The organism is Streptomyces sp. NPDC024632, assembly GCF_055559175.1.
On sequence record NZ_JBVHLD010000004.1, the window covers coordinates 151,331 to 266,673 of the forward strand.

The following is a 115,343-nucleotide window of genomic DNA, read 5'->3' on the forward strand; positions in this document are numbered from 1 at the left end:
CACCTTTCTCTCCCCCCCCCCCCCCCCCCCCACCCCCCCCCCCCCCACCCCAAACAAACCCCCCCCCCCCCCCCGCGCTCCCCCCCCCCCCCCCCCCCCCCCCCCCCCCCCCCGCCACCCCCCCCCCCCCCCCCCCCCACCCCCCCCCCCCTGCCCCCCCCCTGGGGTGCTCCCCCCCCCCCGCCGTGCGGGTCGGGGACGGGTGTGCGGGGGGCGGGTTCAGGCGGCCTCCTCCAGGGACAGGCGCTGGGCGATCTGGACGCCGGCCTGGAAGCGGCTGACCGAGCCCAGGCTGCGCAGCAGGGCCGCGATGTGGCGGCGGCAGGTGCGGACCGACATGTCCAGGCGGCGGGCCACGACCTCGTCGGTGAGGCCCTGGGCCATCAGCCGGGCGATGGAGCGCTGGAGGTCGTCGTTGATGTCCTCCGCGTAGCCCGCCTCCTCCATCGCGAAGGGCGCGGCGCCGTCCCACAGCAGGTCGAACATGTCGACCATGCACCGGATCATCGTCTCGTCGCGGACCTGCCGCGCGGTGGGCGGTCCGCCCGCCTCGCCCGCGGTGACCACCACGGCCAGCGCGCGGTCGAAGACCACCGCCGTCTGCGGCACGGAGCGGATGGTGCGGATCGACGCGCCGCGTTCCGTCAGCTTCTTGGCGCGGGCGCGGGAGGCGAAGTCGGCGCGGTCGCGGTGCGGCGAGAGCACCCGTACGTCGATCTCGGTGCCGAGCGTGTCGTAGCAGGCGTCGAAGAGGTCGTCCGGGGCGATCCGCGCGTCGTGACCGGGGCGCAGGACGATCGCCTCCGTGGCGCAGTCACCGGCCGCAAGCCGCAGCAGGCCGCGGATCTCGGCCTCGCCCTCGACGGTGTCGATGACGCCGAGCGGACCTTCCGCGCCGCCCGGACCGCCCGCGATGGAGTCGATCCTGGCGCGCAACCGGTCGGCCAGCTCGCGCTGTTGGAGGATGGCCCGCTCGATCGGCGAGGTGAGCTGGGTCGCCGCGGAGTGCGGGTCCACCGGTACGAGACCGGTGCCGGTCGTCTCGTCGGTGCGCAGCAGCCGCAGTTCCACCAGCCGTGCGGCGGCGGCGAACACCTCCCCCGCGGACAGGCCGAGTTCGAGCGCCACCAGGTCGATCGAGCCGGGGGTGACGGCGCCGCTGCGGGTCGCGTACTGGTAGACCGCGACGAGATCGCCGCTGTCGTGGCCGCCGGCCGGGTGCCGGTCGTATCCCGCGGGACGCGGGTGTTCCGGCGGGCGGTCCGGTGTCGGCGCGAGGTCGGATATCCCCGTGAGCATGGAGGGTGCCTCCCCTTCGTGGATCAATGCGGTGCCGCGGCGGGTCAGGTTCCGTTCGTGCTCCGCCCATGGTGCGTCGGGCCGCCATCACGCCGCCCTCGTTCCGCTCACCGCCCCCTGATACCGGCTCCCGGCGCGCTATCGATCCGCTATCGGCCCACTGTCCGGGGACCGCCGCCGGGGGCCGCGCCATCGCCCCGGGAACCCGCGTCACCTCGTCCGAGGGGCCGGGCGAGAGCGCTGCGATGGCGGTTCGAGAGCGGCCGGCGGTCAAGTGACATCTGTGCGCGGGTGGGTCCCGCGCCCCGGACGAAGACGAAGACCGGACGAAGACAAGGGGACCGATCACCATGGCCGAGACGACGCGGGAGATACCGCGCACCTTTCAGGACGTCCTGCTGCCCCGCCTGCCGTACGCGGAGGGCGACGAGCTGACGGCGGACGCCGATCTGGCCGCGCTGGGGCTGGACTCGATGGGCGTCGTGCAGCTTCTCGCGGACCTGGAGGACCACTTCGGGGTGGAGCTGGACGACGAGCTGCTGACCGAGGAGACCTTCGCCACGGTCGGCTCGCTGTGGGCGACCGTCGCCGACTTCGTCACGCCGGAACTCGCGGCCGGCCATGAGTGAGCCGACGGTGAGCGCGTCGGCGGTGAGCGAACCGACGACGGGCCGGACGACAGCACACGCCACGGCGGCGAACGGCACGGCGGCGAACGGCACGGCGACAAGTGCGCCGTCCACGAACGGCACGGCGCCCCACGGGGCGGCGGTGGCCGCCCGCCGGGTCGCCGCGCCGCTGACCCGCCTGGACCGGCTGATCGCGCGCGGCGCGACCCACCGACCGGCGCTGACCTTCAAGGACCGCACCGTCAGCTACGGCGAACTCGCCGAGCAGGTCGCCGAAGTCGCCTACGGCCTGCACCGGTTGGGCGTGCGGCGCGGCGACCGCGTCGCGGTCTACGCGGAAAAGCGCGTCGAGACCGTCGTGTCGATGCTCGCGGTCTCCGCGGCCGGGGCCGTCTTCGTCCCGGTCAACCCGCTCTTCAAGGGCCGCCACCTGGCCGGTATCACCACCGACTGCGCGGTCACCGCGCTGGTCACCACCGCCGAGCGGCTGGAGACCGTACGCGCGGCGCTGCCGCCGGACACCACCGTCCGCCACCTGGTGCTGATCGGCGACACCGGCACCGTACTCCCGGCCGACGACCGCTGGACCGCGGTGCCGTGGGAGCGGCTGCGCGAGCACGGGCCGCTGCCGGTGCCCGGCGCCGACGCCGTCGTGGACGGCGACGTCGCGGCCGTCTTCTACACCTCGGGCAGCACCGGCGGCCCCAAGGGCGTGGTGCTCTCGCACCGCAATCTGCTCGCCGGGGCCGAGAGCGTCGCCTCCTACCTCGGGCACACCGAGGACGACGTGGTGCTGGCCGCGCTGCCGTTCAGCTTCGACGCCGGTTTCAGCCAGCTCACCACCACCCTGATCGCCGGGGCCCACCTGGTGCTCACCAACTACCTGCTGCCGCGCGAGGTGGTACGGCTCTGCGCCCGCCACGGCGTCACCGCGCTCACCTGCGTACCGCCGCTGTGGCTGCAACTGGCCGCCCAGCAGTGGCCGCGGGAGGCGACCGCGCGGCTGCGGTACTTCGCCAACACCGGCGGCCGGATGCCCCGCGCCACCCTGGGCCGGCTCCGCGAGATCTTCCCGCAGGCCCGGCCGTATCTGATGTACGGGCTCACGGAGGCGTTCCGCTCCACCTACCTCGACCCGGACGAGACCGACCGCCGTCCCGACTCGATCGGCAAGGCCATCCCCAACGCCGAGATCCTGGTGCTCCGCCCCGACGGCACCCCGTGCGTGCCCGGCGAGCACGGCGAACTGGTGCACCGCGGCGCGCTGGTGGCCCTCGGCTACTGGAACGACCCCGAGCGCACCGCCGAGCGCTTCCGCCCGGTGCCGGGCGCCGTCCCGTACGGCGGCACCGAGTTGGCGGTCTGGTCGGGCGACACCGTCTACAGCGACGAGGCCGGTTTCCTGTACTTCGTCGGCCGCACCGACGACATGATCAAGTCGTCGGGCTACCGGATCAGCCCCACCGAGATCGAGGAGGCCGTGTACGCCAGCGGCCTGGTCACCGAGGCGGTCGCGCTCGGCGTCGGCGACGAACGGCTCGGCCAGCACGTGGTCCTGGTCGTCGCGGGGGCCTGCGACACCGCCCGGCTGCACCAGGCGCTCGCCCGCGAGCTGCCGCCGTACATGCTGCCGCGCCGCACGGTCGTCCTGGACGAACTGCCGCGTTCGGTGAACGGGAAATTCGACCGGGTCGAGCTGCGCAGGACCGTGGAGGGCAACCGATGAGCGGCGCGGCACCGGGTCAGGGCGCGGAGGGCGCCGACGCTTTCGGCGGCTTCGGCCGGCACGGCCGGTTCACCGTCGTGGACGGCGAGTTGGCCGTCGGCGGGGTGCCCGCGGGGCGGCTGGCCGAACGCGTCGGCTCCACCCCCTTCTTCGCCTACGACCGTTCCCTGCTCAGCCGCCGCGTCGCGGAACTGCGGGCGGCGCTGCCCGACGGCGTGGAGCTGAACTACGCCGTCAAGGCCAATCCGATGCCCGCGCTGCTGCACCACATGAGCACGCTGGTCGACGGCCTCGACGTGGCGTCGGCCGGTGAGATGCTCACCGCGCTCGACACCACCGTCCCGGCCGAGCGGATCGGCTTCGCCGGACCCGGCAAGACCTCGATCGAGATCCGGCAGGCCGTCGCCGCGGGCGTCATCGTGGAACTGGAGTCGGCCACGGAACTGGCCCGGGTCCGGCTCGCGGGCGAACAGCTCGGCATCACCGCCCGCGTCGCCCTGCGCGTCAACCCGCCCTTCGCGGTGCGCGGTTCGGGCATGCGGCTGGGCGGCGGGCCGCAGCAGTTCGGGGTGGACGCCGAACAGGCACCGGAACTGCTCGCCGGGATCGGCGCGGCCGGGCTGGACTTCCAGGGCTTCCACGTCTTCGCCGGATCGCAGAACCTCGACGCCGAGAGCATCTGCGCCGCCCAGCGCGGCACCGTGGAACTGGTCACGGAACTGGCCGAGCACGCGCCGGGTCCGGTGCGCTACCTCAACCTCGGCGGCGGCTTCGGCATCCCCTACGCCGCCCGCGACCGCGCCCTGGACCTGGGGCCGATCGGCGAGAACCTCGCCAAGCTCCTCGACACCGTCATCCGCCCCGCGCTCCCGCAGGCGCGCACCGTCATCGAACTCGGCCGCTATCTGGTCGGCGAGGCCGGTGTCTATCTGACCAGGGTCGTGGACCGCAAGATCTCCCGCGGCACCACCTTCCTCGTGGTGGACGGCGGTCTGCACCACCAGCTCGCGGCCACCGGCAACCTGGGCCGCGCGATCCGGCGCAACTACCCCATCGCGGTGGTGGGTTCCGCCGTCTCCCCGGCCACCGAGACGGTCGACGTGGTCGGCTGCCTCTGCACCCCGCTCGACCTGCTCGGCAAGGACGTGTCACTGCCCCACGCGGAGATCGGCGACCTCATCGCGGTGTTCCAGGCGGGCGCCTACGGCCTGACGGCCAGTCCGGTCGGCTTCCTCGGCCATCCGGCACCGCACGAAGTCCTGATCTGAACCCACCCGCCGCGGCGGCACCGGGCCCCGCGAGCCTCACGTTGCAAGGAAGGCTGACGGACATGGCGATCGCATCACCCCTCCCCGCCAGAGCCACGGCGGACCCCACGCCGGACCCGGCTGCGAACCCGCCCGCGGACTCGACATCGGACTCGACAACGGACCTGACGGGTGAGCCCACCGTGGACGGGCAGGCGCCCGCCGCCCCGGTGGGCACCGCGGTCCGGTTCCGGGTACTCGGCTCCCTCGAGGTGCGCGGCTCGCAGCAAGTGGCGGTCACGGCGCGGCGGCAGCAGATCGTGCTCGCGCTGCTGCTGCTGGAGACCGGCCGCGGTGTGGGACTCGAAACGATGGTGAACGCGGTCTGGGGCGGCGCCCCGCCCGCGACCGCCCGCTCCCAGGTGCAGACCGCCGTGTCGGCGCTGCGCCAGCGGATGGAGCGCGCCGGGCTCGGCAAGCGCATCCGCATGCACGGCCTCGGCTACACCCTCGACCTCGCCCCCGGCGAGCTGGACCTGCACGTCTTCGACGAGCTGGCGGCCCGCGGCCGGGCCGCCGCGGCCGACGGGCGGCCCGCCGCCGCCCGCGCCGCCTTCCGCGAGGCGCTCGACCTGTGGAACGGCGACCCGCTGCCCGAGGTCGACAGCCCCGTGGTGCAGACGAAGCTGGTACGGATCTCCGAGCGCCGCTTCGAGGTGCTGGAGGAGTGCCTGGACGCCGAGCTGCGTCTGGGCCTGCACCACGAGGTGCTCGGCGAGATCAGCGCGCTGGCCGCCGAATTCCCGCTGCGCGAGCGCCCCGCCGTGCAGCTCATGACCGCGCTGTACCGCTGCGGGCGGCAGGCCGAGGCGCTGGCCGCGTACCACCAGGTGCGGCGCACCTTCATCGAGGAGCTGGGCATCGAACCGGGGCCGGTGCTGCTCAAGCTGGAGCTGGCCATCCTCAACGGCTCCGGCGACCTGGACCTCCCGCAGACCGCCGCCCCCGCCACCGTCAACGCGACCGCGCCGCTGCCGCTGCCGCGGATGCTCCCGGCCCGGATCACCGACTTCACCGGCCACGCCGACGTCCTGGCGGAACTGACCGACCGGCTGTCCGCGCCCTCGGCGCCGATGGCCGTGATCACCGGCTGCGCGGGCGTCGGCAAGTCCGCGCTCGCCGTCGAGGCCGCGCACGCCCTCGCCCCGGCCTTCGCCGACGGCCAGTTGTACGCGAGGCTGCCGGTCGGCGCCGGTCCCCGCGAGGTCTCCGACGTCCTGGAACGCTTCCTGCGGGCGCTCGGCTTCACCGCCGCCGCCGTACCGGAGTCCCTGGACGGCCGCTCCGCGCTCTACCGCAGCGCGCTGGCCGAGCGCCGGATGCTGGTGGTCGTCGAGGACGCCGCCGACGTCACGCTGCTGCGCCCCCTGGTGCCCGGCACCCCCACCTGCGGTCTGCTCGTCACCAGCCGCGCCCGGCTGTCCGCGCCCGCCGACACGTACACCGTCGAGCTGGAAGTGCCGCAGATCCCCGAGGCCGTGGAACTGCTCGCGGCGATGACCGGCCGCGAGCGGGTGGCGGCCGAGCCCAGCGAGGCGATCGAACTGGCCGAGCTGTGCGACGGGCTGCCGCTGGCACTGCGCGCCGCCGCCGCCCGGCTGTCCGCCCGCCCGCACTGGAGCCTGGCCCAGCTCACCGCGCGGCTGCGCGACGAACGCCGCCGCCTGGACGAGCTGTTCCACCAGGGCCTGGACGTCCGGGCCGCGCTGCGCGGCACCTACGAGCAACTGGCCGCGCCCGCACGGCAGCTCTTCGCCCGGCTCGGCGGACTGCCCACGGCGGAGTTCCCCGCGTGGGCCGCGGCCCCGCTGCTCGACGTGGCGACCGCGTCGGCCGTGGACGTGCTGGAGACGCTGGTCGACGCCCGGCTGGTCGACCCGGTCGGCGGCAGCGGCGTCACCGCCCGCTACCGGCTGCGCGGCCTGACCCGGCTGCACGCCGCCGAGTGCCTGGCGGAACTGGCCGAGGACCAGGACGAGTCGGCCCCGCGGCGGCGGCTGCTCGGCGCGTGGCTGACGCTGGCCGACGAGGCGCTGCTGCGCCAGGGCGGCACCCCGGCCGCCGAACTCCACCACCCCACCCGCTGGCCGATGGAACTGCCCATGCTCCGGGCCGTGTTGAGCGACCCCGGCGAGTGGTACGGCACCGAGCGCGAGTCGCTGCTGGCCGCCGTACGGCAGGCGGCCGACGTTCACGAGACCGAGGCGTGCTGGCACCTGGCGGTCGCGGTCGGAGCGCTGGCCGCGGTCCAGCGGGCCCACGACGACTGGCGGGCCGCGGGCACCGACGCGCTGCGCGCCACGCAGCGCGCCGGGGACTCCCTCGGCGAGGCCGCCATCTTGTTCTCGCTCGGCACGCTCGACCTGCGCGAGCGCCGGTACGAGCAGGCCACCGCCCGGCTGCGGGGCGCGCTCGGCGCCTTCGAACGGCTCGGCGCCGACTCCTGGCGCGAGGCGGCGGGCAAGGCGCTGGAGCGGCTGGCCCGCGAGACCGGGGCAGCGGCCGACGGCAGGACCCCGCGTCCCGGCCGCGGCGGCGCGGGCTCGGCGCCCGCGACGCCGGTCGAGACCTCCGCCTGGGGCGTCCCGGCCACCCAGCGCCGCTACGGCCTGGCCGCCAGCACCGGCGGCTCCGGCACCCCCGCGGCCCGTACCACCCCGGCCCCCCGCTCCACGGCCCCCCGCCACCGCCCGGCGGCCTCCTTCCCCACCCGCCGGCGTACCGAATCGGTGGAGGAGCAGTGACGCGGGCGCCCCACCCCGTGCGGTACGGGTGCCCCGCCCCGGCGCCCACCGGTCCTGACCACCGCGTTCTGCACTGGCAGCACACCGATTCCCAGGAGGAGCAATGAGCTTGAGGACCCCCTCGCCGCCGGCGGGAGTGCGGGACGAACCGTCGCGGAAGCCGGACCGGCAGGCCGCCAGGAGCGGTGAGGACAGCGACCGGGCCATGCTCGAAGTGACCGGACTCAGCAAGCGCTACGGCGAGGTCCAGGCGCTCGACGGCTTCGAACTGACCGCGCACCGCGGCGAGATCGTCGGACTGGTCGGCCACAACGGCGCGGGCAAGTCGACCTTCGTCGAGATCGTCTCCGGGCTCATCAGGGCCGACTCCGGCGGCGTCCGCATCGGCGGCGAGGAGCCCACCAAGGCGCGCGGGCGGATCGGCGTCTCCCCGCAGAACATCGCCCTCTACCCGCCGCTGTCCGTCCGCGAGCACATGAAGTTCTTCGGCGGCCTCTCGGGACTGCGCCGCCGCGCCCTCACGTCCGCCATCGACGAACTGTCCGCCGCGCTGCGGCTGACCGAATTCCTCGACCGCCCGGCCGGTGTGCTCTCCGGCGGCCAGCAGCGCCGTACGCAGGCGGCCGTCGCCATGATCCACCGCCCCGACCTGCTGCTGCTCGACGAGCCCACCGCGGGCGCCGACCCGGAGACCCGCCAGGCGCTGCTCGACACCGTCAAGCTCCGCGCCGCCGACGGAGCCGCCGTCGTCTACACCACCCACTATCTGACCGAACTCACCGAACTGGCCGCGACCATCGCCGTCGCCAAGCGCGGCCGGGTCGTCGCCCGCGGCACCAGCGCGCAGCTCCTTGAGGGCCTGCCCGGCGAGGTCCGCGTGGTCCTGGCCGACGGCAGCGAACTCCACGAGTCCACCACCGACCCGACCGCCGCCCTGGTGCGGCTGCTCCACGAGGCGCGGCAGCCGGTCACCTCCGTCGACGTCCGCAAGCCCGACCTCGACGACCTCTACCGATCCCTGGCGGTGCTCGATGTCGACTGAATCCCTCTACCGGTCCGGCCTGATGGCCAAGTACAACGCCCTGCTGCGGCTGCGCGACCCCGGACAGCTCATCAGCTACATCGCGATGCCGATGCTGCTGATGCTGGTCTTCAAACCGCTGTACGTGACCGCGCTCAAGACCGGCACGCTCCAGGCGGTCACCGGGCCGCTGGTGATGTTCTCGGTCTTCGCGCTCTCCATCGTGGGCAACTCGATCATGGTCGAGCGCGAGTGGCGCACCTGGGACCGGCTGCGCGTCACCCGCGCCTCACGGGCCCAGCTCCTGCTGGGCAAGGCCGTACCGGCCTTCGTGATCCTGCTGCTCCAGCAGAGCGTGCTGCTGATCTTCGGCTGCCTGGTGATCGGGCTGCCGGTCCCGCCGACCCTGGGCTGGATCATGCTGGCCGTCGCGGTGTGGGGCTTCACCCTGCTCGCCCTCGGCACGGCGCTCGCCACGGTCGTCCGCAGCCGCGGCGACCTCGGCATGGTCTCCGACCTGGGCGCGATGCTGGTCAGCGCGCTCGGCGGCGCCCTGGTGCCGGTCAGCCTGATGCCCGCCTGGGCCCAGCACATCGCCCCGGCCTCGCCCGGCTACTGGGCGATGTCCCTGCTGCACGCCGCCATCGACGGCGACGCCTCGCGGATGCTGCGCCCGGCGCTGGTCTGCCTGGCGATCGGCGTGGCCTGCGGCGCCTTCGCCACCTACCGGCTCTCTCGCGGCTGGGGCCGCAGCCACCTGCTGTGAGGAGACATCGTGTCTGACATACCCGACGAGACGGACGAGACCGACGAGGCGTACGACGCCTACGATTCCGCGGTGGCCCTGGTCGGCATGGCCGGCCGCTTCCCCGGCGCCCCGGACGTGGCCACGCTGTGGCGCAACGCGCTGGCCGGTGTCAGCGGCCTGCGCGAGATCACCGACGAGGAACTGGCCGCGGCGGGCGTCTCCGCGCGGACCGCCGCCAACCCCCACTACGTACGGGTGGGCGGGCCGGTCGACGGCATCGCCGACTTCGACGCCGCCGCGTTCGGCTTCTCGCCGCGCGAGGCGGAGACGATGGGCCCGCAGCACCGGCTCTTCCTGGAGTGCTCCTGGGAAGCGCTGGAGAACGCCGGTTACCCGCCGGTGGCCCCGCCGGGACAGGTCGGCGTCTTCGGCGGTTCCGCCTTCCCCGACTACCTGCTCGACAACGTCGCGCACGTCATGGACGAGCCCGGCGGCGGCCAGTTGGTCGCGGTCGGCAACGAACGGGACTCGCTCACCAGCCTGGTGGCGTACAAGCTCGGCCTGCGCGGTCCGAGCCTGAGCGTGCAGACCTTCTGCTCGACGTCGCTGGTCGCGGTCCACCTGGCCTGCCAGAGCCTGCTGACCTTCGAGAGCGATCTGGCCCTGGCCGGCGGCGCCTTCCTGCCGCTGCCGCAGCCGACCGGGTACATGTACCACCCGGGCGGCATCACCTCGCCGCAGGGCACGGTCCGCAGCTTCGACGCGGCGGCCGACGGAACGGTGATGGGCGCGGCCGTCGGCGTGGTCGCGCTGCGCAGGATGACCGACGCGCTCGCCGACGGCGACGTGATCCACGCGGTCATCCTGGGCTCCGCGGTCAACAACGACGGTCAGGAACGCGTCGGTTACTCCGCACCGGGCGTCGAGGGACAGGCCGCGGTGATCCGTACCGCGCTGAACGTCGCCGACGTCAAGCCCGAGTCCGTCGGCTACGTGGAGTGCCACGCCACCGGCACCGCGCTCGGCGACGGCATCGAACTGACCGCGCTGTCACGGGTGTTCCAGACGACACCGCAGACACCGATCGTGCTGGGCTCGGCCAAACCGGCCGTCGGCCACCTGGACCGGGCCTCCGGCGTCACCGGCCTGATCCGGGCCGCGCTCGGCGTCCGCGACGGCGTACGGCTGGCCATCCCCGGCTTCGAGAAGCCCAACCCCGCGCTGGCCGCCGCCTCCGACCGCTTCACCGTACTGCCGCACAATCAGCCGTGGCCGGCCGGGCCCGAGCCGCGCCGGGCCGGAGTCAGCTCCTTCGGCATGGGCGGCACCAACGCGCACGTCGTCATCGAGCAGGCCCCGCCGCGTACCGCCCGCGCCGCCGTCCCCGGACCGCACCTGCTGGCCTTCTCCGCGGGCGACCAGGACGCGCTCGACGAGGTCACCGAGCGGCTGCGCGGCCACCTGGCCGCGCACCCCGAACTGGACCCGGCCGACGTCGCCTACACCCTCCAGGTCTCGCGCGGGCACTTCGCACTGCGCCGCTTCGTGGTCTGCGACGACCTCCAGGACGCGGTCGCCGCGCTCGGCGACCCCGGCCGCTGGGTGGACGGCGAGACCACCCGGCACGACCCGGCCGTGGTGCTGGCCGAGGAGGAGCGGGCACCGGCCGACTGGCGGTCCCAACTGGCCGCCGCGGCGGCCTCGTTGCTGCCGGGAACCCCCGAGGGCGGCGCTTCCCCTGCCGTCTCCGCCGTCCTGGAACAGGGGCTGCGGGCGATCGGCGTGCGGATCAGGGCCGCCGGTGACACCGGGACCGGGCACGTCGAGACCGTCACCGTCGCCCCCGAGGCCGACGCTCCCTCCGGGTCGGCGGCGCGCTGGCTCGTGACCACCTTGGGCCGACTGTGGCTGGCGGGCGCCGCGATCGACTGGGCCGCGCTGCACAAGGGCGAGGGACGGCGGGCCGAACTGCCCACCTACCCCTTCCGCCGCACCCGCCACTGGGTGGAGGCGCGGCCGGGAGCCCGCGGTGAGAAGCCGCCGGCCGAGGGCCGTGTCGACGACCTCGCGCAGTGGTCGTATCTGCCCGCGTGGCGGCAACGCCCGCTGCCCACCCGCGATCTGGACGAGCGGCTGCGCGCGGCCGGGCCGTGGCTGGTGCTGGCCGCCGAGGAGCGCGCCGAGGCGCTGGTACGCCGACTGGCGGTGGCCGGCGCCGAGGTCGTCACGGCGAGGCCCGGCGGGGAGTTCGGGCAGGACGCGGCGGGGGACTTCACCGTACGCGTCGAACACCCGGAGGATCTGGGGGAGTTGCTGGCCCTGCAATTCGTCGCGCCCCGCACGCTCGTGCACGGCTTCTCGCTCGCCTCACCCGAGGGCGACGGCGCCGGGCACTTCACCGCGGAGCAGGAGCGGGGAACGCACTCCGCGCTCGGCCTGGTCGGCGTGCTGGCCGCCGAATCCGAGCCCGCGCAGGCCGAGTTGACCCTGCTGACCGCCGGGGCCGTCTCCGTGACCGGCACCGATCTGCGGCATCCGGAGCACGCGGCGCTCGCCGCGCTGGCCCCCACCATCGGCCAGGAGAACGCGCATCTGTCGTGCCGTCACCTCGACCTGGACCCGGCGGAGGGCGCCGGCACACCGGCGGCGGTCGACCAGACGCTGGCCGCGATCGTCCACCCGCACCAAGGGCCTTCGGCCGTCCGGGCCGGCGACCTGTGGGCGCGGACCTATCAGCCGCACCCGCTGGAGGAGACCGACCCCGCGCGTCCGGTGTTCGGCGACGGCGAGACGGTGCTGATCACCGGCGGTCTCGGCGACGTCGGCCTGGCCCTGGCCCGACACCTCGCGGAGAGCCACGGCTGCCGTCTGGTGCTGACCTCGCGCGGCGGACTCCCGCCGCGTGAGCGCTGGCCGGAGCTGTCGGCCGGTGACGACCGGGTCGCCCGGCACATCAGGAACGTGCTGGATCTGGAAGCGCGCGGCGCCGAGGTGATCGCCATGGGCGCGGACGTCGGCGACCAGGAGGCGATGCGGGCCGTCGTCCGGGCGGCCGACGAGCGGTTCGGCGGCATCGACGCGGTGGTGCACGCGGCCGGTACGCGGGACCCGAGCCGGTTCGAGATCGCCCACCTGTCCGACCGGGAGAACCGTGCCGCGCACCTGCACCCCAAGGTGGCCGGCTTCCACACCCTCCAGGCGGTCCTCGGGGACCGTGCCAAGGACCGCAGGATCACCGTGTCCTCGCTGTCCGCGGTGCTCGGCGGCGTCACGTTCGGTCCGCACGCCGCGGCCAACGCGGCGCTGGACGCGTACGCCCGCAGGGCCCGGCTGCGCGGCGAGGGCCGCTGGATCACCGTCGACTGGGACACCTGGGCGACCGACGCGGAGCGCCGTGAGGCGCACGGCGATCCGGCCGCCGGGGCCTACGAGATGACGGTGCCGGAGGGCCTGACCCTGCTGGAGCGCGCGCTGGCGGCGGCCGACCGGCTCGCCCACGTGGTGATCTCCTCCGGGCCGCTCGCCCCGCGGCTCGCCCAGTGGGTCACCGGCGACGGCACGTCGGCGGAGCAGCGGGCCGCCGACGACGGGCAGCGCCACGCGCGGCCGAAGCTGCGCACCCCGTACGCCGAGCCCGCCGAGGGCACGGAGGCGGCGCTGGCGGAGATCTGGGGCCAGGTCCTGGCGGTGGAGGGAATCGGCGCGGATGACGGCTTCTTCGAACTGGGCGGTCACTCGCTCGTCGCCGTCGAGCTCTCGGCGCGCATCCGCGCGGCCCTCTCGTGCGACCTCGCCCCGACCGACCTGCTGGAGCACTTCACCGTCCGCCGTCTGGCGTCCTTCGTGGAGGGCTGACACCGGCACGTACCGGCACCCGTACCGCCAGGGGCGGCCGTCGCGGACCTTCCGCGTCGGCCGCCCCGCGCGTGCTGTCCGCGCGGCACGCCCGGCTCCGCCACCCGGTGGCGGGGCGCCGTCACCGGTCGGCCGCCGCGGCGCGCGCCGTGAGGGCCTTGCGGTCGATCTTGCGGTTGGCGTTGAGCGGGAACTCCTCGACCTGGACGAAGCGGCGGGGGACCAGGGCGCGCGGCAGGAAAGCGGCCAGGTCCTCGGCCAGGGCCGCCTGAGGCCGCCGCTCACCGAGCAGGAAGGCCGTCAACTCGCCGTCCACGGCGACCGCGACGGCCTCCTTCACACCCTCGACGCGGCGCAACGCCCACTCCACCTCGGCCAGTTCGACGCGCACCCCGTGGATCTTCACCTGGTGGTCGCGCCGGCCCAGATACGCGAAGGCGTCGCCGGGCAGCCGCCGTACCAAGTCGCCCGTGCGGTACCAGCGTTCGCCGCCGTGTTCCAGGAACCGGCCCTCGTCGTCGGCCGGGTCGAGATAGCCGGGGAACATCTGGTCGCCGGTGACGCACAGTTCACCGTCGCCGTCCTCGGTGGGCTCGTGCAGCAGCGCCCGCATACCGGGGTGCAGACGGCCGATCGACACCACGTCGTTGACGCACGACGACGGTGAGGTGACCGGGTCCCAGCGGTGCACACTGCACGAGATGGTCAGCTCGGTCGGGCCGTAGAGATTCTCGACCACCGAGCCGGGCGCCGCAGCGCCCCACTCCCGCGCGTCGTGGGCCAGCAGCGGCTCCCCGCAGAACAGGCTCCAGCGCAGGCTCGGCATGCTGCCCGCGGGCAGCCCCCGGGGCCGCCGCCGCAGCAGCGACACCAGGCTCGGCGCGGAGAACCACACCGTGATGCCCTGCTCGGCGACGAACCGCTCCAGCGAGGCGTACGCGGTCGGCGGCACGCTCACCACGGTGCCGCCGCTGCCCCAGCCGGTGAACAGGTCGAACATCGCCAGGTCGAAGGTGAGATCGAAGGTCTGCGAGAACACGTCCCCGCTGTGGAAGCCGTACCGGCCGTGCACGAAGCGCAGATAGGCGTCGACATTGCGGTGCAGCACGGGCACCCCCTTGGGCGTGCCCGTGGAGCCCGAGGTGAACAGGATGTACGCGATGTCGTCGGGCGTCGTCGGCAGCGGCTGCTCCAACGGCTCCCCGACCGGCTCCCCGACGACGGGGACGCCGTCGAGGACCCCAGCCAGCTCCGGCAGCACGGCGGCGCCGCGCTCGTCCACGATCAGCGCGTCCAGACCGGCCGCGGTGATCATCCGGGCGGTGCGGTCGGCGGGGAAGCCGGGGTGCAGCGGCACGACGGCCGCGCCCGCGAACTGCGCGGCCAGCAGACCGGCGTAGGCGGTCACGGTACGGGAGGCCAGCAGGCCGACCCGCCGGGGCCGCCCGCCGGGGACCGCCGCGACGACGGTCCCGGCGAGCGCCCGCGCGGCGGCGTCCAGCCGCGTGTAGTCGACGGCGGTGGAGCCGACGCGCAGCGCCTCGGCCCCGCCGTCGAGCGCCAGGCCGTGCCGGAACCAGTCGGTGAGGGTCCGGCCCGCCGGGACCGCGGCGCCCGCGGTCCCCGGCGGCCGGTCCCCGGCCTCCCGTCGCGGCCCGCCCGGCCGCGACGGCAGGCGCGCGGGTTCAGTGGTGAACAACGGATGCCTCCTGCGGGTGGATGGGCGCGAGGCCCGGAAGCTGCGGGCCCCAGGTGCCGCGCAGCGCCCGGTCGATGTACCGGTGGGTGACCGCGGCCTGCTCCAGCACCGCGAAGTGCCCGCCGGTCAGGGTGTGCGAGGTGAAGCGCCCGGTGGTCTGGTCGCGCCACCCCGCCACGTCGGCGATGCCCGCGCGCGGGTCGTCGGTGGCCGCGAGCGCCGTGATCGGCACGCTCAGCGGAGCCTGCGGCCGGTACTCGTAGGAGTCCCTGACCCCGAAGTCCGCGCGGAACGGCGGCAGGATCATCCGCAGCACCGTCGGGTCGGTCAGCATCCACTCCGGGGTGCCGCCGATCCGCCGCAGCAGCGCCACGACCTCGTCCTGCGTCATCCCCGCCACCGGCGGGTCGCCGTCGTCGGGCGAGCCGGGCGCCGCGCACCCGGAGACGAACAGGTGCACCGGCATGGGCCCGCCGCGGCGCCGGATCTCCCGCACCAGCTCGAAGCCGACCAGCGCCCCGAGGCTGTGCCCGTACACCGCGTACGGCCGCGTCTCCCCCTCCGGGGAGGTGTCGGCCAGCACGGCGTCCGCGAGGTCCGGCACCAGCCGGTCCATCCGGTCGTACGGGGTGTCGCGCAGCCGGGTCTCCCGGCCGGGCGGCTGGACCGGGCGCACCGACACCGGGCCCAGCCTGCCGAACCAGGAACGGTACGCCGAGGCCGAACCCCCGGCGTGCGGCAGGCAGTACAGCCGCACGCCGGCGCAGCCGGGCTGCTCCGCGAAGGGCAGCCACGAGGCGGCGGGCGCCGCCTCCAGCACGGTCGTCATCGCGTCACCTCGACCTCGACATAGCCGGGCAGCGGCTGGATCTGGTCCAGGTCGGCCCCCAGCACCAGCCGGTCGCCCTCCCTGGCCACCTCGCGGAAGCCGCTGAAGGCGTAGGTGATCTGCATCATCCGGTTGCGGCCGGTCTCCACGAAGTCCGCGCGCAGGCCCGCACCGGCCTCCCGCGCCCGCTCCATGATGTGGCTGAGCAGCACCGAGCCGACCCCGCGGGACATCACCCGGCACGACATCAGCATCATGTGGAGCTGCCAGTTCGGGTCGCCGGTCTCCACCAGCGCCAGGCCGATCTTGCCGTACGAGCCGAACCTGTCGGTGAGGGTGGCCACCAGCAGCAGGTGGTCGGGCGACTCGCGCAGCGCGTCCAGCTCGTCGTACGAGTACGTGCGGCCGGTCGAGTTGAGCTGGTTGGTGCGGATGGTCAGTTCCTCCGCGCGCTGGAGGTCCTCGCGGGCCGCCGGGGCGATGGTGAACGTCATGCCCAGGCTGGCCAGGAACTCCTCGTTGGTGCCGACGAAATCGCTCTCGATCTCGTCCCGCGCGAGCTGGCTGTGGTACATCGCCCGGCGCTGCGCCGACTCGTCGGAGACGAACCGCGGCCGGAACTCGATCCGGTTCAGCTCGGTGTCGATGTCGAGCGCGTTGACCCGGGTGACCTCGGGGACGGAGAACTCCATCTCGGCCAGCTCGAAGTCCTGGTCGTCGACGAAGGCGAACGCGTCGAGCCCCAGATTGAGCTTGGCGGAGATCTGCCGGACCGACTCCGACTTGGCGTTCCAGCCGATCCGCGGGTACAGGAACAGGTCCTCAAGGCCGAGTTCGCGCAGCTTCGCCATCGCCGTGTCGTGGTCGTTCTTGCTCGCCACGGAGTGCAGGACGCCCAGCGCGTCCAGCCGGCGGATGTGCTCCACCACGCCGGGGCGCAGGGTGACCTCGCCGTCCTCCAGCAGCACCCCGTCCCACAGAGTGTTGTCCAGGTCCCACACCACGCACTTGATCTTGCCCTGCGCGGGCTTGCGGTACGGACCGTCCGGCGGCGACGCCGGGCCGGTGGCCGGCGCGGTGGCCGGCGGTTGCGTCAGCGTGCTCACAGTGCCCACTCCCGGTATGCCTCGTCAGCGATCGTGATCCGCTGGATCTCGTTGCTGCCCTCGATGATTTCCATGACCTTCGCGTCCCGGTACAGCCGTGCGACCGGGAAGTCGGCGCTCATTCCATTGGCGCCGTGGATCTGTACGGCCTCCGTGGAGTGCCGGGCCGCCGCGGTGGACGCGAAGTACTTCGCCACCCAGGTGGCCATGATGGTCGCCGGGTCCCCGGCGTCCTTGAGCACACCGGCCTGGTGGCACAGCAGCCTGGCCGCCCGCACATCGGTGACCATGTCCGACAACTTCGCCCGGATGAGCTGGAGTTCACGGAGCTTGCTGCCGCCGACCGTGCGCTGCGCGGTGTAGTACGCCGACGCCTCCAGGCACGCCTGGACGATTCCGACGGAACCGGAGGCGACCGAGAACCGGCCCAGGTCGAGGGTTCCGCTGAGCACCATGCCGGAGGCGAACGAACTGGGCCCCAGCAGCGCGTCGGAGTCGAGCCGCACATCGTCGAACTCCAGCTCGGCGATGAGCGAGGCCCGGGTGCCGAGCACGTCCTCCACCGGTATCACCCGCACGCCGGGTGACCGGCGTGGTACGAGCAGGGCGATCACGCTGGACTCGGTGCGGGCGAACACCAGGAACAGGTCCGCCCGTTGGCCACCGGTGATCCACTTCTTGCGGCCGTTGAGCCGCCACCCGCCGTTCTCCTGGACGGCGGTGGTACGGATGCCCGCGGTGTCGCTGCCGCCACCTGCGGGCTCCGACAGGCAGAAGGCGCCGCGCACCGCGCCGGTGGCCAGCGACGGCGCCCACTGCTCGATCTGGGCGGGGCTGCCCCAGCGGAGCAGCGCCCACGACAGCATGGTGTGCACGGTGAGCAGGGACCTGACCGAGGAACATCCCCGGCCCACCTCCTCGTGCACCTGACCGAGCGTCACCAGGTCAAGGTCCTGGCCGCCCAGCGCGGCCGGGTAGAAGGGGGCCCACAGGCCCGCCTCGCCGATCCGCTCCTGCAACTCCTCGGGGACCGCGCCCCGCCGGTCGTACACGTCGGCCACCGGCATGATGTGGGTGTCGACGAACGCGCGTGCCGAGTCCCGGGTGATCCGGGCCCCCGCCGGCGCCGCCGCGAGGGGCGGCGCCGTGGTCAAGCTCGTCATGGTCTGGCTCCTCAGTCGACGGAGACGGGGACGCTCCGGCGGGCGACGAGGTCCGCCATGGCCTCGACGGTGCGGAAGTTGTCGATGCGCAGTTCGTCGTTGGGGATGGTGAGGCCGAAGGTCTTCTCGATGAACATCACCAGCTCCATCGCGAAGAGCGAGTTGATGTAGCCGAGCGAGAAGATGTCCTGGTCGGTGGCGATGCTGGCCTGCGGGAAGCGGGCCTCGATGAAGGAGAGGATGCTGGTCTGGGCGGTGGTGTTCTCGGACATGGTCGTCATCCCTTGTTGTCGTAGGTGTAGAAGCCACGGCCGGTCTTCCGGCCGTGCAGTCCGGCGTCGGTCATCTGCTTGAGCAGCGGGCAGGGCCGGTACTTGCTGTCGGCGTAGTGCTCGTAGAGCACCTCGACGCTGTAGAGGATCGTGTCGACGCCGATCAGGTCGGCGGTCTCCAGCGGACCCATCGGGTGCCCGAAGCACCCGCGGAACACCTCGTCCACCGACTCCGCGGTGGCGACGCCCTCGTGGACGAGGAAGGCGGCCTCGTTGACGGTCAGCATGAGCACCCGGTTGGAGACGAAGCCGGAGGCGTCCTTGACGTCCACCGCCTTCTTGCCCATGCCGCTGAGGAGCTGGCGGGTGACCTCGACGGTCTCCTGCGCGGTGTGGAAGCCGGGGATCAGCTCCACGACCGGCTTGGCCGGCACCGGGTTCATGAAGTGCACCCCGACGACCCGCTCCGGGTGCGTGCCGACCGCGGCGACGCGGGTGATCGGGATCGCGGAAGTGTTGACGATCACGACCGCCTCGGGGGAGAGCACGCGGTCCAGCTCGGCGTGCACCTCGCGCTTGATCTCCCAGTTCTCGGTGACGTTCTCGATCACGAAGTCGGCCTTGGCGAGCGCCTCGACGCCGACAGCGGTGGTGATCCGGCCCAGGATCTCGTCGGGGTCCAGGGCCGGTCCGCCCATCAGGCGGCTGAGCCGGCAGTTGCGGCTTATGGCCGCCTTGGCGTCGGTGAGAATCCGCTCGTCGATGTCGACGAGGACGGTCTCGTAACCGGACTGGGCCAGATTGTGCGCGACTCCGATGCCCATGACCCCGGCACCGACAACTCCTACGACGGTCATGATCTCTCCGATTCCTTGGTGGGTGGTGCTGGCTGTTGTGGGTGTGCTGAACCACGCCTGGGGCGTGGGGTGTCGCGTGGTGCGGAGTGCCGCTGACGCGGGATCAGCTCCTGCGCCGCCGGGCGGCGGTCTTCAGGCCGGACCTGCGCAGTCGCGCCTGCTCCTGGCCGTCGGGCTCCGGGACGGGCGCCGCGTCCGCGGCGGGTCCGTCCACGACCTTGGCGAGGGCCTCGACGGTCGGGGCCTCGTAGAGGATGTGCGGGGGGAGCTCGGCGTCCTGGAAGGCCCGGCGCAGGGCCGCGAGCAGGGCGATGCCGAGCAGTGAGTTGCCGCCGAGTTCGAAGAAGTTGTCACGGGCGCCGACCCGTTCGAGCTTGAGCATGTCGCCCCAGACCTCCGCCAGCCGCTCCTCGACGGGGCCCGAGGGCTCCCGGTAGGGGGTGAGGAGTTCGGGCCGCGGGTGCCGGTCGGCGGAGCCGGAGCCGCCGCCCGCCGGGGCCATGACGGCCTCGACGGTGAAGCCGGTGCTGTAGCTCACCATCGTCGGCAGGTCCTGCGTGGAGACCACGACCCGCGACTCGCCGGAGGCCAGGGCCCGCAGCAGCGAGCGCCAGCCCTCCGCGAAGGTGATGCCGAAGGCTTCCCGGTGCGAGCGGAAGAAGGCCTGCAAGCCCTCGTCGTAGCCCGACAGACCGGAGTCCCAGGCGTTCCAGGTCCACTCGCCCCAGTCGACCGACAGGACCCGGCGGCCGGTGGCCGCCTGCCGTGCCGCGTAGCCGTCGAGGTAGGCGTTGCCCGCGCAGTAGTCGACCTGGCCCGGGCCGCCGCCGGTGGCCGCGGTGATCGAGGAGAACAGCACCAGGAAGTCCAGCGCGGTCTCATCAGCGTGGCCGATTCGCAGTGCTTTGTCCAGGGCCTGTACGCCGGCAACTTTGGGCGCGAGAACGAGCTCGGAGTCGTCGGACTGCTTGAACTGGATCAGACCCGTTCCGGGCACGCCGGCGGTGTGCAGGATGCCGTGCAGGGCGCCGAAACGCTCCTGCGCCAGGTCGATGGCGCGCCGGACGTCGGGCGCGCTCGCCACGTCACCCGTGACGATCTCGACCTCCGCGCCCAGCTCCACGATGCCCAGGACACGGCTCACCCTGGCCCGCAGCGCCTCGTCGGCCGCCTCGGTGCCCGCGGCGATGCCCTCCCACCGCTCACGCGGCGGCAGCCCGCGGCGGCCGAAGAGCACCAGCCGGGCGTTGACCTGCCGTGCGAGGTGTTCCGCCATGCCCAGACCGATGCCGCCCAGACCGCCGGTGATCAGATAGACCCCGCGCTCGCGCAGCACCGCCGCGGCGCTCTCGTCGTCCGCCGCCGGGAGCATGTCGTAACCGCACACCCAGCGCCTGCTGCCGCGCAGGGCGACGGCCGCGTCGGTCCGCGGTCGGCGCAGTTCGGCGGCGACGGCGGCGGCCGGGGTGTCCGGCTCGACGTCGAGCAGCCGGGTGGTGACGTTGGGGTACTCCAGCGGCACCACGAGCGTCGGGCCGATGAGCGTGGCGGCGTCGGGCCGTACCTCCGAACCGTCGAGCACCTGGTGGGCGCCCGCGGTGACCATGTCCAACTGCCAGTCGCCAGAGCCCAGTTCACCGGCCGCACGGGCCAGTGCCACCAGGGTGTGCAGACCGAACGCGATCGACTCGTCGTCGGGCCGCTCCGCGAGCGTCCACAGATGGACCACCCGTTCCAGCGCGAGCCCGCGCTTGCGCAGATCGCGCAGGACCGCCTGGGCGTCGCCCGAGTGGCCCGGCCGTACGGTGTAGCCGGTCGCCGGGTCGGCGCTCCAGCCGCCGCCGGGACGGACCGCGGTCACGGTCGCGCCGTCGGCCGCCGCCGCGCGCACCAACTCGTCGAGCACACCGTCGGCTTCCGACCCGTCGGCGTAGACCAGCCAGCTCGCGGGCTGCGCGCCCGCCGTCGCCGGGGACGCGGTCTGCCGCCACACCGGCTGCCAGACCCACTGCTCCTCCGGCAGCTTCGGGACCCGGTCGATGTCCTCGAAGCTGGCGGGCACACCCGGTGTGCCCGGCGCCGTCGCAGCCGCGGGCGCGGCCGGCTTGGCGCCGATCAGCGGGGTCTGCTCGATCCAGTAGCGCTGCCGCTGGAAGGGGTACGTGGGCAGCGGCACCCTGCCGGGCGCGAAGCCCCGGTGCAGCTCGGCGGTCCGCTCGGCGCGGCCGTGGTAGGCCGCCCAGTCCAGGTCGACACCGGTCAGCCACAGCCGCGACAGGGCCTCGGTCAGGACCCGGTCGGCCGGACGCGGGTCGCTCTGCGCGGGCAGCGTCGCGGTGATCGTCGCCCAGCGCTGCGGAGCGCAGCCCGCGCCGCGCACCATCGTGCCCAGCGACTGTCCGGGACCGATCTCCACCATCGCCAGCTCGGGGTCGGCCAGCAGCGTCTCGACGGCCGCCGCGAACTGCACGGGACGGCACATGTGCTCCGCCCAGTAGGCGGGGTCCCGCACCAGCCTGGCGTCGGCGACACCGCCGGTGACGTTCGACAGGTACGGCAGCCGCGGCGGGTTGAGCCGGATGTTCTCCGCGACCCACGAGGTCAGCTCGTCCGCGAGCGGGGCGAGCATCCGGGAGTGGAAGGCGTGCGTGGTGCGCAGCCCCCGGCTGGGGACGCCGTCGCGCTCCAGGTCGGCGGCGAGGCCGGCCAGCGCGTCGGCGGGACCGGCGACCACCACGGTCTGCGGGCCGTTGACCGCGGCGATGTCCAGGCCGCGCGCCTGAAGTCCGTAGCGGTCGCGCAGGTCGTCGGGCCCGAGCGGCACCGCGGCCATGGAACCCGTCTCGACCCCGGAGATCAGCCGGGCCCGGTGCACCACCAGCGCCAGCGCGTCCTCCAGCGACAGCACCCCGGCCAGGCAGGCCGCGACGTACTCGCCGAGGCTGTAGCCGAGCATCAGCGACGGCTGCACGCCCCACACCATCAGCGTCGAGGCCAGCGCGTAGTCCACCGCGAACAGCAGCGGCTGGACGATCTCGGTGCGCTCCAGCTCCGCCTCCCGGTCGTCGGCCGCGCCGGTCGCCCGGCCCAGCAGCGCCGCCAGGTCCATGCCGCCGCCGGGACGGTCCCCGGTCAGCAGCCCCATCAGGTCGGTGTCCGGCAGGTGCGCGGCCAACAGGCCCAGGCAGTGGTCGAGTTCGGCGCGGAAGACCGGCTCGTGCCGGTAGAGGTCGCCGACCAGACCCGGATACTGCTCGCCGACCCCGGCGAAGAGGAAGGCGACGGGACGGCCGTGCGCGGTCTCCACCCGCGCCGACAGCGGCGCGTCCTCGTCCGTACCGGCCAGCGAGGCCACGGCCTGCTCACCGCTGGAGACCACGGTGGCGCGGCGGTGCTCGAAGGTCTTGCGGCCGACCTGGAGGGTGTAGGCGACATCGGCGACGCTCGCCCCCGAGGTCGCGGCCAGGTGCTCGGCGAGGTTGCTCACGGCCTGGTCGGCGGCGTCGGAGGTTCGGGCCGAGACCGGCAGGAAGTGGTGCCGCCTGCCGCCCTGCGGGGTGTCGGGGCCGGCCCTGCGGGCCGGCGGCTCTTCGACGACGACGTGCACGTTGGTGCCTCCCATGCCCAGCGAGTTGAGTCCGGCGATCCGCGGCCTGCCGTCCTCGGCCGGCCACTCGGTCAGCCGGGTGTTGACGTAGAAGGGACTGTCGGCGAAGTCGATCTGCGGGTTGGGGGCGGTGAAGTGCAACGTCGCGGGGACCATCCGCTCGCGGACGGTGAGGACCGTCTTGATCAGGCCCGCGGTGCCCGAAGCGTGGTTGAGGTGACCGATGTTGGTCTTCACCGCGCCGATCGGGATGCTGCCGGGACCGCCCGCCGTGCCGAACGCCCGGCTCAGCGCGGTGACTTCGATCGGGTCGCCGATCGGGGTGGCCGTGCCGTGCGCCTCGATGTAGCCGAAGTCCTCCGGCCTCACCCGTGCGTCGGCCATCGCGTCCTGGACCACACGGGCCTGCCCGGCGACGCTGGGCGCGGTGTAACCGACCTTCAGGGCGCCGTCGTTGTTGATCGCCGAGCCGCGGATGACCGCGTGCACGGTGTCGCCGTCGCGCAGCGCGTCCGAGAGCCGCTTGAGGACCACGACGGTCGCGCCGTCGCCGAACATCGAACCGCTGGCCTGCGCGTCGAAGGTCCGCACATGGCCGTCGTGCGACTCCATGCCGCCCTGCTGGCGGCGGTGGCCGACCCGGTCCGGCACGCTGATGGACACACCGCCCGCCAGCGCCATCTCGCACTCGCCGCCGCGCAGGCTCTGCACCGCCAGGTGCACACCGACCAGCGACGTCGAGCAGAAGGTCTGCACCGCGACGCTCGGTCCGCGCAGGTCGAACAGGTAGGAGACGGACGTGGTCAGCGCGTCCTTGTCGTTGCTCATGATGATCTCGTACGGGCTGATGTCGCCCGCGGCGAGCTGCGAGGTCATCCCGAACAGATACGTGGAGAGGTTGGAGCCGCCGAAGACGCCGATCCGGTCGCGGTACGCCTCGTTGGCGTACCCCGCGTGCTCCAGACCCTCCCAGCAGACCTCAAGGAAGAGCCGCTGCTGCGGGTCGGTGAGCGCCGCCATCCGCGGGCTCATCCCGAAGAATCCGGCGTCGAAGCCGCTGATGTCGTCCAGCACGGCGCGCGCGGGCACGTACTCCGGGTCCTGGACCATGTCCGGGTCGACGCCCGCCTCGATCAGCTCCTCGGGGGTGAAGAAGCGGATCGACTCCACGCCCTCGCACAGATTCCGCCAGAAGCCGGCCACGTCGCCCGCGCCGGGGAAGCGGCCCGCCATGCCGACGATGGCGATCCGCCGGTCGAGTTCGGTGCTCTCCGGTTCGGTGTCCTCGGCGCGCTCGGTGTGCTGGGTGACCGCGCTGACGGCCGGGGTCGCGGCCACGGCCGGACGCGGCGCCGGAGCGGCGACGGGTACGGGCGCGGGGGCGGGCCGGGGCGCGGGGACGACGGTCGCCGCGGGGGTACGGGGCGCCGCCGGGGCGCGGACCGGTGCGGGGCTCGGCCCTCCGGCGGCCTTGGGCTTCTGCTCGTCCAGCACGGCCGCCAGCCGGTGCACGGTCGGCGCCTCGAAGAGCGTGACCGTCGGCACCGTCACACCGAAGCGCGACTTCACGGTGGCCAGCATCTGGAGGGCGAAGAGCGAACTGCCGCCCAGGTCGAAGAAGTTGTCACGGGTACCGACCGGGTCGACACCGAGGGTGTCGGTCCACAGCGCGCACAGCTCGCGCTCCGTGGCGGTCAGCGGCGCCGTGTACGGCTGCGGCAGGTCGGGCCGCGGGAAGGACGCCACAGGGGACGTGCTCCCGGCGCCCGCCGTGACCGCCTGCGGACGGCTCGGGAGCCGGCCCGCCAGACCGCCGGCCACCACGACCACCGCGGGCAGCGGCTGCGTCACCGCGCGGTCGAGTGCGGTCAGCGACTGCTCGGCGGTCATCGCGTGCGCGGCCATCGAGGCGCCGGTCCTGGCGTCGACCTTGGCCAGCGTCGGCGCCCAGGTGTCCCAGGCGGCCGAGGTCCAGCGGGTCTGCGCGGTGCCGTCGTCCGGGCCCGCCCCGGCGAGCGCGGCCAGCGCGGCGTTGGCCGCCGCGTAGCTGCCGAAGGCCAGTCCGCCCAGGTGCGCGGACGTCGAGGAGAACAGCAGGCCCCAACGCGGCGCGCGGTCCCCGGCGAGCCCGCCGACGGCGTCGCGCAGCACGCGTGCGCCCTCGTACTTGGCGGCGAAGTGCCGTGCGACGGTGCTCTCCTGGAGCGCGCCCAGCGGCAGGAAGGTGTCCTCCGAGGTGTCGGCCGCCGCGTGCACCAGGCCGTCGAAGCGCTCCGCGCCGAACAGGGCGCGTACGGCGGCGGCGTCGGTGACGTCCAGCGCGGGCGCCTCGACGTCCGCGCCGAGCGCGCGCAGCCGGACGACCGCCTGGCGGCGCGGGTCCGCCGGGTCGGCGGGCAGTCCGGTACGGCTGGCGAGCACGACGCGCCCGGCGCCGCCGCGGATCAGGTGCTCCGCGACCATCAGGCCCACGTCGCCCAGGCCGCCGGTGACGAGGTAGCTCTCGCCGGGCAGGACCACGGGCAGTTCGTCGGTGTGCGCCTTGGGCGTGTCGATCGGGCGGTACCGCGGGGTGAGGCGGCTGCCCGCGCGGAAGGCGGTGAGCACCGGCCCCTCGGCGGCGGCCAGTTCGGCGGCGAGCAGGGCGGCGGAGGCCGCGGTGTCGGCCGCGGGGTCCAGGTCGACGCCGCGGGCGTCGAGGCCCGGGTACTCCTGGCCCGCGACGACCGGCAGGACGGCGACCGCGGCCTGCGCCGGGAGGCTCCGCTCGGCGGCCGTGACGCTCTGGCCGCCGCGGGTGACCACGACGACACCGCCGGTCCCGGCCCGGTCGCCCCACGCCGACACGGCGCGGGAGACGTCGAGGACGGCCCGGGCCGGGTCCGCGTCGGGCCCGTCCGCGTCCAGCGCGGACAGCACGACCACGGTCAGCGGCCCCTCGCCGGGCACCTCGGCGGTGTCGGGCGCGTCCGTCGGCCGTACGGTGACGGCCTCGGCGCCCGCGCCGCGCAGCCGCTCGGCCAGCGCGTCGCCGACCCCGGAGGCGTCGGCGTACAGCAGGAACCGGCCGGTGGCCGTACCCGTGCCGCCGTTCGCGTCCGGGCTCCACACCCGGCTCATGACCTGTACGTGCTCCTCGGCGCCGGAGTCGGCGGACTCCGTTGCCGCGGAGGGGAGTTCGGGCTTGGCGGCGGCGGGCGCGTCGATCCAGTAGCGGGAGCGCTGGAAGGGGTATCCGGGCAGCTTCGTGCGCAGGACGTCACGGCCGTGCTGGTAGCCGGACCAGTCGATGTCGACGCCGGTCAGCCACAGGCGGCCCACGGCCTCGGTGAGGACCGTGCCCGCCTCGCGCGGGTCGTCGTCGCCGGGCAGCGCGGGGATCAGCAGGTCCGCGTGCCCTTCGGTGAGGGCGCGGTGGGCGCCGAGGGCGCCGTCGCCGATCTCCAGCAGGGCGTGGTTCCCGGACTCCAGCAGCGCGCCGAGCGCGGTGCCGGGGTCGGCGGGCGGGCCCGTGAGGGCCGCGGTCCAGTGCGCGGGGTCGGTGGCCTCGGCCGCCGTCAGCCGGCCGCCGGTCGCGGCGGAGTACAGGACGGTTCCGGGCTCGCCGAAGGTGATGTGGCCCGCCGCCCAGTCGGTCAGCGGCTGTCCCTCGGTCTCCGTGCGGCGGTGCAGCAGCGCGAAGGCGTCCTTGAGGGAGAAGACCCCGGCCAGGCACCCGGCGACGTACTCGCCGACGCCGTGCCCGAGGAGGGCGTCCGGCTGGATGCCCCAGGAGCGCAGGAGCGTGCCGAGCGCGTATCCGAAGGCGAAGGCGCGGTGCCCGTGCTGGTCGTGGCCGCTGGTGCGGTCGGGGGAGAGCAGTCCGGCCAGCGGGGCGCCGCCGACGGCCTGGGCGGCGGCGCGGCACTCGTCGAGCGCGGTACGGAACGCCGGTTCCGCGTCGTAGAGTTCGGCCGCCGCGGCGGGGTACGGCTCCGCGGCGCCGGTCAGCAGGAGGGCGACCGGCCGGGAGGAGGTGCCGTCGGCGCGGCCGAGGGCGGACCCGGCGCGCAGCTCGCGCGCCGCGCCGCTCAGCGAGTCCGCGACCAGGGCGCGCCGGTGACTGAAGAGCCGGCGGCCGCTCTGGAGGGTGTAGGCGACGTCGGAGATGCCCGCGCCGACCGTGGTGTCCGCGTCGTCCATGGTGTCCAGGTGCGCGGCGAGATTGGCGGTGGCCTCGTCGGCGGCGGCCTCGGTGCGGGCGGACCACACCAGCAGTTCGCTGCGGCGGCCCGAGCCGGTGCTGCGGGCGGCGACCGGCGGGGCCTCCTCCAGGATCACGTGGGCGTTGGTGCCGCCGATGCCGAAGGCGCTGACCCCGGCGCGGCGCGGACGGTCGCCGCGCGGCCACGGGTGCCGCTCGGTGAGGACCGTCAACCGCGCGTCGCCGGACTCCAGTTGGGGATTGGGCGCGGTGTAGTTGCGGGTCGCGGGGATCTCGCCGTGGTGCAGCGACAGGGCGGTCTTGATCAGACCGGTCACACCGGCCGCGCGGTCCAGGTGGCCGAGGTTGGTCTTGACCGAACCGATCATGACCTCCTTGCCGTCGAACACCTGCTGGAGCGCGGCGAGTTCGGCGGCGTCGCCGAGCGCGGTGCCGGTGCCGTGCGCCTCGATGTAGTCGATGTCCTCGGGCTCGAGACCGGTCGCGGCGAGCGCTTCGGCGATCACCTCGGCCTGGCCGCTGACACCCGGCGCGGTGAAGCCGACCTTGCGGCCCGCGTCGTTGTTGACGGCCCAGCCGCGGATCACCGCGTACACCTGGTCGCCGTCGGCGAGCGCGTCGACCAGGCGGCGCAGCGCGACCACGCCGACGCCGTTGCCGACCAGGCTGCCCCGGCCGGAGGCGTCGAAGGCGCGGCACTCGCCGTCGGGCGAGCTGATGCCGCCCGGCTGGTAGAGGTAGCCGGTGTCGTCCGGGACCGCGATGGCGGCGCCGCCCGCGAGCGCCAGGTCGCACTCGAAACCGGCCAGGCTGGTGGCCGCGGCGCAGACCGCGACCAGGGACGTCGAGCAGTAGCTCTGGATGCCGTACGCGGGCCCTGACAGGCCCAGCGTGTGGGCGACGCGCAGGGTCAGCGAGTCCTTGTCGTTGGCCAGGCCCACGGTCAGCTCGCCGACGCTGCGGCCGATCCCGGACGGGGCGACGTTACGCGTCAGATAGGTGCTGATCGCGCAGCCGGCGAAGACACCGATCGAGCCGTCGAAGCTCGCCGGGTCGCAGCCCGCGTCCTCCAGCGCGTGCCAACTGTGCTCCAGGAAGAGCCGGTGCTGCGGGTCGAGGATCTGCGCCTCCTTCGGGTTGATCCCGAAGAAGTCGGCGTCGAAGCGGTCGATCCCGTCGATCACCGCGCCCGCCTTCACATACGCGGGGTCGTCGATCAGCTCGTCGGGCACGCCCGCGGCGCGCAGTTGGTCGTCGGTGAAGCGGGTGATGCCCGAGCGGCCGTCGCGGAGCGCCGACCACAGCTCCGTGGCATCGGTGGCGCCGGGGAAGCGCCCGGCGAGGCCGACGATGGCGATGTCCATCGGTGACACCTCGGTGGGTATGCGCGGCATGAATCCGTCCTCCTAGTTCCGGGTGATGGAAGGCTGGGCACCGCGGGCGCGGCGCCGTCTCTCGCCCCGGGCGAGGCCGGAGTCGCGTGCTGTGGTGGTGGCGGTCCCGGCGGGACCGCCGTCGAGCGCCGCCGCGAAGGCGGCGACGGTCGGGTGCTCGAACAGGACGGCCGGGGCGATCCTGCGGTCGAGCCGCTTCTCGATGTCGGCGACCATGGACATCCCGACCAGGGAGTTGCCGCCCAGGTCGAAGAACGGGTCGTGGACGCCGATGCCGTCGATGCCGAGGTGCCGGCCCCAGCTGTCGGCGATGACCGTCTCCAACTCGGTGCGCGGGGCCGCGTATTCGGTACGCAGCAACGGCCGGGGGAAGCGCGGCCGTTCGCTGTCGGCGGGGGCGCCGGCCGCGACGAGCGCGTCCAGGTCGGTCAGCGCCGCCCACTCGCGCAGCCCCTCGGCCATCGGCATCCGCACCGCCAGCAGGCTGCCGCGGGCGGCGCCCGCCAGCCTGCCCAGCAGCGCGTTGCCGCCGGACTCGGAGAAGCCGTAGCGGGCGCGGTGCTCGCGGACCCGGTCGGCCAGCGCGCCGCCGGACGCCTCGGCCTGCCAGTCGTCGTGCTGCCACGGGCCCCAGGCCACGCTCAGCACCTTGGTGGTGGCCGCGGCGGCGTCGGCCAGCGCCGCGCCGTACGCGTCCAGGACGGTGTTGGCGGCGCTGTAGTCGCCCTCGCCCAGGCCGCCGAAGACGCTGACCGCCGAGGAGTACAGGACCAGCAGCTCCGGCCGGTCGGCCTCCGGGGTGCCGGGGCCGACGAGTTCGGCGAGCGGGCCCATGGCGAGCACCTTCGGCGCGAGCACCGTACGGGCCGTGCCGGGCGTCAGGCGGACGGCCATGCCGCCCGCGGGGACGCCCGCCGCGTGCAGGACGCCGGTCAGCGTTCCGAACCGCTCCCGGCAGTCGCGCAGCGCGCGCCGCAGGTCCTCCGGCACGCCGACGTCGGCGGTGAGCAGCAGCACCTCGGCGCCTGACGCCTCCAACGCGGCGATGTCGCGCAGGCTTTGGGCGGCCCGCCCCTCGGGGTCGGCGGCAGCCGCGGCGTTCAGATCGGTCCTGCCGACCAGGGCCAGCCGCCGCGCCCCGGAGCGTACGAGTTCCCGTGCGAGCCCGAGGCCGAGACCGCGGGTGCCGCCGGTGACCAGATACGCGCCGTCGGGGCGTACGGGGAAGCCGGTCGCGCCGTCGGCCGCGGGGAGCGGCACCAGCCGCCAGTCCTTGAGCAGGCGGCGTCCCGCGCGCCAGGCGATCAGCGCGGGGGTGGCGGCCGGGTCGTCGTGCTGCCAGGCGCGGTGGCCGATCTCCTCCGCGAGGTGGGCGGCGCAGGTATCAGCGGGCGCCGACGGGTCCAGGTCGACGCCGCGCCAGGCCGTACCCGGCTGCTCGGCGTGGGCGATCCGCGCGAAGCCGTGGGCCAGCGCCCGGTCGGGGGCCGTGCAGTCGCCGCCGTGCACCTGGGCGGCCCCCGCGGTCACGGTCAGCAGCTTCACGCCGCGTTCGGCCGCCGCCGAGGCGAGCGACTGGACGGTGAGCAGCAGGCTGTCGAAGCCCAGCCGGACCGCCCTGACCAGCTCGGCGTCCTCGGCGAACAGCGGGGTGCGGGCCGGGTCGCGCAGGCTCCACAGGTGGGCGACGCGCAGCGGTCCCGCGGTCCCGGCCAGCGCTTCCGCGACGACCCTGCGGTAGTGCTCGGGGTCGGCGGGGTCGATGACGACCCGCCGTCCGTCGCGCCGCCAGGCGCCGCCGGGCACGACCTCGGTGACGGGTGCGCCGCAGGCCGTGGCCAGCTCGGCCAGCCGGGTCCCGACACCGTCGCCGTCGGCGAACACCACCAGGGGCGCGGCCGGTTCCACGGCGGTCGGCGCGGGCAGGGTGACGTCCTGCTGCCACGCGGGGGCGTAGCAGAAGTCGTCGGGCCGGACGGCGCCGCCCGTGGAGCCGGTGCCGGTCGCGGCGGCCGTCCCCGTGCCCGTGCGCGGCCAGTAGCGGGTCCGCTGGAAGGGGTAGGCGGGCAGTTCCGTGAGCGTGCCGGGGCGTGCGCCGCGCAGCGACGTCCAGTCGAGGTCGGCGCCCAGCTCCCAGAGCCGGCCGAAGGTCTCCAGCAGCCGGGAGCGGCCGTCGGTGGGGCCGCCCGCCGCCCACTGCGCGGGGACGGTGCCGAGCACGGTGGGGTTGGCGCCGCTGCGGTCGTTCTGCCGGAGCAGGCCGCCCAGGGTCTGGCCGGGGCCCAGCTCCACATAGCCGTCCACGCCCAGATCCGCGCAGGCCGCCAGACCGTCGGCGAACCGCACCGGGCTGGTCAGGTGGTCGGCCCAGTAGCCGGGGTCGGTGGCCTGCTCGGCGGTCAGCGGCGCGCCGGTGACGTTGGAGACGACCGGGATGCGCGGCTCGTGCCGGGGCACCGCGGCCACGGCCTCGGCCAGCTCCGCGCGGGCCGGGGCGAGCAGCGCCGAGTGGAAGGGGTGCGCCGAGCGCAACTGCCGTGCCGCCAAGCCCTGTTCGCCCAGGTGGGCGGCGGCGGTCGCCACGGCGTCCGGCGCTCCGCTGACCACGGTCATGGCCGGGCCGTTGACGGCGGCGATGTCCACCGCCGCGCCGCACGCGGCCAGTTCGGCGCGCACCCGGTCGGCGTCGGCGGCGACCGCCAGCATCCGGCCCTCGGGCGCCGCCTCGATCAGCCGGGCGCGCCGCGCCACCAGCCACAGGGCGTCGGGCAGTTCGAAGACACCGGCCAGGGTCGCGGCCACGTACTCGCCGAGGCTGTAGCCGATCAGCAGGTCGGGCGTGACGCCGTGCGTGGCCAGCAGCCTGGCCAGCGCGTACTCGACGGTGAACAGCGACAGGTGCGCGATCTCCGCGTGGCTGTCCGGGTCGTCCGCCAGGTCAGCCCCGCTGCCGGGCCTGGCCAGAAAGCCCGCCCCCGCGTCGGCCGGCGCCTGCGCGGGCTCACCGAGCAGCGTGTCCCGCAGGTCGATGCCGCAGCGCTCCTCGGCGACGGCCAGGCACGTCTCGACGGCCTCGGCGAACGCCGGTTCCGTACGGTGCAGATCGCGCGCCATGCCCCGGTAGTGGTCGCCCGTGCCCGGCAGCAGATACGCCAGCTTGGGGCGGCCCTTGACCGTACGGACCCCGGTGGCCCGCGCCGCGGTCGCCAGCGCGGCGGCAGCGTCCTCGGGGTCGGCGGCCACCACCGCGCGCCTGAACTCCAGCGCCGCGCGGCCGCTTTGCAGCGTGTACGCCAGGTCGTCGAGGCCGGTGCGTCCGGCGACCGAGGCCAGCGCGTCCAGCCGCGCCGTCAGCGCGCCGTCGTCGGCGGCGGAGACGGGCAGCAGTTCGGCCCTGCCGGGCGCCTGGGCGGCTTCGGCGGAACCTTCGGCGGCGCCGTCGGCCGAGGTGCCTCCCGTGGTGGCGAGACCGGCGCGGACCGGGCCGCCGACGCCCGCCGCCGTGCCCGTCCCGGCCGCCGCGGGCGACGGCGCCGCCAGGACGACATGGGCGTTGGTGCCGCACCAGCCGAAGGAGCTGACGCCCACGAGCTGCGGCGACGCCTCGTCGGTCGGGAGGGGGCGGGACTCGGAGGCCGGGCGGACGGCGCCCGCGGCGACGGCGGTCTCCGAGGGCTCGGTCATGTTCAGATTCGGCGGCACCGTGCGGTGCTTGACGGCCAGGACGGCCTTGATGAGACCGGCCATCCCGGCCGCGGCCTGGGTGTGGCCGATGTTGGTCTTCACCGCGCCCACGTGCAGCGGCCGTTCCTCGCTGCGGCGCCCGAACACATCGGTGAGCGCGCCCAGTTCGATGGCGTCGCCGAGCTTGGTGCCGGAGCCGTGCGCCTCGACGTACGCGATGTCGTCGGGGGTCGCCCCGGCAGCGGACACCGCGCGGCGGATGACGTCGGCCTGGGCGCTGCGGCTGGGCGCGGTCAGGCCGTTGCTGCGGCCGTCCTGGTTGACGGCCGTGCCGCGGATGACCGCGTGCACCCGGTGGCCGCGCCGTACCGCGTCGGAGAGCCGTTCCAGGACGACCACCCCGGCGCCCTCGCCCAGCACATAGCCGTCGGCGCGGGCGTCGAAGGTCTTGCACAGGCCGTCGGGGGACAGCATCGAGGTGGAGCAGGCGTTGACGTACATGTCGGTGTGCATCAGCAGGAAGGCGCCGCCCGCCACCGCGAGGTCGCACTCGCCGCGGCGCAGCGCCGTACCGGCGAGGTGGACGGCCACCAGCGAGGACGAGCAGGCGGTGTCCAGGGTCAGCGCGGGGCCGCGCAGGTCGTAGTGGTACGCGAGCCGGCCCGCGACGACGCTGGCGGAACCGCCCTGGCCGCCGTACGGGTCGTGCAGCACGCCCAGACCTTCCTCGGCCTGCTCCAGGCGCAGGTACTGGAGGACGTCGGAGAAGCCGATCATCACTCCGGTACGGCTGCCCGCCAGGCTCGGCGGCGGCGTACCGGAGTCCTCCAGCGCCTCCCAGGTCAGCTCCATGAGCAGCCGCTGCTGCGGGTCCATCCGCAGCGCCTCCTGCGGGGAGCTGCCGAAGAACCGGGCGTCCCAGCCCGCCACGTCGTCGAGGAAGGCGCCGCGGGTGGTGTAGACCCCGTCGTTCTCGACGTGCGGGGCGAGGTCGAACCGGCCGCCCGGCACCTCGTCGAGGACCGCGGACCTGCCCTGGTCGAGCAGGTCCCAGTAGGCGTCGACGGAACCGGCGCCGGGGAAGCGGCACGACATGCCGACGACTGCGATCGGCTCGTGCGTCTGTGCCTGGGCCTCGGCCAGCTTGCGCCTGGCGTCACCCAGGTCGACCGTGGCCTTCTTCAGGTATTCGCGGAGTCTGTCCTCGCCTGCCATCTTCCTGCCCTCTGCCGATTCGTGGTGTGGTGACGGACTGCCCGGTGCCGGGAGCCGGTGGTGCCGGTGATGTGCGCCGGCGATGTGCCGGGGGAGTGCCGGTGGGAGTGCCGGGGAGTCGCTGTACCTCGGTGGCCGGGCCGTGCGCCCGGCGCGGGATTACGCCTGGGCGTCGATGAAGGCGAAGATCTCCTCGTCGGAGGCCTCGTCGAGCACCGCGGTGGGGGAGTCCATCGGGACTCCGAGTCGGTTGAGGGCGTCCTGCAGGGCCACGACCATGCGGTCCCGCAGCGCGGGTGCGGACGAGCTGAGTTCGCCGGTGATCCGGGCGAGGGCTTCTTCCATGGTGGTCACGTCATCCTTCGGGGCCGGGACCAGCGCGATGGCCAGGTGCTCCGCCAGGGCGCCGATGGTCGGGTGATCGAAGACGAGCGTCGGGGCCAGGTCGAGACCGGAGTCCGTCTGGAGCCGATTGCGCAGTTCGACCGCCGTCAGCGAGTCGAATCCGAGGTCGATGAAGGGCAGGTCGGGGTCGAGCGCTTCGGGCGCTCCATGGGCCAGTACCGCGGCCACGTGGTGGCGTACGGCGGTGTCGACCGCGGACTTCGCGGCGTCACCGGTGAGTCCTTCGAGCTTCTTGGCCAGGCCGCCCGCGGCGTTGGCGCCGGACTGCCGGGCGCCGCCGCCTTCCGCGGTCCGCCGCCCCGCGCGGACCAGGCCGCGCAGGATCTGCGGAATCCGCTCGCCGCTGTCCTGCGCGCCGCGCAGGCCGCTCAGGCTCCAGCGGGAGGCCACGACCGCGGCCTCGACATCGGGGTCGGTCAGCACCGTGTCCAGCAGCCCGAGGCCCTGCCGCTCGTCGAGCGGCGCGACCCCGATCCTGGCCAGCCGCGCCTCGTCGGCCGCGGTCAGCGTCGAGCCCATGCCCGCCGTCGACCACAGGCCCCAGGCGGCCGAGACCGCGGGCAGACCCGCCGCCCTGCGGTGGACGGCCAGCGCGTCCAGGAAGGTGTTGGCGGCTCCGTACGTGGTCTGCCCGGCGTTGCCGAGCACGCCCGCGACGGAGGAGAACAGGACGAAGGCGGCCAGCGGCAGGTCCGCGGTCAGCTCGTGCAGCAGCCAGGCCGCGTCCGCCTTCGGCCGCAGCACGTCCGCCAGGCGCTGCGGCGACTGGCCCGCGAGCAGCCCGTCGTCCAGGACACCGGCCGCGTGCAGCACACCGGTCAGCGGGTGCTCCGGCGGCACCGAGGCCAGCAGCGCGGACAGCTCGCCGCGGTCGGCGGCGTCGCACGCCTCGATCCGTACGGTGGCGCCGGGTCCGGCGGCCTCGGTCAGCTCGTCGGCCAGCTCCCGCGCCCCGGGGGCCGCGAGACCGCGCCGCGAGGTCAGCAACAGGTGCCGTACGCCGAAGCGTTCGACCAGCCGCCGGGCGACCAGCGCGCCGAGCGCCCCGGTGCCGCCGGTGACCAGGACCGTGCCGTCGCCGAAGGCCGGCTCGACGGCGGGTGCGGGCACCCGGCGGGCGACCCGCGGCAGCAGCGTACGGCCGTCCTCCAGCAGCACCTGCGGTTCGTCGGCCTCGGCCGCGGCGGCGAGCAGCGCCACCGCCCTGCCGGGACCCGCGAGGGCCGCGCTGATGCCGCCGCGGGCGCCCACCAGCAGGAACCGGCCGGGGTGTTCGGCCTGCGCCGCCCGCACCAGGCCCCAAACCCCTGCCGTGCGCAGCGAGTCGGGGTCGGTGGCGATCACGAGCCGGGAGGCGGCGAAGGCCGCGTCGTCGGCCCACCGCTGGAGCAGGCCGAGCACCTGGCCGGTCAACTCGCTGACGCTCTGCGGGAGTTCGGCGCCCTCGGCGGTGTCCAGTGCCTCGGTGTCGAGCAGGACGTAGTCGGGCCGGACGCCGGACGCGGCGAGCGCGTCGGGGCCGGTGTGGAAGGGGAGCGCGGCGACCGGGGTGCCGAGCGCGGCCCAACTGCCGGGGCTCACCGCGGGAAGCGTCGTCTCGGTCCACTCCAGGCCGTAGTAGCCCTCGGGTGAGGCCGCGTTTCCGGCGAGCGCCCGCATGGCCGCGGCCGGCACTGCCCTGACCCGCATGTCGCGGGCGTCCAGGACCAGTCCGCCGTTCTCGTCCGCCGCGGTCAGCGACAACTGGTCGGCGCCCTCGGTCACGATCCTGACCCGCAGGGCGGACGCGCCGACCGCGGTCAGCCGCACCCCGCGGAAGACGAACGGCAGCCGCAGCTCGTCCCCTTCGCCCTCGGCGGCGTACGGGTGGAAGGCCGAGTCGAGCAGCACCGGGTGGAGCCCGAAGCCGTCGTTCTCCGCGCCCTCGGGCACCTCGACCTCGGCGAACAGCTCACCGTCGGTGCGCCAGGCGCCGCGCAGCCCGCGGAAGGCCGGGCCGTAGCCGTAGCCGCGCTCCGTCAGCCGCTCGTAGACCGCGTCCAGGTCGACCGGTGCGGCCCCCTGCGGCGGCCAGGTGGCGGCCCACGCGCAGCCGTCGGGCTCCGCGGGGCCCGCGGCCAGGCTGCCCGACGCGTGCCGGGTCCAGCTCTCCTCGCCGCCGCGCCGGGCGTGCACCCCGACGGAGCCGTCGCCGCCGATGGCGACCTGGAGGTCGAGGGACCCGGTCACCGGCAGCGGCATCGGCGCCTCGAACGTCAGCTCCTCGACCCGGTCGTAACCGGCCTGCGCCGCCGCCTCGACGACCATGTCGAGCAGGGCGGTGCCGGGCACGATCGCCGCGCCGCCCACGGAGTGGTCGGCCAGCCAGGGCAGGTCGTCCGCGGTCAGCCTGCCGGTGGCGACCAGTCCGCCGTCGGCGACGGCGACCGCCGCGCCCAGCAGCGGGTGCCGCAGCTCGGTCAGGCCGAGCGCGTCGGCGTCGCCGCGCGGCGGGGTCCGCAGCAGCCAGTAGCGCGTGTGGTCGAAGGCGTACGTGGGCAGTTCGACGGGCTGTCCGCCGGGCGCCGCGGCGCTCCAGTCGGCGGACGCGCCGGCCGCGTACGCCTCGGCGAGCGCGGTCAGCAGCCCCTCGGGCTCGGCCAGCGTGCGCCGGGACACGGCGGTCACGACGGCCTTGGCGTCCGGCAGGCAGGCGCGGACCATCCCGGAGAGCACCGGGCGCGGCCCGATCTCCAGATAGACGTCCGTGCCCGCCGCGTCCAGCCGCGCGGTCATGTCGGCGAAGCCCACGGCCTGGCGGACCTGGTCGGTCCAGTAGCCGGGGTCGGTCCAGCTCCGGTCGGCGCCGAGGTTGACGGAGCTGTCCAGCGTCGGCTGACGGAAGGTCAGCGCGGCCAGTTCGGCGCCGAAGGCGTCGAGCATCGGCTCCATCAGCGGCGAGTGGAAGGCGTGGCTGACGGTGAGGCGCTTGGTGCGGCGGCCCTGCTCCGCCCAGTGGGCGGCGACGGCGGCGCAGGTCTCCTCGTCACCGGAGACCACCACGTCCGCGGGGCTGTTGACGGCGGCGACCTGCGCCAGGCTCTCCTTGCCCGCCAGCGTGACGGCGACTTCCCGCGCCGTGGCGGAGATCGCGAACATCGCGCCGCCGGAGGGGAGTTGCTGCATCAGCCGGGCGCGGGCGGTGATCATCCGGGCCGCGTCGGCCAGGTCCCAGACACCGGCCACATGGGCGGCGGCGATCTCGCCGACGCTGTGCCCGGCGACCTTGTCGGGGATCAGACCGAGCGAGCCGAGCAGCCGGAAGGCGGCGACCTGGTAGGCGAAGAGCGCGGGCTGGGTGTAGTAGGTGCGGTCCAGCTCCGCGGCCTCGGGCGTGCCGGGCTCCGCCCACATCACCTCGCGCAGCGGCCGGTCGAGATACGGGTCGAGCGCGTCGCACACCTCGTCCAGGGCGGCGGCGAAGACGGGGAAGGCGGCGTGCAGTTGACGCCCCATGCCGGGCTGCTGCCCGCCCTGTCCGGTGAACAGGAAGACGGTCCTGGCCGTACCGGACGCCACGCCGGTGGTCACCGGGGAGCCGTCCCTGCCCTGCGCGAAACCGTCGAGACGGTCGAGGAGTTCGGCGCGGTCGCGGCCGACGACGACCGCGCGGTGGTCGAAGCGGGCGCGGGTGGCGGCCAGCGACCAGGCGATGTCCACCGGGCGCAGCGCCGGTTGAGCGGCGACGCGGCGGCCGAGCCGGTCGGCCTGGCCGCGCAGGGCGTCGGCGCTGCGGGCGCTGAGCACCCAGGCGAGCGGGGCCTTGCCGGTGTCGGACGCGATGTCGGACGCGGCGCCGGACCCGGTGTCAGAGCCGGCGCCGGTCCCGGTGTCGGTCCCGGTCTCGGAACCCGTCCCGGTCTCCAACTCCGTTGCGGCGGGGGCCGGTCGCGGCTCCTCCAGGATCACGTGCGCGTTGGTGCCGCTGATCCCGAAGGACGAGACGGCGGCCCGGCGCGGCGCGTCCTCGCGCGACTCCCAGGGCTCCTCTTCGGTCAACAGCCGTACGGTGCCCGCCGACCAGTCGACCCGCGAGGTCGGGGTGCCGATGTGCAGGGTGCGCGGCAGCTTGCCGTGCCGCATCGCCTGCATCATCTTGATCATTCCGGCGATGCCCGCGGCGGCCTGCGTGTGCCCGATGTTGGACTTGATCGTGCCGAGCAGCAACGGCCGCTCCGGCGTGTGGTCCTTGCCGTAGGCGGACAGGATCGCGTTGGCCTCGATCGGGTCGCCGAGCGGCGTGGCTGTGCCGTGCGCCTCGACCGCGTCGATGTCACGGGGCGTCAGGCGGGCGTCGGCCAGCGCCTGCGCGATCACCCGCTCCTGCGCCTTGCCGTTGGGCGCGGTCTGCCCGTTGCTCGCGCCGTCCTGGTTGACAGCCGTGCCGCGGATCACGCCGTAGATCGGCCGGCCGTTGCGCTGAGCGTCCGAGAGGCGTTCCAGCAGCAGGACACCGCAGCCCTCGCCCCACACCGTGCCGTCGGCGTCGGCGGAGAACGGCTTGCAGCGCCCGTCGGGGGCCAGACCGCGCTGCCGCGAGAACTCCGCGAACATGTCGGGCTCCGCCATGACGGTCACCCCGCCCGCCACCGCGAGCGTGCACTCGCCGCTGCGCAGGGAGCGTACGGCCTGGTGGACCGCGACCAGCGAGGACGAGCAGGCGGTGTCGAGGGTCACCGAGGGACCTTCGAGACCGAAGCTGTAGGAGACCCGGCCGGACAGCATGCTCGGGGTGCTGGCGACCAGGAGGGTGCCGTCGACGTCCTCGGGAACGGCGCCGAGGAAACGCGCCGAGTAGAACTCGTACATCATCCCGGCCCACACGCCCGTGCTGCTGCCGCGCAGCGTCGCCGGGTCGATGCCGGCCCGCTCGAAGGACTCCCAGGCCGCTTCGAGGAAGAGCCGGTGGTGCGGGTCGGTGCTCACCGCGTGACGGGGGCTGATCCGGAAGAAGGGGGCGTCGAAGTCGCCCGCGTCGTGCACGAAGGCGCCGCGCCGGGTGTAGCTGGTGCCGGGGGTGTCGGGGTCCGGGTCGTACAGCTTCTCCAGGTCCCAGCCGCGGTCGGTCGGAAACGGGCTGGTCGCGTCGGTGCCGGAGTCCACCAGCTCCCACAGGTCGTCAGGTGCCTCGACCCCGCCGGGGTAGCGGCAGCCGATGCCGACCACGGCCACCGCCTCGTGCTCGCGGTCATCGGCCTCGCTCAGCTTGCGCCGGGCGTCGGTCAGGTCGCCGACCACCTTCTTCAGATATTCGCGAAGCCGCTCTTCGCTCGTCATAGCCGTGTCCTCCAGTACGAAGTCGGGTTGTCGCGAATGTCAGAGTTGGTTGTCGATGAAGTCGAAGAGGTCCTCGTCCGAGACGGTTTCGAGGCCGCCGCCCGGCAGTGCCGGGCTCAGGAGCCGCCCCGGTCCCTCGCCGCCGTCGCGCAGCCGGCTCAGCGCCGCCTGGAGCAGCGCCTCGGTGCGGTCGCGCTCGTCGGGGTCGGCCGGGCCCTCGGCCGCGGCGCCGCCGTCGAGCAGCGCGGACAGCGCGTCGCCGAGGGTGCCCCACAGCCGGTCGCCCGCCGGTACGGGCTCGGCCGGTGCGAAGTCCGCGGCGAGCCGGGCCGCCACGTCCGCGACGGTCGGGTGGTCGAAGGTCAGCGTCGCCGGGAGCGGCACGCCGGTCATCCGGCCCAGGCCCTCCTGGAGTTCCACGGCGGCCAGCGAGTCGAAGCCCAGCTCCGTGAAGGGCCGGTCGACCTCGATCCGGTCGGCCCTGTCGTGCCCGAGGACGAGCGCGGCGCGCTCCCTGACCAGGTCGAGCAGCACCGCGTGCGCCGCCTCCCGGTCGAGCCCCGCCAGCTTCCCGGCGAGCCCGCCCTGACCCGCGGCGGGCGCGGGCGCCGTCGCACCGGACGCGGCGGGCCGGACGGAGGCCGTCCGGCGTGCCGGGCGCGGCGCCGGCACCAGGCCGCGCAACAGCGGCGGTACGGGTGACCCGCTGGAGGCCGCGCGGGCCCGCAGCCCGGTCAGGTCCCAACGGGCCGCCACCGTACGGCCGCCCGCCAGGTCGGCGGCCAGCGCCGCGTCGAAGAGCGCCAGACCCTCCTCCTGGCCGAGCGGCAGCGTGCCGATCCGTGCCAGCCGCGCCTGGTCCACCGCGCTCAGCGCCGTGGCCATCCCGGCCTCCGCGGACCACAGGCCCCACGCGACCGAGGTCGCGGGCAGCCCCGCCGCCCTGCGGTGGACGGCCAGCGCGTCCAGGAAGCCGTTGGCGGCGGCGTAACCCGCCTGCCCCGCGGTCCCGAGCACGCCCGCCACGGACGAGTACAGGACGAACGCCGCCAGCGGCAGGTCCGCCGTCGCCTCGTGCAACAGCCACGCCGCGTCCGCCTTGGGCCGCAGCACATTCCCCAGCCGCTCACCGTCGAGCCGCGCGACCACGCCGTCGTCGAGCACGCCCGCGGTGTGCACCACCGCGGTCAGCGGCTTGTCGTCCGCGATCGAGTCCAGCACCGCGGTCAGCGCCGCCCGGTCCGCGACGTCGCAGGCCGCGACCCGTACGGCCGCGCCGCGCGCTTCGAGCGCGGCGACCAGCTCGTCGGCCCCTTCGGCCGCCGGGCCGCGCCGTGAGACCAGGAGCAGGTCCCGCACGCCGTGCCGTGCCACGAGGTGCGCGGCGAGGCGCGCGCCGAGTCCGCCGGTACCGCCGGTGATCAGGACCGTGCCGGTGCCGAGGGCGCTTCCGGTGTCCGGGGTGTCCACGGTCCGCGCGCCGTCGACCGGCTCGGTGCCGGTGCCGGTGTGGGTGTGGGTCTCGGTCTCGCGGAGGGTGAGCCGGGGGACCAGCAGGGCGCCGTCGCGGACGGCCGTCTGCGGCTCCGCCTGGTGCAACGCGGCTGCCAGCAGCGGCCATTCGTCCGGCGCCGTACCGCTCGCGTCGGCCAGGGCGAAGGCGTCGGGGTGCTCGGTCTGGGCCGACCTGATCAGGCCCCAGAGCGGGCCGCCGGTCAGCGAGTCGGGGTCGGCGAGGAAGAGCAGCCGGGTGCCGGCCAGTTCGGGGTCGGCGACGCGTCGCCGTACGAGGTCGAGGGTGTCCGCGAGGACGCGGCGCACGGTCGAGGGGAGGCCGCCGGACGCTGCCGGTTCCTCGGACGTCGGTTCCTCGGATGTCGGGCCCTCGGGCGTCGGGTCCCCGTGCGCCGGGTCCTCGGGTGCCGGGATGACCAGGACGGCCGGGGCCGCGCCCGTGCGGGGGGTGTCGAGGTCGGCGAGTACCGAGGCGGGGCGGCCGGAGGAGCGCAGGGCCGCGGCCACGGGTTCGGCGGCGGCGGAGCCGAGCACCGCCCAGGGCGCTGAGTCCTCGGAGGACGGGGCCGGGGACGCGGCGGCCGGGACCCAGGCGATGTCGTACAGGCCGATGTCCTTGGGGGCCGAGGTCGCCGTGAGGCCGAAGCCCTCGGGGGCGTTGCGCATGCTCACCGTCACCTCGCCCACCGGGCGTCCCGCCGTGTCGCACAGGGACATCCGGGTGCCGTCGCCGGAGGCGTCGCTCGCGGTGAGCCGTACGCGCAGGGCGTCGGTTCCGGGCGCGGGGACGGTGACGGACGTGAAGGAGAAGGGGACAGGGCGGCCCGCCGACGAGGCGTTCCTGGCCTCCAGGACGAGGATGTGCAGGACGGCGTCGAGCAGGGCCGGGTGCACGGCGAAGTCGGCGGCGGCGGACCGTACGTCCTCGGGCAGCCGGACCTCCGCGTAGAGGTCGTCGCCCGCACGCCAGGCGCCGGTGAGGCCCTGGAAGGCGGGGCCGTAGCCGTAACCCGCGGCGGCGAGCCGCCCGTACACGTCGGTGAGGTCGACCGCCTCGGCTCCGGCCGGCGGCCAGACCGCGGCCCAGCCGTCGTCGGGGGCGGCGTCCGCCGAGGCCGTCAGGTGGCCGGTGGCGTGCGCCGTCCACGGCGCGTCGGTGTCGTCGGCGGGCCTGGCGTGCACGGTCAGCGCGCGCCGCCCGTCCGCGTCCTCGCCGCCCACGGCGACCTGGACCTCGACCGCGCCCAGTGGCGGCAGGACCAGCGGGGTGAGCAGGGTGAGTCCGCCGACCGCCTCGGCCCCGGCCAACTCCGCCGCCTGGAGGGCGCATTCGACCAGCGCCGTACCGGGGACGACGGCGGTGCCGCCGATGGCGTGGTCGGCCAGCCACGGCGTGGAGCGCAGCGAGAGCCGTCCGCCGAGCAGGTGGCCGCCGTCGGCCGCGACGGTGGTCGCGCGGCGCAGCAGCGAGGTGCGGGCGGTCGAGCCCGCGTCGGGCCCCGCGTCGGTGAGCCAGAACCGGCGCCGGTCGAAGGCGTAGGTGGGCAGCTCGGTACGGGCGCCGTCCGCCGCGGTGGCGGCCCAGTCGACGGTGGCTCCGGCGGCGAACGCCTCGGCCAGGCCCCGCAGGAGCGCGTCCTGTTCGTCCCGGCCGCGCCGGACCAGCGGTACGACGCTGCCGGGCCGCCCGGCCAAGCTCTCGCGGGCCATCGGGGTGAGCACCGCCTGCGGTCCGACCTCGAACAGCACGCCGGTACCGGCGGCGGCCAGCCGGTCCACGACCGGCGCGAAGAGCACCGTGTCCCGGATCTGGTCCACCCAGTAGGCGGGGTCGGTCCAGGAGCGGTCGGCGCCCAGGGCGGCCTCGTAGGGGAGTTGGGGTTCGGCGAGGGTGGTCGCGGCGATCTCCCGCCGGAAGGCGTCGAGCATCGGGTCCATCAGCGGCGAGTGGAAGGCGTGGCTGACGGTGAGCCGCTTGGTGCGGCGGCCCGCGTCGGCCCACTGCCGCGCGATGGCCTCGCAGGTCTGCTCCTCGCCGGAGATCACGCAGCTCAGTGGGCCGTTGACGGCGGCCAGGCCCACGGCCCGCGCCGCGTACCGCGGCTCCGCCAGCGTGCCGCGGATCTCCTCCTCGCTCGCTGCGACGGCGAACATCGCTCCGCCGCGCGGGAGTTCCTGCATCAGCCGGCCGCGCGCGGCCACCAGCCGTACGGCGTCGGCCGGTTGCCACACCCCGGCCGCGCAGGCCGCCGCGTACTCGCCGACCGAGTGCCCCGCCACGACGTCGGCCTCGACGCCGAGGGAGCGCAGCAGCCGCCACGCGGCCGTCTCGAAGGCGAAGAGCGCGGGCTGGGTGTAGCGGGTCTCGTCCAGCAGGACCGCGTCGGGTCCGTCGGGCTCGGCCCACAGCACCTCGCGCAGCGGGCGGTCGAGGTAGGGGTCGAAGGCCGCGCAGATCTCGTCGTACGCCGCCGCGAACACCGGGAAGGCGGCGTGCAGTTCGCGTCCCATGCCGAGCCGCTGACCGCCCTGCCCGGTGAAGAGCAGCGCCGTCCGGGCGCGGCCCCTGGCCGCACCGGAGACGGTGCCGGGCCCGGCCGGGTCGCCGTCGGCGAGGGCGCGCACCCCCGCGATCAGCTCGTCGGTTCCGGCGCCGAGGACGACGGCGCGCTGCTCGAAGACGGTACGGCCGGCCAGCGTGCGGGCGACGTCCTCGGGACGCCTGTCGGCGACGGCGCCGGTCAGCCGCTGGGCCTGGTGCCGCAGCGCCTCGGGGGTGCGGGCGGTGACCGGCCAGGCCAACAGGCTCTGTGCAGGAGTTTCCTGACGGTCCGTCCGCTCGGCGGGAAGGTCGGCCGCGGCCGGTTCCTCCACGACCACGTGGGCGTTGGTGCCGCTGATGCCGAAGGAGGAGACGGCGGCCCTGCGGACCCGCTCCCCGCGCGGCCAGGCCCGCTGCTCGGTGAGCAGCCTGATCCGTCCAGCGTCCCAGTCGGCGCGCGGCGTCGGCTCGTCGGCGTGCAGCGTGCGCGGCAGCGTCTCGTGGCGCAGCGCCTGCACCATCTTGATGACGCCCGCCACACCCGCGGCGGCCTGCGTGTGACCGATGTTGGCCTTCACCGAGCCGAGCCAGACCGGTCGCGCGGCGGCGGGGTCGCCGCCGCCCGGGGCGCTGCCGTAGGTGTCGATCAGCGCGTTGGCCTCGACGGGGTCGCCGAGGGAGGTGCCGGTGCCGTGCGCCTCGATGGCGTCGACGTCGTCGGCCGTGAGCCGCGCGTCGGCCAACGCCTGGCGCACGAGGGCGCGTTGGGCCTGACCGTCGGGTGCGGTGAGGCCGTTGCTCGCACCGTCCTGGTTGACGGCGGTGCCGCGGATGACGGCGAGCACCGGGTGGCCGTTGCGGCGGGCGTCGGAGAGCTTCTCCAGCAGCAGCACCCCCGCGCCCTCGGAGAAGGACGTGCCGTCCGCGTCGGCCGAGAACGCCTTGGCCCGGCCGTCCGCGGCGAGTCCGTGCTGCCTGCTGAACTCCACCAGATTGCCGGGCGTCGACATCACCGTCACGCCGCCCGCCAGCGCCATCGGGCACTCGCCGCCGCGCAGGGCGCGGACCGCCAGGTGCAGGGCGACCAGGGAGGACGAGCAGGCCGTGTCGACGGTCAGCGCGGGGCCGCGCAGGCCGAGGGTGTACGCGACCCGGCCGGAGATGACGCTGAGCGCCGTACCGGTGAGCAGGTGGCCGTCACCGCCGCCGTTCGGCCGGTGCAGCGGGGGGCCGTAGTCGGAGGCCATCGAGCCGAAGAAGACGCCGACCGGCTGCCCGGCGAGCGTGGCCGGGTCGATGCCCGCCCGCTCGACGGCCTCCCACGACGTCTCCAGCAGCAGCCGCTGCTGCGGGTCCATCGCGAGCGCCTCGCGGGGGCTGATGCCGAAGAAGGCGGCGTCGAACTCCGGTGCCTCGTGCAGGAATCCGCCGCCGACGGTGGTCAGGGCGCCGGGCCGGTCGGGGCCCGCGCCGAGCAGTGCGTCCAGGTCCCAGCCGCGGTCGGCGGGCAGCCCGGTGACCGCGTCGGTGCCGTCCGCGACGAGCTGCCACAGCTCCTCCGGGGTACTGACCCCGCCGGGGTAGCGGCAGCTCATGGCGACGACGGCGATCGGCTCGGGCGCGTCGGGGTCGACGCTGGAACCGGCGGACGTACCGGTGTCGGCAGCGGTGTCGGCGGAAGTGCCGTCGTTGGTCACGCTGTTGGGGGCGGGCCGCACGCCCGCGCCGTCCGCCTCGGGCGTCAGCGGCGTCAACCGCGCTGTCAGCTCCGCCAGTCGCTCGGCCAGCCGCTTCGGCGTCGGGAACTCGAAGAGCAGCGTCGTCGGCAGCTTCAGACCGGTGGCGTCCTTGAGCCGGTTGCGCAGCTCGACGGTGCCCTGCGAGTCCAGGCCGAGGTCCTTGAAGCTGCGGCGCGGGTCGATCGCGCTGCCGTCCGCGTGCCCGAGGACCGCGGCGGTGCTCGCGGTGACCAGATCGCGTACGGCCTCGGGAGTGCGGACCGCCACGGGCGCCGGGGCCGCGTCCGAGGGTCCCGCGGTGCCTGCGGCACCGGGACCGGCCGCCGCGCCGAGGATCGGCGCCCCGCCCAGCCAGTGCCGCTCGCGCTGGAAGGCGTACGTGGGCAGGTCCGTCGTACGGGCTCCCGGTACGGCCGCGACGGGCGCCCAGTCGACGTCGGCGCCGTGTACGTAGGCACCGGCGAGGGCGCGCAGCACCTGCGCGGGGCCGCCCTCCTCGCGGCGCAGGGTGGGCACGGAGGCGGCCTCGTGGCCCGCCTCCTCCGCGGTCTCCTCGATCGCGTGCCGCAGCACCGGGTGCGGGCTGCACTCGACGAACAGGCCGTTGCCGTCGGCGAGCGCGGAGCGGGTGGCGTCGGTGAAACGGACGGCGTGGCGCAGATTGCGGTACCAGAAGTCGCCGTCGAGCTCCGAGGTGTCCTCGACCCGGCCGCCGGTCAGCGAGGAGTAGAAGGGGGTGTCGACGGCGACCGGCCGGACCGGTGCGAGCACGTCGAGCACCTGCTCGCGGATGACTTCCACGGCGGGGGAGTGCGAGGCGTAGTCGATCTTGAGGACCTTGGTGCGGAAGCCGTCGGCGTCGAAGCTCGCGGCCAGCTCGGTGAGCGTGTCCAGCGGTCCGGAGACGACCGCGGAGGTGGGGCTGTTGAGCACGCTGAGGGTCGCCGCCCCGTAGGCCGCCAGCCGTTCCTCGACCATGGCGAGCGGCGCGGACACCGACAGCATCCGGCCGCCGGTGACCTGGAGCAGCACCTGGCTGCGCAGGGCCACCACACGGGCCCCGTCGTCCAGGGAGAGCGCGCCGATGACGGTCGCGGCGGCGATCTCGCCCTGCGAGTGGCCGATGACGAAGTCCGGTTCGACCCCGGCCGCGCGCCACACCTCGGCGAGCGAGACCATCACGGCCCACAGCGCGGGCTGCACCACGTCGAGCCGCTCGAAGCCGGGCGCGCCGGGCGCACCGCGCACCACGTCCACCAAGTCGTAGTCGGTGTACGGGGCCAGCGCGCGGGCGCACTCGGCGATCCGGTCGGCGAACGGGCCGTCGATCTCCAGCAGTTCGCGCGCCATGCCCCACCACTGGGAGCCCTGGCCCGGGAAGACGAATCCCACGCCGCCGGTCGCGGTGTGCCCGGTGACGACCTCGCTGTGGGGTCGGCCCGCCGCCAACTCGCCGAGCAGTGTGTCCAGTTCGGGGCGGCCCGCGCCGAGGACGACGGCGCGGTGGTCGAAGGCCGAGCGGGTGCGCAGCAGGGACAGCGCGACGTCCCGCGCCGGTACGTCGGGGCGCGTGGCGAGGTGGGCGGCGAGCCGGTCCGCCTGGGCGGTCAGGCCGTGCGGGGAGCGGGCCGACAGGAGCCAGGGGGCGGTCGGGGCCGCGTCGGCGTCGCAGTCGCGGCGGACCTCGGGGCTGTCGTCCGCGACGGTCTCGTCCGGCGTGGTCTCGTTCGGCACGGTCCGGGGCGCCACGGTCTCGTTCGGCGCGGTCTCGTTCGGCACGGTCTGGGGCGCCGCAGTCCCGTTCGGCGCGGTCTCGGGCGCCGCCGCCAGGATCAGGTGGCAGTTGGTACCGCCCATACCGAAGGCGCTGACGCCCGCGGTCGGGCGGCTGTCGGGGGAGCCGGGCCACGGACGGGCGGCGGTGACCACCTCGATGCCCTGCTGCTCGGCCGCGATGGCCGGGTGGAGCGACGTGAAGTTGAGGCTGGGCGGGAGCGTGCGGTGGCCGATGCTGAGCGCCACCTTCAGCAGACCGACGATGCCGGCCGCGCCCTCCAGGTGGCCGACGTTGGTCTTGGCCGAGCCGACCAGCAGCGGCGGGGCGCCGTGCGCCACCCGGGACTCGGTCTCCAGCGAGGCCCCGAGACCGGCCGCCTCGATCGGGTCGCCGACCGCCGTACCGGTGCCGTGCAGCTCCACGTACGCGATCTCGGCGGGCGCGACTCCCGCGTCGCGGCAGGCCAGCCGGACGACCTCGCGCTGCGCCTCGGGGTCGGGAACGGTCAGGTGCTCTCCTGTGCCGCTGTTGACGGCGCCGCCGAGGATGACGCAGTGCACGGTGTCGCCGTCGGCGAGCGCGGCCGACAGCGGCTTGAGGAGCACCACACCGCCGCCCTCGCCGCGTACGTAACCGTTGGCCCGGCTGTCGAAGGTGTGGCAGCGGCCGTCGGGGGACAGGGCGCCGAAGCGCTCCAGGGCCCGGTCGCTCTCGCCGAGCAGATTCAGGTTCACTCCGCCCGCCAGCGCCGTCCGCGCGGTGCCGCGACGCAGCTCCTCGCAGGCCAGCCGCACGGCGACCAGGGCGGAGGACTGGCCGGAGTCGACGGTGAGGCTGGGGCCGCGCAGGCCGAGCAGGTGCGAGACCCGGTTGGCGATGATGCTGCGGTGGGTGCCGGTGACGCTGTGCCTGCTGATCCCCTGGCCGCCGAGCCGGTCGTGGACCAGCGCGTAGTCGCCGGTGATGGCGCCGATGAAGACTCCGGCCGCCGTGCCGTGCAGGGTCGAGGGGACGATCCGGGCGTGCTCGATCGCCTCCCACGCCAGCTCCAGGACGAGCCGCTGCTGCGGGTCCATCGCCGCGGCCTCGGCCGGGGAGAGACCGAAGAAGGCGGCGTCGAAACGGTCCACGTCGGCGATGTATCCGCCGCGCCCGGCCCGGCCCGAGCCGTCCGCGGCACCGGCCGCCGTCGATCCCGCCGTACCGTCCGTCTGGCGCCGGTCCGCCGGGGCCTCGCCGACCGCTTCGCGGCCTTCGCTCAGCAGCCGCCAGAACTCCTCGGGGCTCTTCGCGCCGGGCAGCCGGCAGGACATGCCGATGACGGCGACCGGCTCCGCGGCCGTGGACCGTTCAGTCAGAGCGGACATGACCCACCTTTCGAGGATTGGCTGTTCCAGAACGCATCGCCCGGCATCGCACGCACTGCGGCGCATTGCCGTGAATTTCTTCTTCGTGTTTCTCTTCGCGGGCCCTGACGGTTCGGTAAACGCATTCCGCTGCTCAGGACCGGGAAATACGACCGGGGCGGCCGGCGTGGTCTTCACCGGTGGCCCCGGCTGTTCCGGGCATGGCAGAAGCGTGGACTCCACGGCCCTGGCGGGTCAAGGAAGTTCGCTCCGAACGCGGTGGCAGGGAATACCGCGAACTTGATGCCAACGCGCGCGTATGGACAAGGAGAAGCGACCCATGAATAAGTGTGTGATGCGGCGAAAGGGCCGCCGGAAAACCGTCAGGAGCGATGTGCGGGAGGAGGTGAAGCAAATGCGCAAGGTGGTCTGTACGCGGGTGGTCTGCACCCGGGTCGTCTGCACGGCCGTGAGCCACGCGCGCGGCACCGTCTGTCGCTGAGCCGTCGCGTTCCACGCGCCGCGCGGCTCGTCACCTTCCTCCCCGCGCCGACGGGCGCGGGGGGAGGGGCCGTACGGCCGTACGCGAACCCGTACCGCGGCCCGGAGCCCGCAGACCGCAGCCCGCCGACCACCGATCACCGACCGCTTTTCGGCGCACGACCGCCGCACGACTGCCGCGTGACCGCCGTCCGACCGCCGCCCCGAAACCCCGTCGGCGCCTCACCTCGCGCCGCGCCACCGCCTCACGCCACGCCGGACCACCGCCTCACGCCACGCCGGACCACCGCCTCACGCCACGCCTCGTGCCCCACCTCATGCCACGGAGGGACCATGCCCGTCGACGCCCCGCTCACCTTCGGCCAGTTGTCGACCTGGCGATCGATAGAAACCTTCGCCACCGACCGGCTGATGGAGGTGAACGTCCCCGCCCTGTGGGACGTCGAGGGACTTCAGGCGCCCGCGATCGACCGTGCCCTGCGCGTCCTGACGTACCGTCACGACAGCTTGCGGACGACGTTCCACACCGATGCCGACGGCCGGCCCTTCCAGCGCGTCCACCCCGAAGTCCCGCTCCGGCTGGACCGGTTGGACCTGCCGTCGGTGACCCCGCAGGACGGCGCGCGGGTGCTGCGCGAGCTGTACGCGCGGCCCTTCCCCGTCGTCGGCGACCCCGGCTGGCACGGCACGCTGATATGCGCCGCGGGCCGCCCCCGCTATCTGGCCGTGTCGATGTCGCACATGGTGGTGGACGTCTGGGCGATCCGCGAACTGGAAAGGCAGCTCAAGGAGTTGGCGGCCAGGGGCGGCGGGGACCCGGCGGCCGACGGCCGGCCGGGGCCCGCGCCGCGCGAGCTGGCCGTCCTCCAGCACGGCGACGCCTGGGCGGGCCACCGCCGCGGCGCCGAGAAGTACTGGAAGAAGATCCTGGCGGGCGGCCCGCTGAGCAATCTGCCCGCCCGGACGCCCGGTCCCGACGAGCGCCGCATCCAGGCGACGTTGCGCTCCCCGCGGCTCGCCGCGCTGGTCGCGGACGCCGCCTCCGCACACCGGGTGTCGCCGCAGAGCGTTCTGACCGCGCTGACCGGCGCGGCCCTTTCCGGAGTGCTGTCCCGGAACCGGATCATGCTGAGCCTGATGTGCGCCAACCGCTTCGACCCGCTGTGGCAGCCCGTCGTCAGCACCATGAACCAACTGGTGCCGCTGCTCTGCGCGGTGGACCCGGACGCGCCGCTGTCCGGCTTCCTCAAGCGCGCGCATCTCAGCTCGCTGCTGGCCTACCGCCACGGCAGTTACGACGTCGACGCGGCGGCGCGGCTGGCCGCCGAGGCACCGGGGCCGGACGGCTCGCTCTTCGTCCACGACTGCTGGTTCAACTACGTGGCGGAATCGGAGCCGTCCGCCGACGTACCGTCGGCATCGTCACCGCCGCCCGTACCGGCGCGGGACCGGGCCGATGTCCCGTCCGGCGCGTCCCTGACCTGGACGCCCCCGGCCCGCGAGGCGGGTCACCCGTTCTATCTCCGGGTCAACGCCGAAGGGGCTCACCAGGTGGAGCTGACGCTGCGGTCCGACCCCGACGTGCTCGGTGAGGAGGATGTCACCGCCGTCCTGCGGACCATCGCGCTCGGGGCGCTGCGCGCGGCCACCGAGCCGGAGGCCACGGTCGGCGCCCTGCTGGACGACGGACGGGCGAGGGGGGAGCTGGGAGCCGATCTGTTCCCGCGTCAACCGGCCCTCGCCAAGGGGTAGTCGTGGTGCCTCAGGCGCCGCGGTAGCTCAGGAAGGAGTGCGTGGAGACCACGATCGGCAGGTGGATGTCCGCGTCGGACTCGGTCACCCGGAACTCGACGATGGCCCGGGGATGCAGGGGCAGCGAGCCGAGGACGGCGTAGTACGCGTCCAGGTCGCAGACCACCTGGTAGATGCCCGGCTGGATGTTCCGGTCACCGAGCATCGCCAGCCGGCCGTCCTGACCGGTGCGCCCGCGCACCAGCTCACGCCAGTCGTCTCCGGCGGGCTGGCGCAGCAGGACGTCGACGTCCGCTGCCGGTACGCCGAACGCACTGTCCACGATGTGCACGCAAAGACTCACGGGGTCCCGCCTCCGGGTTCGGGCGCGCCTTTTGCGGTGTCGCGCCTGGGTGGCCACGACGTTGGGGGATGCCCCTATCGTTCCGCCATCGCTCCGGCGGCCCGGGACGATAGGACCGGCGGCCCCCGACGATAGCGAAACGAGGGCGGGGCGAGAGCCGGACCGCCGCGCCGAGCCCCGCGCCGACCTGCGGCGGTCGGGTGAGAGCGACGTGATAGCGACCGTGATAGCCGGGCGAGGACGGACCGAAAGCGGTCCACCGAACCATGAAGTCATCGAGCCACCGGGACACCTGAACCGGCGGCCCCACAGACTTGGAGATGGCATCATGACGGTTCGCGCCTTCCGCCGCAGCATCACCGCCGCCGCCCTGCTCGTCACCCTCACGGGCGGCGTCGCCGTCGCGGTCACCTCGACGCACTCGTCCACGAACGGCCACACCTCGGTCGTACGTGTCGACGGCGGAACGCCGAAGCCGACCCCCACCCCCACCGCCTCCACGGACAACACCATCTGGGACTGACCTCCGCCGCGGCCCTCGCGGCCCGGCACCCCGTACCACCGCACCGCGCACCACCGCTTCCCCAGCTCCACCCCACGACGACCGCCGCTCGGTCGGCCGGATGAGCCCTCTCTCACGGCGCCCCGGTTCGATCCGGCGAATCGTCTCCCCACGAAGCCCGTGCCGACACGGGCATCCCGCACCGACGGAGATCCGGCACCCCCACCCGCCCGCGCTCTCGGGTACCTCCGCATCATGACGCCCGTGACCCCGGGCCGCCCACACGGCTGGGCGCCTTCCACCCCGTGACACCCGGTGCTACCGGCTGCCCGGATTCTCCCTGCCCGCACCGGCGGGCGCCCCCGCTCCACGACGCCCGGTCGGCCGCACCTTCACGCCGACCGGAAACACCGCCGACCCGGCAGGCCCCCTGCCGGGAGCTGGCGTTCCCCCAACTCCCCGGCGACTCCTTAGCCGTTCAGCTGTGCAGCTCGGCCTCCGCCGGAAGCTGCGCCGCCGCGACACCCGCGTCGGCGCCCCCGTCGGCCAGCGTACGCAGCAGCCGCCGCACCTCCTCGACCAGCGCGACACCGCCCTTGTCCGTCCGCAGCCCGGTCAGCATGCCCGCCGCCGCCTGCCAGTCGGCACGCGCGCCCTGCGGACGGCCGGACGCCGCGTGCACCCGGCCGCGCAGCACCATCGCGCGCGCCTTGTCCAACGTCGCGCCGATCGCCTCGAAGCCGGTCAGCGCGCGCTCGACGTACTCCGGCGCCGCCTCGACGTCCGAGGTGAGCAGCGCCTCGGCGAGCGCCAGCGCGATCCGGCTCTCCACCATGCGGGCGCCGGCCTGTACCGCCAGTTCGAGCGCCTCGGTCAGCATCGCCCGCGCGGAACCCGGCTCGCCGCGGCGCAGGTCGACCGTCGCCAGACCCAGCAGCGCGTAGCACTCGCCGACCTTGTCGCCGGTCACCCGCACACTGTCCAGCACACGCGTGTAGGCGACATGCGCGTCGTCCAGCCGCCCGACCCGCAGGTGCAGCGCGCCCAGCCGGTTCTGCACCTGAGCGGTGACCCGGCGGTTGCCGACCTCGTGGCAGATCGCCTCGGCGCGCTCCAACAGCCGCAGCGCCGTGGCCGTTTCACCGCAGTCCACGTGCACCTGGGCCATGTTGTGCAGGACGTGCGCCTCGGCGATCCGGTCGCCGGTGACCTGGAAGACGCCCAGCGCCTCCTCCCACCGCTCCTGCGCCGACGCGATGTCACCGGTCAGCCGGTCCAGATAGGCCATGTTGCGCAGTACGAGCGCCGCGCCGTGCTCGTCGCCGAGTTCGTGGTAGAGCGTGTGCGCCCGCTCGAACTGCCGCATCGCCGGGTCCGTGCTCTGCTCGAACATGTGCAGTGAGCCCAGCGAGTAGCGCATCGCCGCCTCGCCGTGCTGATCGCCCGCCCGGCAGGCCGCCTTGAGCGCGATCTCGTGCGTCTCGCGCCAGTTGCCGAAGTACGAGTACGCCTCGAAGAGCGTCACCGAGCTGAGCGCCAGGTCCCAGCAGTGCTCGACCAGTCCGGCCGCCGACGCCTGCCGCACGGCCGCCACGATCGACGTACGCTCCTGCTCGTACCAGGCCAGCGGGTCGGACAGCAGCCGCTCCACCAGCCGGTCGGGCAGCCGCCAGCGCTCCGCCGAACTGCGCCGTTCCAGATAGCCGCCCGCGTACTCGCGGCGGTGCGCCTCACCGGTCAGCGACAGCAGCGCGCCGAGCCAGCGCTCCAGCGCGCCCAGCCGCTCCTCGGAACTCTCCTCCGCCAGCCGCTCCTGCGCGAAGGGCCGCATGATGTCGTGGAAGCTGTAGCGGACATGGCCGCCGGGACCTGGCGTGGCGTCGATCAGATACGCCTCCGCGAGGACTTCGAGCGCCTCCTGCGCGCGCAGCACGTCGACCTGGAGCAGCGGGGAGCCCACCCAGGCCGCGAAGTTGGGCACGTCGAGCAGGGCGAGACGGCGGAAGAGCAGCCGGGCGTCGTCCGGCAGGCTGTCGTACGTCAGCGAGATGCTGGCCCTGACCTGCATCTCACCGTGGTTCAACTCGTCCAGCCTGCGGGACTCGTCGAGCAGCCGGTCGACGAGGTCGGCGACGCTCCAGTGCGGACGGGCCGCCAGCCGCGCCGCCGAGATCCGTAACGCCAGCGGCAACCGGCCGCAGAGCTGGGAGAGTTCGGTGACGCTCTCCGCCTCCGCGACCACCCGCGCCTCACCGATGTAGCGGGCGAGCAGCGCGGCGGCCCCGCTCTCGCTGAGCGCGCCGATCTCCACCCGGCCCGCGGTGGGCAGTCCGGTGAGCCGCTGACGGCTCGTCACGATCACCGAGCAGTCGGCGCTTCCGGGCAGCAGCCAGGTGACCTGACGCTCCGTCATGGCGTCGTCCAGCACGACCAGTACGTGCCGCCCGCTGACCAGGTCGCGGAAGAGCTCGGCGCGTTCCTCAAGGGACTTGGGCAGGCTGGGGCCGACGACACCGAGCGCCCGCAGGAAGCGCTCCAGGATGTCGGACGGGTTCGCCGGACGGTCGCCGACCCGCAGGTGCGCGAAGAGCTGGCCGTCGGGGAAGTCCTGGGTGAGCAGGTGCGCGACATGCACGGCCAGCGTCGTCTTGCCCGCGCCGCCCTGTCCGACGATCACGCAGACGGGCACCGCCTGGTCGCTGCGGTGGCGCTGGTCGCCGCCGATCTGCCGCACGATGTCGTTCACGGTCTCGCTGCGGCTGGTGAAGTCCGGGATGTCGGCGGGCAGCAGGCTCGGCGCGCGCCGCTTGGGCTCCTCGGCCGGCGGCTGGTGCGGCGACTGCCCTTCGGCCTGGCCGCGCGCCTGGTCCGAGGCGCCCTCCGGGTCGGCGCGGGCGCCGGGCATGGGGGCGCCCGCCGAGGTGGGCGGCCGGGCCGACTCCGCGGGCGCGCTGCCCGTCGGATCGTCCCGGTCTCCGTACCGGTCGTCGCGGTCCCGCTCCATGCGGTCCCACTGATCGCGGCGGGGTTCGTCGCGCCGGTGTTCGTCCGCGCGGTATTCGTCACGGCGCGGGTCGTCCCGCCCGTGTTCGTCCCGCCCGTCTTCGTCGCGGCGCTGTTCGTCGCGTCGGCGTTCGTCCCGGCGGTAGTCGTCCCGGCGGGGGTCGTCGCGCCTTTGATCATCGCGCCGCTGGTCGTCCCGGCGCTGTTCGTCGCGCCGCTGGTCCTCCCGCCGCTGGTCGTCCCGGTGTTGGTCGTCGCGCCGCTGGTCTTCGCGGTGCTGCGGCTGACGCCCCTGACCGTCGTGGTCCCGGCTGTCCCGGCTCGTCGAACGCCCCGACGTCGTCTCGTCCGGCTCCGCGCCCGGCAGCGAGAACGTACCGGCGAGCATCGCCCGGTGCAGGCCGCGCAGTTCACTGCCCGGGTCGATGCCCAGTTCGCTCTGCAATTCCTCACGCACCTTGCGGTACGCGTCCAGCGCCTCCGCCTGCCGCCCCGCCGCGTAGAGCGCGATCATCAGGAGCGCCCTGAAGTGCTCGTGCAGCGGATACTCGGCCGCGAGGGACGTCAACTCGCCGATCAGCCGGTGCTGTTCACCCGCGATCAGCCCGGACTTCAGACTCTCGCCGAGCACGGCGAGCCGCCGCTCGTTGAGCCGCCCCACTCCCTGCTGCACCAGCGTGCTGTCCACGTCGGCGAGCGCGGGACCGCGCCACAGTTGCAGCGCGTCCCGCAGGATGCGGGCCGACCCGGCCGGGTCCCCGGCCGCCAACGCCGCCTGCCCTTCGTGGACTTCGGCCTCGAACCGGTGCAGGTCGAGTGTGCCCGCGGGGACCCGCAGCAGATAGCCGGGCCGTCGGGTCTCGATCAGGTCCTCGCCGCCGCCCGCGAGGATGCGCCGCCGCAGGTTGGAGATACAGATCTGGATCTGCCCGCGCGAGGTCGCCGGCGGGTCGTCGCCCCACACGGCGTCGATGAGCCGTTCCACCGGGATCACATGACCGGCCTCGATGAGCAGCATCGCCAGTACCGTCCGCTCGCGGGCACCGCCGAGTTGCACCGGGCGCCCGTTCGCCGAGACTTCGAGGTGCCCGAGTATGCAGAACTCCAACGATTTACCCCCGGCTACTGTCGGTAACGGAGCGGGTGAGTGCGCTGTCCCGCCGCGCGAGGCCCCGGTGTGCGCGGCGGGCCTCTATTGCGTGTACTCCGTGCCGCTCAATTGGACGAATTCTCATTCATGACGCAGCACAAATCAAGATGTCCATAGCAGCATGGTTGATTTCGAAGAGAGCCACTGGGGTGAGTGGGGCGCGTGTGACATGAGTGCGTCATCGACTTCCTCCCGGGGCCGCACTTCGGCGCCGATCCCCGCCGCGCGCCGACCCGCCGCCTTGTGTCGCGACACTCCCCGTAAGTAGCGTCCTGTCCGTCTTTCCCCGTCACATACGGCGACGTTCCGGCTGCGAATCCGGTATGTCCGCCCGTGGGGTATCGGTCATGCGCTGTCCCCCCTGCCCGCCCGGCCCGCGGCCCTCGGCCGGACCCGCCGGAGACCCTATTGGCCGCCTCCGGATCAATGTTCAGAACACCCGGATGGTGTGAGAATGAATAAATTCACGCCGTCATTCCCTTGAATCCTGTACGAGTTTCCCGAATGGGTCCTTTACTGGCTCTTCGCAACCGTGTACTGCCACTTCGGGAATCCGCGGCCATTGGGCATATGCGCCGGTCCTGTTCCCCGGCCCCGCTCCTCGGGCCGCTCACAGCCCCCGCGACGGCGGTCGGGGACCCCGCCGGGAGGCGGGTGGTCCGCTTTTCGCGATCATCATAAACGCCCCCGCCCGCGTCGGCCGACGTCCCCCGGTCGGACCGTTGTCGCGGGCCGCGCGGACGGGGGCGTGTTTCGATGACGAGAGCAGCGGGCGCACGGATCGGGCAGCCGACGGGCGCGGGCCGGACGGCGGACGGGCATGCGGGTCGAGCGGAGCCGGGAGGTGGGACATGGCGGTTGAGGCGGCGGTGGAGCGGACGGGCCCCGGCGGCGGACGGCCCCCGGTGATCCGTACGGTCGGGCTCACCAAGCGGTATCCCAAAGCGCCCGTCATGGCGGTCGACGGCCTCGACCTCGAGGTCTACGCCGGGGAGTTCTTCGGACTCCTCGGACCCAACGGCGCGGGGAAGACCACCACCATCGGCATGCTCGCCACGCGCGTGGTCCCCACCGGCGGGAAAGCGTACGTCGGGGACATCGACGTCGTCGCGCAGCCCGCGCTGGCCAAGCAGGTCATCGCGGTCGTGACGCAGCAGAACACCCTGGACCGCTCGCTGACGGTGTGGGAGAACCTCTACTACCACGGGCTGCTGTTCGGGATCTCCGCCGGACGGTCGCGCGAACTGGCCGACGAGTCGTTGGAACGCTTCAGTCTGTCGCGCTGGGCCGCCTCTCCTGTGGGCAACCTGTCGGGCGGCATGGCGCAGCGGCTGCTGGTGGCGCGCGCGATCATGCACCGCCCGGCCGTCCTCTTCCTGGACGAACCGACGGCCGGTCTCGATCCGCAGAGCAGGCTCGCGCTGTGGGAGATCCTGGCCGGGCTCATCGCCGACGGCCAGACCATCGTGCTCACCACGCACAACATGGAAGAGGCCGACCAGCTCTGCGACCGGGTGGCGATCATCGACCACGGGAAGATCCTCGCCCTCGACACACCGGAAGCCCTCAAGCAGGGAGTCGGCGCCGACACCATCGTCACCGTACTGGCCAGTGGCGACCACGAAGCCCTCGCCGCCCGCCTCACCCGGGACATCGAGGGCGCCGTCCGCACCCGGCTGGTCGACGGCGGCGTCGAACTCCAGGTCCAGGGCGACGAACGCCTGCTGCCGCGCGTGGTCGCCAGCACCGAGCGGGGCGGCTTCGAACTGGTCGACCTGTCGATCGTGCGCAGCTCCCTGGAGACCGTGTTCATCAGCCTCACCGGCAAGGAGCTGAGGGAATGACCGCACCACCGGCCGGACCCTCGCAGCCGCTGTCCCCGACGCACCGCCCGGTCACCGTACGGCCGAGCCGTTCCGTGGCCGCCGCCAGCCGTACCGCCCTCGGCGCGCTCGTCCGGCGGGACCTGCGGGTGCTGTGGAAGAGCTTCGGGCAGTTCGTCGCCCGGACACTCGTCCAGCCGTTCCTGCTGGTCTTCGTCTTCCTCTACGTCTTCCCCACCATCGGGCAGGGCATCGGCGGCGCCGGGGGCTCGGCGGGCGAGTCGGACTTCGCCACCGTCCTCGTGCCCGGCGTCGTCGCCATCAGCATCATGTTCCAGGGCATCCAGTCCGTCGCGATCCAGATGTCACAGGAGTTCGGCTACACCCGCGAGATCGAGGACCGGGTGCAGGCGCCCTGCCCGATCTGGCTGGTCGCCGTCGCCCGCGTGCTGTCCGGCGCCGTCCAGGCCCTGATCTCGGCGGTCATCGTCTTCCCGATCGCCGCGGTCGTCCACGCGCCCGGCGTCCACGCCCATCTCACCGTCCACTGGTGGATCGTGGTCACCCTGATCCCGCTCGCCTGCGTCGCCATGACCTCGCTCGGCCTGATGCTCGGCACCACCTTCCAGCCGCAGAACATCGGCGTCATGTTCGGCTTCGTCGTCCTGCCCCTGGTCTTCCTCGGCGGCACCTACTACCAGTGGACGAAGCTCTCCCTCGTCCACCTCGGCGGCTTCCACTGGCTCCAGATCCTGGTCCTGGTCAACCCGCTCATCTACATCACCGAGGGCATGCGCGCCGCCTTCACCGAGTCCACCCACATGTCGCTCTTCGCCGTCTACCCGGTCCTGATCGCCGCCTGCGCCGTCTTCCTCACCCTGGGCCTGCGCAACTTCCGGCACCGCGTGCTGTCCTGACCCACGGACGGACGGGTTTACGGACCTACTGGTGGACGGGTTTACGGACCCACGGGCGGACGGGTTTACGGACCCGCGAGCCGCGGCCGGTGCGGCCCGCGCGGCTTAGACGTCGTTTCTTATGGCTGTGTGAGCCGATTTGGCGACAGGCGTCTTGGGGGCTTCGGTCACTCTGCGACTGGAAACGCGGCCTGGGCCAGGGTCTGTGCTGTGAGGAGTACGGCGTTCTCCCAGGCTCGGAGGCCTTCAGGAGACAGGTAGTCGAGGTAGTACTCCTCGCCCACGGCCTGGACGAATTCACGCTCGGCCTTCGTCTGCGACGCGAGCCCCTGCCAGATTCGAGCCGCTGCGACCCTCGGCGATACTGCACCGGCGCATAGCCGTGTCGCCATGTGGTGCAGGAGACAGCGCTCAGCGGTCTCGCCATCGGGGATCCGGACTCCGAGTTCCGCCATCGCCCGGTCGAAGAGTTCGTCGATCTCTGCTGTCTCCGCCCGTCGGGAAAGGCCCGCCAGTTCACACAGCGAGGGAGAGTCGTATCCGTCAGCCAGCAGGTGGGCCGCCGCCATCGGCAAGTCCTCCGGGAAGATCAACCGCACGACGTACTGCCAGGCGACTGTGGCGAGCTGGTCCATGAGGGCATCCTGCCTGCCCAGGAATACGTCTGACCAGCGAATTTACGCGCGTCGTGTGAGTCGGCGGTGGCAGATCAGGGCGGCGGCTATGGCAGTGAAGGCGAGGAAGTGCTTGGCTGTGCGTTCGTAGCGGTAGTGGAGCCGGCGGCAGCCGGCCAGCCAGGAATCGGTCCGCTCAACCACCCAGCGGTGCCGCCCCAGGCGTTGTGAAGACTCGATGCCCCTGCGGGCAATGCGGTGGCGGATGCCGCGCACGAGCGGTATCAGGCCCTGGCTGTCGTGGAGGTTGGCGGCGGAGATTCCGAGGGAGAGGGGCAGTCCGTTGCGATCGGTGACAAGGTGGATCTTCGATCCATTCTTGCCACGGCCGGTCGGATTCGGTCCCGTCAGAGACCCCCTTTCGCGGCTCTGACGCTGACGGATTCGACTGCGCACCTGGACCAGTCCAGCTCACCGCAAGCGCCCAGTTCCTCAAGGATGACGCGGTGGAGTCTGGCCCAGACCCGCGCTTTGCTCCACTGGGCGAAACGCCGGTAGACCGTAGGCCAGGCCGGGCCGAAGACCGGCGGAAGCTGCCGCCAGGTGCAGCCCGATGTTGCCACGAAGATGATCGCCGCCAGCGCCTCCCGGTCACCTGCCCGCCGTCGGCCTCCGCCCTGATGACGGTTGACCTCGGTGGGAGGCACCACCCGCCGAAACAGCACCCACAGGTCCTCCGGCACCAACCGTTCCACCAGATCCGTCATGCACTGCTCAACGACAACCAGCACCAAAGGAAACGACGTCTAAATCAGTCGGCACGTTCGGGGCGCGTGGCTATGCTGACGATCGACAACAGCACCTCCCGGTGCGCAGGTCGCGGTTACTTCTCTGTGGTAGAACCACTTCGGTGGGCGGGGTTCGAACCCCGCAGAACCGCGGCCGTCCTGATCTCGGGGGGCGCAGCATCGGCGGTGTCCGGTGCGCGGACAACGGGTACTTCCACTGTTCATGGTGAGACGTGGGTTCGAATCCCACCGGGCGTGAAACCCCGTAGCTCAGCGGCCCAGAGCGCATTGTTCCCGTCGTCGACCCCTGATCTCGGACACCGCCCCGCTGGGCTTCCCCTCCGACGCGGGGGGACTCTTCCATGTCTCGTTTCAATCAGCGCGGCGTCAAGCCGCGGGTCACGTCGCCCGTGACCACGTCCGGCGCGCGGACCGTGACGGCGGAGGGCGGCTCCGGCCACCTGCGCGACCCGCGGTCCGAGCTCTTCCTGCTCGCGATATCCAACGTCGTGGGCACCGACACCTTCTACGAGAAGGGCGGCGACCGCGACGACCGGTACCAGCGGCTGGTCCGCCGACTGGCGATCGAGGACCCGCGGTGGACGGCCGCGCTCCTGGCCTGGTTGCGCGGTGACGGCAACATGCGCACGGCGGCGCTGGTCGGCGCCGCGGAGTTCACCGCCGAGCGGCTGCGCAACGACGCGCCCGGCTACTCCCGGCAGGTCGTCGACTCGGTGCTCCAACGGCCCGACGAGCCCGGCGAGTTCCTCGCCTACTGGACCTCGACGTTCGGCCGCCGGCTTCCCAAGCCCGTCAAGCGCGGTGTCGCCGACGCCGTACAACGCCTGTACAGCGAGCGGTCGTTGCTGAAGTACGACACCGAGTCCAAGGGCTACCGCTTCGGTGACGTCCTCGAACTCGTCCATCCCTCGCCTGCCGCCGACAAGCCCTGGCAGGGCGACCTGTTCAAGCACGCCATCGACCGGCGACACGGCCGCGGCGACGACATCCCGGCCGCGCTGCGGATCGTCCGCGGCCGGGCCGAGCTGATGGCCGTGCCGGTCGGGAACCGCCGCGGCCTCCTCGGGAGCGGTGGCGGTGACCGGACCGACGGCACCGACGGCACCGACGGCAGCAGCCGTATCGCCGCAGCGGGCATGACGTGGGAAGCGCTGGCGGGCTGGCTCCAGGGCCCGATGGACAAGGCCGCGTGGGAGACGGTCATCCCGTCGATGGGTGTCTTCGCGCTGGTCCGCAACCTGCGGAATTTCGACCGCGCCGGGGTGTCCGACGAGGCCGCGGCGCAGGTCGCGGCCACGATCTGCGACCCGGAGCGGGTGGCGCGCTCGCGCATGCTCCCGTTCCGGTTCTGGGCGGCCCACAAGCACGTCGCATCGCTGCGCTGGGGTCACGCGCTGGACAAGGCGCTGAACCTCTCGCTCGCCAACGTGCCCGCGCTGCCCGGCCGCACGCTGATCCTGGTCGACCGCTCGCCGTCGATGTTCCCCGGCTTCGGCTTCTCCACGCCGAACAGCTCGGACATCACCCTGGCCGAGCAGGCCGCGGTCTTCGGCGCCGCCCTGGCGGTACGCGCCGCCGACCCGACCCTGGTCGAGTTCGGCATGCGCAGCAGGCCGGTCGCCGTGCCGAAGGGCGGCAGTGTCCTGCGCCTGATCGAGAAGTTCGGCCGGATCGACGGCACCGACATCCCGTCGGCGGTCAAGGCCCACTTCCGCGGCCACGACCGGATCGTCGTGGTCACCGACGAGCAGACCAGGCCCGGCTGGTTCCCGTCCAACGCCAGTGGCCACGGCGGCATGCGCGAAACGGAGATCGACGCCCTCGTCCCGAAGAACGTGCCGGTCTACATGTGGAACATGGCCGGCTACAAGGCGGGCGCCATGCCCTCGGGCACCGGCGACCGCCACACCTTCGGCGGGCTCACCGACCACGCCTTCGGCATGATCCCCCTCCTGGAGTCCGGCCGCTCCGCGTCCTGGCCCTGGGAGCGCTGACCCCGCCTCACCGCACCCCGTGCGGGCGGGCTGCGCTGACTCCGCCTCACCGCACCCCGAGCGGGCGGGCTGCGCTGACTCCGCCTCACCGCACCCCGACCGAGCGGGCGAAGCCCGAGCCCGGCAGCGCACCGACTCGATCGTGAACGAACACAGCCGAAGGCGCGCCAAAGGCGGGCCGGCCCGGCGGTTTCGACGGCCACCCGAGCCGAAGAAGGCCGCCGGGCGGCCCTCCCCTCGGCGTCGACGACCATTCGACCCCCACTGAATCGATTCCCCGCACCCCGAGCCCCCGCCCGCGAGCACGCGGTGCCCCGCCTCCTTGACCGGCGTATACGCCCACCGGCCCCCGGCGTCAGGAGTCTTGACACACCCGTTCACGCGTCCGTAACGTCACTAGCAGATGAAGTGAAACGATTCAATCCCCTTCCGTGGACGGACTGTGACGATGCGTCGAAGACTGGTGTCCCTCTTGGCCACGGCCTCGGCCCTCGCGGCCCTGGTCCTGGTCCAGCCGCTGGCCGGACCCGCGAGCGCCGCGCCGCCGGGCGCGCCGGGCCCGGGGCAGCAGGCAGGCGTGGGGAACAGCGGCGCGCCCTCCCACCTGACGGTCGGATCGCTGTCCGCTCCCGTGGACGTCGATCCCGCCGGTACCGTCGGCTTCGGCTGGCAGTCCGGGGTCGGCCGCCAGACCGGCTACGAACTCCGCGTCACCGAGGGCGAGTCGGGCCGCGGCCGGGTCGTGTGGGACAGCGCGAAGGTCGCCTCGGCCGCCGCGACCGCGATCCCGTACGGCGGCGCCGCCCTGCGCGCCGCCGAGCGCTACTCCTGGTCGGTGCGGGTCTGGGACGAGCGCGGCAGGGCCACCGCGTGGTCGGCCCCCGCGACCTTCGGCACCGGACCCGGCGCCACCTGGGGCACGAGCGCGCCGATCTGGTCCGCGCCGCCCGCCGTCGACACCTGGACCGACTACCGCCTCGACGTGAAGCTGACCGTGACCAAGGTCGCGCTCGGGGTGAAGTTCCGCTCGCCCGACGTCCGCAACGGCTACATGTGGCAGTTCAGGGCGTCGGACACCAGCAACCCCAACACCCTTGTCCCGCACGTCGAGACCAACGGCACCTTCCGCGCGGGCACGCCCGTACCGCTGAACACCACGCTCGCCGTCGGCACCACGCACGACGTCCGCATCGAGGCGGTCGGCTCGACGCTCACCACCTTCCTCGACGGCAAGGTCGTCGACACCAGGACCGACACCGCCTTCGCCGAGGGCGGCATCGGATTCCGTACCGGCGGCACCGAGACGGGCACCGCGGACGACGTCACCGTCACCAGCCTGGCGGCGGCCGACAGCGGAAAGACCCTCTACGCCAACGACTTCGGCGCGACCGGCGCGCCCTTCCCGTGCGGCACCGTGCAGAACGGCGCGCTCGCCGTGGGCACCAGGACGGACTGCCTCAGCTCCCACGCCACCAACGACTGGGCGCTGCTGCGCCACGACTTCACGCTCGACAAGAGCGGGAAGCGGACCAAGCAGGTCGCCTGGGCCACCGTCTTCGCGACCGGCTCCTCCTTCGACGCGGCCAAGCAGTACGTCTACAAGCTGTATCTCGACGGCCGGTTCGTGGGTCTCGGCCCCACCGAGGCGCTGGACAAGGAGACCCGCTACGACGGCTTCGACGTGACGGCCGCGCTGCGGTCCGGCGGCGAGCACGCGCTGTCGGCGGTCGCGTACACCACCAAGGACCAGCGTTTCCAGGCGTATCTGGTGATCCGCTACACCGACGGCAGCACGAGCACGGTCGGCACAGGACCCGGCTGGAGGAGCATGTCAGGGGCGGACATCTGGCCGTCCGCGAAGTCCACCGGGACCAGCTACTGGAACATGCCGCAGGAGGACATCACGATGAGCCGCTACCCGGACGGCTTCGGCCGCTACGGGTACGACGACTCCGCGTGGCCCGCCGCCACCGCGAAGACCGCGTTCGCCGACCTGCGGCCGACCCCGTTCGGCAAGGTCCGGGAACAGCTCAGGCGGCCCGTGAAGATCACCGACAAGGGCAGCGGGAACTACCTCGTCGACTTCGGCCAGACCTGGCAGGGCGGCGTCCACCTCACGCTGCCCGGCACAGCGGGACGCAAGGTCACCCTCCGCTACGGCGAGGAACTGTCCGACCCGACGACCGTGCGCTACAAGCTGCGCGCGGGCAACGAGTACCAGGACGTCGTCACCCTGCGCGGCGGCACCCAGAGCGTCGACACCTGGGGCATGCGCGTCTTCCGCTACCTCGACGTCCTCAACTCGCCCGTCCCCGTCACGGCCGACAATCTCCAGGCCCTCGCCATGGTCTACCCGTTCGACGAGAGCGGCGCCCAGCTCACCTCGTCCGACCCCGACCTCGTCTCGGTCTGGCAGCTCGCCAAGAACACCGTGGAGACCACCAACCAGAACTTCTACGTCGACTCCTGGACCCGCGAGCGCGGACCGTACGAATCCGACAACTACATCCACCAGTTGGCGAGCCTCTACCTCAGCGACGACCCGACACTCGGCGTCTACTCGATGGATTACTTCGCCAACCACCGCACCTGGCCGCAGGAATGGCCGCTCTACGTGATCACGTCCGTCTACGACAACTGGCGGCAGACCGGCTCCACCGACCAGGTCAAGCGGATGTACGACGCGCTCGTGCCCAAGCTGCTCAGCAAGGACTACAACGCGGCGCTCGGCACCATCGACCAGTCGGACGCCATCGTGGACTGGCCGGAGGGCAGCCGTGACGGCTATGTCTTCGCCGCGAAGAACACCATCCTGGGCGCCCTGTCGTACAGCAACTTCTCGCAGATGGCGGTCCTGGCCGCCTCCCTCGGCAAGAGCGCCGACGCGGCGAACTTCACCGTGATCGCCGACCGGCTGCGCACCACCCTCAACTCGGCGTTCTACAACGCGGGCAAGGGCGCGTACGACGACGGGCTCAGCGCCGACATGAAGCCGACCGGGCACTTCGCGGTCCAGGCGACCGCGTTCCCCGCCGCCTTCGGCGTCCCCGCGAGCCGACAGCAGTACGACGCGGTCGCGTCGTACCTCACCTCGCGCGGCATGGCGTGCAGCGTCTACTGCTCGGGCTTCCTGCTCCAGGGGCTGTACAACGCGGGCCACGCGCAGGAAGCGCTCGACCTGCTCACCTCGCACGGCACCAACAGTTGGCTGCACATGATCGACCTGGGCGCGGGCGCCACCGGCGAGGCGTGGGACCCGGCCGAGAAGAGCAACATGACGTGGTCGCACCCGTGGGCCACCGCCCCCTCGTACGTCATCCCGCGCGACATGTACGGCATCGCGCCGTCCACGCCGGGCTACGACACCTTCACCGTGCGTCCGCAGCCGGGCGACCAGACGTACGGCTCGGTGACGACACCGACCGTCAAAGGCACGGTCGGCGCGTCCTTCCACCGCGTCGGCGACCGTACCGACCTCGGCGTGTCGGTGCCGGGCAACTCCGTCGCCACGGTGAGCGTGCCGGTCACCGACGGATACCGGGGGACGACGGTGTACGTGGACGGCCGTGCGCGGACCGCGACCCGGCAGGACGACGGCAGGCTCGCGGTGCGCGTCGGCGTCGGCTGCCATGTGCTCAGCACCTCGGGCAGCCGGGCCGTGACCGCTGACCCGCTGCTGACGGGCGTGTGCGGCGGCGCGTACCGGGTCGGCGACACGCCCACCGGCTCGCTGGCCACCACGGCGGTGAGCGCGACACGCGGGAAGCCCATCCCGGTGACGCTCACCCTCGACCAGCAGGTCACCGGCCTGACCGCCGCCGACCTGCGGGTGTCCAACGGCACCGTCACCGGCCTCACCGCCAACGGCGTCGGCGCGGCGGGCACGACCTGGACGTTCACCGTCACCCCGCGCGGGAACGGCGAGGTGACGGTCCGGGTCCCGGCAGGCGCGGTGCACGGCACCAGCGGGCGGCCGAGCCTGGCGATCGGACCGCTGACCGTGGGCTCCGCCGGACACGGGCCATGGGGCTGACCGCCTCTCGCCGCAGGCCCTGAACCCCGCTGAATCCCCCTGAACCAAGGCCGGGTGCCACGATCAACCCGTGGCACCCGGCCTTGTCCTTGTCCTCCGCTTCCCCTCGGCCGCGCGAGCCCCCGCCCGCCGCCCGGCTACCGTTCCCGGTATGCGCATCGTCTCCCTGCTCCCCGCCGCGACCGACATCGTCGTCGAACTCGGCCTCGGCGACGCCCTCGTGGGCCGTACCCATGAGTGCGACTGGCCGCCGGAGGTGGTCGCCGACGTACCGGTGGTGACCGGCGCGGAATTCGACCCGGACGCGCTCAGCAGCCGGGAGATCTCGCGGGCCGTCGGCGGCGCCGCGCACCGGGGCTCGTCCCTCTACACCCTGGACACCGCGCTGCTCGCCGAGTTGGCGCCCGACGTGGTCCTCACCCAGGACCTCTGCCAGGTCTGCGCCGTCTCCTACGGCGCGGTCACCGACTCCGTACGCGTGCTGGACGGCGAAGGACCGCGCGTGATCAGCCTGGAGCCGAAGACCCTGCCCGACGTGCTCGCCTGCGTGCGCCAGGTCGGTGACGTGCTGGGCGTTCCTGAGGCCGCGGCCCGCAGGACGGCGGAGCTGGAGGAGCGGCTGGCGGCGGTACGGGAGCGGGTGGCGGGCCGCCCCCGGCCGCGGGTGGCCGCCATCGAATGGCTGGACCCGCTGTGGCCCGCGGGGCACTGGGTCCCGGAACAGATCCGCTGCGCGGGCGGCGAACCCCTGCTCGCGCGACCGGGCGAGCACACCGCGCCCATGGAGTGGACCGCGCTGCGGGAAGCCGCGCCGGAAGCGGTCGTGCTGCTGCCGTGCGGCTTCCCGCCCGAGCGCACACTGAAGGAGGCCGGCCTGCTGACCGGCCACCCCTCATGGGCCGAACTGCCCGCCGTCCGCGACGGGCGCGTGTGGGTCCTGGACGGACCCGCCTACTTCAACCGGCCGGGACCCCGCGTCGTGCGCGGCGCCGAAGTCCTGGCCCACGCGCTCCACGGCGTCGAACCGGCGGAACCGGTCACCGCCGCGGAAGCGCGCCCGCTGGCGGGAGCCGGTCAGCTCCCGTACCGCAGGTAGACCGTGTCACCGAGGTGGACGGTCGTGGCGCGCGAGGCGGCGATCGGCGCCGAGCCGTCCAGGCTCGACTTCCACGTCGCCGCACCGGAGTTGACGGTGCCGTTGAGCGCCGTGACCGCGCCCGTGCCGGTGGCGGGCGTGACGGCGGTGACGCAGCCGCCGGGCGTCGCGGACGACGCCGCCGCGTCCAGGACCGTACCGAGCGTCGTGGTCGTACCGGTCGCCGCGACCGGCACCGAGCACACCTTCAGCGAACCGCCGCCGTTGTCCACGACGAGCGCGAGCTTGCTGGTGGAGCCGCTGGTGAAGTCGGTGGTGGCGGCCCAGGCGGGCGCGCCGGGAGTGACCGGGGCCGGGGGAGTGGCGGTGAAGCCGCCGCCCGCGACCGCGCGGACCGCGTCGATCGAGGCGTACGCCGACGGGCTCGTGTCGGTGGGCAGGTAGCGGAAGCCGCCGCCCGGACCGAACTGCTGGGCGAGCAGGAAGTCGACCGGCGTCTTGCGCGCCGCGGTGGTGAAGTCCGTGCCCTGCGCGTTGAATCCGCAGGCGTTCAGGCCGGAGACGGCCCAGCCGTTGGAGTCGGTGTTCGCGCCGAACATCGAGGTGAAGGCGCCGGTGGCGTTGACGAGTTTGCCCTTGAGGAAGTTCTTGCCCGCGACGACGGCCGTGTCGGTGTTGGGCACCCCGGCCGAGCACAGCGACGCCAGGGTCGCGCCGGTCATGTCGATGTCGCTCGCGGCGCCGAGCTGCGTCGGATCGCCCGCCGCCTTCGCGTAGTTCCAGCCGCCGTCGGTGTGCTCGTTGGCGCGCACGACCGCCACCGACGCGTCGAGCAGGGCCTGCGGCACGCGCTGCCCGCCCGATTGCGTCTTCGCCCCGGCCAGCGCCAGCAGCCCGAAGACGGTGCCGTTGAAGTTGGCGGGCGGCCCGAAGTAGCCGGGTGAGGCGGGCTGCCAGTACGAGGCGATGTCCGCGATCAGATTGCGGCCGGTGCCGACGCGGGCCGGATCGATGCCCGCCGCGTACGCGTTGAGCGCGCCGCGCTCGTAGTCCGTCACCACCGGCGACGCGGACGGCCACGCGGCGGTGGCCAGCAGATTCCGGTAGACGGTCCTGGCGTTCTTCGTGGTGTCGCCGCCGGGAGAGACGTCGGCCGCCGCGGTGCCCGCGGCGGCGAAGGCGCTGAACGCCCACTCGTTGGACAGACCGCCGCCCGCGTACGAGCCGTCGGCGGCCTGAAGCGACTTCAGATAGGCGACGCCGTTCGCCTTGGACGTGGCGATCTGCGCCGGGGTCGAGGTCGCCCGCGCGGGCGCGGTCGCGGTGAACAGCAGGGCTCCGGCCGCCAGCGGTACGGCGACGGCGAGTGCCCGGCGCCGGGCGGTGCGGGAGGGCACGGTCACAGGAACGGTCATGGGTGGAGGACTCTCCTTGGAAGGGGGCGCCTCGCGCCCCGGCACACGGCTGTCCTCACGACCGGCCCGCGCCGAGGCGGTCGCCGCCCGAACGCGTGGTCAGGCTTCCGCACGTGCTGCGTCTCCGAGCGGGTGATCGGGCTCGGACCACCGCGAAAGGCGGCCCCTACCGTTGCGCGTCAGCTCCGGACTCTCACCGGATTCCCCCAGTCGGCGACCAGCCGAGGCTAGCGCAGCACGCGCGTGACGTAAGGGTCGCGGGGGAGTGGTGAAGGCAACTGCCCGCCACGTTGACGGGGCACACGCCGACGTGGTGCTATGAAACGTATTTCCGATTCAGCAGCCAGGGGAAGCCGGTCCAAGTCCGGCGCTGACCCGCAACCGTAGGCCCTCCGAGAGGCGGGCGAGCCGGATCACCTGCGCTGAGCAGCAAGTCACGATCGCCGTCGAGGACTACGGCACGGACGACAGGACGGCCGCGTCAACCGCCAGGCCGCCTCGCCTCCGCGGCCCGCCCTCCCCGTCGGCCGACCCGGGGGGCCACCCGTGCTTCGTCTTGTCCCGCGCCGCCGTCACAGACGGCCGCGCATCGTCGTCCTGCTCACCGCGGCGGCGCTGACCTTCGGCAGCCTCACGGCCGGACTGGTCTCGGTGGCGACCCCGGCGGGCGCGGACCCGATCGGCGACTGCACACCCACCTCGGGGGCGATCGTCGCGGTGGACTACGGGCACTGGAACGGCCCGGTGCTGCGCGGCTGCGACGCGCACCCCACCACGGGCATGAATCTGCTGCACAACGCCGGATTCACCACCACCGGCACCGTGCACGACGGCCCCGGCTTCATCTGCCGGATTGGCAACGACGGCTTCGACAGCGGCACGCAGTACCCGACGACCGCCGACGAGGCGTGCGTCCTGACCCCGCCCGCGAACGCGTACTGGTCGTTCTGGATCGCGCCCGCGGGACAGGACACCTGGACGTACAGCCCGCTCGGCGCGCTCGGCGACCACCCGCAGGACGGCGAGGTCGAGGCGTGGGTGTTCGGTCCCACCGACATCGGCGGCGGCACCGGCGGTCCCTCGTTCACACCGGACTCCGTCCGCGCCCACGACACCACCACGCCGCCGACCACCCCGCCCACGACGCCGCCGACCACGCCCCCGACCGGTCCCGGCGGACAGGCCGACACGGCGGCCGCGGCCACCTGGCTGACGAGGCAACTCACCGACGGCGACCACGTCTTCGACGGCTGGGGCACCGACTTCGGCGCCACCGCGAACACCGCCATCGCACTCGCGGCGGCCGGCGGCCCCGACGCCACGATCCGCGCGATCGACGCCTTTCTGACGGCGCACGCCGACGACTACCTGCTCCCGGACTCCACGGTCACCGTGCCGAGCCCGGCCGCGGCGGCCAACCTGGCGCTGCTCACCGAGATCCTGGGCGGTGACCCCACCTCCTTCGGCGGCCACGACCTGCTCAAGGACCTGACGGACAACGTCTGCGCGGCGGCCGGAAGCCTCGGCAACTGCACCGCGGCCGGTGACTTCCACGGCGCTTTCTCGCCCGGCACCCAGGCCCGCGCCCTGCTCGCGCTGGCCCGCGGCGGCGCCACCGTGCCGCGGCCCGCCGTCGACCGGCTCACCGGGATGCAGTGCGCCGACGGCGGATTCTCCGGCTCGATGCTCTCGCCCGGCGAGCGCTGCACGTCCGACCCCGGTTCGACCGCCGACGCCGTCGTCGCCCTCAAGCACCTGCCCGGTACCGGCGACGTGCTGGACAAGGCGCGGGCGTACCTCACCAAGACGCAGTCCGCCGACGGCGGTTACCTCGCGTACGAGGGGGCGTCCTCCGGCGACACCGGTACGACCTCCTCCGCGGCCCAGGCGCTGACCGTACTGGCGCAGACCGACCGCGCCGCCGCCGCCCGCTCCTGGCTCGCCGCCCGGCAGACCGACGGCGGCGGCTTCGCCTCCGACGGCTCCGGCGGCACCGACCCGGACCTGTACGCCTCGACCGCCGCCGTCCTCGCCGTGACCTCCAGCGACCTCGGCAGCCTCACCTACGGCGACACCCCGACGAGCCCGCCGACGACGCCCCCCACCACCGCGCCGACGACCCCGCCCACGACCCCGCCGACCACCCCGCCCACGACCGGACCGACCACCCCGGCCGCGGCAACCCCCGACCTGGCCAAGGGCGTCGCGTACCTCATCAACCGCGGCAATCTCGTGGACGGCCACTACTACGAGTCCGGCGCGGGCCAGAACACCGGCTTCGCCGACTTCGGCCTGACCGTCGACGGCGTGCTCGCGCTGGCCGCGACCGGCGGCGCCGACGACACCCTCGCCGGGATCACCGACTTCCTCCAGCACGGCAAGGACGGCTCCGGCCGCGGCATCGACGACTGGACGCTGATCGGCACCTCCTACGCGCAGGGCGGCTCGCTCGCCAAGGAGGCCGTCGCGGCCGAGGTCACCGGCAACGACCCGCGCGCCTTCGGCGGCCACGACCTGATCGCCGCGCTCGACGCCACCGTCTGCGCCGCGGCCGACACCTCGGGCGGCTGCGCCGCCAGGAACAACTACGCCTACGCCACCTCGGTGTTCTCCCAGTCCCTCGGCGTCATCGCCCAACTGCGCGCGGGTGACACCGCCAAGGCGGCCGGGCCGGTCGCGTACCTGGAGAGCCTCCAGGACTCCAGCGGCGCCTGGCCGAGCCTGATCCCGGCCGCCGGCGACCAGGACGTGGACAGCACGGCGATGGCGATCATGGCCCTCGACCTGGTGCCCGGCGACGCCGCGGCCAAGGCGGTCGCCAAGGGCGCGGCCTGGATCGCGAGCAAGCAGCTCGGCGACGGCGGCTTCCGGGGCGCGGCCGGTGACTCCGTCAACTCCGCCGCCCTCGCCGTCCAGGGCCTCACCCTGGGCGGCACGGGGTACCGCGCGCAGATCGCCAAGGCGCGCGCGTTCCTGGCCGCGCAGCAGAACGCGGACGGCGGCTTCCGGGTCGCCTCCGACACCGACCAGAAGCAGTCCGACGTACGCGCCTCCACGCAGGCCGTCGGCGGCGCGGTCGGCACGTCCTTCGGCACCCTGCTGCGCGACCTCGCCGACCAGAAGGCGGCGGCCGAAGGGGCCGCGTACCTGGTCGAGCAGCTCGACGGCAGCGACCACCTGGCCAGCACCTACGGCCCCGACTACGGTCTGACCGCCGACCTCGCCCTCGCGCTCGCCTCCACCGGCGGCCAGGACCCGACGCTGACCAAGGTCACCGGCTACCTCGCGGGACACGTCGCGGACTACGCCGACCCGGCGGGCACCTCCGCCTACCCCGGCCCGTACAGCGGCGCCACCGCCAAACTCGCGGTGCTCGCCCAGGTCATGGGCCAGGACCCGCGGCACTTCGGCGGCTTCGACCTGATCGGCACGCTCAGCGGCCACGTCTGCACGGCCGCCGCCGAGGACGGTTCCTGCACCGCCCCCGGCGACTTCGACCAGGCGTACTCGACGGTCTCCCAGTCCCTCGGCGTCCTCGCCCTGGCCCGCGCGGGCCAGACCCCGCCCGCCGCCGCCGTGAACCGGCTGCTCCAACTCCAGTGCGCGGACGGCGGTTTCTCCTCCACGCTGGACGCGCCGGGCGCCGACTGCGCCTCCGACGTGGATACCACCGGCTACGCGCTCCAGGCGCTCGTCCTGGTGCCGGGACACGCGGACGCGGTCACCAAGGCGCGTACGTATCTCGTCAAGGCCCAGCAGTCCAGCGGCGGTTACCAGGGCGCGGCGGGCGTCAGCAGCAACTCCACCGCGCTCGCCGTCCAGGCGCTGCTGGCCACCGACAAGATCCGGCCCCAACAGGCGCGCGACGGGCAGAAGTTCCTGCGCACCACGCAGAACAAGGACGGCGGCTTCCGGATCACCGCCGCGGCGGGCGACTCCGACCTGCGGTCCAGCACCCAGGCCGTCCCGGCACTCGCGGGCACCCCGCTGACCACGCTCACCCACGCGCTCGCGCCCATCGCGCCCTCGGGCGGCGGCTCCACCGGCGGTTCTTCCGGTTCTTCCGGTTCCGGCGGCTCGTCCGGCGCCGCGGGCGGCACGGACTCCGGCGGCAGCGGCGGCTCGCTGGCCGCCACCGGCACCGGCGTGCTCGCGGCGGCCGGTCTCGCCGCGCTGCTGCTGGCCCTCGGCAGCGCGCTGACCGTACGGCGGCGGCGCACCGCACAACAGGGCGGGAGGCACCAGTGATCCACGGCATTCGGCCGGCCCATGGCATGCGGTCAACGGCCCGGCGGGCGGCGCCCGTCGCAGGCGCGTCCGGCCACCCACGGCGGCCCGGCGCACGATCGGTCCTCGCCCGTACGGTCACCGCGCTCGCGCTGACGCTCGCCGCCGTGTGCGGCGGGCTCACCGTGGGCGCGGCGCCCGCGATGGCGACCGCGCAGCCGATGAGCGCGTGCACGACCACCAAGGGCGTCGTGCTCGCGGTGGACTTCAGCCACTGGGGCGGCCCGCTGCTGCGCTCCTGCGGCACCACGCCCACCACCGGCTACACCCTGCTGAACCAGGGCGGCTGGGCCACCACCGGCACCCAGCACGACGGTCCGGCCTTCATCTGCCGGATCGGCTACGCCGGTTACCAGGGCGGCAAGCAGTATCCGACGTCCAAGGACGCCCCCTGTGTGCTGACGCCGCCCGCGACCGCCTACTGGTCGTACTGGCACGCCGACGCGGGGCAGAACACCTGGTCCTACAGCCAGTTGGGCGCGATGAGCTACCACCCCAAGCCCGGCAGTGTGGACCTGTGGATCTTCGGCGCCACCAACGTCGCGGGCACGCAGGGCCGTCCGACGTTCTCACCCGACAGCGTCCGGGCGCACAACACCACGTCCGGCGGAGCCACTTCGGCCCCGCCCAGGCCGACCAAGCCCGCCGGTACGCACACCACCGCGGGCTCGGCGCCCGGGAAGACCTCACGACCGGCCGCCACCACGCCGTCCGCGACCCGTACGACACCAGCCACCACCTCGGCCCCGCCCACCGCGACCCCCACCGGGACCGCGTCCGCGAGCACCGCGCCGGGCACGGCCACGGGCGGAACGCCGTCGCCAGGGCAGCCCCGCACGCAGGACGCGGAGCCGACCGCCGCCGCGAGCCATTCGTCCGGCTCGGTCCTGCCCTTCGCCCTGACCGCGGCCGTCGTGGCCGTGATCGCCGGATTCATCGTCGTCAGGACCCGGCGGCGGCGGAACGCGGAGTAGCGCGTTGTCCACCGCCCCGCCTCCGTCCCCGACCGGCGGTCCCGCGCACGCCGCCGCGGTACCGCCGCGCGCCGCCGCCTCCCCGCACACCGGGCGGCGGCTGCCGCGCACCCTGCACCCGGTCGCCTGGTGGATCTGGGGCATCGCCCTGGCCACCGCGGTCAGCCGCACCACCAACCCGCTGCTGCTCGGCCTGGTCCTGGTCGTCCTCGGCTACGTCGTCACCGAGCGCCGCACCGACGCCCCCTGGGCGAAGGGCTTCAAGTACTACCTGTACCTCGCGCTGACGGTCGTCGCGATCCGCGTCGTCTTCCGCTGCGTCTTCGCCAGCGGCATCACACCCGCCGACCACATCATGTTCTCGCTGCCGCACATCCCGACTCCCCACTGGTACGCGGGAATTCAGCTCGGCGGCCCGGTGTCGCTCGAGGCCACCCTGTCCGCCGCGACTGACGGACTGCGGCTGGCCTGCCTGCTGTGCTGCATCGGCGCCGCGAACACCCTCGCCAACCCCAAGCGGGCCCTGCGCGTCCTGCCCGGCGCGCTGTACGAACTCGGCGTCGCCGTCACGGTGTCGCTGAGCGTCGCCCCCCAACTCGTCGAAAGCGTCCAGCGGGTGGCGCGCGCCCGACGGCTGCGGGCCGACCGGGCCAAGGGGCTGCGGGCGCTGCGCGGCATCCTCATCCCCGTACTGGAGGACGCGCTGGAACGCTCCCTGCACCTGGCCGCCGCCATGGACTCGCGCGGCTACGGCCGGGCCGGCACCGCGACCCGCGCCTCACGCCGTACCACCGCCGTCCTGATGCTCGGCGGCATGCTCGGCCTGTGCACTGGCATCTACGGGCTGCTGGACGGCACCACCCCGCGCGCGCTCGGACTGCCCGCCATGCTCGGCGGGTCGCTGCTGTGCTGCGCCGGACTCGCGCTCGGCGGGCGGCGGATACGGCGCACCAGCTACCGACCCGACCCCTGGCGGTCCGCGGAGTGGGTGGTCGCGCTGTGCGGCGTCGCCACCGCCACCGTGCTGTTCCTGACCGTCGGCTACAACGCCGCCGACCTCAACCCCAGCCTGTATCCGCTGCGTTGGCCGTCACTGCCGTGGCTGCCCGCCGCCGCGATCCTGCTCGCGGGCACCGCCGCCTTCGCCGCGCCGCCCCCGCCGCGCACATCCGCCGCGAAGAGAGCGAAGAGCGCGAAGAGCGCGAGAAGCGCCACGGCCGGGCGCTCCGCCGTGCCGCCCGGCGGAGCCGCCGCGACCGCCACGACAGCCGAAACCGCCGAAACCGCCGACAAGCCCAGCGAGGCCCTGCTGTGATCCGATTCGACCAGGTCAGCGTCGTGTACGCGGGCTCCGAGCAGCCCGTGCTGCGGGACGTGGACCTGACCTTGGAGGAAGGCGAACTGTGCCTGGTCGTCGGCAGGACCGGCGCGGGCAAGTCCACGCTGCTCGGCACGGTCAACGGCCTGGTGCCGCACTTCACCGGCGGCACACTCGCGGGCCGTGTCACCGTCGACGGCCGCGACACCGCGACGTACCCGCCGCGTGAACTCGCCGACGTGGTGGGCGTCGTGGGCCAGGACCCGCTCGCCGGATTCGTCACCGACACCGTCGAGGAGGAACTGGCCTATGTCATGGAGCAGTTGGCAGTCCCCGCCGACGTCATGCGCAAGCGCGTCGAGGAGACCCTCGATCTGATGGGCCTGGCCGACCTGCGGCACCGCGCGCTGAGCGAGCTGTCCGGCGGCCAGCAGCAGCGCGTCGCCATCGGGTCCGTCCTCACCGCCCACCCCAAGGTCCTGGTGCTGGACGAGCCCACCTCCGCGCTCGACCCGACCGCCGCCGAGGAAGTCCTCGCCGCCGTGACCCGGCTCGTGCACGACCTCGGGGTGACCGTCGTGCTCGCGGAACACCGCCTGGAGCGCGTCGTGCAGTACGCCGACCGCGTCCTGCACCTGACCGGCGACGGCACCGTCACCTCCGCCCCGCCGTCCGTCGCCTTCCGTACCGCCTCGGTCGCGCCCCCCGTGGTCGACCTCGGCCGCCTGGCCCGCTGGGAACCGCTGCCGCTGTCCGTACGCGACGCCCGCCGCGCCGCAGTTCCCTTGCGCGAACGGCTCGCCGGACGCCCGGTGCCGCCGGTCCGCGTCTCGCACGGCACGGGCACACCGCTGCTGACCGCCAGCGGGATCGTCGTGCGCTACGGAGACGTGGTCGCCGTCCGCGAGGTGGACCTGGAACTGCGGGCCGGTGAGGTCACCGCGCTGATGGGCCGCAACGGCTCGGGCAAGTCGTCCCTGTTGTGGGCGGTCCACGGCGCCGGGCCGCGACAGGGCGGAACCGTACGGTTCGCTCAGGGCGCGGACCCGGCCGCACCCGAGCCGGGGGCCTCGGCACGGCGGTTCGGCGGACGGCGTACGACGTCGGGACCTGAGCGCCGCCGCGTCGGCCTGGTCCCGCAGACCCCCACCGATTTGCTCTACCTGGAGACGGTCGGCGCCGAACTGGCCCAGGCCGACCGGGAGTCGGCCGGGGCGGCCCCGAGCACCGCGCGGGCGATCCTCGACCGGCTCGCGCCCGGCATCCCCGACGACACCCACCCCCGCGACCTGTCGGAAGGCCAGAAGCTCTCGCTCGTGCTGGCTATCCAACTCACCACCGCACCCGACGTCGTCCTGCTGGACGAGCCGACCCGCGGCCTCGACTACCAGGCCAAGCAGGCCCTCATCCGGATCGTGGACGCGCTCGCCGCCGAGGGCCGCAGCGTCGTGATCTCCACGCACGACGTGGAGTTCGTCGCCGCGAGCGCCGACCGCGTGATCGTCATGGCCGAGGGCGAGACGGTCGCCGACGGCCCCACCGCCGATGTCATCGTCGCCTCACCGGCCTTCGCACCGCAGACCGCCAAGATCCTCGCCCCGCTGCCCTACCTGACGGTCGGTCAGGTCGCGGACGCGCTCGCGAAAGCCGAGGCGAAGTGATGGCCACGGCCAGGACGGGCGCCACGCACACGAGCGGGGGCGCGGGCAACGGCAAGGGCGCGGCCGGGCGTTGGACGGGCCGTACCACCGCCGTCCGGATGCACGCGACGGCCGTCGTCACCATCGTCCTGGCCGCCTTCATCGGCCTGGTCGCCTTCTTCTGGCCCTTCGTCGTCGCCCCCGGCCGCTTCGGCACCTCCTACGCGCCGCCGCTGATCTTCGGCGTCCTGCTGATCCTCGTACTGGCCGTGGTCTTCGCCCAGATCGCCGACGGCGGCATCGACGCCAAGGCCCTGGCCATGCTCGGCGTGCTGTCCGCCGTCAACGCCGCCCTGCGCCCGCTCGGCGCGGGCACCGCGGGCATCGAGACCGTCTTCTTCGTCCTCGTGCTCGCGGGCCGCGTCTTCGGCCCCGGCTTCGGCTTCACCCTCGGCTGCACGTCCCTCTTCGCGTCCGCGCTGCTCACCGGCGGTGTCGGGCCCTGGATGCCGTACCAGATGTTCGGCTGCGCCTTCGTCGGGATGCTCGCCGGGCTCCTCCCGCGCGCCCGCGGCAGGGCCGAGATCCTGATGCTCGCGGCCTACGGCTCGGCGTCCGGCTACCTCTTCGGCTTCCTGCTCAACCTCTCCTTCTGGCCCTTCTCGCTCGACCCCGGCAGCTCCATCGCCTACCTGCCGGGCCTGCCCTTCACCGAGCAGTGGCACCGCTACCTGGCCTTCGACGTGGCGACCTCCCTCGGCTGGGACACCGGCCGCGCGGTCACCAACTTCGTCGCCATCCTGCTGGCCGGCCCCGCCGCCCTCATCACCTTCCGCCGCGCCGCCCGCCGCGCCAACTTCACCGCCCCCATCCACTTCGCCCCGCCCGCCCCGCCCCCTCCGCCCGCTGGGTCCGCTCCGGGCGCGGGCGCGGACGAGACGTAACCCGTACTGGTCTAGCCTGGCTGTCCCCGACGGACGCGCGGGACGCGGGACGTAGGACGTGGGAGAAGGGGCTGGGGGCGTGGAGCTGGTGTTCGCGGGGCGGGTCGTGGAGTGGCGCGGACCGGCGCCGTACTACTTCGTGCCCGTGCCGGAGGAGGAGTCCGCGGACATCCGCGAGGTGGCGACGACGGCCTCGTACGGGTGGGGGGTGATCCCGGTGCTGGCCCGGATCGGCGGCACCGATTTCGCGACCTCGCTCTTTCCCAAGGACGGCGGCTATCTGCTGCCGCTCAAGAACGCCGTGCGCAAACCGGAAGGGCTTTCCGAGGGGGACGACGTGACGGTGGAGATGACCGTCCGCCTCGACACGTAGGGAAGGCGATCCCGTGCCGAATCCCGCCGAATCCCCGGACCGATTCCCCGGACCGAATCCCCGGGCCGATTCCCCGGCGCCGATCCGGCACGGCACTTTTGCGCGGCCATTGCCGTGCCGACAGCGGTGAACCACTAGCGTTACGGCCTGTGAGTACGAGTATCCGGTTTTCGCCGTCCGCGGCTCCGCGCCTTGCCGGTTCGGTCGCCTTCGGGGCGGTGGTCGGGGCGTGCGTGGGGTCGTCGACCGACACGCCGCTGGGAATTCTCTCGGCCATCGCGGCCACCGAGTCGTTCTTCGTCGTGGTCGGCTGGTGCGTGCTGTGGCCGATGGACGCCGCCGCGACCCGCCGCAATTCGCGGCGCGAGGACCTGCGACCGCTCGCCGAGGAGATCGTGGTCGTCGCGGTCGCGCTCTGCGGCCTCATCGGCATCGTCGTGTTCCTGCTCGGCAACTCCGACACCGCCCACGCCGCGACCGCGCTCATCGGCGTCTTCATGGCCTGGGCCGCACTGCATCTGATGTACGCGGCACGGTACGCGTATCTGTATTACGAGGAGTCCGAGGGCGGGATCGATTTCAACTCCGAGGACGAGGCCCCGGCCTACCGCGATTTCTTCTACTTCAGCTACAACCTCGGCATGACCTACCAGGTCTCCGACACCGACGTCTCCAGTTCGACGATCCGCGCGGTCGTCCTGCGGCACACACTGCTGTCGTATCTGTTCGGTACGAGCATTCTCGCGACCGCCATCAACCTCGTCGCCGGAATCTTCACGCGGTGAGCGCACGGCACTTGCCCTGGCGCCTGTCCTGATACCTGCCTGACGCCTGCAATGTCCTGACCCTGCACTGTCCTGACACCTGCGGCGCCCTGACGCCCGCACTGACACGTGTCCGGCACCGCGCGACGCCTTCCGCGCGGTGCCGGACACGTGCCGGAGGGTCAGCGGCAGCCCACTCCGTAGGTGCCGTTGCCGGAGTCGGCGGCCGGGTCGCTGGAGACGGACAGCCCGACGTACGGGTGATCGCGGTCCGGGGTGAACGTGTACCGGTCCGTGAAGGTGTAGCTCTGCGCGCCCTTGGGGAACTGGGCGGTCTGCCGGGCCAGCGTGACGGCGCCCTGCGGCTTGCCCGTGGCGCTGTGCCACCACGTCAGGTGCAAGGTGCCCGCCTCGGTGCCGTCGTAGGTCACGTACACCGTGGCGGTCGCCGTGCGGCGCTTGCCGGTCGGGCAGTCGAAACCGGTGACGGCGATGGACGCCACGTGCGGCCCGGCCGCGGGCTTCCCGGTCGTCGTCGGGTCGGCCGAAGGGGTGGTCGGCGCGGTGGTGGGCGGTGTGCTCGGTGTGCTCGGCGTGCCGGTGGGCGTGCTCGACACGGTCCTGCTGGGCGTGACCGCCGTCGTCGGTGTGCCGGTCGGCGAGACGTTGACCGTGGGCGACGCCGACAGGCTGACGGTGGGGGACGGGGTGGCGGGCGCGGTGGTCGGGGTCGTCGCGGTCAGCGACGTGACGGCGGTCGGCGTCGGGCCCGCCACGGGGGTGTCGTCGCTCTTGTTGCCGGTCGCCACCGCCGTGACGGTCACCGCGCCCGCGATGATCACGGCCGCCGCGACGACGGCGAGGACCTTCGCGCGTCGGCTGAAGCGGGGTGCGGGAGCCTCGGGGCCGCCCGCGGGAGCGTGGTGGGGCGCGTGCTTGGGCGGTACGGGCGGCGCGCCCGCCCCGGACGCGGCGGGCGCGGCCACGGCGACCGGTACGGCGGGCTGCGGCTGCTGGGCCGCTTCCGCCGCCGCATCGCCGGACGGCGCCGCCAACAGGACGACCAGCGCGGTGAGTTCACCGCGCCCGCGCTCCTCCCAGTCCTCGCCGTAGGCGGCGACGGCGACCGTCTCGGCCTCGGCGGCGAACTCGGCCGCGCTCTGCGGCCGTTCCGCCGGGTTTTTCGCCAACCCGCGTGCGAGCAGCGGCCGTACGGGCTCCGGAGCCTGCTCGGCCGGGACCGGCGCCTCGGTGTGCTGGGCCGCCGGTTCCGCCGCCGTGGCACCCGCGTACGGCGGCGCGCCTGTGAGGCTCTGGTGGAAGACGGCCGTCGCCGCGTAGACGTCGGAGGCCGCGGTCGCCGGTGCGCCCGCCCACCGCTCGGGCGCGCTGTAGGGGGTGCCGGAGGGTACGGCGTCCGGCTCGGCGTTCGCCTCCGCCTGATCCGGGGCGGGAGCCGCCGGTTCGGCATCGACGAGCTGGACCGCGCCTTCGGGAGTGAGCAGGACGTTCTCGGGCGTGTCCGGCTCGGCGTTCGCCTCCGCCTGATCCGGGGCGGGAGCCGCCGGTTCGGCATCGACGAGCTGGACCGCGCCTTCGGGGGTGATCAGGACGTTCTCGGGCGCGATGTCGCCGTGGGCGCCACCGGCCTCGTGGGCTGCGGCGAGCGCGACCAGCGAGCCCTTGAGGACGACGAGCGCCGCCTCGGGCGCGAGCGCGCCCTTCTCCTGGAGGAGGGCGACAAGTCCGGTGCTGCTGACCGGAGTCGGCGTCCCGGCCGCGGGCTCCTGGGGCTCCGGGGCCTCGGTCGCGGCCTGGGACGGTGCCGCCTTCGAAGCGGCCGGTGCCGTCTTCCGCCCCTTCGCCGGGGGCCTGGTCCCCGCCGCCTTCTTCGCCGCGCCCGCGGGCGGGGCCGCCGCCGCGGTCTTCCGTGTCTGCGCCGTCTTGGCCGCGGTTCTCGCGGGCGCCTTCGCGGGTGCCTTCGCCGGAGTCCCGGCCGGTGCCTTGGCCGCCGTCTTCGCGCTCTTGGCGGCCTTCACGGCGGGCTCCTCCGCCGCCTGCTTCTGTGCCGCCTTCGCCGCCGCGGCTGCCATGGGAGCGGCCTCGGGCTGCTTCTGAGGCTCCGTCACCTTGCTTGCGGTAGCGGGTACTTCGGCCGCCGCGGTCTTCACGGCGGGCTTTGCGGCAGCGCGCTTCGGCGCGGCCTTCGTGGGCTTCGCGGGCTTTGGCGCCGCCTCGGACGCGGCGGCTTCCTGAGCGGTGCCCTCGGGCTGCGCGTCCGCCACCGCCTCCGTGTTCCCTGCCGTGTCCGCTGGCGTCTCCGCTGCCGGCTCCGCTTCCGCCCGGGCGGGAGCCTGGGCGCGCTTACGGGGCTGCGCCGCAGCCTTCCGCGCCCGGGCCATGGGCCTCGGGCCCGGCTGCCGCTGTCCGGCCGGCTTGCCGTCCCCGGCCGTCGCGCCGTCCTCGCCGGGTATGCCCGTGCCGTTGTCGTCGTCCACCTGATTCCGCCCCTCGCGCTGCCCCTTGAGGAGGAGCCGCTGTGCGCGGCACCTCGACGCCCTGTTCCGTACTCGGATTTCCCACCGCCAGCCGGGCCGATCTGCCGGGGGTCACGGCTGTCCGCCCGAACTGCCCCTTCCACGGGAGGGCCGAGCGCCGAAGACGCCGACAGGGGACCGGGGTTCGCCCGGGAACCGTGGAGGAGGTGCCGTGAGGATCAAGAGGGTACTGGTGGCCGGGCACCAAGGGGAGATCGGGGCGGCCCTCATCCCGCCCCCGCACCCCCCTTTGCCGGACAGCCAGGGGCATATGCCTCGCCGATCCCCCGCCTACGCGTGTCCCCCGATGCGGACGGTACGCACGGGGCGGCGGCGATGACGGCGCGGGCGCGGAACAGGCGCTCGGCGCGGCCGGGTTGGGCCTTGCCGCCGTATCGGCACTGGCATCGGCACCGTGTCACTCGGTCCTTGAGACGACTGGCCGGATGGCGTGAGCCAGGGGGCGGGCCGTCACGCGCGTGGCACCGTCGCCGTCCGGTTCGACCGCCCGGAGGGGGCACCCTGTGCCGACGCGGTCGGTGAGTTCGGCCCGCAGGGTGGCGAGTTCGGCCATGCGGGCGTCGAGGAGGCGGATCTTCTCCTCGAACAGCGCGGAGAGCGCTACGGCGGGGTCCGGTGCCGCGCGCAACTCCTCGCCGGTCCTGGCGATTTCGGCCAGGGAGAATCCGAGCGTCTGCGCGGTGCGGACGTAGTGCAGCCAGGCCACCGACTCGGGCGGGAAGTCGCGGTAGCCGTTGGTGAGGCGTCGGCCCGTGACGAGGCCGACCTTCTCGTAGAACCGGATCGCGTCCCTGGTCATCCCGGTCTGAGCGGCCAGCTCTCCGATACGCATGCCGCGTCTCCCCCCTCGGCCGATGAGCTTGACCTTGGACCGTACTCCACTGTTTAGCGTGAGGCCGTCGCTGAGCCCCCCAACCGGCCGGAGCCTCCCCGTGATCCGTTTCCACGCCCCCGCACGCCCCGCCTATCTCCGCGTCGTACGCGCGAGTGCCTGGTACGACCTCGCGGTCACCGTGGGGTTCGTCACACCGTGGACCTACGCGCGGGTGCACGACGCGCTGTCCTCGGCGGGCGACGCGCTCGGCTGGGGCGTCCTGCCCGAACTCGACGTGTGGCAGACCCTGTTCGCGAATCTGATGGGCTCTGTGGTGGTCGTCTGGGCCGCCCTCCGCATCGTACGGACCCTGCCCGAACACGGCCTGCTCGACGGCATCGCGCGCACCCTGTTCTCCGCGTGGATGGCGTACGCGCTGGCCCAAGGCGCCTCGCGGATCCTGTGGCTGTTCCTCGCCGCCGAGGCCACCTGGGGAATCGTCCAACTCACGCCCTGGCTGCGCCCCGCCGTCGACCACCGGACCGCCCGGCCGGAACGCTCAGGGCTGGGTTGATCGCCAGCCGCCAGCCGCCAGCCGCCAGCCGCCAGCCGCCAGCCGCCAGCCGCCAGCCACGGCGGCCCTTCGGGGCGCGGACGGCCTACGGCTACGGCTACGGCTACGGCTACGGCTGCGGCTTCGCGGTGGCGATGCGGTCGAGCCAGTCGCGCAGGAGGGCTTGTTCGGTGGCGGTGAGGGCGGAGGTCCGCGGGAGGACGGCGCGCAGGGCCACGGCGGCGGTGACGGGACCGGAGGCGGGGTCGGTGGCGGCCGGGGCGTCGGTGGTGATCGCGGCGATGACCGCTTCGCGGGCCAGGGCGGCCAGTTCCGGGTCGCGGCGGTCGGGCGGCAGGGAGATCAGCGTGTTGGTGATGCCCTGGCCCGCGGCCTGGACGAGCAGCGAGGCGCGTTCCTCGCTCACGCGCAGTCGGCCCGCCTCGGCGATCCGGCGGATGTGCCCGGCTAGCACCGCCACGCCCGCGACCTCGGCGGGCGTCGGCGGCACCGAGCCCCTGGTCCGCTCGTACATGACCTGGTAGAGCGCCGGGTTGGCGAGGCCGAAGCCGACGTGCAGGTCCCAGCCGGTCCGCAGGTCCGCCACCGGGTCCGCGCCGGGTTCCAGGTCCGTCTTGCTGGCCAGGTAGGCCGCGAAGCCGTCGGCCGCGACCGCGTCGAGCAGGCCCTGCTTGTCGCCGAAGAGCCGGTAGATCGTCGGTGCCTGCACTCCGGCCGCCGCGCCGACCGCCCGGGTCGACACGGCCTCCCGGCCGCCCTCGGCGAGCAGCTTGGCGGTGGCGGCGAGGATGCGCTCGCGCGGACCGTCCTTAGGGGCGATGTCTCCGACGCTCATGGTGTCGACGGTAACAGGAATCGTGTTAGCGGTGATTCGGTATCGGTGCTAGCGTGTAAGTTGTTAGCAGTGATTCGATGCTGCTCGTGCCGCCACCGGTACGGCGACACCTATCGGCATGTCGATCTGTCGACCGCGCGTCGCCCGTGCGCCGAGGCCGCGCAAACCCTCACCCACCTGGAGACACCTCATGATCATCGTCACCGGAGCCACCGGAAAACTCGGCCGGGCCGTCGTCGACCGGCTGCTCACCCGCGTCCCCGCCGAGGAGATCGGCGTCAGCGTCCGCGACCCCGACAAGGCGCGGGACCTGGCGGAGAAGGGCGTCCGCGTACGGCAGGGCGACTTCACGGACCCGGCGACCCTCGCGCACGCCTTCGAGGGCGCCGCGCAGGTGCTGATCGTCTCGGCCGACGTCACCGGAGAGGCCGCCCTCGCCATGCACCACGCCGCGATCGACGGAGCCAAGGCAGCCGGGGCCGGCCGCATCCTCTACACCAGCCACATGGGCGCGAGCCCGACCTCCCTCTTCGCGCCCATGCCCGACCACGCCGCCACCGAGGCGGCGCTGCGCGACTCGGGCGTGCCGTGGACGTCCCTGCGCAACGGCTACTACGCCAGCTCGGCGATCATGCTGCTCGGCGCCGCCGTGCGCACGGGCGAGCTGGCCGCGCCGGAGGACGGCCCCATCTCCTGGACGGCCCATGCCGACCTCGCCGAGGCCACCGCGCGCGTGCTGACCGCCGACGACCGGTCCGTACGCCCGTCGGGTCCGACCGCGCCGCTCACCGGCTCCGAAGCGCTCGATCTCGCCGACGTCGCGGAGACCGCCGCCGAACTGTCCGGGCGCCCGGTCAAGCGCGTCGTCATCGGCGACGACGAGTACCGGGACCTCCTCGTCGGGCACGGCGCCTCACCCGCGCAGGCGGAACTGCTCCTCGGGATGTTCGCGGCCGGCAGGCAGGGCGAGTTCACCGCGGTCGACCCGGCGCTCGCCACCTTGATCGGCCGCCCGCCGACGCCGTTCAGGGACGTACTCGACGAGGCGATCACGTCCGCTGCCTGACGGCCGACGTCTCGGCCGCGTGCTCGTCAGCGCAGGAAGGCCGCCACGGTCGACACGAAACGCGCCGGGTCGTCGAGCCAGGGGAAGTGACCGGCGGCGGGCTGGACGGCCGACTCGGCGCGCGGGAACAGACCGGCGACCTCGGCCGCGGCGGAGGGCGGGGTGTTGAGGTCGACCTCCCCGGCCAGTACGAGGACGGGGGAGGTGAAACGCGCCAGGGCCGCGCGGGTGGCGGCCGGGTCGAAGGCGCCCTCGGAACCGAAGACCTCCCCGGCTTCCGCGTTCCTGCGCGCCTCGCCCGCGTCCCGGTGCGCGCGGGCCGCGTCGTCCCAACGCCCGTAGAAGAAGGGGTCGACGGCCCGGAACGTCCCGGCGTCGCCCTTGCCCGCGACGACCGCCTCCAGCGCGGCGAAAGCGGCCGGGAACCACGGCTCGCCCTCGCGCAGCAGCGCCGTTCCGCGCCGCGTGTCCCCGGTGACCGGGACATCGACCGCCCGGACGCTCGGCGTGATCAGCGCGAGCCGCCCGACGCGTTCGGGATGGCGGGCGACGTACAGCACGGCCAGATTCGTACCGGCGGAGTGCCCGAGCAGATCCGCCCGGTCAAGGCCCAGATGGACGCGGAGGGCTTCCACGTCGTCCACGAGCCGGTCGCAGCGGTAGGAGCCGGTGTCCTGGGGGACCGCCGAGCCGCCGGTGCCCCGCGGGTCCAGCAGGATCAACCGCCGGTGCGCGGCGAGACCGCCGAGATCCCCGAGATACGCGCTGTCCTGCATCGGACCCCCGGGCAGGCAGATCAGCGGCGGCCCCTCGCCGAGAGCGTGGTACGCGAGCCGGGTCCCGTCGGGCGCGGTGAAAGAACTCGTGGCGGTCGTGGCGGTCGCGGTGGAGTCGGCGGTCATGGCGACGACTGTGGCAGCGGCCTCGGGACGGGGGCAACCGGGTTCCGGCGGCGGCCGTCCGCCGGGGAGCGGGAGCGTCGTACCCCGCGAGCAGCGTCGGTCGGCGTGGATCTCGACGCCGTACGCACCTTCGTCGCCGTCAGCGACGCGAGACGGTTCCAGCAGGCCGCGACGGACCCGCACTCGCTGGTCCGGCGCGCCGACAACCCGCATCCGGTGCTGGCCGCCCTGCGCCGCCACCTGCGCGGCACCGCGCCGGACGGCCGGGCGTCCGACACCTGGACCCCGAAATGGACGCATCCGCCGGTGGCGCGGGCGCGGTCCGCGGGTCCCGGACAGGGGCCGCGCCGTGCCGGACCGGCCGGGGTCGCCGTACGTCCAGGGGCCGGATGAGCCGTGCGGGCCGCACCGGGCGAGGAGCGTGCGAGGGCGGCCACCGGACCGGTGACGTACCGGCGAGAGGCGGCCACCGGACCGGCGGGAGGGGGCCACCGGACCGGCGACGATCGGGCGCCCGGCGTATTCTGCGTCGTATGTCCTGGACCAGCCTCTTGAGGGTGCGCCGCGCGGAGGGGGAGACCTTCCTGCTGCGCCGCAAGCGGGTCCCCGGCATCGACCTGTCCTACGGTGACGCGCGGCTCGCCGAGATCCGGGCGGCGGCGCGCGAGGGCGTCGAGCAGTGGCCGCTGATCCGCGCGCGACTGGCCGCCGCGACGGACGGCGAGGACCTGACCTTCCTGCTGGAGGGCGTGCAGAGCGTCGCCGGGGTGGAGCGGTGGATCGGCGACGTGATCGCCGCCGAGCCGGACGACGCGCTGCCGCTGCTGGTCTCCGGCGCCCGGCATGTCGCCTGGGCCTGGCACGCCCGTACGGGTTTCGCGGCGCGATACGTGTCGGACGAGCAGTGGGAGCTCTTCCGGGCCCGGCTGACCGTCGCCGAGGACCACCTGCTGGAGGCGGCCGAGCGCGAGCCGAACTGGGCGGCGCCCTGGTACTTCCTCCAGATCACCGGGCGCGGTCTCGGCGTCGGATCCGATGTCGCGGAGCGCCGCTTCGCGGCGACCTGCCGCCGCTCGCCCGGCCATGTCGCCGCCCACCGGCAGCACGTGCAGCAGCTCTGCCCGAAGTGGGGCGGCTCGTGGGCCCGGACGCACGCCTTCGCCCGCGAGTCGATGCTGGCGGCCCCCGCCGGTAGCCCGATGGGCCACCTCGTCGCCCAGGCCCACCTGGAGGAGTGGCTGGCACTCGGCGGCGACGCGGAGTCGCCGTATCTGGCCGACGCCGACGTGGTCCGCGCCGTCAACGAGGCCGCCGCGCGCTCGGTCTACCACCCGGACTTCGTACGCCGCCGGGACTGGCCGCTGGCCTTCAACACCTTCGCGATGACCTTCGCGCTCGCCGGGGACCTCCGCCTCGCGCGTCCGCTGTTCCAGGTCCTCGGGGACCGGGCCACCGAGATGCCCTGGATCTACCTGGACGGCCAGTCGCCCCTGGTCCCGTTCCTCGCCTGGCGCGCCCGCGCCGACCGCTGACCCCGTACGTCCGAAGGGGTACGGACCCGCGCCGGGCGAAAACCGCTGGTCGCGGCGGCTCCCTTTGCGGTAGGTCTGCGGGGGCGCGTGCCGTGGAGCGGCGCCGCTGTGCGATGCCGACGTGGAGGACGAGATGTTCGCGATTTCCCTGGGAGACGACGCCGAGCTGCGCCCGCTGGAGCCGTGGCGGACCGAGGAGTTCCTCGCCCACATGGACCGCGGGCGCGAGTACGTCGGACAGCACATCGGCCTGGCCGACGCCACCGCCGACCTGGACTCGGCGCGGAACTGGCTCCAGTCGTACGCCGACAAGACGGCGGCCGACGCGGGCCGCCTCTACGGCATCTGGCTCGACGGACTGCTCGTCGGCGGTGTCCTGTTCAAGGTCTTCGACGCGGCGGCGGGCAACTGCGAGGTGGGCTGCTGGCTCGAACCGGCCGCCGCCGGACGGGGGTTGGTCACCCGGGCGGCCCGCGTCATCATCGACTGGGCGGTGTACGAACGCGGCATCCACCGCGTGGAGTGGATGGTGTCGCCCAAGAACACACCGAGCGTCAACGTCGCCAAGCGGCTCGGCATGACCCGCGAAGGGCTGCTGCGCGCCACCTACCTCTACCGGGGCGTACGGCAGGACGCCGAGGTCTGGTCGATCCTCGCACCGGAGTGGCGCGTCGCCGGGCGGGACGCCCGCTGACCGACCGACCGATCGACCGCCCGCTGACCGCCCGCCCGCCGTCCTCGTACCGGACGCCGGGCCGGCAGCGCACCGCGGCCCCGGGGCACCCGTGGCAGACTCCCCGAATGCTCCATCCCGACGCCGCCCGCCTCACCCGCCGCTATCTGTCCGTCGCCGACCGGCTGCTGCCGGGCCGGATCACCCACTTCTACGTGGTCGGCTCGGCCGCGCTCGGGGCGTGGCGCGCGGGCGGCAGCGACATCGACGTCGTCGTGGCGGTGGACGGCGGCTTCACGGCGGGGGACCTCCGGCGGCTGCGGGTGCTGCACCCGGTCGGCAACGCCACCCCCGTCGTACGGGCGCTGCTGCGGGCGCGGGTGACGGTCCCCGGCACGGTGAACGCGGTCTACGTGTCGGCCGCCGACCTCCGCCAACCGGTGACGGCCATCCGCCCGCTGGCCTCGCACACCGGGAACTCCTTCGCGCGCGGCCGTGCCTTCGACGTCAACCCTGTGGTGTGGAAGGTGCTGCGCGAACGCGGCATCCCGCTGCGCGGCCCGGCCCCCGGCGCCCTCGGGCTCGACCCGGAACCGGAACGCCTGCGCGCGTGGAATCTGGAAAATCTGCACGGCTATTGGCACCCCTGGGCCGAGAAGGCGCTGGCCGGGAAGACGCCCGGCAAGCCGCTGGTCGCGGCGCGCTCGGCGGGACGCTCGCTCACCACCTGGGGCGCGCTCGGGGTGTCCCGGCTGCACCGCACGGTCGCCACCGGGGACATCGTCTCCAAGGAGGGCGCGGGGGAGTACGCCCTGGACACCTTCGCGCCGCGCTGGCACCCGCTGATCCGCACGGCCCTCGCCCACCGCCGCGCTGAGCCGCTTCCGGCCGGGCTCGCCCGCGACCCGGACCTCGCCGACCGGGCGCGGCGGCTCCGGCTGACCGGCGCGTTCGTGATGGACGTGATCGCGGACGCCGACCGGCTCTGAGGACCGCCGCCGCCCAGCAGTCGCCCCCCAGCCCGCTCCTGGGGGGCGTCACGACCCGGAATCCCGGCACGACCGGCCGTTGGCCCGTGCCGCGCCCTGCCGCCGTACAGGCGACCCCTGTCACCTGTCAGGAGCGGCAGGCGCGGGCCCGCTCCTACCTCGGCGCCGTGGCCCCCCAGGCGCTGGCGCAAGCGCAGGGCCAAGCGGCGCCGAGCGGCCGGTCGCACCCGTACACCGACACGTACGCGACGGGCACAGCCGCCGATACGACGTCCCGTACGGCCTCCGGTGCGACGTCCGGCACGGTCTCCGGTGCGCGGACTGCGTACACCGACCTCGACCGGCTGGTGCGGACTTTGAACGTGCCCGGCGGCCCGGTCAGCAGGCTGACGGGCCGTCAGGGGCGGTCCAGGGTGATGGAGTTGACCGGGCCGAGGTCGTAGTGCCAGGCGCCGCCCGCCACCAGGTCGTCGACGACCTGGCCGGTGCCGTTGTAGCCCGTCCACAGCCTCGCCCGAGCGCCCCCGGACTGGTTGTTGAGCACGTCGTGCCACCCGTACTGATTGCTCAGGTTGTGGGCGCCGTAGCTCCAGTACACGAAGCTGGGGTGGTCGTTGCCCCAGTCCGTGTCGTTCGGGTAGACGCAGACGGCGCCGTACGGGCAGCCGTGGACCGTGCCGCCCGCCGCGTCGGCCCGCACCGCGCCGACCGTCCCGACGGCCGCCACCGAAAGTGCCAGCGCCGCCACGCCCCGCATGACCTTGCCCATGTCGCTCTCCCTCTCCTCGCGGAACCGGCCCTTCGAGGCCGCCACCAGCACCGTAGGAAAGGGGAACGGCCCGCCGCTCCTGACAGATGACAGGAGCGGCGGGCCGGGACCGGACCGTCAGGACAGGCAGCCGACGCTCGCCAGGGCCTGCCGGAGCAGGACACCGCGACCGCCCGGCATCTCCTGCTGGAGCTGCGGCGAGGACGCCTCCTGCGGGGTGAACCACACCAGGTCGAGCGCGTCCTGGCGCGGGCGGCAGTCGCCCGCGACCGGTACGACGTAGGCGAGGGACACCGCGTGCTGCCGGGGGTCGTGGTACGCGGTGACCCCCTCGGTCGGGAAGTACTCGGCAACGGTGAACGGCTGCGGGGAGGCCGGGATCCGGGGCAGCGCCACCGGGCCGAGGTCCTTCTCCAGATGCCGCAGCAGCGCGTCGCGGACCCGCTCGTGGTGCAGCACCCGGCCCGACACCAGCGTGCGGCTGATCGTCCCGTCGGGCCCGATGCGCAGCAGCAGCCCGATGTGGGTGACTTCCCCGCTGTCGTCCACCCGCACCGGCACGGCGTCGACATACAGGATCGGCATACGTGCGCGCGTCAGCTCCAGTTCGTCGGGAGCCAGCCAGCCGGGCGTGGTTTCGGTCATGTCAGCCATCCGCTGATCGTACGTCGCCACCCGCCCGCGCACAGGCCCGGGAGCCGAACCGGACCCGCGCGGTCCGCTGTCCGGACCTGCGCGGTTGCCGGGCCCGCCGCGATCCGCCGCTCTAGCCGCTCTTGCGGCCCACGCCCGCGTAGACCCAGAACTCCGAGGGATTGTCCGGGATTTCGTCGGCCGGATCGGGGCGCCACAGCGGGACGTAGACCAGTCCCGGCGGGACCAGGTCGAAGCCGGTGAAGAGCGCGGCGATCTGGTCGTGGGAGCGGGCGGTGACCGGAGAGGTGGCCTTCGACCGGTAGAGCTGGCCGACGGCGGCGGCGGTGCCGGGGCGGTCCTGGTCGGTCGCGTGGCTCAGCGCGAGCCAGCTCCCCTCGGGCAGCCCGTCGCGGTAGGCGGCGACCAGCCCCTCGGGGTCCTCCGCGTGCGTGATGAAGTGCAGGATCGTGATCATCAGGACGGCGACCGGCTGGTTGAAGTCGATCAGCTTCCGTAGCTGCGGCGAGTTCAGTACGTCGTCGGGCCGCCGGATGTCCGCGCTCACGATGTCGGCGTCCGGATTGTCCGCGAGCAGCGACGCGCTGTGCGCGACGGCCACCGGATCGTTGTCCACGTAGATCACCCGCGTGCCCGGCGCGATCGACTGCGCGACCTCGTGGACGTTGCCCTGCGTGGGGATGCCGGAGCCCAGATCGACGAACTGCCGGACGCCCGCGTCGACCAGATAGCGCACCGCCCGGCCCAGGAAGGCCCGGTTCGCCCGCGCCAGCGCCCGCACCTGCGGGTCGATGGCGGTGAAAGCGGCCAACGCCTCCCGGTCTATGGCGAAATTGTGCTCCCCGCCGAGCATCGCGTCGTAGATCCGCGCCACGCTCGCCTTGGCCGGATCCACGCCCTCCGGGACATCTTTGCGTCCGCTCACGACAAGTCCCTTTCGACGGCCGCGTCTTGAACGGTCATCATAGAATCCTGGTGACGGGGCGCTGCGGGGTGCGTACGTCTCCACCGGGTGGTTTCGGCCGCCCGCCGCAACGGCTCGGCGGAAGGCACGACCCTGCGACACGAAGCGCACGAACAGCCCGAGGACAGCGCCCTCGAGGACGCGCCGGGGGCCGCTTCCGCGTTCCGCGAGAAGCCGCCGCCCCCGCGCCGCGGGCGGCTGGCGGTCGGTCCAGCGGCCGATGTCATCGGTTCCGCGCTCGATCTGCATATGACCGGAAACCATGTCGTCCACGCGATGGCGCCCGGATTCTGCGACGCCGCCTCCGTCTATCTGCTGGAGCGCTGGCTCGTCGACGAGAGCGCGGGGACGTCCGCCGATCCGCCGCAGATCGAGGCCAGGCGGCTCGCGCTGCGGATGGGCGCGGCGGCGGCCGAGAGCACCGAAGGCGTCCTGCCGATCGACGAGGTGCTGGTCTTCCCGCGCCAGACCCCGTACGCCCGCGCGCTCGCCACCGGCCACGCCCAACTGCTCGACGCGGTCGACACCCACACCTTCGACCGGCTCGCCGCCTCGGGACGCGGCGACGCCCGCATCCACGACCTGTTACGCACCGCGTCCTTCCTCGTGGTCCCCATACGCCTCCAGAGCGCCGTGATCGGCTTCATCGCCTGCACCCGCGGCCCGCACCTGCCGCCGTTCGGCCTGGAGGACATGGCGGGCGTCGAGTCGCTGGCCGCGCGGGCCGGGGTCGCCCTGGACAACGCCCGCCGATACGAGCACGAGCGCCGTACCGCGCTGGCCATCCGCAGGAGCATGCTGCCCGACACCGACCGGACCTTCGAGGGCTGCCGCGTCGCCCACGACTACCGGCCCGCGGGCCCGCACGACATCATCGGCGGCGACTGGTTCGACGTCCTGCCCAGGCCCGGCGGCCGGGTCGGCCTGATCGTCGGCGACGCCATGGGACACGGCCCGGAAGCCGCCGTCGCGATGATCCAACTGCGCACTGCCGCACGGACGTTGGCCGCGCTGGACACCGATCCGCGTGAACTGCTGCACCGGCTCGACGCCCTCGCCGCCGACACCCCCGACGCCTCCTTCGCCACCTGTGTGTACGCCGAGTGGGACGCGGAACAGCACACCTGCACCGTCGTCGGCGCGGGCCACCCGCCGCCGCTGATCCGCGCACCGGGCGAGGCCGCCCGCCCCGTCCCGCTCGGCGCAGGACTGCCGCTGGGGCTCAGCGCCTGGAGCGCCGAGCCCTCGGTGCTGGAGATCCACCAGCCCACGCTCCTGCTGCTCTACAGCGACGGCCTGATCGAGAGCCGCCGCTCCGACATCGACGCCGGTATCGCCCGGCTCGCCCGCTCCCTCGACCACGGCATAGGCGAACGGGCGCCGGGCGGCCCGGCCATCGGTGCCGACGGTGCGGACCGCGCCCCAACCGGCCCCGGTACGGGTCCCGTTGGCGGCGCCACCGCCCGCGCCGCCGCCGAGGCCGCCGCACTGGCCGAAGTCGACGTCGGCCAGGAGCAGTTGCAGTCCCTCTGCGACACCCTCCTCCGCGACCCGCCCGCCGACGCCACCACGGACGACCGCACGGTCCTGCTGGCAGCGCTGACACCGGGATAGGCCGCGGGCGCGCTTGTCGTGAAGGGGCGTCCGTCTGACGGTGCCTGGCGCGCGGCCGGATTCCGTGAGGCGCTTCCGGCGGTCGTGCTGACGGTCGTACCAGCGGGCTGACACGGCGGCCTGATACCGGGAAAGGCGCGCGGGCGCGCTTTGCGTGAAGCGCCCGGTGGCGCCCGGCGCGCCGTCGCGCACCGGCGGGTGTCTCCACGGCCCCGCTCGGCCAGATCGCCACGGGACCGACGGCCGAGGCGAGCCACGTCCGCTGCGCCGACTTCGACGGCGACGGGAAGGCCGACTCCATCCTGATCGCCGCGGGCGGCGAGATCTCGGCATGGCTGAACCGCGGCGGCGACGGGCGCGTCGCCTCGGGCCCGGTCATCGGCTGACCGCGCGCCCGAGGCCGTACGGCCGTGTGTGTGTACGCGCGGCCGTACGCGACGGGCCTGGTCGCCGGGGCCCGAGGCCGTACGGCCGCGCGCGACGCCCGCTCGAAGGGGCCGGTCAGACGATGCCGCCGTTGGCGCGGACGACCTGGCCGTTGACCCAGTGACCGGCCGGGGAGGCGAGGAAGGCGACGACCTCGGCGATGTCGGCGGGGGTGCCGAGCCGCTCCAGCGGGGGCTGGGCGGCCAGGCGGGCGACGGTCTCCTCGTCCTTGCCGTCGAGGAACAGGTCGGTCGCGGTGGGGCCTGGCGCCACCGCGTTGACGGTGACGTCCCGGCCGCGCAGCTCGCGGGCGAGGATCAGCGTCACCGCCTCGACCGCGCCCTTGCTGGCGGCGTAACCGGCGTATCCGGGGAAGGACAGGCCCAGCACGGACGTGGAGAAGGTGACCACGGCGCCGCCGGGGCGCACCCTGCGGGCGGCCTGCTGGGCGACGACGAAGGTGCCGCGGATGTTCGTGCGGTGCATCGCGTCCAGCTCGGCCAGGTCCAGCTCGGCCACGGTCGACAGCGCCATGCGCCCGGCGGCGTGCACGACGACGTCGACACCGCCGTACGCGGACTCGGCGGCGTCGAAGAGCGCCGCGGCGGCCGTCTCGTCGGCGATGTCGGCCTGGACGGCGAGCGCCCGGCCACCGGCCGCGGTCACCTCCTCGACGGCGGCCTCGGCCAGGCCGCGGTTGCCCGCGTAGCCGATCACCACGGCGTGGCCGTCGGCGGCCAGCCGGGTCACCACCTGGCGGCCGATGCCGCGTGAGCCGCCGGTGACGACGGCGACGCGCGGCCGGGCGGGGGTTTCGGGGGTGGTCGTCATGGGGGGGCTCCTGTACGGAAACGGGGGCGGTCGGGCGGCAGGACCGCTCCGGCGTTCGTACGTCCTGCCGGGGGCCGGTCCGCTTCCCACTGTCGGTCGCTTCCACGCGGTCAGCCAGGGCTGAGCCCACCCAGGGGTTGCCGTCCCCTGGCTGCGGCCTGGCCCCGCCGGGCGCGGCGAGTGACGATGGAGGGGTGAATCTTCCCGAGCTGGCGGCGTTCCTGAAGACCCGGCGCGACCGGATACGGCCGGACGCCGTGGGGCTGCCCGCCGGGCCGCGGCGGCGGGTGCCGGGGCTGCGCCGCGAGGAGGTCGCCCAGCTCGCCGGGCTCTCCGCGGACTACTACACCGAGCTGGAGCGGGGCCGCGGCGCCCAGCCCTCGGCCCAGACGCTGGCCGCGCTGGCCAGGGCGCTGCGGCTGACCACGGACGAGCGCGACCACCTGTTCCACCTCGCCGAGCGGCCCGTGCCCCCCTCCGCGCACGGCTCGGCCGCCCCCGTACAGCCCGCGCTGCTGGGCCTGCTCGACCGGCTGACCACCACCCCCGCCCAGGTCATCTCGGACCTGCACGAGACGCTGGCGCAGAACGAGCCGGCCGCCGCGCTCCTCGGCCGTCCACCCGCCGTACGCGGCCCCGCCCGCAGCTTCGTCTTCCGCTGGTTCACCGATCCGCGGGCGCGCGGGATCTACCCGCCCGAGGACCACCCGCACCACTCGCGGGTCTTCGTCTCCGACCTCCAGGCGGTCGCGGGCCAGCGCGGCCGGGACACCGAGGTCGCGCGGATGGTCGCCCATCTGCGGCGCGAGAGCGCGGAATTCGCCGCTCTGTGGGACGCCCACGACGTGGCCTTCCGCCGCACCGACCACAAGCGGATCGTCCATCCGTCGCTGGGCGTCATCGAGTTGGACTGCCACTGCCTGTTCAGCGAGGACGGCCGGCAGCGGCTGCTCTGGTTCAGCGCCGCCCCCGGCACCGAGGGCGCGGAGCAACTGGAGCTGCTCTCGGTTATCGGCACGCAGGACATGACGGCGCGGTAGGGCGGGACGCGGCAGAGCGCGGCAGAGCGCGGTAGAGCGCGGGGCGCGGCAGGACGTGGGGCGCGGCAGGGCGCGCGGACGCCCTCGGCGCGGCGGCCTCTCCTTCGCACGGCCTGCACCGGTCTCAGGTGCCCGCGAACTCCTCCCAGCTCAGAGGGTGTTCGGCGGGCCGCTAGCGCCGGGGCAGCTGATTCGCATGGGAGTCATGTGGTTGTTGCGCGGTGTTCATCAGGGGTTCTCGGACGGTGACGACCGGCCGCCTACTGTGATCGGGAGAGCTGGCAGGCAGAAAGGGAACTGTGGTGAAACCGACACAGGATCTTCCTGACGCACTGTCAGGCGGTGAGGTCTCCGGCGAGGCGGGCGGCTTAACCGGCCCTTCCGTCGCGGGCGGTGAACTGGCCGCCGCCCGGCTGCGCGGCGAACGCGAGGCGCTGCTGCGGTACGTGGCGAAGCTGCTCGCCCCCGACCTGCGGCACGCCGAGGACGTCGTGCAGGAGACCCTGCTGCGGGCGTGGCTGAGGGCCGATCAACTGGACTGGCAGGAGAGGCCGATCAGGCCCTGGCTGTTCAGGATCGCGCACAATCTGGCCGTCGACACCTGGCGCAAGGACCGCGCGATACCCGTCGGCAGCGCGGCCGACGTCCGCCCCGACACCGCCGACTGGGACGACCTCGCCGACCGCGTGGTGGACCGGCGGTGGCTGCAACAGGCCATGCGGCGACTGCCCTACGCGCACCACGAGGTACTGGTGCACGTGCATATCTACGGACGCGGCAGCGAAGAGGTCGCCGACGTCCTCGGGATACCCCGCGGGACCGTCAAGTCCCGTACCCACCACGCGATCCGCTCGCTGCGCCGCGAGCTGGGTGTGCTGGAGAACGAGGAGACGGCCGCATGACCCGTCCGCGACCGGCCGTCGTCGAGCTGGCGGGCGGGCCCCTCCAGGTGTTCACCGACCACCGGGGCGCCATCTGCACGGTGCTGGGCGTCCTCGGCCTGGTCATCGCCGTGCTGGTCCTCACCAACCGGTCGGTCCGCCGGATCGGCGGATGGCGCGTGGTGCGCCGCTGGGTGCGCCGCGAGAGCCGCCTCACCGCGAACGCCTTCACCGCGCCGTTGCGCGGGTGGGTCCGCTACCGGCGCCAACTCCGGCTGCTGGGACGCCTGTTGGACGACCCCGGCGTCTGGCGGACCGGGGAGCGCGCGCTGCGCGCCGCCCACGCCGCCGCCCCCGACCGCTGCCGCCCGTACGGCGTGCTGGTCGGCGACGGGACCGACGACGGTCTCGTCGGGGTCCTCGTCGCGGGCCGGGACGTCCCCGAACCGCCGCCGCCGTGGGTCGCCGACGACCGCGACCCGCGCGTGTGGTGGAGCGCGTACGAGGAGTGGCACGACCTCCAACCCGCCGGACTCGCGGGCCGGTTGGCCCTCGGGGACGGCGCCGGCTGGGAGCAGGGGCCGGTCGCACCGCCCGTACTGATCGCTGCCGTCGGCGTCGAGGGGGACCGCGCGGTCTTCCTCGACCTCGCCTCGGGCGCGCCGGTCACCTCGCTGGACGGTGACGAACGCGTCGCCCGCCCGCTCGTCCACGCGCTCGCCGCCCAGCTCGACCGGCGGCTGCCGCCCGGCGCCGTCACCGTCGCCGACGGCGTGCACCCCCGGCACGCGGGGCCGCCCGTCGCCCAGGCGCTGCGCGACGCCGCCCGGTGGAGCGACACCCACGAAGGCCCCGCCTTCGTGGTCTGCCAGGGCCCGCTCCCCGACGCCGCCGACCTCGCGGGCGCCGCGGGACCGCGCGTGCTGGCGTACGGCAGGACGCACGGCCGCGCCCGGCTGCTGGACGTGGACCGCGACGGACTGCTCACCGTGCACGGCACACCGCTGCGGGTCCGGGCGACCTCCGTGCCGCGCGCGGTGGCCGCCGCGATCGGGTCGCTGCCGCCGTACGAACCGCCGCCGCTGGCCGCGCCCGTCCGCGCCCCGGCACCGCACGCGCACGTCGAACGGGCCGAGGAGCCGGGCACGGTGGGCGTCTCCGCGGTGTCCGCCGCGAGCGCGCCGTCCACAGAATTCGCGCGGGGCGGCGGCCACGCCCAGGTGACGCCCCGTCAACGCGGCGGTGGCGAAGCCGAGTCGGGCCCGGTCGGCGTCTCGGCGTCGGCCGCCGCCGGGCCCGGATCCGGCGCGACCCCGCCGGGGGGACGCGCCCGCACCGGACCCGCCGCCGGTGAGCCCGCGGGCGGAGCCGGGACACCCGACGCCGAGTCCGTGGGCTCGGGAGCCGTGACCACCGCGCCCGCCCCGCGCGGCGACTGACCGCCGACCGACCGTTGACCGCCCCCCCGGCCGCCCCCACCACCCCGGTTGGACATCGTGAAGCTGACTCTCACCACCGTCGACGCCGTCGGCACCACCGCGGGCGCCGTGCACCGCGACCACCTGCTGGAACTCCCCGACGGCTGCACCGTGGGCGACCTGGCCGAGGCGCTGGGCGTCCGGGCCGACGGCACACCCGCCACCGCGGGCCGCCCCGGCGCGCCCGTGGCGGACCCGGCACGCCCCGACGGCCCGGCGGACCCCGACGCGGGCCCCGCCCTCCACCTCGGCGCCGCACCGCTCGCCCCCGAGGCCCCGATCCGCGACAGCGGCATCCGCGAGGGCAGCGTCCTCGGCGTCGGCGGCACCCCGCCCGACCCCGACCCGCTCGCGGGCCGCGTCCAGCCCGCGCCCGGCGAACCCGTGCTCGCCGAGGTGCACAGCGTCTCGGGCCCCGGCGCGGGCCGCAGTTGGCAGCTCGCGCAGGGCAGTTACGAGATCGGCACGGACGCCCGCTGCGCGATCCGGGTCCGCGGCGTCGACGCGCCCGAGTACGGGCTGTGGGTGACGATCGCCGCGGACGGCAGCGCGTACTGGCACCGCGAGCGCGCCGAGGACCGGATCGACGGCGGCTCCGTACGGCTCTGCGTCCCCGTCCCGCCCTCCGATGTCGACCCGCTGACCGGCACCGCGCCCGACCGGACCACACCCGAGGAGCGGATGGACGCGGCGCGCGCCGTGGACGAGGCGGAGAAGGCGGCGCGGGCCGCGCGGAAGGCGGCCAGGAAGGCGGCGCGCGGACCGGCCGCCGACCCCCGTACCGTCGCGGCCCGTACACCCGCGCAGGCCGACACCACCGCCCGCCGTGAGGCCGACCACCGCACCGCGTGGCCGGTTGACGTCGACCTCGCCGTCGGCACGACGCTGCTGCGCATGGTCGCCCCCGTGGAGGCGGACGCCGCGGTCGCCGACTCCGCCGACGGCATCGGCGTCGACTTCAACCGGCCGCCGCGCATCGCGCCGCACCTGGACGCCGAGTCGCTGCGCCTGCCGTCCCCGCCGGGACAGCGCGTCCGCGTGCCGTTCCCGCTGCTGATGATGTTCGCGCCGGTCGTGCTCGGCCTGGTCATGGTCGGCATCTTCCACTCGTACTTCTACCTGGTGTTCATCCTCTTCACGCCGCTGATGGCGATCTCCAACTGGGTGATGGGCCGCCGCAACAACCACAAGACGCACGTGGAGTCGCGCCGCCGCTACCGGGCCCGGCGCCGCGTGGTGGAGCGGGAGATCCGCGCGGCCGTCGTACGCGAGCGCTGGGTGCGCTGCGACACCGGACCCGACCCGGCGGCCCTCGGCCTGATCGCCACCGGACCCGGCAGCCGGCTGTGGGAACGCCGCCGCCGCGACCCCGACCACCTCGTGCTGCGGGTCGGCACCGTCGACATGCCGTCGGTGAAGGCGATCGAGGACCCGGCGCAGGACGAGAACCACCGCACCGTGCGCTGGAATCTGCCCGACATCCCGATCGGCGTGGAGATCACCGAACTCGGCGTCGTCGGCGTCGCGGGCACCGCCGCGCCCGTCCAGGCGCTGGCCCGCTGGTGCGTGGCCCAGTCCGCGGTCCTGCACAGTCCGCGCGACCTGCGGATCGTCGTGCTCACCGAGCCGTCCCGCGCGCAGGAGTGGGGCTGGGTGCGATGGCTGCCGCACCTGCGGCCGTACTCGCCCAACGGCCCGGTCGTGGCCATCGGCAACGACCCGGAGAGCGTCGCCAACCGCGTCTCGGAACTGGTCTCGCAGATCCAGGCACGGCAGCGGGCGCTCGGCTCGTCCATCGGACGCGCGATGTTCACCGCGCCCGACATCCTCGTGATCGCCGACAGCGCACGGCAGTTGCGCGACGTGCCGGGCATGGTGCAGATCCTCACCGAGGGTCCGCCGGTCCGTGTCTTCAGCCTCTGCCTCGACGAGCAGGAACGGCTGCTCCCCGAGGAGTGCGGCGCGGTCGTCACCGTCTCCGGCACCGGTCTGACGGTCCGCAGGACCGGACTGCCCGAAGTCACCGGCGTACGGCCCGACCTGGTCGCCTCCGCCTGGTGCGAGCGGGTGGCCAGGGCGCTCGCGCCGCTGCGCGACGTCAGCCCGGACAACGACAGCGGACTGCCCGACGAGGTACGGCTGCTGGACCTGCTCGGCCAGGAACCCCCGGACGCCCGGGCGCTGGTGGACCGCTGGACCAGGCGCCCGGCGACCACCACCTTCGTACTGGGCACCGGATACGACGGGCCGATGTCGCTGGACCTGGTACGCGACGGGCCGCACGGTCTGGTCGCCGGGACCACCGGATCCGGCAAGTCCGAACTCCTCCAGTCCTTCGTCGCCTCCCTCGCCGCGGGCAACCGCCCCGACGAACTCACCTTCGTACTGGTCGACTACAAGGGCGGCAGCGCCTTCCGCGAGTGCGCCAACCTGCCGCACACCCTCGGCATGGTCACCGACCTCGACGCGCACCTCGTCCAGCGCGCCCTGGACTCGCTCGCCGCCGAACTGCGGCGCAGGGAACGGATCCTGGCCGAGCACGACGCCAAGGACCACCCCGAGTACCGGGCCAAGCGCGCCGCCGCCGCTGCCTCCGCCACCGGCCCGCAACTCCCGCCGCTGCCGAGGCTGCTGCTGGTCATCGACGAATTCGCCACGCTGGTGCGCGAGGTGCCGGACTTCGTCACCGGGCTGATCAGCATCGCCCAGCGCGGCCGGTCGCTCGGCATCCACCTCATCCTCGCCACGCAGCGCCCGGCGGGCGCGGTCACCGCGGACATCAAGGCCAACACCAACCTGCGGATCGCGCTGCGCGTCACCGACATGGTCGAGAGCCAGGACATCATCGACACCGGCGACGCCGTGCACATCTCGCCGAGCACCCCGGGACGCGCGCTGGTCCGCTACGGACACCGCTCGGCCGTCCCGTTCCAGTCCGCGTGGGTCGGCGCGGAACGCCCCGCCGAGGAGAGCGAGGACCCGGACGGCCGGCCGCGCCCCGCGCTCGCCCGCCCCAAGGTCCACGCCGCGGAACTGTCCTGGACCCGGCTCGGCCGCCCCGCCGCCCCGCCCGCGGGCGACGACGACACCCCGCAGGAGCAGGGGCCGCTCGCGCCCACCGACCTGCAGGTCCTGGTGGCGGCACTGCGCGAGGCCGCCGACCTGCTCGACGACTACGAGCCGCAGCCCAGCCCGTGGCTGCCCGCACTGGAGCCGAAGGTGCTGCTGGAGGAGCTGCCCGCGGTCGAACGCCCCGGCGCCACCGGCCTGAAGACGCTCCCGCCGCCGTTCCCGTACGCCCTGGAGGACATCCCGCAGCTCCAGGAACGCCGGGTCGCCACCGTGGACCTGGCCACCTTCGGGCACCTCTACGTGATCGGCGCCCCGCGCTCGGGCCGCACCCAGGCGCTGCGTACCATCGCGGGCTCCGCCGCGCGCACCGCCCGCCTCAGCGACCTGCACATCTACGGGATCGACGCGGCGGGCGGCGGACTGGCCGCCGTGGCCGCGCTGCCGCACTGCGGAGCCGTGGTGTCCCGGCACGACTTCGAGCATCTGGAACGCCTTCTCGGCCGCTTGGTAAGGGAGTTGACCGAACGTCAGGAGGCGTGCTCGGCGCGGAGCTGTTCCGGGCTCAACGAACTGCGCGACCTGCTGCCGGAGGCGGAACGGCCCGCGCACATCCTGCTGCTCGTGGACGGCTGGGACGCGCTGTCCCCGCTGATCGACGACTACGACAACGGGCGGCTGCTCGGCGACATCACCCGCCTGCTGCGCGAGGGCGCGGCCGCGGGCATCCACGTCGTCGCCACCTCGGAACGCTCCCTGATCGCGGGCCGGATCGCCGCCCACAACGACCACAAGCTGCTGCTGCGGCAGGCCGACCGCAGCGACTACAACCTCATCGGCATGCTGCCCAGCCAGGTCCCCGCGTCCGTCCCCGACGGCCGCGGCTGGCACATCGTCAGCCGCACCGAGACGCAGATCGCGCTCCTCGACGCCGACGACAGCGGCCAGGGCCAGGTCGAGGCGCTGCGCAGGATCGGCGCCGCGGCCACCCGGCGCGCGGTGAACGTCCCCGACGACCGGCGCCCGTTCCCGGTCGCCCCGCTGCCCGCGGTGGCCGACTTCTCCGAGGTCTACGAGAAGGTGCCCGCCAATCTGCGCCGCCCGATGTGGGGCCTGCTGGGCGTCGGCGGCGACGGCGCGGGCGCGGTCGGCGTGGACTTCGCGCAGGGCGCGCCGTCCTTCCTCGTCGCCGGGCCGCCCGGCTCCGGGCGCAGCAACACCCTTGCCTGCCTGGCCGTTTCGCTGCTCGCGGGCGGCACCTCGCTGGTGGTGCTGACCCCGCGCGAGTCGCCGCTGCGGGCGCTCGCCCGGCACCCGCAGGTCCGGCTGCTGACCGAGCCCGACCCGTCCGCCGACGCCGTGCGCGAGGCGCTGGACGCGATGGCGGGACCGCGCGTGGTCATCGTGGACGACGCCGACCTGGTCGCGATGGGCGGCGCGGAGAAGATCCTCAAGGACATCGTGGTCTCCGGAAGGGAACGCGGCATCGGCCTGCTCGCCGCCGGTCCCGCCGACTCCCTCTCGCTGGGCCTGGGCAGTTGGCTCACCGCGGCCAAGCGGTCCCGGCGCGGCCTGGTCCTCGCCCCGCGCAACATGTCCGACGGCGACCTGATCGGCGCCCGGCTGTCCATCAGCGCCGTACGGTCGCACGCCCGCGCGGGCCGCGCCTGGACCTCGGGCCCCGGCGGCACGGCGCTCACCGTGCAGGTCCCGGTCACCACGCTCAAGACGTCCTGAAACGCACAAGCGCCGGGCTCCCGTACCAACGGGAAGCCCGGCGCGAGTGCGTGACGGGCCGTCAGCCGTTGGCGGCGTCGCGGATCTTCTTCGCCAGGTCGGCGTCGTTGTCCGCCATCGACTGCTTGATGCCGCGGAACTGCTCCGCGAAGTCCTTGATGCCCTTCACCGCGAGCAGCAGGCTGGAGTTGAACTTCTCGTACGACTCCTTCAGCGCCGCGCTGGACTGCTCGAAGACCATGCCGTCGTCCAGCAGGTTGTTCACGTCGGTGCGGAGCTGGTTGAGCATCGGGACGATGTTCTCGTTGGCGGTGTCCAGCTTGGACGAAGTGGTCTCGATCTTCTCGTAGTCGAGGGAGATGTTGGGCATCGCGGGTGTGCTCCTCGCGGGTTGACGGGCCGGGCTGACGGGCAGGTTGACGGCGCTAGTAGCCGATGTAGTCGTAACTGGGGTCGGGTTCTTCCTCGCTGTCCACCACGCCGTCGCCGTCCTCGTCGCCGACGAGCTTCCACTCCGCGCCCGCCCCGGTGCGCGTGTAGTCGCTCTCCTTGCCGTCACCGTCGGTGACGGCCATGGTGCCGCTGCCGTCCTCGTTGATGTGGACGTCGGAGTGCGCCTTGCTGCCGTCGGCGTAGACGGTGTCCGTGATGTACGACCGGTGGTCGTCCTGGTACGTGGTGGTCGAGGTGTACGTCTGACCCGCGCCGGTGGTGACGGTGGTCTTCTCCGTGACGACGTTGTAGTCGTCGTCCAGGGTCAGTTGGGTGTGTACGGTGCCGCCGTCCGCGGTGGTCAGCGTCTTGTCGGTGGGCGGCGCGCCGGGGTCGGTGGGCTCGGGCCCCGGGTCGGACGCCGAGCAGTACGCCGGGGCGGTCTCGCCCGGCGCGACCTCGCAGGAGTCCGGATTCGCCTGGTACTGCTCCCACAGGTCGTGGTCCTTGACCCACTGGTCGTGGCCCAGCCACGCCTTGTGCTTGGCGACCCAGTCGCTCAGGCCCATGTCGGCGCTCATGATGCCCGCGCCCTCGGCGATCTGCGCGTCCATGTTGAAGAAGCCATCGGCCACCGCCCCGAAGGTGTCCCCGAGTTGCCGCAGGTCGTCCTCGGCCTTCTCCATCGGGTGCTTGGAGCGGTAGTACAGCGTGCTGAAGGCGGCGGTGAGCTGGGCGTCGCCGAACACGTCCTGCGCGTCGCCCGAGTCGTCGTTGCCGAGCGTGGCGTAGTCGCTGTTCTTGAGCGTCGGCCCGATCTTGTCGGCCAGCTCGTGCAGGTCGTTGCGGGCGGTGTGCAGAACGGTGTAGTCGAGCGCGAAGTCGACCAATGCCATCTCCTCCTTACGGGTGTCGGGCGCCGGGCGCCGGGGGCCGCCGGGGTCACCGGAACCAGCCGGTCCGACATGTTCACGTACCAGCGGTCCCCGCGGTTCACCCAGGTCCGGGACGTGGGTCCGGGACTTCCCGCAGTGAACCGCCGGGGCTCCTCGTACGTGAGACATGCGGCAGAACTTCGCGGCACACGGCGGTACGGCAGGAGAGGACCCGGAATGCCACGCCCCACGGACTGGGACGCGCTCGGTGTGAGCGGCGACCCCACGCCCGGCGACCCGGTGCGGATCCACACCGTGGCGACCTCGATCGGCGACCTGGGCAGGACCGCCCGGGAGATCGACACCGCGATGGAGACGGTGCTCAACAAGACCGGGCCTGAGGCGTTCTCGGGCGAGACCGCCGAGGCGCTGCGGGACCAGATCAGCGGGCGGCTGCGCGGCTTCGTACAGAGCATCGCCGAGGCGTTCGAGTGGTCGAGCACCGCTCTGACCACGTACGCGGACGCCATGTCGACCGCGCAGAGCAAGGCGGACGCGGCGCTCGACCAGGGGCGTGGGCTGGCCAAGGACGACCCGAATCTGGAGACGCTGGCGAGCACCGCGCGCGACGCGGGTCAGACGCAGAAGGACGCGGCGAGCGCCGCCACCACCACGCTGCGCAAGGCGTCGGGCAACATCAAGTCGCCGGTGTCCGGCTGCGCGGAGTTCTGGGAGATCTTCCAGTGGATCGCCATCGCGCTGATCCTGCCCGCGCTGATCTTCGGCGGTCCGATCGCGCTGGTCGCGATGGCGGTCAACCTCACCATCTTCATCAAGACCGCGGTGGACTTCGCGCAGGGCAAGGTCGGCGCGCTCGACCTGTTCCTGTCCGCGCTCGGCATGATCGCGCCCACCACCCGCGCCGTGCCGATCTTCTCGCTGATCGCGAAGGGCTTCAAACTCGGCTGGCAGGCCATCAAGGCGGGCGGCATCGCCACCCTGACCTTCCTCAGGGACATGATGACCGGCATCGCCAAGCCGTTCGTCGCGCTGCCCTCGTTCAGTGAACTCGCCCACCTGACCGGGAGCTGGACCAAGGCGGGCGGGCTGTGGCTGTCGGGCGTCGGCAAGGGCCTCGGGCAGCTCGGCGCCAACGCCTTCAAGGTCGGCTCGCTCACCGTCCTCACCGGCATCAAGGGAATTCCCGCCTTCTTCAAGGGAGTTCCGGAATTCGTCACCAACTTCGGCAAGGGCAGCGCGACGTTCTTCAAGAACGAGTTCGGCGGCGCGAAGTGGCTGCGGGTGTTCCTGCCCGCCGAGGGCGACGAGATCGGGAAGTTCGGCGTCTTCGGCGCCATGAAGATCGCGCTCGTCGACCGCGGTGTGTTCGGCAAGTTCAAGTACGGCGCGGCGGACATCGTACGGCCCGGCGTGCAGGCCGTCGGCAGCGGCGTCAGCCACCTGCCGACGCCGGAGTTCGGCGGCGCGGGCCACTCGGCGCCCGGCCTGTTCATCCCCGACCCGCCCAAGCTGAGCCTCGACCTCGGGCCTAAATTCAGCGACTCGATCACCTTCAGCTTCCAGGCGATCATGGGCAAGGACGCGCTGCTTGACACCCCGATCACCGAACTGTCCTCGATGCACCTGGGCGAGTGGGCGAACGTCACGCACACCCCGACCGGCATCACCTTCGACGTCGGCGCAGGGGTGCACGCGCTGCCGCCGCCCGCCGCCGCGATCCTGGCTCCGCCGCCGCCGATCCACATCTCCACCACCGGCATCAACACCGCGGGCATCGGCGCGACCGGCGTGCACGCCCAGGTCGGCGCGCCCTCCTTCCACGTGCCGGGCATCGGCGCCAACGCCGTCCCCAGCCACATCGTCACGCAGGCCACCGACCTGGTCGTGCCGCCGCAGACCGTGGTCTCCTCGATCGGGGTCCCGCACATCACCCCGGCGGCTGTCGTGACCACCCCGCCCGCCGGGACCGTGCACACCTTCACCCCGACCACCCCGGTGACCAGCGCCCATCTGACGAACCCGGCCGCGGTGATCGCCACCCCGCCGCCCGCCTCGGCCGTCAACGTCAACGTGGCGGGCGCGATCTCGATGCCGCCGCCCGCCGCCACCGCCGGTTTCGCCCACACGGTGCCCGCGCCCGCCCTGCCGCACCTGGCCACCAACGGCGCGGTGAACTTCCACGCGGCGACCGTACCGGTCACCGGGCACGTCCCCGCGACCTTCACCGGCGGCGTCACGCACGTGGTCACCGACATCCACACCGGCGGCTCCTTCAACGCGCTCGACTTGCTGCACACCCCGAACCCGGTCGCCGTGCACGCCTTGGCGCCGACCCCCAACGCGCTCATCACCGGCACCGCCGCGAACATCGCCAACAGCCACACGATGGCGACGCTCGCCCAGCACATCTCGGTGGACCTCGGCCCGGTCCACACCGTCGGGCACACCGCGAGCGACCTCACCCCGCCGCCGACCACCGCGCTGACCGCGACCCCGCCGCCCGCGTCGGTCGTCTCCGCCCCGCCGCCCGCGAGCGTCACCCACATGCCGCCGTCCGCGGCGGTCGCCCAGGTCCCGCCGTCCGCCGCGGTCACGCACATGCCGCCGCCCGTGGCCGTCACCCACATGCCGGGTACGCCCGCGGTGACCACCTTCGACCTCGGCGGTACGGGCGCGGGGGCGGGCAAGGGCAAGGGGCCCGAAGTCCTCACGGCCAACGGCAGCGGAAGCGGCGCGGCGGGCGTGGACCTCCCGCCCGCGCACCGCTTCGACGCCGCGATGGACCTGCTCGACAACGGCTCACTCGGCCGCCCCTCGCCGCTGCCGCACCCCGCGTCCGGCCACGGCACAGCTGGCCACGGCGCTTCGGGCCACGGGGTTTCGGGCCACGGCGCGGACGGCCCGGCCTTCGCCGGCACCGCCGTGCCGGGACTCGGCGACAAGGCGTTCGCGGGCGCCCCTGCGCGTTTCCCAGAACCGGCCCACGTCCCCGAACCGGCCCACGTCCCCGAACCGGCACACGTCCCAGAACCGGCCCCCGTTCCCGAACCGGCCCCCGTGCCCGCCGCGCCCCCGCACACGACCGGCGACGTACGGCTCGGCGGACCGCCGCCGCGGCTGACCGCCAAGGAACTGGACCGGGCGTGGTCGGCCGACAGCGAGCGGATCGGCGCGCTGTTCGGCCCGGCGACCGACCCGTCACGGCCGCTGCGCTTCGACGCCTGGGGCGACTTCGTCCTGGCACGCCACGACCTCGGCCGCCTCGAACAGCACCTGGACGACCTGCGCGCGATGCCCGGCGGACCCTCCAGCGGCGAATCCCGCGCCGTCACCGAGATCAGGACCCAACTGGCCGCCGCCCAGCAGCAGTTCAACGTCGCGGTACGCGGCCTGCGCGAGCACGGCATCAACCCGGCCGCGATGGACCAGCACATCACCGACCTCAACCTCCAGTCGCTGCGCGAGCGGCCCCGGCTCCTCGGCGGCGCGGTGCCGCCGCCCGTCATCCGGGTCGAGGGCGCCGAAGGCGGGCGTCTCATCGAGGAGTCGGTGCCGCTGAGCGGCCCGACCGGCCTGCCGCACGGCCTCAGCGTCAGCATCGGCTACCACGTCAACGGCGTGGACATCAGGCTCCTCGACGGCGCGGGCAACGACCTGACCGCCACCACCCACCAGGTCGTCCAGGTCAACGGCGGCGGACTGTCCGTCCACGACGTGAACACCGGCATCCGGCAGACCTTCGACTCGCACGGATCGCTGCGCGCCGAGACCGTCCCGCTGCGCGGCCCGCAGGCCCCGCTCGGCACCGGCATCTCCGTCACCTTCGACCCGACGGGCGCGGCCACCCACCACCTGGTCACCGGCGGGGCCGTGGACGCGGGCGCCACCGTCACCCGGCTGCCCGTACCCGGTGACGGCTTCCGCGTCGACCGCGCCGCGACACCCGGCACGTCCGCCACGTACCAGCTCTTCGACTCCGGCGGCCTGCACCTCGCGGACGGCCACGGGCTCCACACTGCCGCCGGAGCCCCGCACTTCGTGGAATTCCCCGCGCCCGGCCGGGGCGGCGGCGCACAGCTCCTCGACGCCAACGGCGCGCCCGTGCACGGCTTCACGCCGGTCCGCGAGACCGACGCGACCGGCGCCACCGTCGCCGTGCGGATCGACCGCAACGGCGCGGACGGCGCCTTCGTCCGCCACGACATCACTGGCGGGCAGGCCGTGGAGACCGGTACGCCGCTGCGGCTGCCCGGCGGCGCGGCGGACGGGCGGCTCGTGGTGCGCCCGGTGGGCGGCGGCGCCCCGCACATCGAACTGCCCGGCGGCGTCAGGCCCGGCGGCGTCCAGGTCTTCGACCACGCGGGAGGCGGCCTGCGCGTCGAACGGCCCGGCGGCGCGGGACAGGCCATGACGTACCAGCGTTTCGGCCCCGACCACATGCTGGCCGGGGACGGCCGCCAACTCCTGGGCGCGGACGGCCGACCGAGCGGCGCCGTGGACTTCCCCGTCGGCGGCGGCGCTGCCGGGCACCTGGACGGCGCGTGGCAGCCGGTGCCGCACCACGCGGTACGCGTCGACCTCGACCCGGCCACCGGCAACCCCGCCACGATCCGCGTCACCGACACCGGCCGCGGCGACTACTGGACGCACGACCACGCGGGCGGCCACCTCGGCGACCACGCCGTGATGCTGCACGGCCCCGGCGGCGCGCCCCTGCACGAATTCGGCGTCACCCGCTATCCGGCGCCCGGCACCATGGGCGCCGCCCAGCGGCTCGCGATCGACGCCAACGGCGTACCGCTGCCGCACTTCGCGCCGCACGGCGACGGCTGGCGCGTCACGGACCGCACGGCGGGCGTACGCGGCGGCGAGTACCGGCAGTTCGGCGCGGACGGCGGCATCCACCAGCAGGCGATCAACGTCACGCGCGACGGCGTGCGCGTGCCGGGACAGCGGTTCGTCCTCACCTTCACGCCGAACGCGAAGACCTGGCAGCTCATGGACACCGTCGCGGGCGCCCCCTTCACGGGCGCCGGGCGCGGCCTGCTGCACTCCGGGACGGTCGACGTGGCCACCGACGCGGGCCACGTCAAGCTGGTCGCCAAGCCCGGCAAGAGCGCCGTGGAGGTCTTCGAACGCCGGCCGCTGGCGACCGGCGGCTTCCTCGACTCCCTCCGCCGTACCGACGCGAGCGGCTTCGGCAGGCTCTCCGGCCAGAACACCCGCTGGACGCACACCGATAACGCGGGCAATGTCACCAACTGGGGCCTGCGCAACGTCGGGACGCTGGACGGCAAGGCGTGGCGGGGCATCGACCACCAGGGCACCCTGGTCCACGAGTTCCGCACCGGCATCGACGGCGGCGGCGTCCTCGGCGTCCGCGACGGCGCGGGCGACTGGTCGTGGGTGCGCTACGACGCCCACCACCGGCCGGTGCTCGGCGGCAGGCGCACGATGGACGCCGACGGCGGCTGGACCGACCATCTGCGGCTCGGCGGCGACGACATCGTCGTGCAGCGCCAGTGGGGCCCCGCGCACCTGCCGCAGTCCCACGCCAACCACTACCGCGAGGCCGTGCTCGACCCGGCCAACGGGCACCTGCCCAAGACGGTCACCATCGACCCCAACGGGGCGAATTCCACCAGGCAGTTGTGGAAGGAGCAGTCGGAGCACGGCAAGCCGGCCGGAGCCCTGGAGAAGCTGCCGGACCACCAACTCCTGGAAGTCCGGCGCTGGTCCGAGCAGCGCCCGCCGCAGTGGGTTCGCAAGCATCTCATCGGCATCGGCGACGCCGTGTGGGACACGCACGGCTTCCTCAAGGGCGACACCCGCTTCCAGATGTCGAAGTGGACCAGGACGGATCTGGCGACCGGCGCCGAGACCCACGGCTTCCGCTTCACCGCCATGAACGACAATGTGCTGGACATCGCGGCGGACGGCACCTTGACGCGCGGCACGTTCAAGCTGGACCACGGCAACACCCTCACCGTCGGCGACTCCGTCACGCTGCCCGCGGGCGTCGCCCCCGTCGCCCACCGGATGCCGTGGACCGAGGGGGCGGGGAAGCTCTCCGGCTACCGGATCGAGACGCCCGGCGCGCCCGGCGGCCGGATCTGGGAGGACCACTTCAAGGTCGACCACAACGGGGCCTTCAGCGGCGGCGACTGGTACGGCGCGGACGCCGCCCCGACCCGGGTGGCGCGCGCGGGCTACGCGGACGGCACCGTCGTGGAGTTCCAGCCGGTCCCGGCGGCCGGGACCGTCCTGGACGGCGGCCCGGGCGTGCGGGCGGGCGCCTTCGAGGGCAACGGCGGCCCGGCCCTGACCAAGAACGTGCACGGCGCGCCCATCGGCGACGTACGGACCTGGCCCGGCGCCGATCTGCGGCCCGGCCACGGACACGGCCCGACGACCGTCACCACCACCGCGCCGCGCTCCCGGCACTGGGACTGGTCGGGCTACAACGGCCGCACCGACAGCCGCCATTGGGCCTGGGACGGACTCGACGGCGCGGGCAACCGCACCACCGGATTCACCGAGTTCGGCCGCGGCTTCAACGGCGCCACACCGTTCGACGACTCCTTCCGCGCGTATCTCCGCACCGACAACGGCCCGGTGGCGATCCGCGGCCGGGACATGCTCGGCGGCGGCGAGCACGTGGACTCCTGGCGCGTCACCAACCCCGACGGCAGCCACCAGTGGCGCTGGGCGAAGTACGACGCGTTCGGCAACGCCGTGGACTTCCACGGCGCCGGCACCCGCCAGTGGTGGAATCCGCGCGCGGGCGGCGGGGCCGGCGCGTACGTGGACGACTGGTTCACCGGCGCCCGGTCCTTCCGCGACCGGGTCGACCTCGGCGGCGGCGCCGCGCCGATCACCGTCCGCGAGGTGCCCACCACCAGCACCACGGGACGCGTGCGCGAGTACCTGCCCGACGGCGCCCGCCTCGGCCCCGGCGCCCCCAACCCCGTGAACCTGAACGTCTGGAAGGAGTTCGACCACAACGCGGCCGTCGTGGAGAGCAAGGTCGTCGGCACCAACCAGATCCTGACCACCGACGCCTGGCGCGGCCAGTGGGTACGGCACGACGGCAACGGCGTCATCCACGCCCAGGGCTCCGACAGCGGCTACATCTTCGAGGCGGACACCTTCGGACGCCTCCAACTCACCGGACGCGGCGTCGACTTCCGCGGCCCGGCGGCCGAACTGCGCGGCTGGGGACGACGGCTGCGCGAGCCCAACCGCATGCAGTGGAAGACCGACCTCAGCGGCCTGGACATCTCCCGGATCGGCGACGGCCTCTACCAGCCGCAGTGGAAGCTGGTCATGGAGAAGGCCGCCATCGAACTCTTCCAGGAATTCGTCCTGGAGTTCACCGCGAATCTCGCTGTCAACGCGATCGTCGCGGACATCCAGAACAGGCCGTTCTCCGGGAAGGACGCGCTCAAGGCGTTCGCGAACGCGAGCGTCAGCGCGGGCATCAAGACCGCCGTCGGCAGCCTCGTCCACGACAACAAGATCAGCGGGTTGCAGCGCACCGGCGACTGGCGCAACGGCCTGGCCAACACCGACAGCGGCAAGCCCTGGTACCGCAAGCCGATGAACCACGACAAGCACTGGTCCAACGAGTGGGCGGGCAACGAGGCCCCCACCCGCTGGCGCGGCGGCATGTACGACTTCGGCTACAACGCGGGCACCTCCACGCTCGCCGCCTGGGTCAACGGCAGCATGAACGCCTCGGTGTTCGGCATCACCGACGCCAATGGCGACACCGTCTACCTCAGCGGCGGAGCCGCGGCCCTGGACGGTCTGATCAACGCCGTCTCCGGCATGACCGGCGCGGTCAGCGTCGGCGCCATGAAGAACCTGTTCATCATGGGCGGCGGCAGCCGGCTCTTCCACCGGCAGGGCTTCGCCGAGTTCTTCCTCCAGTTCGGCTGGAAGCTCCCCGAGAAGGTCTTCACCTCCCAGCTCACCAACTGGTACCGCGCCGGCATCAACCCCTGGTGGTACCAGGGCGGTTACGGCGACACCGCCACCGCCGAGACCGGCACCGGCACCTCCGACACCAGCGGGGAGCCGCAGCCGTGACCACCGAGCGTACGACCGCCCACACCGTCCACGTCGCCGCCAAGGGACGCGGCGCCCACCGTACGATCGCCGCCGCCGTACGCGCCGCCCGGCCCGGCGCGACCGTCCTGGTGGAGCCCGGCGAGTACCGGGAGTCGCTGACCGTGGACCGGCCGGTGGTGCTGCGCGCCGAACACGGCGCGGGCAGCGTCACGCTGTACCCGGCGGCCGAGGGAACGCCCGCGCTGACCGTGGCCGACGCGCACTGCGCGGTCCACGGATTCACCCTGCGCGGCGCCGGCCCCGGAGAGGCGGCGGTCCGGGTGACCGACGATTCGACGCTGGCGCTGCACGACTGCGTGGTCCTCGGCGGCCGGGTCGAGGTGACGGGCACGGACGCCGACGACGGCTCCCAAGGGATGCACGGAACAAGGGAGTTGGCTGTCCCCGACCCCGACGGCCTGGACTTCGACGCCGACCCCGACCCCGATCTGGCCCCGACCCGCGAACCGGGACCCGCGCTGCTCCTGCTGCGCTGCCGGATCGCGGGCGCGGTCGGCGCGGGCCTGCACCTGTCGGGCACCGCCCGCGCCCGCGCCGACGACCTGCGGATCGAGGCCGTCGACGGCACCGCGGTCGTCCTGTCCGGCACCGCCCGGCTCTCCGCCGAGCGGCTGCGCGTACGCGACTGCACCGGCACGGGCCTGCGGATCCGGGGCCGGGCCGCCGCCGCACTGGTGGACTGCGCGCTGGAAGGGACCGGCGGCAGCGGACTGCTCGTCGAGGACGAGGCGGCGCTCGTCGCGGGCGACACCCGCGTCACCGGCGCGGGCGCGGTCGGCATCCGCCTCACCGGCTCCGCCACCGCCGAGATCGCCGACTGCCGGATCACCGGCTCCGTCACCAGCGGTCTCGTCGCCCAGGACGCCGCGCGGCTGGCCGCCACCGGCTGCGCGGTCACCGACTCCCGCGCCAACGGCCTGCTGGTCCTCGGCGCCGCCACGGCCCGCCTCGCCGACTGCGCGATCTCCGGCACCGGCTACAGCGCCGTCCACCTCGCCGACGCCGCCCAAGCCGCCCTGCTCGACTGCCGGATACGCGACAGCGCCGAGCACGGCCTGCACGCCGTCGGCACCGCGCACGCCGACCTCACCGAATGCGGCCTGTCCCGTATCGCCATGACCGGCCTGCACACCGCGGAGACCGCGACCCTCACCGCCCGCGGCTGCCGCCTCACCGACACCGCGACCGGAGTGCACGCCGTCTCCGCCGCGGGCACCGAGTTGGAGCACTGCACGGTGCTGCGCGCCGCGAAGACCGGTGTCGAGGTCGGCGCGGGCGGCGGCGTACGGCTCTCCCACGTGCGGGTCGTCGCCGCGGGAGCGGCCGGGATCGTGGTCGACTCCGGCGGCACCGCGCGGGTCGACGGCGGCTCCGTCGAAGGCAGCGCCGGCTCCGCGATCGTCGTGTGGACCGGAGCTTTCCCCGAGGTCAGCGGGGTCTTCATCGACGCGCCCGCGAAGAACGGCATCTACCTCGCCGAGGACGCGGGCGGCACCTTCACCTCCTGCGAGGTCGCGGGCGCGGGCTTCCCCGCCCTCCATGTGGCACGCGGCGCCGCCCCGGTCTTCCGCCGCTGCCGGGTCCGCGACTGCGCCGAGGATCTGGGCCAGGACGAGGGAGCGCGGCCCGCCTTCGAGGACTGCGTCTCCTACGACGTACGGCGGCCGACGATTCCGCAGCTTGGCGGGGGAGCGGCGGGCCGGGCCGCGGGCCTGCCCGCGTCGCCGTCCGGGACGGCCCCGCCCGGCGCACCCGGTGACGACGGACCGGACCCGGACGCGCCGGAGGAGGATCTGGACGACCTGCTCGCCGAACTCCACTCGCTGGTCGGCCTCGACGGCGTCAAGGGCGATGTCGGCTCCCTGGTCAAGCTGATGCGGACGGTACGGCGACGGCAGGAGGCCGGGCTGCCCGCGCCGCCGCTCAGCCGCCACCTGGTCTTCGCGGGCAACCCCGGCACCGGCAAGACCACCGTCGCCCGGCTCTACGGCCGTCTGCTCAAGGCGCTCGGCCTGCTGCGCCGCGGCCACCTGATCGAGGTCGACCGCAGCGCGCTGGTCGGCGAGTACGTCGGCCACACCGGGCCGCGTACCACCGCAGCCTTCCAACAGGCCCTGGGCGGCGTGCTGTTCATCGACGAGGCGTACGCGCTGTCGCCGCTGCACAGCGGCAACGACTTCGGCACCGAGGCCGTCTCGACGCTCGTCAAGCTCATGGAGGACCACCGCGACGACATCGTGGTGATCGCCGCGGGCTACCCCACCGAGATGGACCGCTTCGTCTCCTCCAACCCGGGCCTGTCCTCCCGCTTCAGCCGCACCCTGCACTTCGTGGACTACGACGCGGCGGAACTCGTCTCGATCGTGGAGCACCAGGCGGCCGAGCACCGCTACGAACTCACCGAGAAGGCCCGCGCGGAACTGAGCGGCTTCTTCGACCGGATGCCGCGCGGCGAGGGCTTCGGCAACGGCCGCTCCGCGCGCCAGGTGTTCCAGGAGATGACGGAACGTCAGGCGCAACGCGTCGCGGAACTGGCCGATCCGCGCGCCGAGGACCTGGTCGCCCTCGAAGCCGACGACTTGCCGCCGCAGTCCGTGGCCCTGTCCGCGGCACCCGCCGTCGCCCGCCCCGTCCTCAGACTCTGAGGAGACGCCGAGGCCCCGGCCCCGAGCGAACACCCCGGCCCCGAGCGAACACCCCGCCCCCGCGCCCGACATCCCCCCGGAGACCCCCCGTGCCGACGCCCGACCTCCCGCCGCCCGCCCTGGACAAGCCCGCGTCCGCGCCGCCGCCCGCCGCCTCGGACTTCTCCGCCACCTTCGCCGAGCACGCCTCCGTGCCCCGCCGCGGCCTGGTGCCCGGCGTGCGCGTGTGGGGCACGATCGGCGGCGCGGCGGCGGTGACGGCCGTCTGCGTGCTCGTCGTCCCGCTGCTCGGCGCTCTCGGCGGCGACAACGGCGGGGACGGCGGCCGTACGTCGGACACGGTGGTCGCCGCCGCGCGGACCCAGTCGCCGAGCGCGACGCCGTCGAGCACCGCCACCACCCCCGAGGCGGCGGTGACCACGACGAGCCCGCCGCCGACGACCAGGCCGCCCGCGGCCAAGCACGCCGCCGCCCCGCCCGCCGGGAACTCCAGCGGTTCCGGCGGTTCGGGGGGCTCGGCCGGATCAGGGGGCGGAGCCCCGCGCACCCGGGCCACGAAGAAGGCCACGAGCCCGGCGACCAGGCAGACCGCCAAGCCGCCGGCGAAGGCGACCAAGGCCGCCGCGCCGCCCGCTCCGGCCAGGGTCGGCGACTTCCTGGTCAGCGGCGGGTCGGGCAAGTGCCTGAACGCCTCGGCCGGTTCGGACGGCACCCACCTGCAACTGTGGACCTGCAACGGCAACGTCAACGAGCAGTGGACCTTCGCCTCCGACGGCACGATCCGCAGCAAGGGCCTGTGCATGGACGCCGCTTGGGGCAGCACGGACGACGGGACGATCGTCCAGATCGCCTATTGCAGCGGCAATCCGGCGCAGCAGTTCACGCTGAGCGGCGGCGTGATCCGCGGCGACCAGTCGGGCCTGTGCGTCGACGTATGGATGGCCGCGACCTCCGACGGCACTCCGATCAAGCTCCACCCGTGCAACGGCGGCAGCAACCAGGCGTGGAAACGCAAGGGTTGACGGTCGACGGCCCCGAACTCCGGTCCCGTGCGGGCGTGCGGTGTCGGCGCTGCGGCAGCGGCGGCCGCGGCGCGACAGGGTGATACACCGTTAGATCACCCTGCCGTGCCGGAGCTCCCGCTGCCGCCGGTGCCGGAGGGCGTCCAGCGGTTCCGGCGCCTGCGACGACGGATGGTGGGCCTCCTTGACCAGGAAGTGCGGGCGGCGCTTGGTCTCGTAGGAGATCCGGCCGATGTACTCGCCGATCAGGCCGAGCATCACCATCTGGACGCCGCCCAGGCCCACGATGATGGCGACCAGGGTGACACAACCGGGCGCGTCGACCCCGGTGACCAGCGCGTCCGCCGTGACCCCGGCCGCGGAGAGCCCGCCGAGCCCGGCACGGGTCCGCGCGTCGAAGCGGTCGATGACCGCCTCCTCGTCGTAACAGGGCACGACGACCGAGAGCTTCGTCATGCGCGCCTCCCGAGGCGACGGAGACCGAGGGCGGGTCCGCGGAGCGCGGACCCGGCCAAGAGCCCGTCGCGCATGAGGCGTTGGGGGAAGAGCCGTCGCGCG

At 73.9% G+C, this 115,343-nt stretch carries 62 protein-coding genes, 3 pseudogenes and 2 riboswitches (1 of these 67 cut by a window edge); of the genes and pseudogenes, 37 read left to right on the forward strand and 28 right to left on the reverse strand.

What is annotated here, in order from left to right:
- Positions 1 to 219: 219 nt before the first annotated feature.
- Positions 220 to 1,299, reverse strand: coding sequence for a helix-turn-helix transcriptional regulator (locus tag ACZ37P_RS10425; RefSeq protein ID WP_355341381.1), 1,080 nt, complete (start codon positions 1,297 to 1,299; stop codon positions 220 to 222).
- Between the two features lie 350 nt (positions 1,300 to 1,649).
- On the opposite strand from ACZ37P_RS10425, the gene ACZ37P_RS10430 reads away from it, so the two are divergent.
- The 7 genes from ACZ37P_RS10430 to ACZ37P_RS10460 all read left to right on the forward strand — a co-directional run bounded on the left by ACZ37P_RS10430 (position 1,650) and on the right by ACZ37P_RS10460 (position 13,329).
- Complete coding sequence (locus ACZ37P_RS10430; RefSeq protein WP_355341384.1) at positions 1,650 to 1,928, forward strand: phosphopantetheine-binding protein; 279 nt, start codon at positions 1,650 to 1,652, stop codon at positions 1,926 to 1,928.
- Positions 1,921 to 3,654 carry an acyl-CoA ligase (AMP-forming), exosortase A system-associated gene (locus ACZ37P_RS10435; RefSeq protein WP_467345990.1) on the forward strand — a complete coding sequence of 578 codons (1,734 nt, stop codon included), beginning with the start codon at positions 1,921 to 1,923 and terminating at the stop codon, positions 3,652 to 3,654. The genes ACZ37P_RS10430 and ACZ37P_RS10435 overlap by 8 nt, the downstream gene beginning before the upstream one ends.
- Positions 3,651 to 4,922 carry a pyridoxal-dependent decarboxylase, exosortase A system-associated gene (locus ACZ37P_RS10440; protein ID WP_467345991.1) on the forward strand — a complete coding sequence of 424 codons (1,272 nt, stop codon included), beginning with the start codon at positions 3,651 to 3,653 and terminating at the stop codon, positions 4,920 to 4,922. Before ACZ37P_RS10435 ends, ACZ37P_RS10440 begins: the two co-directional genes overlap by 4 nt.
- 62 nt (positions 4,923 to 4,984) lie before the next feature.
- A complete protein-coding gene (locus ACZ37P_RS10445; RefSeq protein WP_402711488.1) occupies positions 4,985 to 7,705 on the forward strand; it encodes an AfsR/SARP family transcriptional regulator in 2,721 nt (906 codons plus the stop codon).
- A 103-nt stretch (positions 7,706 to 7,808) separates the two neighbouring features.
- A complete protein-coding gene (locus tag ACZ37P_RS10450) occupies positions 7,809 to 8,747 on the forward strand; it encodes an ABC transporter ATP-binding protein (protein ID WP_355341396.1) in 939 nt (312 codons plus the stop codon).
- Positions 8,737 to 9,492: an ABC transporter permease gene (locus ACZ37P_RS10455; protein ID WP_355341399.1), complete on the forward strand. Its 756-nt coding sequence runs from the start codon at positions 8,737 to 8,739 to the stop codon at positions 9,490 to 9,492. The genes ACZ37P_RS10450 and ACZ37P_RS10455 overlap by 11 nt, the downstream gene beginning before the upstream one ends.
- Before the next feature lie 9 nt (positions 9,493 to 9,501).
- A complete protein-coding gene (locus tag ACZ37P_RS10460; protein WP_467345994.1) occupies positions 9,502 to 13,329 on the forward strand; it encodes an SDR family NAD(P)-dependent oxidoreductase in 3,828 nt (1,275 codons plus the stop codon).
- A gap of 121 nt (positions 13,330 to 13,450) precedes the next feature.
- Here the strand turns inward: ACZ37P_RS10460 and ACZ37P_RS10465 are convergent, their stop codons facing one another.
- The 10 genes and pseudogenes from ACZ37P_RS10465 to ACZ37P_RS10510 all read right to left on the reverse strand — a co-directional run bounded on the left by ACZ37P_RS10465 (position 13,451) and on the right by ACZ37P_RS10510 (position 48,020).
- Positions 13,451 to 15,028 carry an AMP-binding protein gene (locus tag ACZ37P_RS10465; protein ID WP_467345996.1) on the reverse strand — a complete coding sequence of 526 codons (1,578 nt, stop codon included), beginning with the start codon at positions 15,026 to 15,028 and terminating at the stop codon, positions 13,451 to 13,453.
- The gene (locus ACZ37P_RS10470; protein WP_355341408.1) at positions 15,015 to 15,857 is read right to left on the reverse strand and encodes a thioesterase II family protein; all 843 of its coding nucleotides are present in this window, start codon (positions 15,855 to 15,857) and stop codon (positions 15,015 to 15,017) included. Before ACZ37P_RS10470 ends, ACZ37P_RS10465 begins: the two co-directional genes overlap by 14 nt.
- A complete protein-coding gene (locus ACZ37P_RS10475) occupies positions 15,854 to 16,963 on the reverse strand; it encodes an HAD-IIIC family phosphatase (protein ID WP_355341410.1) in 1,110 nt (369 codons plus the stop codon). The genes ACZ37P_RS10470 and ACZ37P_RS10475 overlap by 4 nt, the downstream gene beginning before the upstream one ends.
- A complete protein-coding gene (locus ACZ37P_RS10480; RefSeq protein WP_355341413.1) occupies positions 16,960 to 18,126 on the reverse strand; it encodes an acyl-CoA dehydrogenase family protein in 1,167 nt (388 codons plus the stop codon). Before ACZ37P_RS10480 ends, ACZ37P_RS10475 begins: the two co-directional genes overlap by 4 nt.
- Before the next feature lie 11 nt (positions 18,127 to 18,137).
- Positions 18,138 to 18,398 carry an acyl carrier protein gene (locus ACZ37P_RS10485; protein ID WP_188282225.1) on the reverse strand — a complete coding sequence of 87 codons (261 nt, stop codon included), beginning with the start codon at positions 18,396 to 18,398 and terminating at the stop codon, positions 18,138 to 18,140.
- A gap of 5 nt (positions 18,399 to 18,403) precedes the next feature.
- Entirely contained in the window at positions 18,404 to 19,255 is an 852-nt protein-coding gene (locus ACZ37P_RS10490; RefSeq protein ID WP_355341416.1) for a 3-hydroxyacyl-CoA dehydrogenase family protein, read from the reverse strand.
- Between the two features lie 103 nt (positions 19,256 to 19,358).
- Positions 19,359 to 28,460, reverse strand: coding sequence for a type I polyketide synthase (locus ACZ37P_RS10495; RefSeq protein WP_467346000.1), 9,102 nt, complete (start codon positions 28,458 to 28,460; stop codon positions 19,359 to 19,361).
- Positions 28,461 to 28,472: 12 nt separating this feature from the next.
- On the reverse strand, positions 28,473 to 33,359 hold the full coding sequence (locus tag ACZ37P_RS10500; RefSeq protein WP_467346002.1) for a type I polyketide synthase: 4,887 nt from the start codon (positions 33,357 to 33,359) through the stop codon (positions 28,473 to 28,475).
- Between the two features lie 159 nt (positions 33,360 to 33,518).
- A pseudogene (locus ACZ37P_RS10505) lies at positions 33,519 to 39,041 on the reverse strand (type I polyketide synthase); the annotation flags it as partial.
- 78 nt (positions 39,042 to 39,119) lie between these two features.
- Positions 39,120 to 48,020 carry a type I polyketide synthase gene (locus ACZ37P_RS10510; protein ID WP_467346003.1) on the reverse strand — a complete coding sequence of 2,967 codons (8,901 nt, stop codon included), beginning with the start codon at positions 48,018 to 48,020 and terminating at the stop codon, positions 39,120 to 39,122.
- A gap of 813 nt (positions 48,021 to 48,833) precedes the next feature.
- Between ACZ37P_RS10510 and ACZ37P_RS10515 the strand changes: the two genes are divergently transcribed.
- Positions 48,834 to 50,252: a condensation domain-containing protein gene (locus tag ACZ37P_RS10515; protein ID WP_467346004.1), complete on the forward strand. Its 1,419-nt coding sequence runs from the start codon at positions 48,834 to 48,836 to the stop codon at positions 50,250 to 50,252.
- Between the two features lie 10 nt (positions 50,253 to 50,262).
- On the opposite strand, the gene ACZ37P_RS10520 is transcribed toward ACZ37P_RS10515, so the two are convergent.
- Positions 50,263 to 50,952, reverse strand: a complete 690-nt coding sequence (locus tag ACZ37P_RS10520; RefSeq protein ID WP_467346006.1) for a hydroxyisourate hydrolase — start codon at positions 50,950 to 50,952, stop codon at positions 50,263 to 50,265.
- On the opposite strand from ACZ37P_RS10520, the gene ACZ37P_RS10525 reads away from it, so the two are divergent.
- Complete coding sequence (locus tag ACZ37P_RS10525; protein ID WP_188281614.1) at positions 50,924 to 51,118, forward strand: hypothetical protein; 195 nt, start codon at positions 50,924 to 50,926, stop codon at positions 51,116 to 51,118. The genes ACZ37P_RS10520 and ACZ37P_RS10525 overlap by 29 nt on opposite strands.
- Positions 51,119 to 51,575: 457 nt before the next feature.
- On the opposite strand, the gene ACZ37P_RS10530 is transcribed toward ACZ37P_RS10525, so the two are convergent.
- The gene (locus tag ACZ37P_RS10530; RefSeq protein WP_467346008.1) at positions 51,576 to 55,208 is read right to left on the reverse strand and encodes an AfsR/SARP family transcriptional regulator; all 3,633 of its coding nucleotides are present in this window, start codon (positions 55,206 to 55,208) and stop codon (positions 51,576 to 51,578) included.
- A gap of 893 nt (positions 55,209 to 56,101) precedes the next feature.
- On the opposite strand from ACZ37P_RS10530, the gene ACZ37P_RS10535 reads away from it, so the two are divergent.
- Entirely contained in the window at positions 56,102 to 57,094 is a 993-nt protein-coding gene (locus tag ACZ37P_RS10535) for an ATP-binding cassette domain-containing protein (RefSeq protein WP_391045981.1), read from the forward strand.
- Positions 57,091 to 57,990, forward strand: a complete 900-nt coding sequence (locus ACZ37P_RS10540; RefSeq protein WP_467346009.1) for an ABC transporter permease — start codon at positions 57,091 to 57,093, stop codon at positions 57,988 to 57,990. Before ACZ37P_RS10535 ends, ACZ37P_RS10540 begins: the two co-directional genes overlap by 4 nt.
- Positions 57,991 to 58,157: 167 nt before the next feature.
- On the opposite strand, the gene ACZ37P_RS10545 is transcribed toward ACZ37P_RS10540, so the two are convergent.
- Together ACZ37P_RS10545 and ACZ37P_RS10550 are read right to left on the reverse strand one after the other, a co-directional pair.
- Positions 58,158 to 58,625 (reverse strand): hypothetical protein, encoded by a 468-nt coding sequence (locus ACZ37P_RS10545; protein WP_467346010.1) that lies wholly within the window; start codon positions 58,623 to 58,625, stop codon positions 58,158 to 58,160.
- A 42-nt stretch (positions 58,626 to 58,667) separates the two neighbouring features.
- A pseudogene (locus ACZ37P_RS10550) lies at positions 58,668 to 59,371 on the reverse strand (IS5 family transposase).
- A gap of 383 nt (positions 59,372 to 59,754) precedes the next feature.
- Between ACZ37P_RS10550 and ACZ37P_RS10555 the strand changes: the two are divergent.
- The 3 genes from ACZ37P_RS10555 (at position 59,755) to ACZ37P_RS10565 (ending at position 66,536) form a co-directional block, all read left to right on the forward strand.
- Entirely contained in the window at positions 59,755 to 61,407 is a 1,653-nt protein-coding gene (locus tag ACZ37P_RS10555) for a TROVE domain-containing protein (RefSeq protein ID WP_467346011.1), read from the forward strand.
- Positions 61,408 to 61,879: 472 nt separating this feature from the next.
- Positions 61,880 to 65,440 (forward strand): family 78 glycoside hydrolase catalytic domain, encoded by a 3,561-nt coding sequence (locus ACZ37P_RS10560; protein ID WP_467346013.1) that lies wholly within the window; start codon positions 61,880 to 61,882, stop codon positions 65,438 to 65,440.
- Positions 65,441 to 65,591: 151 nt separating this feature from the next.
- Positions 65,592 to 66,536, forward strand: coding sequence for a cobalamin-binding protein (locus ACZ37P_RS10565; RefSeq protein ID WP_467346015.1), 945 nt, complete (start codon positions 65,592 to 65,594; stop codon positions 66,534 to 66,536).
- On the opposite strand, the gene ACZ37P_RS10570 is transcribed toward ACZ37P_RS10565, so the two are convergent.
- Positions 66,515 to 67,951 (reverse strand): hypothetical protein, encoded by a 1,437-nt coding sequence (locus ACZ37P_RS10570; RefSeq protein ID WP_467346016.1) that lies wholly within the window; start codon positions 67,949 to 67,951, stop codon positions 66,515 to 66,517. The two genes, ACZ37P_RS10565 and ACZ37P_RS10570, sit on opposite strands and share 22 nt — an antisense overlap.
- 100 nt (positions 67,952 to 68,051) lie before the next feature.
- A riboswitch (cobalamin riboswitch) is annotated at positions 68,052 to 68,204 on the reverse strand.
- Between the two features lie 53 nt (positions 68,205 to 68,257).
- A riboswitch (cobalamin riboswitch) is annotated at positions 68,258 to 68,390 on the forward strand.
- A gap of 107 nt (positions 68,391 to 68,497) precedes the next feature.
- Between ACZ37P_RS10570 and ACZ37P_RS10575 the strand changes: the two genes are divergently transcribed.
- The 7 genes from ACZ37P_RS10575 (at position 68,498) to ACZ37P_RS10605 (ending at position 78,272) form a co-directional block, all read left to right on the forward strand.
- Positions 68,498 to 72,199, forward strand: a complete 3,702-nt coding sequence (locus ACZ37P_RS10575; RefSeq protein WP_467346017.1) for a prenyltransferase/squalene oxidase repeat-containing protein — start codon at positions 68,498 to 68,500, stop codon at positions 72,197 to 72,199.
- Complete coding sequence (locus tag ACZ37P_RS10580; RefSeq protein WP_467346018.1) at positions 72,196 to 73,212, forward strand: hypothetical protein; 1,017 nt, start codon at positions 72,196 to 72,198, stop codon at positions 73,210 to 73,212. The genes ACZ37P_RS10575 and ACZ37P_RS10580 overlap by 4 nt, the downstream gene beginning before the upstream one ends.
- 100 nt (positions 73,213 to 73,312) lie before the next feature.
- On the forward strand, positions 73,313 to 74,527 hold the full coding sequence (locus tag ACZ37P_RS10585; protein WP_467346213.1) for a CbiQ family ECF transporter T component: 1,215 nt from the start codon (positions 73,313 to 73,315) through the stop codon (positions 74,525 to 74,527).
- The gene (locus ACZ37P_RS10590; protein WP_467346019.1) at positions 74,524 to 76,191 is read left to right on the forward strand and encodes an ABC transporter ATP-binding protein; all 1,668 of its coding nucleotides are present in this window, start codon (positions 74,524 to 74,526) and stop codon (positions 76,189 to 76,191) included. Before ACZ37P_RS10585 ends, ACZ37P_RS10590 begins: the two co-directional genes overlap by 4 nt.
- Positions 76,192 to 76,289: 98 nt before the next feature.
- Positions 76,290 to 77,114 (forward strand): ECF transporter S component family protein, encoded by an 825-nt coding sequence (locus ACZ37P_RS10595; protein WP_355341769.1) that lies wholly within the window; start codon positions 76,290 to 76,292, stop codon positions 77,112 to 77,114.
- A gap of 79 nt (positions 77,115 to 77,193) precedes the next feature.
- The gene (locus ACZ37P_RS10600) at positions 77,194 to 77,487 is read left to right on the forward strand and encodes a DUF1905 domain-containing protein (protein WP_355341469.1); all 294 of its coding nucleotides are present in this window, start codon (positions 77,194 to 77,196) and stop codon (positions 77,485 to 77,487) included.
- A 149-nt stretch (positions 77,488 to 77,636) separates the two neighbouring features.
- Positions 77,637 to 78,272, forward strand: a complete 636-nt coding sequence (locus ACZ37P_RS10605; protein ID WP_401856370.1) for a DUF1345 domain-containing protein — start codon at positions 77,637 to 77,639, stop codon at positions 78,270 to 78,272.
- 161 nt (positions 78,273 to 78,433) lie between these two features.
- Here the strand turns inward: ACZ37P_RS10605 and ACZ37P_RS10610 are convergent, their stop codons facing one another.
- On the reverse strand, positions 78,434 to 80,380 hold the full coding sequence (locus tag ACZ37P_RS10610) for a protein kinase family protein (RefSeq protein WP_467346021.1): 1,947 nt from the start codon (positions 80,378 to 80,380) through the stop codon (positions 78,434 to 78,436).
- A gap of 913 nt (positions 80,381 to 81,293) precedes the next feature.
- Positions 81,294 to 81,641: pseudogene (locus tag ACZ37P_RS10615) on the reverse strand (MerR family transcriptional regulator); the annotation flags it as partial.
- Between the two features lie 100 nt (positions 81,642 to 81,741).
- Between ACZ37P_RS10615 and ACZ37P_RS10620 the strand changes: the two are divergent.
- Positions 81,742 to 82,197 (forward strand): hypothetical protein, encoded by a 456-nt coding sequence (locus ACZ37P_RS10620; protein WP_391045956.1) that lies wholly within the window; start codon positions 81,742 to 81,744, stop codon positions 82,195 to 82,197.
- Between the two features lie 109 nt (positions 82,198 to 82,306).
- On the opposite strand, the gene ACZ37P_RS10625 is transcribed toward ACZ37P_RS10620, so the two are convergent.
- Positions 82,307 to 83,032 carry a TetR/AcrR family transcriptional regulator gene (locus ACZ37P_RS10625; protein ID WP_467346023.1) on the reverse strand — a complete coding sequence of 242 codons (726 nt, stop codon included), beginning with the start codon at positions 83,030 to 83,032 and terminating at the stop codon, positions 82,307 to 82,309.
- A gap of 190 nt (positions 83,033 to 83,222) precedes the next feature.
- On the opposite strand from ACZ37P_RS10625, the gene ACZ37P_RS10630 reads away from it, so the two are divergent.
- Positions 83,223 to 84,098 carry an SDR family oxidoreductase gene (locus ACZ37P_RS10630; protein ID WP_467346024.1) on the forward strand — a complete coding sequence of 292 codons (876 nt, stop codon included), beginning with the start codon at positions 83,223 to 83,225 and terminating at the stop codon, positions 84,096 to 84,098.
- A gap of 26 nt (positions 84,099 to 84,124) precedes the next feature.
- On the opposite strand, the gene ACZ37P_RS10635 is transcribed toward ACZ37P_RS10630, so the two are convergent.
- Entirely contained in the window at positions 84,125 to 85,000 is an 876-nt protein-coding gene (locus tag ACZ37P_RS10635; protein WP_467346026.1) for an alpha/beta fold hydrolase, read from the reverse strand.
- Positions 85,001 to 85,105: 105 nt separating this feature from the next.
- Between ACZ37P_RS10635 and ACZ37P_RS10640 the strand changes: the two genes are divergently transcribed.
- The 5 genes from ACZ37P_RS10640 (at position 85,106) to ACZ37P_RS10660 (ending at position 88,637) form a co-directional block, all read left to right on the forward strand.
- Positions 85,106 to 85,393, forward strand: a complete 288-nt coding sequence (locus ACZ37P_RS10640) for a hypothetical protein (protein WP_467346027.1) — start codon at positions 85,106 to 85,108, stop codon at positions 85,391 to 85,393.
- A gap of 140 nt (positions 85,394 to 85,533) precedes the next feature.
- Entirely contained in the window at positions 85,534 to 86,532 is a 999-nt protein-coding gene (locus ACZ37P_RS10645; RefSeq protein WP_467346028.1) for a hypothetical protein, read from the forward strand.
- Positions 86,533 to 86,665: 133 nt separating this feature from the next.
- Entirely contained in the window at positions 86,666 to 87,226 is a 561-nt protein-coding gene (locus ACZ37P_RS10650; RefSeq protein WP_467346030.1) for a GNAT family N-acetyltransferase, read from the forward strand.
- Positions 87,227 to 87,333: 107 nt separating this feature from the next.
- Positions 87,334 to 88,194 (forward strand): aminoglycoside adenylyltransferase domain-containing protein, encoded by an 861-nt coding sequence (locus ACZ37P_RS10655; protein WP_467346031.1) that lies wholly within the window; start codon positions 87,334 to 87,336, stop codon positions 88,192 to 88,194.
- A gap of 86 nt (positions 88,195 to 88,280) precedes the next feature.
- Complete coding sequence (locus tag ACZ37P_RS10660) at positions 88,281 to 88,637, forward strand: hypothetical protein (RefSeq protein ID WP_467346033.1); 357 nt, start codon at positions 88,281 to 88,283, stop codon at positions 88,635 to 88,637.
- Here ACZ37P_RS10660 and ACZ37P_RS10665 read toward each other — a convergent pair.
- The 3 genes from ACZ37P_RS10665 to ACZ37P_RS10675 all read right to left on the reverse strand — a co-directional run bounded on the left by ACZ37P_RS10665 (position 88,592) and on the right by ACZ37P_RS10675 (position 90,542).
- On the reverse strand, positions 88,592 to 89,008 hold the full coding sequence (locus tag ACZ37P_RS10665) for a hypothetical protein (protein WP_391163094.1): 417 nt from the start codon (positions 89,006 to 89,008) through the stop codon (positions 88,592 to 88,594). The genes ACZ37P_RS10660 and ACZ37P_RS10665 overlap by 46 nt on opposite strands.
- Before the next feature lie 72 nt (positions 89,009 to 89,080).
- Positions 89,081 to 89,608 (reverse strand): NUDIX hydrolase family protein, encoded by a 528-nt coding sequence (locus tag ACZ37P_RS10670; RefSeq protein ID WP_355341772.1) that lies wholly within the window; start codon positions 89,606 to 89,608, stop codon positions 89,081 to 89,083.
- A 121-nt stretch (positions 89,609 to 89,729) separates the two neighbouring features.
- On the reverse strand, positions 89,730 to 90,542 hold the full coding sequence (locus ACZ37P_RS10675; RefSeq protein ID WP_355341512.1) for an SAM-dependent methyltransferase: 813 nt from the start codon (positions 90,540 to 90,542) through the stop codon (positions 89,730 to 89,732).
- A gap of 87 nt (positions 90,543 to 90,629) precedes the next feature.
- On the opposite strand from ACZ37P_RS10675, the gene ACZ37P_RS10680 reads away from it, so the two are divergent.
- Both ACZ37P_RS10680 and ACZ37P_RS10685 read left to right on the forward strand, forming a co-directional pair.
- The gene (locus tag ACZ37P_RS10680) at positions 90,630 to 92,195 is read left to right on the forward strand and encodes a PP2C family protein-serine/threonine phosphatase (RefSeq protein ID WP_401856567.1); all 1,566 of its coding nucleotides are present in this window, start codon (positions 90,630 to 90,632) and stop codon (positions 92,193 to 92,195) included.
- A gap of 224 nt (positions 92,196 to 92,419) precedes the next feature.
- Positions 92,420 to 92,581, forward strand: coding sequence for a hypothetical protein (locus ACZ37P_RS10685; protein WP_467346215.1), 162 nt, complete (start codon positions 92,420 to 92,422; stop codon positions 92,579 to 92,581).
- A gap of 115 nt (positions 92,582 to 92,696) precedes the next feature.
- On the opposite strand, the gene ACZ37P_RS10690 is transcribed toward ACZ37P_RS10685, so the two are convergent.
- Complete coding sequence (locus tag ACZ37P_RS10690) at positions 92,697 to 93,452, reverse strand: SDR family oxidoreductase (RefSeq protein ID WP_467346034.1); 756 nt, start codon at positions 93,450 to 93,452, stop codon at positions 92,697 to 92,699.
- 194 nt (positions 93,453 to 93,646) lie between these two features.
- Between ACZ37P_RS10690 and ACZ37P_RS10695 the strand changes: the two genes are divergently transcribed.
- From ACZ37P_RS10695 to ACZ37P_RS10710, 4 genes are all read left to right on the forward strand, one after another.
- Positions 93,647 to 94,492, forward strand: coding sequence for a helix-turn-helix transcriptional regulator (locus ACZ37P_RS10695; protein WP_355341518.1), 846 nt, complete (start codon positions 93,647 to 93,649; stop codon positions 94,490 to 94,492).
- A 302-nt stretch (positions 94,493 to 94,794) separates the two neighbouring features.
- Positions 94,795 to 95,394: a sigma-70 family RNA polymerase sigma factor gene (locus tag ACZ37P_RS10700; RefSeq protein WP_401308476.1), complete on the forward strand. Its 600-nt coding sequence runs from the start codon at positions 94,795 to 94,797 to the stop codon at positions 95,392 to 95,394.
- The gene (locus ACZ37P_RS10705) at positions 95,391 to 96,812 is read left to right on the forward strand and encodes a hypothetical protein (RefSeq protein WP_467346036.1); all 1,422 of its coding nucleotides are present in this window, start codon (positions 95,391 to 95,393) and stop codon (positions 96,810 to 96,812) included. Before ACZ37P_RS10700 ends, ACZ37P_RS10705 begins: the two co-directional genes overlap by 4 nt.
- A 57-nt stretch (positions 96,813 to 96,869) precedes the next feature.
- Positions 96,870 to 101,657 (forward strand): FtsK/SpoIIIE domain-containing protein, encoded by a 4,788-nt coding sequence (locus tag ACZ37P_RS10710; RefSeq protein WP_467346037.1) that lies wholly within the window; start codon positions 96,870 to 96,872, stop codon positions 101,655 to 101,657.
- A gap of 61 nt (positions 101,658 to 101,718) precedes the next feature.
- Here ACZ37P_RS10710 and ACZ37P_RS10715 read toward each other — a convergent pair whose 3' ends face one another.
- Complete coding sequence (locus ACZ37P_RS10715) at positions 101,719 to 102,027, reverse strand: WXG100 family type VII secretion target (RefSeq protein WP_188282265.1); 309 nt, start codon at positions 102,025 to 102,027, stop codon at positions 101,719 to 101,721.
- 55 nt (positions 102,028 to 102,082) lie between these two features.
- Positions 102,083 to 102,985 carry a hypothetical protein gene (locus ACZ37P_RS10720; RefSeq protein WP_391045924.1) on the reverse strand — a complete coding sequence of 301 codons (903 nt, stop codon included), beginning with the start codon at positions 102,983 to 102,985 and terminating at the stop codon, positions 102,083 to 102,085.
- Positions 102,986 to 103,201: 216 nt separating this feature from the next.
- Here ACZ37P_RS10720 and ACZ37P_RS10725 point away from each other — a divergent pair, with 216 nt between their 5' ends.
- From ACZ37P_RS10725 to ACZ37P_RS10735, 3 genes are all read left to right on the forward strand, one after another.
- Positions 103,202 to 111,076, forward strand: a complete 7,875-nt coding sequence (locus ACZ37P_RS10725; protein ID WP_467346039.1) for a putative T7SS-secreted protein — start codon at positions 103,202 to 103,204, stop codon at positions 111,074 to 111,076.
- Positions 111,073 to 113,763 (forward strand): right-handed parallel beta-helix repeat-containing protein, encoded by a 2,691-nt coding sequence (locus ACZ37P_RS10730; protein ID WP_467346040.1) that lies wholly within the window; start codon positions 111,073 to 111,075, stop codon positions 113,761 to 113,763. The genes ACZ37P_RS10725 and ACZ37P_RS10730 overlap by 4 nt, the downstream gene beginning before the upstream one ends.
- Before the next feature lie 89 nt (positions 113,764 to 113,852).
- Positions 113,853 to 114,785, forward strand: coding sequence for an RICIN domain-containing protein (locus ACZ37P_RS10735; RefSeq protein WP_467346041.1), 933 nt, complete (start codon positions 113,853 to 113,855; stop codon positions 114,783 to 114,785).
- A gap of 90 nt (positions 114,786 to 114,875) precedes the next feature.
- Here ACZ37P_RS10735 and ACZ37P_RS10740 read toward each other — a convergent pair whose 3' ends face one another.
- Positions 114,876 to 115,241 carry a hypothetical protein gene (locus ACZ37P_RS10740; protein WP_467346042.1) on the reverse strand — a complete coding sequence of 122 codons (366 nt, stop codon included), beginning with the start codon at positions 115,239 to 115,241 and terminating at the stop codon, positions 114,876 to 114,878.
- Positions 115,238 to 115,343: the final stretch of a YfhO family protein gene (locus ACZ37P_RS10745; RefSeq protein WP_467346043.1), read on the reverse strand. The gene runs 2,591 nt beyond the window's last position; 106 of the gene's 2,697 nt are visible here — the last part of the coding sequence; its start codon lies beyond the right edge, outside the window; its stop codon occupies positions 115,238 to 115,240. Before ACZ37P_RS10745 ends, ACZ37P_RS10740 begins: the two co-directional genes overlap by 4 nt.

Bases quoted from the DNA above. Each gene is read 5' to 3' on its own strand.
- ACZ37P_RS10495 (WP_467346000.1), bottom strand. From the start codon at position 28,460: ATGCCGCGCATACCCACCGAGGTGTCACCGATGGACATCGCCATCGTC.
- ACZ37P_RS10520 (WP_467346006.1), bottom strand. From the start codon at position 50,952: ATGCTGCGGCGGAAGGCGCGAACCGTCATGATGCCATCTCCAAGTCTG.
- ACZ37P_RS10445 (WP_402711488.1), top strand. From the start codon at position 4,985: ATGGCGATCGCATCACCCCTCCCCGCCAGAGCCACGGCGGACCCCACG.
- ACZ37P_RS10645 (WP_467346028.1), top strand. From the start codon at position 85,534: ATGTCCTGGACCAGCCTCTTGAGGGTGCGCCGCGCGGAGGGGGAGACC.
- ACZ37P_RS10635 (WP_467346026.1), bottom strand. From the start codon at position 85,000: ATGACCGCCGACTCCACCGCGACCGCCACGACCGCCACGAGTTCTTTC.
- ACZ37P_RS10480 (WP_355341413.1), bottom strand. From the start codon at position 18,126: ATGACGAGCTTGACCACGGCGCCGCCCCTCGCGGCGGCGCCGGCGGGG.
- ACZ37P_RS10540 (WP_467346009.1), top strand. From the start codon at position 57,091: ATGACCGCACCACCGGCCGGACCCTCGCAGCCGCTGTCCCCGACGCAC.
- ACZ37P_RS10535 (WP_391045981.1), top strand. From the start codon at position 56,102: ATGGCGGTTGAGGCGGCGGTGGAGCGGACGGGCCCCGGCGGCGGACGG.
- ACZ37P_RS10485 (WP_188282225.1), bottom strand. From the start codon at position 18,398: ATGTCCGAGAACACCACCGCCCAGACCAGCATCCTCTCCTTCATCGAG.
- ACZ37P_RS10565 (WP_467346015.1), top strand. From the start codon at position 65,592: ATGCGCATCGTCTCCCTGCTCCCCGCCGCGACCGACATCGTCGTCGAA.
- ACZ37P_RS10705 (WP_467346036.1), top strand. From the start codon at position 95,391: ATGACCCGTCCGCGACCGGCCGTCGTCGAGCTGGCGGGCGGGCCCCTC.
- ACZ37P_RS10515 (WP_467346004.1), top strand. From the start codon at position 48,834: ATGCCCGTCGACGCCCCGCTCACCTTCGGCCAGTTGTCGACCTGGCGA.
- ACZ37P_RS10720 (WP_391045924.1), bottom strand. From the start codon at position 102,985: ATGGCATTGGTCGACTTCGCGCTCGACTACACCGTTCTGCACACCGCC.
- ACZ37P_RS10510 (WP_467346003.1), bottom strand. From the start codon at position 48,020: ATGTCCGCTCTGACTGAACGGTCCACGGCCGCGGAGCCGGTCGCCGTC.
- ACZ37P_RS10500 (WP_467346002.1), bottom strand. From the start codon at position 33,359: ATGGCAGGCGAGGACAGACTCCGCGAATACCTGAAGAAGGCCACGGTC.
- ACZ37P_RS10470 (WP_355341408.1), bottom strand. From the start codon at position 15,857: ATGACGACCGTGCTGGAGGCGGCGCCCGCCGCCTCGTGGCTGCCCTTC.
- ACZ37P_RS10425 (WP_355341381.1), bottom strand. From the start codon at position 1,299: ATGCTCACGGGGATATCCGACCTCGCGCCGACACCGGACCGCCCGCCG.
- ACZ37P_RS10455 (WP_355341399.1), top strand. From the start codon at position 8,737: ATGTCGACTGAATCCCTCTACCGGTCCGGCCTGATGGCCAAGTACAAC.
- ACZ37P_RS10570 (WP_467346016.1), bottom strand. From the start codon at position 67,951: ATGACCGTTCCTGTGACCGTGCCCTCCCGCACCGCCCGGCGCCGGGCA.
- ACZ37P_RS10690 (WP_467346034.1), bottom strand. From the start codon at position 93,452: ATGACGACCACCCCCGAAACCCCCGCCCGGCCGCGCGTCGCCGTCGTC.
- ACZ37P_RS10630 (WP_467346024.1), top strand. From the start codon at position 83,223: ATGATCATCGTCACCGGAGCCACCGGAAAACTCGGCCGGGCCGTCGTC.
- ACZ37P_RS10715 (WP_188282265.1), bottom strand. From the start codon at position 102,027: ATGCCCAACATCTCCCTCGACTACGAGAAGATCGAGACCACTTCGTCC.
- ACZ37P_RS10430 (WP_355341384.1), top strand. From the start codon at position 1,650: ATGGCCGAGACGACGCGGGAGATACCGCGCACCTTTCAGGACGTCCTG.
- ACZ37P_RS10595 (WP_355341769.1), top strand. From the start codon at position 76,290: ATGCACGCGACGGCCGTCGTCACCATCGTCCTGGCCGCCTTCATCGGC.
- ACZ37P_RS10625 (WP_467346023.1), bottom strand. From the start codon at position 83,032: ATGAGCGTCGGAGACATCGCCCCTAAGGACGGTCCGCGCGAGCGCATC.
- ACZ37P_RS10435 (WP_467345990.1), top strand. From the start codon at position 1,921: ATGAGTGAGCCGACGGTGAGCGCGTCGGCGGTGAGCGAACCGACGACG.
- ACZ37P_RS10650 (WP_467346030.1), top strand. From the start codon at position 86,666: ATGTTCGCGATTTCCCTGGGAGACGACGCCGAGCTGCGCCCGCTGGAG.
- ACZ37P_RS10670 (WP_355341772.1), bottom strand. From the start codon at position 89,608: ATGACCGAAACCACGCCCGGCTGGCTGGCTCCCGACGAACTGGAGCTG.
- ACZ37P_RS10545 (WP_467346010.1), bottom strand. From the start codon at position 58,625: ATGGACCAGCTCGCCACAGTCGCCTGGCAGTACGTCGTGCGGTTGATC.
- ACZ37P_RS10525 (WP_188281614.1), top strand. From the start codon at position 50,924: ATGACGGTTCGCGCCTTCCGCCGCAGCATCACCGCCGCCGCCCTGCTC.
- ACZ37P_RS10725 (WP_467346039.1), top strand. From the start codon at position 103,202: ATGCCACGCCCCACGGACTGGGACGCGCTCGGTGTGAGCGGCGACCCC.
- ACZ37P_RS10740 (WP_467346042.1), bottom strand. From the start codon at position 115,241: ATGACGAAGCTCTCGGTCGTCGTGCCCTGTTACGACGAGGAGGCGGTC.
- ACZ37P_RS10450 (WP_355341396.1), top strand. From the start codon at position 7,809: ATGAGCTTGAGGACCCCCTCGCCGCCGGCGGGAGTGCGGGACGAACCG.
- ACZ37P_RS10555 (WP_467346011.1), top strand. From the start codon at position 59,755: ATGTCTCGTTTCAATCAGCGCGGCGTCAAGCCGCGGGTCACGTCGCCC.
- ACZ37P_RS10655 (WP_467346031.1), top strand. From the start codon at position 87,334: ATGCTCCATCCCGACGCCGCCCGCCTCACCCGCCGCTATCTGTCCGTC.
- ACZ37P_RS10440 (WP_467345991.1), top strand. From the start codon at position 3,651: ATGAGCGGCGCGGCACCGGGTCAGGGCGCGGAGGGCGCCGACGCTTTC.
- ACZ37P_RS10490 (WP_355341416.1), bottom strand. From the start codon at position 19,255: ATGACCGTCGTAGGAGTTGTCGGTGCCGGGGTCATGGGCATCGGAGTC.